This window comes from Rhodococcus sp. S3, from assembly GCF_058211795.1.
The window spans coordinates 3,449,025-3,563,031 of record NZ_CM177074.1; the positions used below are offsets into that span (position 1 = coordinate 3,449,025).

The 114,007-nt window shown below is 69.4% G+C and carries 110 protein-coding genes and 1 pseudogene (2 of these 111 only partly in view); 46 read left to right on the forward strand and 65 right to left on the reverse strand.

Annotated features, from left to right (window positions below; genetic code table 11):
• Nucleotides 1-781 (forward strand): annotated as a pseudogene (locus tag AC0LPE_RS16130) (NAD-dependent epimerase/dehydratase family protein); it begins 285 nt to the left of the window's first position.
• 7 nt (nt 782-788) lie between these two features.
• On the opposite strand, the gene AC0LPE_RS16135 reads toward AC0LPE_RS16130, so the two are convergent.
• Entirely contained in the window at nt 789-4,145 is a 3,357-nt protein-coding gene (locus AC0LPE_RS16135; protein WP_160874233.1) for an ATP-dependent helicase, read from the reverse strand.
• A complete protein-coding gene (locus AC0LPE_RS16140; RefSeq protein ID WP_490606361.1) occupies nt 4,142-7,468 on the reverse strand; it encodes an ATP-dependent helicase in 3,327 nt (1,108 codons plus the stop codon). Before AC0LPE_RS16140 ends, AC0LPE_RS16135 begins: the two co-directional genes overlap by 4 nt.
• 122 nt (nt 7,469-7,590) lie before the next feature.
• Between AC0LPE_RS16140 and AC0LPE_RS16145 the strand changes: the two genes are divergently transcribed.
• Together AC0LPE_RS16145 and AC0LPE_RS16150 are read left to right on the forward strand one after the other, a co-directional pair.
• Nucleotides 7,591-8,412, forward strand: coding sequence for an alpha/beta fold hydrolase (locus AC0LPE_RS16145; protein ID WP_490604823.1), 822 nt, complete (start codon nt 7,591-7,593; stop codon nt 8,410-8,412).
• Between the two features lie 3 nt (nt 8,413-8,415).
• Complete coding sequence (locus AC0LPE_RS16150) at nt 8,416-8,757, forward strand: MGMT family protein (RefSeq protein WP_490604824.1); 342 nt, start codon at nt 8,416-8,418, stop codon at nt 8,755-8,757.
• On the opposite strand, the gene AC0LPE_RS16155 is transcribed toward AC0LPE_RS16150, so the two are convergent.
• Genes AC0LPE_RS16155 through AC0LPE_RS16165 form a run of 3 tightly spaced genes read right to left on the reverse strand, consistent with a single transcriptional unit; the run spans nt 8,716 to nt 11,070 of the window.
• Complete coding sequence (locus tag AC0LPE_RS16155; protein ID WP_490604825.1) at nt 8,716-10,080, reverse strand: DUF6297 family protein; 1,365 nt, start codon at nt 10,078-10,080, stop codon at nt 8,716-8,718. The two genes, AC0LPE_RS16150 and AC0LPE_RS16155, sit on opposite strands and share 42 nt — an antisense overlap.
• A complete protein-coding gene (locus AC0LPE_RS16160; protein WP_490604826.1) occupies nt 10,071-10,691 on the reverse strand; it encodes an ABC transporter ATP-binding protein in 621 nt (206 codons plus the stop codon). Before AC0LPE_RS16160 ends, AC0LPE_RS16155 begins: the two co-directional genes overlap by 10 nt.
• On the reverse strand, nt 10,657-11,070 hold the full coding sequence (locus AC0LPE_RS16165; protein ID WP_255161347.1) for a DUF6412 domain-containing protein: 414 nt from the start codon (nt 11,068-11,070) through the stop codon (nt 10,657-10,659). The genes AC0LPE_RS16160 and AC0LPE_RS16165 overlap by 35 nt, the downstream gene beginning before the upstream one ends.
• A 72-nt stretch (nt 11,071-11,142) precedes the next feature.
• Between AC0LPE_RS16165 and AC0LPE_RS16170 the strand changes: the two genes are divergently transcribed.
• Entirely contained in the window at nt 11,143-12,879 is a 1,737-nt protein-coding gene (locus AC0LPE_RS16170; RefSeq protein ID WP_490604827.1) for an NTP transferase domain-containing protein, read from the forward strand.
• Between the two features lies 1 nt (nt 12,880).
• On the opposite strand, the gene AC0LPE_RS16175 is transcribed toward AC0LPE_RS16170, so the two are convergent.
• The 8 genes from AC0LPE_RS16175 to AC0LPE_RS16210 all read right to left on the reverse strand — a co-directional run bounded on the left by AC0LPE_RS16175 (nt 12,881) and on the right by AC0LPE_RS16210 (nt 22,681).
• The gene (locus AC0LPE_RS16175; RefSeq protein ID WP_088899757.1) at nt 12,881-13,609 is read right to left on the reverse strand and encodes a sirohydrochlorin chelatase; all 729 of its coding nucleotides are present in this window, start codon (nt 13,607-13,609) and stop codon (nt 12,881-12,883) included.
• On the reverse strand, nt 13,606-14,745 hold the full coding sequence (locus AC0LPE_RS16180; protein ID WP_229565177.1) for a uroporphyrinogen-III synthase: 1,140 nt from the start codon (nt 14,743-14,745) through the stop codon (nt 13,606-13,608). Before AC0LPE_RS16180 ends, AC0LPE_RS16175 begins: the two co-directional genes overlap by 4 nt.
• Nucleotides 14,742-15,176: a nitrite reductase small subunit NirD gene (gene nirD, locus AC0LPE_RS16185; RefSeq protein ID WP_026061390.1), complete on the reverse strand. Its 435-nt coding sequence runs from the start codon at nt 15,174-15,176 to the stop codon at nt 14,742-14,744. Before nirD ends, AC0LPE_RS16180 begins: the two co-directional genes overlap by 4 nt.
• A gap of 89 nt (nt 15,177-15,265) precedes the next feature.
• Nucleotides 15,266-17,782 carry a nitrite reductase large subunit NirB gene (gene nirB, locus AC0LPE_RS16190; protein ID WP_160874241.1) on the reverse strand — a complete coding sequence of 839 codons (2,517 nt, stop codon included), beginning with the start codon at nt 17,780-17,782 and terminating at the stop codon, nt 15,266-15,268.
• A 29-nt stretch (nt 17,783-17,811) separates the two neighbouring features.
• Nucleotides 17,812-19,266 carry a nitrate/nitrite transporter gene (locus AC0LPE_RS16195; RefSeq protein ID WP_160874243.1) on the reverse strand — a complete coding sequence of 485 codons (1,455 nt, stop codon included), beginning with the start codon at nt 19,264-19,266 and terminating at the stop codon, nt 17,812-17,814.
• 122 nt (nt 19,267-19,388) lie between these two features.
• Complete coding sequence (locus AC0LPE_RS16200; protein ID WP_490604828.1) at nt 19,389-20,243, reverse strand: TIGR02569 family protein; 855 nt, start codon at nt 20,241-20,243, stop codon at nt 19,389-19,391.
• Between the two features lie 75 nt (nt 20,244-20,318).
• Complete coding sequence (moeZ, locus tag AC0LPE_RS16205; RefSeq protein ID WP_490604829.1) at nt 20,319-21,551, reverse strand: adenylyltransferase/sulfurtransferase MoeZ; 1,233 nt, start codon at nt 21,549-21,551, stop codon at nt 20,319-20,321.
• Between the two features lie 89 nt (nt 21,552-21,640).
• Nucleotides 21,641-22,681 carry a DUF3152 domain-containing protein gene (locus AC0LPE_RS16210; protein WP_490604830.1) on the reverse strand — a complete coding sequence of 347 codons (1,041 nt, stop codon included), beginning with the start codon at nt 22,679-22,681 and terminating at the stop codon, nt 21,641-21,643.
• A 212-nt stretch (nt 22,682-22,893) separates the two neighbouring features.
• Between AC0LPE_RS16210 and fasR the strand changes: the two genes are divergently transcribed.
• The gene (gene fasR, locus AC0LPE_RS16215) at nt 22,894-23,550 is read left to right on the forward strand and encodes an HTH-type transcriptional activator FasR (RefSeq protein ID WP_006550245.1); all 657 of its coding nucleotides are present in this window, start codon (nt 22,894-22,896) and stop codon (nt 23,548-23,550) included.
• Between the two features lie 115 nt (nt 23,551-23,665).
• Here the strand turns inward: fasR and AC0LPE_RS16220 are convergent, their stop codons facing one another.
• Nucleotides 23,666-23,896 (reverse strand): DUF3107 domain-containing protein, encoded by a 231-nt coding sequence (locus AC0LPE_RS16220; protein ID WP_006550244.1) that lies wholly within the window; start codon nt 23,894-23,896, stop codon nt 23,666-23,668.
• Between the two features lie 57 nt (nt 23,897-23,953).
• Nucleotides 23,954-24,658, reverse strand: a complete 705-nt coding sequence (locus AC0LPE_RS16225; RefSeq protein WP_016693373.1) for a ferritin-like fold-containing protein — start codon at nt 24,656-24,658, stop codon at nt 23,954-23,956.
• A 206-nt stretch (nt 24,659-24,864) separates the two neighbouring features.
• Here AC0LPE_RS16225 and AC0LPE_RS16230 point away from each other — a divergent pair, with 206 nt between their 5' ends.
• Both AC0LPE_RS16230 and AC0LPE_RS16235 read left to right on the forward strand, forming a co-directional pair.
• Nucleotides 24,865-26,529 (forward strand): DEAD/DEAH box helicase, encoded by a 1,665-nt coding sequence (locus AC0LPE_RS16230; RefSeq protein WP_490604831.1) that lies wholly within the window; start codon nt 24,865-24,867, stop codon nt 26,527-26,529.
• 4 nt (nt 26,530-26,533) lie between these two features.
• Entirely contained in the window at nt 26,534-27,739 is a 1,206-nt protein-coding gene (locus AC0LPE_RS16235; RefSeq protein WP_160874249.1) for an Rv3212 family protein, read from the forward strand.
• A gap of 40 nt (nt 27,740-27,779) precedes the next feature.
• Here the strand turns inward: AC0LPE_RS16235 and AC0LPE_RS16240 are convergent, their stop codons facing one another.
• A complete protein-coding gene (locus AC0LPE_RS16240; RefSeq protein WP_159417894.1) occupies nt 27,780-28,580 on the reverse strand; it encodes a ParA family protein in 801 nt (266 codons plus the stop codon).
• Between the two features lie 74 nt (nt 28,581-28,654).
• Here AC0LPE_RS16240 and AC0LPE_RS16245 point away from each other — a divergent pair, with 74 nt between their 5' ends.
• Complete coding sequence (locus AC0LPE_RS16245) at nt 28,655-29,140, forward strand: GNAT family N-acetyltransferase (RefSeq protein ID WP_016693377.1); 486 nt, start codon at nt 28,655-28,657, stop codon at nt 29,138-29,140.
• 6 nt (nt 29,141-29,146) lie between these two features.
• On the opposite strand, the gene AC0LPE_RS16250 is transcribed toward AC0LPE_RS16245, so the two are convergent.
• Complete coding sequence (locus tag AC0LPE_RS16250; RefSeq protein ID WP_026061396.1) at nt 29,147-29,569, reverse strand: hypothetical protein; 423 nt, start codon at nt 29,567-29,569, stop codon at nt 29,147-29,149.
• Nucleotides 29,570-29,616: 47 nt separating this feature from the next.
• Between AC0LPE_RS16250 and AC0LPE_RS16255 the strand changes: the two genes are divergently transcribed.
• Both AC0LPE_RS16255 and AC0LPE_RS16260 read left to right on the forward strand, forming a co-directional pair.
• Nucleotides 29,617-30,555 (forward strand): diacylglycerol/lipid kinase family protein, encoded by a 939-nt coding sequence (locus AC0LPE_RS16255; protein WP_016693379.1) that lies wholly within the window; start codon nt 29,617-29,619, stop codon nt 30,553-30,555.
• A gap of 272 nt (nt 30,556-30,827) precedes the next feature.
• The gene (locus AC0LPE_RS16260; protein WP_006550236.1) at nt 30,828-31,082 is read left to right on the forward strand and encodes a WhiB family transcriptional regulator; all 255 of its coding nucleotides are present in this window, start codon (nt 30,828-30,830) and stop codon (nt 31,080-31,082) included.
• A 77-nt stretch (nt 31,083-31,159) separates the two neighbouring features.
• Here the strand turns inward: AC0LPE_RS16260 and AC0LPE_RS16265 are convergent, their stop codons facing one another.
• Nucleotides 31,160-32,635 (reverse strand): sensor histidine kinase, encoded by a 1,476-nt coding sequence (locus AC0LPE_RS16265; RefSeq protein ID WP_229565179.1) that lies wholly within the window; start codon nt 32,633-32,635, stop codon nt 31,160-31,162.
• A gap of 32 nt (nt 32,636-32,667) precedes the next feature.
• Entirely contained in the window at nt 32,668-32,883 is a 216-nt protein-coding gene (locus tag AC0LPE_RS16270) for a biotin/lipoyl-binding carrier protein (protein ID WP_006550234.1), read from the reverse strand.
• 95 nt (nt 32,884-32,978) lie between these two features.
• Here AC0LPE_RS16270 and AC0LPE_RS16275 point away from each other — a divergent pair, with 95 nt between their 5' ends.
• Complete coding sequence (locus AC0LPE_RS16275; RefSeq protein WP_022597109.1) at nt 32,979-33,053, forward strand: 50S ribosomal protein bL37; 75 nt, start codon at nt 32,979-32,981, stop codon at nt 33,051-33,053.
• Nucleotides 33,054-33,141: 88 nt separating this feature from the next.
• Here AC0LPE_RS16275 and rsrA read toward each other — a convergent pair whose 3' ends face one another.
• Together rsrA and AC0LPE_RS16285 are read right to left on the reverse strand one after the other, a co-directional pair.
• A complete protein-coding gene (rsrA, locus tag AC0LPE_RS16280) occupies nt 33,142-33,423 on the reverse strand; it encodes a mycothiol system anti-sigma-R factor (RefSeq protein ID WP_145693157.1) in 282 nt (93 codons plus the stop codon).
• Complete coding sequence (locus AC0LPE_RS16285; protein ID WP_390889799.1) at nt 33,420-34,064, reverse strand: sigma-70 family RNA polymerase sigma factor; 645 nt, start codon at nt 34,062-34,064, stop codon at nt 33,420-33,422. The genes rsrA and AC0LPE_RS16285 overlap by 4 nt, the downstream gene beginning before the upstream one ends.
• 206 nt (nt 34,065-34,270) lie before the next feature.
• On the opposite strand from AC0LPE_RS16285, the gene ybaK reads away from it, so the two are divergent.
• Complete coding sequence (gene ybaK, locus AC0LPE_RS16290) at nt 34,271-34,768, forward strand: Cys-tRNA(Pro) deacylase (RefSeq protein WP_490604832.1); 498 nt, start codon at nt 34,271-34,273, stop codon at nt 34,766-34,768.
• Nucleotides 34,769-34,806: 38 nt separating this feature from the next.
• On the opposite strand, the gene AC0LPE_RS16295 is transcribed toward ybaK, so the two are convergent.
• Nucleotides 34,807-35,562: an SOS response-associated peptidase gene (locus AC0LPE_RS16295; RefSeq protein ID WP_490604833.1), complete on the reverse strand. Its 756-nt coding sequence runs from the start codon at nt 35,560-35,562 to the stop codon at nt 34,807-34,809.
• An 80-nt stretch (nt 35,563-35,642) separates the two neighbouring features.
• Here AC0LPE_RS16295 and aroA point away from each other — a divergent pair, with 80 nt between their 5' ends.
• Both aroA and rsgA read left to right on the forward strand, forming a co-directional pair.
• Nucleotides 35,643-36,929 carry a 3-phosphoshikimate 1-carboxyvinyltransferase gene (aroA, locus tag AC0LPE_RS16300; RefSeq protein ID WP_202399517.1) on the forward strand — a complete coding sequence of 429 codons (1,287 nt, stop codon included), beginning with the start codon at nt 35,643-35,645 and terminating at the stop codon, nt 36,927-36,929.
• Nucleotides 36,896-37,915 (forward strand): ribosome small subunit-dependent GTPase A, encoded by a 1,020-nt coding sequence (gene rsgA / locus AC0LPE_RS16305; protein WP_160874263.1) that lies wholly within the window; start codon nt 36,896-36,898, stop codon nt 37,913-37,915. The genes aroA and rsgA overlap by 34 nt, the downstream gene beginning before the upstream one ends.
• A gap of 75 nt (nt 37,916-37,990) precedes the next feature.
• On the opposite strand, the gene AC0LPE_RS16310 is transcribed toward rsgA, so the two are convergent.
• From AC0LPE_RS16310 to AC0LPE_RS16335, 6 genes are all read right to left on the reverse strand, one after another.
• The gene (locus AC0LPE_RS16310; protein WP_059382247.1) at nt 37,991-39,226 is read right to left on the reverse strand and encodes a fatty acid desaturase family protein; all 1,236 of its coding nucleotides are present in this window, start codon (nt 39,224-39,226) and stop codon (nt 37,991-37,993) included.
• 63 nt (nt 39,227-39,289) lie between these two features.
• Nucleotides 39,290-40,567 (reverse strand): fatty acid desaturase family protein, encoded by a 1,278-nt coding sequence (locus AC0LPE_RS16315; RefSeq protein ID WP_490604834.1) that lies wholly within the window; start codon nt 40,565-40,567, stop codon nt 39,290-39,292.
• Nucleotides 40,568-40,597: 30 nt separating this feature from the next.
• Nucleotides 40,598-41,728: a ferredoxin reductase gene (locus tag AC0LPE_RS16320; protein WP_160874267.1), complete on the reverse strand. Its 1,131-nt coding sequence runs from the start codon at nt 41,726-41,728 to the stop codon at nt 40,598-40,600.
• A gap of 110 nt (nt 41,729-41,838) precedes the next feature.
• Nucleotides 41,839-42,348 (reverse strand): DUF6912 family protein, encoded by a 510-nt coding sequence (locus AC0LPE_RS16325; protein WP_016693392.1) that lies wholly within the window; start codon nt 42,346-42,348, stop codon nt 41,839-41,841.
• A gap of 3 nt (nt 42,349-42,351) precedes the next feature.
• Entirely contained in the window at nt 42,352-43,761 is a 1,410-nt protein-coding gene (locus AC0LPE_RS16330; RefSeq protein WP_490604835.1) for a WS/DGAT/MGAT family O-acyltransferase, read from the reverse strand.
• On the reverse strand, nt 43,758-44,246 hold the full coding sequence (locus AC0LPE_RS16335) for an HAD-IA family hydrolase (protein WP_037190660.1): 489 nt from the start codon (nt 44,244-44,246) through the stop codon (nt 43,758-43,760). The genes AC0LPE_RS16330 and AC0LPE_RS16335 overlap by 4 nt, the downstream gene beginning before the upstream one ends.
• A gap of 176 nt (nt 44,247-44,422) precedes the next feature.
• Between AC0LPE_RS16335 and AC0LPE_RS16340 the strand changes: the two genes are divergently transcribed.
• Nucleotides 44,423-44,974, forward strand: a complete 552-nt coding sequence (locus AC0LPE_RS16340) for an Rv3235 family protein (RefSeq protein WP_160874271.1) — start codon at nt 44,423-44,425, stop codon at nt 44,972-44,974.
• Between the two features lie 42 nt (nt 44,975-45,016).
• On the opposite strand, the gene secA is transcribed toward AC0LPE_RS16340, so the two are convergent.
• The 16 genes from secA to AC0LPE_RS16420 form a co-directional block, all read right to left on the reverse strand.
• Nucleotides 45,017-47,818, reverse strand: coding sequence for a preprotein translocase subunit SecA (gene secA, locus AC0LPE_RS16345; protein WP_490606362.1), 2,802 nt, complete (start codon nt 47,816-47,818; stop codon nt 45,017-45,019).
• Between the two features lie 184 nt (nt 47,819-48,002).
• Nucleotides 48,003-48,671 (reverse strand): ribosome hibernation-promoting factor, HPF/YfiA family, encoded by a 669-nt coding sequence (hpf, locus tag AC0LPE_RS16350; RefSeq protein WP_060651341.1) that lies wholly within the window; start codon nt 48,669-48,671, stop codon nt 48,003-48,005.
• A 235-nt stretch (nt 48,672-48,906) separates the two neighbouring features.
• Complete coding sequence (locus AC0LPE_RS16355; protein WP_160874275.1) at nt 48,907-49,551, reverse strand: ComF family protein; 645 nt, start codon at nt 49,549-49,551, stop codon at nt 48,907-48,909.
• A gap of 51 nt (nt 49,552-49,602) precedes the next feature.
• Nucleotides 49,603-51,387 (reverse strand): MtrAB system accessory lipoprotein LpqB, encoded by a 1,785-nt coding sequence (gene lpqB / locus AC0LPE_RS16360; RefSeq protein ID WP_490604836.1) that lies wholly within the window; start codon nt 51,385-51,387, stop codon nt 49,603-49,605.
• Nucleotides 51,384-53,033, reverse strand: a complete 1,650-nt coding sequence (gene mtrB, locus AC0LPE_RS16365) for an MtrAB system histidine kinase MtrB (protein ID WP_490604837.1) — start codon at nt 53,031-53,033, stop codon at nt 51,384-51,386. The genes lpqB and mtrB overlap by 4 nt, the downstream gene beginning before the upstream one ends.
• A gap of 68 nt (nt 53,034-53,101) precedes the next feature.
• The gene (gene mtrA, locus AC0LPE_RS16370; protein ID WP_006550216.1) at nt 53,102-53,779 is read right to left on the reverse strand and encodes an MtrAB system response regulator MtrA; all 678 of its coding nucleotides are present in this window, start codon (nt 53,777-53,779) and stop codon (nt 53,102-53,104) included.
• Between the two features lie 5 nt (nt 53,780-53,784).
• Entirely contained in the window at nt 53,785-54,450 is a 666-nt protein-coding gene (locus AC0LPE_RS16375) for a dTMP kinase (protein ID WP_016694875.1), read from the reverse strand.
• Between the two features lie 57 nt (nt 54,451-54,507).
• Nucleotides 54,508-55,977 (reverse strand): adenosylhomocysteinase, encoded by a 1,470-nt coding sequence (gene ahcY / locus AC0LPE_RS16380; RefSeq protein WP_016694876.1) that lies wholly within the window; start codon nt 55,975-55,977, stop codon nt 54,508-54,510.
• 147 nt (nt 55,978-56,124) lie between these two features.
• On the reverse strand, nt 56,125-56,730 hold the full coding sequence (locus tag AC0LPE_RS16385) for a TetR/AcrR family transcriptional regulator (RefSeq protein ID WP_145693167.1): 606 nt from the start codon (nt 56,728-56,730) through the stop codon (nt 56,125-56,127).
• Between the two features lie 69 nt (nt 56,731-56,799).
• The gene (locus tag AC0LPE_RS16390; RefSeq protein WP_016694878.1) at nt 56,800-56,985 is read right to left on the reverse strand and encodes a rubredoxin; all 186 of its coding nucleotides are present in this window, start codon (nt 56,983-56,985) and stop codon (nt 56,800-56,802) included.
• Nucleotides 56,982-57,149, reverse strand: a complete 168-nt coding sequence (locus tag AC0LPE_RS16395) for a rubredoxin (RefSeq protein ID WP_172414906.1) — start codon at nt 57,147-57,149, stop codon at nt 56,982-56,984. The genes AC0LPE_RS16390 and AC0LPE_RS16395 overlap by 4 nt, the downstream gene beginning before the upstream one ends.
• Nucleotides 57,150-57,151: 2 nt before the next feature.
• Nucleotides 57,152-58,396 (reverse strand): alkane 1-monooxygenase, encoded by a 1,245-nt coding sequence (locus tag AC0LPE_RS16400; protein WP_160874281.1) that lies wholly within the window; start codon nt 58,394-58,396, stop codon nt 57,152-57,154.
• Nucleotides 58,397-58,605: 209 nt separating this feature from the next.
• Nucleotides 58,606-59,883 (reverse strand): mannose-6-phosphate isomerase, class I, encoded by a 1,278-nt coding sequence (gene manA, locus AC0LPE_RS16405; protein WP_145693169.1) that lies wholly within the window; start codon nt 59,881-59,883, stop codon nt 58,606-58,608.
• Nucleotides 59,883-60,968 carry a tobH protein gene (locus tag AC0LPE_RS16410; RefSeq protein ID WP_088897703.1) on the reverse strand — a complete coding sequence of 362 codons (1,086 nt, stop codon included), beginning with the start codon at nt 60,966-60,968 and terminating at the stop codon, nt 59,883-59,885. Before AC0LPE_RS16410 ends, manA begins: the two co-directional genes overlap by 1 nt.
• Before the next feature lie 102 nt (nt 60,969-61,070).
• Nucleotides 61,071-62,441 (reverse strand): phosphomannomutase/phosphoglucomutase, encoded by a 1,371-nt coding sequence (locus tag AC0LPE_RS16415; protein WP_088897702.1) that lies wholly within the window; start codon nt 62,439-62,441, stop codon nt 61,071-61,073.
• Between the two features lie 76 nt (nt 62,442-62,517).
• On the reverse strand, nt 62,518-62,913 hold the full coding sequence (locus tag AC0LPE_RS16420; protein WP_172414905.1) for a DUF3499 domain-containing protein: 396 nt from the start codon (nt 62,911-62,913) through the stop codon (nt 62,518-62,520).
• Nucleotides 62,914-63,000: 87 nt separating this feature from the next.
• Between AC0LPE_RS16420 and AC0LPE_RS16425 the strand changes: the two genes are divergently transcribed.
• Nucleotides 63,001-63,495: a metallopeptidase family protein gene (locus AC0LPE_RS16425; protein ID WP_059382262.1), complete on the forward strand. Its 495-nt coding sequence runs from the start codon at nt 63,001-63,003 to the stop codon at nt 63,493-63,495.
• 120 nt (nt 63,496-63,615) lie between these two features.
• On the opposite strand, the gene AC0LPE_RS16430 is transcribed toward AC0LPE_RS16425, so the two are convergent.
• The gene (locus AC0LPE_RS16430) at nt 63,616-63,882 is read right to left on the reverse strand and encodes a WhiB family transcriptional regulator (protein WP_167414258.1); all 267 of its coding nucleotides are present in this window, start codon (nt 63,880-63,882) and stop codon (nt 63,616-63,618) included.
• A gap of 334 nt (nt 63,883-64,216) precedes the next feature.
• On the opposite strand from AC0LPE_RS16430, the gene cofD reads away from it, so the two are divergent.
• The 3 genes from cofD to AC0LPE_RS16445 are packed head-to-tail and all read left to right on the forward strand — an operon-like array spanning nt 64,217 to nt 67,130.
• Nucleotides 64,217-65,206: a 2-phospho-L-lactate transferase gene (cofD, locus tag AC0LPE_RS16435; protein ID WP_088897701.1), complete on the forward strand. Its 990-nt coding sequence runs from the start codon at nt 64,217-64,219 to the stop codon at nt 65,204-65,206.
• A complete protein-coding gene (locus AC0LPE_RS16440) occupies nt 65,206-66,573 on the forward strand; it encodes a coenzyme F420-0:L-glutamate ligase (RefSeq protein ID WP_016694886.1) in 1,368 nt (455 codons plus the stop codon). Before cofD ends, AC0LPE_RS16440 begins: the two co-directional genes overlap by 1 nt.
• A 2-nt stretch (nt 66,574-66,575) precedes the next feature.
• Nucleotides 66,576-67,130, forward strand: a complete 555-nt coding sequence (locus AC0LPE_RS16445) for an NUDIX hydrolase (RefSeq protein WP_060651331.1) — start codon at nt 66,576-66,578, stop codon at nt 67,128-67,130.
• Nucleotides 67,131-67,217: 87 nt separating this feature from the next.
• Here AC0LPE_RS16445 and AC0LPE_RS16450 read toward each other — a convergent pair whose 3' ends face one another.
• From AC0LPE_RS16450 to rfbD, 4 genes are read right to left on the reverse strand one after another with little or no spacing between them, the layout of a single operon-like run.
• Complete coding sequence (locus AC0LPE_RS16450) at nt 67,218-67,982, reverse strand: SGNH/GDSL hydrolase family protein (protein WP_088897699.1); 765 nt, start codon at nt 67,980-67,982, stop codon at nt 67,218-67,220.
• Nucleotides 67,983-67,996: 14 nt separating this feature from the next.
• The gene (gene manB / locus AC0LPE_RS16455) at nt 67,997-69,082 is read right to left on the reverse strand and encodes a mannose-1-phosphate guanylyltransferase (RefSeq protein ID WP_016694889.1); all 1,086 of its coding nucleotides are present in this window, start codon (nt 69,080-69,082) and stop codon (nt 67,997-67,999) included.
• Nucleotides 69,072-69,998 carry a glycosyltransferase family 2 protein gene (locus AC0LPE_RS16460; protein ID WP_088897732.1) on the reverse strand — a complete coding sequence of 309 codons (927 nt, stop codon included), beginning with the start codon at nt 69,996-69,998 and terminating at the stop codon, nt 69,072-69,074. The genes manB and AC0LPE_RS16460 overlap by 11 nt, the downstream gene beginning before the upstream one ends.
• A gap of 59 nt (nt 69,999-70,057) precedes the next feature.
• Nucleotides 70,058-70,927, reverse strand: coding sequence for a dTDP-4-dehydrorhamnose reductase (gene rfbD, locus AC0LPE_RS16465; RefSeq protein WP_160874285.1), 870 nt, complete (start codon nt 70,925-70,927; stop codon nt 70,058-70,060).
• 296 nt (nt 70,928-71,223) lie between these two features.
• Here rfbD and AC0LPE_RS16470 point away from each other — a divergent pair, with 296 nt between their 5' ends.
• Both AC0LPE_RS16470 and AC0LPE_RS16475 read left to right on the forward strand, forming a co-directional pair.
• On the forward strand, nt 71,224-72,717 hold the full coding sequence (locus tag AC0LPE_RS16470) for an LCP family protein (protein WP_490606363.1): 1,494 nt from the start codon (nt 71,224-71,226) through the stop codon (nt 72,715-72,717).
• A 20-nt stretch (nt 72,718-72,737) separates the two neighbouring features.
• Nucleotides 72,738-73,448, forward strand: a complete 711-nt coding sequence (locus tag AC0LPE_RS16475; RefSeq protein WP_088897696.1) for a TIGR03089 family protein — start codon at nt 72,738-72,740, stop codon at nt 73,446-73,448.
• On the opposite strand, the gene AC0LPE_RS16480 is transcribed toward AC0LPE_RS16475, so the two are convergent.
• Both AC0LPE_RS16480 and AC0LPE_RS16485 read right to left on the reverse strand, forming a co-directional pair.
• Entirely contained in the window at nt 73,426-73,839 is a 414-nt protein-coding gene (locus AC0LPE_RS16480) for a hypothetical protein (RefSeq protein ID WP_253250023.1), read from the reverse strand. The two genes, AC0LPE_RS16475 and AC0LPE_RS16480, sit on opposite strands and share 23 nt — an antisense overlap.
• Before the next feature lie 49 nt (nt 73,840-73,888).
• On the reverse strand, nt 73,889-75,331 hold the full coding sequence (locus AC0LPE_RS16485; protein WP_016694896.1) for an MFS transporter: 1,443 nt from the start codon (nt 75,329-75,331) through the stop codon (nt 73,889-73,891).
• 144 nt (nt 75,332-75,475) lie between these two features.
• On the opposite strand from AC0LPE_RS16485, the gene AC0LPE_RS16490 reads away from it, so the two are divergent.
• Nucleotides 75,476-75,955 (forward strand): MarR family winged helix-turn-helix transcriptional regulator, encoded by a 480-nt coding sequence (locus tag AC0LPE_RS16490; protein ID WP_490604838.1) that lies wholly within the window; start codon nt 75,476-75,478, stop codon nt 75,953-75,955.
• Between the two features lie 13 nt (nt 75,956-75,968).
• On the opposite strand, the gene purE is transcribed toward AC0LPE_RS16490, so the two are convergent.
• Both purE and AC0LPE_RS16500 read right to left on the reverse strand, forming a co-directional pair.
• Nucleotides 75,969-76,481 carry a 5-(carboxyamino)imidazole ribonucleotide mutase gene (gene purE, locus AC0LPE_RS16495; protein WP_016694898.1) on the reverse strand — a complete coding sequence of 171 codons (513 nt, stop codon included), beginning with the start codon at nt 76,479-76,481 and terminating at the stop codon, nt 75,969-75,971.
• A complete protein-coding gene (locus AC0LPE_RS16500) occupies nt 76,474-77,748 on the reverse strand; it encodes a 5-(carboxyamino)imidazole ribonucleotide synthase (protein ID WP_145693317.1) in 1,275 nt (424 codons plus the stop codon). The genes purE and AC0LPE_RS16500 overlap by 8 nt, the downstream gene beginning before the upstream one ends.
• 190 nt (nt 77,749-77,938) lie before the next feature.
• On the opposite strand from AC0LPE_RS16500, the gene AC0LPE_RS16505 reads away from it, so the two are divergent.
• Nucleotides 77,939-78,472 (forward strand): GtrA family protein, encoded by a 534-nt coding sequence (locus AC0LPE_RS16505; RefSeq protein ID WP_088897693.1) that lies wholly within the window; start codon nt 77,939-77,941, stop codon nt 78,470-78,472.
• 36 nt (nt 78,473-78,508) lie between these two features.
• Here AC0LPE_RS16505 and AC0LPE_RS16510 read toward each other — a convergent pair whose 3' ends face one another.
• From AC0LPE_RS16510 to AC0LPE_RS16525, 4 genes are all read right to left on the reverse strand, one after another.
• Nucleotides 78,509-79,816: a sensor histidine kinase gene (locus AC0LPE_RS16510; protein ID WP_016694901.1), complete on the reverse strand. Its 1,308-nt coding sequence runs from the start codon at nt 79,814-79,816 to the stop codon at nt 78,509-78,511.
• Between the two features lie 10 nt (nt 79,817-79,826).
• A complete protein-coding gene (locus AC0LPE_RS16515) occupies nt 79,827-80,510 on the reverse strand; it encodes a response regulator transcription factor (protein WP_026061725.1) in 684 nt (227 codons plus the stop codon).
• 75 nt (nt 80,511-80,585) lie between these two features.
• Nucleotides 80,586-81,149 carry a PH domain-containing protein gene (locus AC0LPE_RS16520; RefSeq protein ID WP_145693318.1) on the reverse strand — a complete coding sequence of 188 codons (564 nt, stop codon included), beginning with the start codon at nt 81,147-81,149 and terminating at the stop codon, nt 80,586-80,588.
• 55 nt (nt 81,150-81,204) lie between these two features.
• Entirely contained in the window at nt 81,205-82,050 is an 846-nt protein-coding gene (locus tag AC0LPE_RS16525; RefSeq protein ID WP_016694904.1) for a biotin--[acetyl-CoA-carboxylase] ligase, read from the reverse strand.
• A 116-nt stretch (nt 82,051-82,166) separates the two neighbouring features.
• On the opposite strand from AC0LPE_RS16525, the gene AC0LPE_RS16530 reads away from it, so the two are divergent.
• From AC0LPE_RS16530 to AC0LPE_RS16540, 3 genes are all read left to right on the forward strand, one after another.
• Complete coding sequence (locus AC0LPE_RS16530) at nt 82,167-83,807, forward strand: acyl-CoA carboxylase subunit beta (RefSeq protein ID WP_016694905.1); 1,641 nt, start codon at nt 82,167-82,169, stop codon at nt 83,805-83,807.
• Nucleotides 83,808-83,963: 156 nt separating this feature from the next.
• Nucleotides 83,964-84,290 (forward strand): acyl-CoA carboxylase subunit epsilon, encoded by a 327-nt coding sequence (locus AC0LPE_RS16535; protein ID WP_059382283.1) that lies wholly within the window; start codon nt 83,964-83,966, stop codon nt 84,288-84,290.
• Nucleotide 84,291: 1 nt separating this feature from the next.
• Entirely contained in the window at nt 84,292-84,954 is a 663-nt protein-coding gene (locus AC0LPE_RS16540) for a Maf family protein (protein ID WP_059382284.1), read from the forward strand.
• A 30-nt stretch (nt 84,955-84,984) separates the two neighbouring features.
• On the opposite strand, the gene AC0LPE_RS16545 is transcribed toward AC0LPE_RS16540, so the two are convergent.
• Entirely contained in the window at nt 84,985-85,401 is a 417-nt protein-coding gene (locus AC0LPE_RS16545; RefSeq protein ID WP_059382285.1) for a group III truncated hemoglobin, read from the reverse strand.
• Between the two features lie 62 nt (nt 85,402-85,463).
• On the opposite strand from AC0LPE_RS16545, the gene AC0LPE_RS16550 reads away from it, so the two are divergent.
• The 11 genes from AC0LPE_RS16550 to AC0LPE_RS16600 all read left to right on the forward strand — a co-directional run bounded on the left by AC0LPE_RS16550 (nt 85,464) and on the right by AC0LPE_RS16600 (nt 94,337).
• Nucleotides 85,464-86,357 carry a sulfurtransferase gene (locus AC0LPE_RS16550; RefSeq protein ID WP_490604839.1) on the forward strand — a complete coding sequence of 298 codons (894 nt, stop codon included), beginning with the start codon at nt 85,464-85,466 and terminating at the stop codon, nt 86,355-86,357.
• Nucleotides 86,354-86,767, forward strand: coding sequence for a SufE family protein (locus AC0LPE_RS16555; RefSeq protein ID WP_059382287.1), 414 nt, complete (start codon nt 86,354-86,356; stop codon nt 86,765-86,767). The genes AC0LPE_RS16550 and AC0LPE_RS16555 overlap by 4 nt, the downstream gene beginning before the upstream one ends.
• A 7-nt stretch (nt 86,768-86,774) precedes the next feature.
• Nucleotides 86,775-88,235, forward strand: coding sequence for a condensation domain-containing protein (locus AC0LPE_RS16560; RefSeq protein ID WP_490604840.1), 1,461 nt, complete (start codon nt 86,775-86,777; stop codon nt 88,233-88,235).
• 120 nt (nt 88,236-88,355) lie between these two features.
• On the forward strand, nt 88,356-90,146 hold the full coding sequence (locus AC0LPE_RS16565; protein WP_085468532.1) for an acetyl/propionyl/methylcrotonyl-CoA carboxylase subunit alpha: 1,791 nt from the start codon (nt 88,356-88,358) through the stop codon (nt 90,144-90,146).
• 136 nt (nt 90,147-90,282) lie between these two features.
• A complete protein-coding gene (locus tag AC0LPE_RS16570; RefSeq protein WP_059382290.1) occupies nt 90,283-90,660 on the forward strand; it encodes a DUF1707 SHOCT-like domain-containing protein in 378 nt (125 codons plus the stop codon).
• A gap of 119 nt (nt 90,661-90,779) precedes the next feature.
• Nucleotides 90,780-91,214 (forward strand): DUF1707 SHOCT-like domain-containing protein, encoded by a 435-nt coding sequence (locus tag AC0LPE_RS16575; protein WP_088897731.1) that lies wholly within the window; start codon nt 90,780-90,782, stop codon nt 91,212-91,214.
• Nucleotides 91,215-91,217: 3 nt separating this feature from the next.
• Nucleotides 91,218-91,580 carry a VanZ family protein gene (locus AC0LPE_RS16580; protein ID WP_490604841.1) on the forward strand — a complete coding sequence of 121 codons (363 nt, stop codon included), beginning with the start codon at nt 91,218-91,220 and terminating at the stop codon, nt 91,578-91,580.
• Nucleotides 91,581-91,677: 97 nt separating this feature from the next.
• The gene (locus tag AC0LPE_RS16585; protein WP_059382292.1) at nt 91,678-91,995 is read left to right on the forward strand and encodes an SAV_915 family protein; all 318 of its coding nucleotides are present in this window, start codon (nt 91,678-91,680) and stop codon (nt 91,993-91,995) included.
• Nucleotides 91,992-92,273, forward strand: coding sequence for a hypothetical protein (locus AC0LPE_RS16590; RefSeq protein ID WP_059382293.1), 282 nt, complete (start codon nt 91,992-91,994; stop codon nt 92,271-92,273). The genes AC0LPE_RS16585 and AC0LPE_RS16590 overlap by 4 nt, the downstream gene beginning before the upstream one ends.
• A 2-nt stretch (nt 92,274-92,275) precedes the next feature.
• Complete coding sequence (locus AC0LPE_RS16595) at nt 92,276-93,412, forward strand: hypothetical protein (protein WP_490604842.1); 1,137 nt, start codon at nt 92,276-92,278, stop codon at nt 93,410-93,412.
• Nucleotides 93,399-94,337, forward strand: coding sequence for a hypothetical protein (locus AC0LPE_RS16600; RefSeq protein WP_490604843.1), 939 nt, complete (start codon nt 93,399-93,401; stop codon nt 94,335-94,337). Before AC0LPE_RS16595 ends, AC0LPE_RS16600 begins: the two co-directional genes overlap by 14 nt.
• A gap of 3 nt (nt 94,338-94,340) precedes the next feature.
• On the opposite strand, the gene AC0LPE_RS16605 is transcribed toward AC0LPE_RS16600, so the two are convergent.
• The 3 genes from AC0LPE_RS16605 to AC0LPE_RS16615 form a co-directional block, all read right to left on the reverse strand.
• Nucleotides 94,341-95,171 carry a tyrosine-protein phosphatase gene (locus AC0LPE_RS16605; RefSeq protein WP_059382296.1) on the reverse strand — a complete coding sequence of 277 codons (831 nt, stop codon included), beginning with the start codon at nt 95,169-95,171 and terminating at the stop codon, nt 94,341-94,343.
• Nucleotides 95,172-95,219: 48 nt separating this feature from the next.
• Complete coding sequence (gene lat / locus AC0LPE_RS16610) at nt 95,220-96,554, reverse strand: L-lysine 6-transaminase (RefSeq protein ID WP_059382297.1); 1,335 nt, start codon at nt 96,552-96,554, stop codon at nt 95,220-95,222.
• A gap of 67 nt (nt 96,555-96,621) precedes the next feature.
• Nucleotides 96,622-97,086, reverse strand: a complete 465-nt coding sequence (locus tag AC0LPE_RS16615; protein ID WP_016692799.1) for an Lrp/AsnC family transcriptional regulator — start codon at nt 97,084-97,086, stop codon at nt 96,622-96,624.
• Between the two features lie 36 nt (nt 97,087-97,122).
• Here AC0LPE_RS16615 and amaB point away from each other — a divergent pair, with 36 nt between their 5' ends.
• Nucleotides 97,123-98,628, forward strand: coding sequence for an L-piperidine-6-carboxylate dehydrogenase (amaB, locus tag AC0LPE_RS16620; RefSeq protein ID WP_490604844.1), 1,506 nt, complete (start codon nt 97,123-97,125; stop codon nt 98,626-98,628).
• Nucleotides 98,629-98,650: 22 nt separating this feature from the next.
• Here amaB and AC0LPE_RS16625 read toward each other — a convergent pair whose 3' ends face one another.
• On the reverse strand, nt 98,651-98,908 hold the full coding sequence (locus AC0LPE_RS16625; protein ID WP_016692801.1) for a DUF7218 family protein: 258 nt from the start codon (nt 98,906-98,908) through the stop codon (nt 98,651-98,653).
• A 100-nt stretch (nt 98,909-99,008) separates the two neighbouring features.
• Between AC0LPE_RS16625 and AC0LPE_RS16630 the strand changes: the two genes are divergently transcribed.
• From AC0LPE_RS16630 to AC0LPE_RS16650, 5 genes are read left to right on the forward strand one after another with little or no spacing between them, the layout of a single operon-like run.
• Nucleotides 99,009-100,556, forward strand: coding sequence for an AMP-binding protein (locus AC0LPE_RS16630; protein WP_490604845.1), 1,548 nt, complete (start codon nt 99,009-99,011; stop codon nt 100,554-100,556).
• Nucleotides 100,553-101,938 carry an FAD-binding oxidoreductase gene (locus AC0LPE_RS16635; protein WP_490604846.1) on the forward strand — a complete coding sequence of 462 codons (1,386 nt, stop codon included), beginning with the start codon at nt 100,553-100,555 and terminating at the stop codon, nt 101,936-101,938. The genes AC0LPE_RS16630 and AC0LPE_RS16635 overlap by 4 nt, the downstream gene beginning before the upstream one ends.
• Nucleotides 101,939-101,975: 37 nt before the next feature.
• Nucleotides 101,976-102,536, forward strand: a complete 561-nt coding sequence (locus AC0LPE_RS16640) for a hypothetical protein (protein WP_490604847.1) — start codon at nt 101,976-101,978, stop codon at nt 102,534-102,536.
• Nucleotides 102,537-102,587: 51 nt separating this feature from the next.
• A complete protein-coding gene (locus AC0LPE_RS16645) occupies nt 102,588-107,150 on the forward strand; it encodes an ATP-dependent helicase (RefSeq protein ID WP_490604848.1) in 4,563 nt (1,520 codons plus the stop codon).
• 1 nt (nt 107,151) lies between these two features.
• Complete coding sequence (locus AC0LPE_RS16650) at nt 107,152-107,952, forward strand: DNA-formamidopyrimidine glycosylase family protein (RefSeq protein WP_490604849.1); 801 nt, start codon at nt 107,152-107,154, stop codon at nt 107,950-107,952.
• On the opposite strand, the gene AC0LPE_RS16655 is transcribed toward AC0LPE_RS16650, so the two are convergent.
• Nucleotides 107,922-108,590: a TetR/AcrR family transcriptional regulator gene (locus AC0LPE_RS16655; RefSeq protein WP_490604850.1), complete on the reverse strand. Its 669-nt coding sequence runs from the start codon at nt 108,588-108,590 to the stop codon at nt 107,922-107,924. The two genes, AC0LPE_RS16650 and AC0LPE_RS16655, sit on opposite strands and share 31 nt — an antisense overlap.
• 25 nt (nt 108,591-108,615) lie before the next feature.
• On the opposite strand from AC0LPE_RS16655, the gene AC0LPE_RS16660 reads away from it, so the two are divergent.
• Together AC0LPE_RS16660 and AC0LPE_RS16665 are read left to right on the forward strand one after the other, a co-directional pair.
• Nucleotides 108,616-109,641 carry an oxygenase MpaB family protein gene (locus AC0LPE_RS16660; RefSeq protein ID WP_490604851.1) on the forward strand — a complete coding sequence of 342 codons (1,026 nt, stop codon included), beginning with the start codon at nt 108,616-108,618 and terminating at the stop codon, nt 109,639-109,641.
• 53 nt (nt 109,642-109,694) lie between these two features.
• A complete protein-coding gene (locus AC0LPE_RS16665) occupies nt 109,695-110,216 on the forward strand; it encodes a hypothetical protein (RefSeq protein WP_490604852.1) in 522 nt (173 codons plus the stop codon).
• Between the two features lie 52 nt (nt 110,217-110,268).
• Here AC0LPE_RS16665 and glpD read toward each other — a convergent pair whose 3' ends face one another.
• Entirely contained in the window at nt 110,269-111,999 is a 1,731-nt protein-coding gene (glpD, locus tag AC0LPE_RS16670) for a glycerol-3-phosphate dehydrogenase (RefSeq protein ID WP_490604853.1), read from the reverse strand.
• A 116-nt stretch (nt 112,000-112,115) separates the two neighbouring features.
• Between glpD and glpK the strand changes: the two genes are divergently transcribed.
• Complete coding sequence (glpK, locus tag AC0LPE_RS16675) at nt 112,116-113,630, forward strand: glycerol kinase GlpK (RefSeq protein ID WP_088897669.1); 1,515 nt, start codon at nt 112,116-112,118, stop codon at nt 113,628-113,630.
• 39 nt (nt 113,631-113,669) lie between these two features.
• Here glpK and AC0LPE_RS16680 read toward each other — a convergent pair whose 3' ends face one another.
• Nucleotides 113,670-114,007, reverse strand: the 3' portion of a protein-coding gene (locus tag AC0LPE_RS16680; RefSeq protein ID WP_160874330.1) for an NAD(P)H-quinone dehydrogenase. It continues 1,060 nt past the right edge of the window; 338 of the gene's 1,398 nt are visible here — the last part of the coding sequence; its start codon lies off the right edge, out of view — the gene reads right to left on this strand; its stop codon occupies nt 113,670-113,672.

Here is a 114,007-nt window from a genome sequence, read left to right on the forward strand (position 1 = left end):
GCGATCTCGGTCTTCGAGGCGGCGGCCGCGGAGAAGGTTCCCGCGCTGATCTACTCGTCGTCGGTCGCGGCTTATTCGCCCGGAAGCTCGACGGATCGCGTCACCGAGGACTGGCCCACACACGGGTGGCCGGGTGCCGCCTATCCCCGCGAGAAGTCTTATCTGGAACGTTTTCTCGACACCCTCGAACTGCGGGCACCGGAGACGCGCGTCGTGCGGATGCGTCCCTACTTCATCTTCAAGCGCGAATCGGCGACCTCGCAGCGACGCCTGTTCGTCGGCCCCCCTGCTCCCGGGGAACCTGCTGCGCAGCGGACTGCTCCCCGTGATGCCGTTGGTCGAGGATCTGCGTGCCCAGGTGCTGCACACGAGCGACGTGGCCGACGCCTTCGTCCGTGCGACCGTCCGGCCCGTCCGCGGCGCGTTCAACCTCGCCACGGAACCACCCGTGGACGGCGCGTTCCTGGCAGAGATGTTCTCTGCCAGGAAGATTCCGGTGCCGCGCGCGGCACTCCGCGAGGCCGTGCGGGCGGCGTGGCACGCGCATCTCGTTCCGGCCTCGCCCGGCCTGCTCGACACCGTGCTGCAACTTCCGCTGCTCGACAGCACGCGCGCCCGCACCGAACTGGGCTGGGAACCGCAGTATTCGCCGCCGGAGATCCTCGAGGAATTCCTGTCGGGCCTCCGCGAGGGAGCCGGGATGCCCACCGCTCCCCTGGCACCTGACACCGCCGGCCGCCGGGCACACGAGGTGGCCACCGGTGTGGGGCAGCGCCCCTGAGTCCGCGTCACTCGCCGTCGGCACGCCCTCGCAGATTTCCCGCCTCGAGCACGAGGCGTTCGAGCATCGCCGCATTCGGCAGTTCCTCGGGTGCGACGGTGCGTCCGGTGCGGACGTAGTGGAAGGCCGCTCGGACCTTGTGCAGCGGCAGTTCGGCCGGCCGGCCGGTGAACCGCTCGGTCCGCGCCGCCATCAACTGGGCCCAGGCGAGCCGGTAGGCGGCGAGCTGCACACCCACCGCGGCGAGCTTCTCGCCTTCCGGTTCGGCGCCGGTCTTCCAGTCGATGACCGTCCAACCGCCGTCCGGATCCTCGAAGACGGCGTCGATGCGTCCGCGGATCACGGTGCCGCCCAGGGCCGTTTCGAACGGCACCTCGACCTCGACGGGGTTGCGTGATGCCCACTTCGACCGCAGGAACGCCTCCTGGAGCCGGTCGAAGTGCGAATCGTCGCCGTCCTCGTCGTCGGCGCCGGGAAGCTCGTCGAGGTCGAGCAGGCGTGTCGCGCCGAATCTGCGCTCGAGCCACGCGTGGAAGGCGGTGCCGCGACGTGCGAGCGGATTGGGCCGGAACGGCAACGGACGACGCAGACGAGCAGCGAGAGCGTCGGGATCGGTGGCGAGATCGACGAGCTGACTGACGGACAGCTGTGCGGGCAGCACCACTTCGGCGCTCTGCTCGGCACGCTGTTCGCGTTCGGCCAGAAGCGCATCGACGTCGGTGGCCCACTCGTCGGGATCGTCGTCGTACTCGGTCGGGAGGTCGGTCCGGTCGAACTCGGCGAGGACCAGTGCCGCGCCGCGTTCGACCTCGGTGCGCCGCGCACCGAGCGGGTCGCGCGGCCACAGTGCGCTGCGGGGTGAGGCCGTGAGCGGGTTCTCCTCCTCCGGTTCGGGTTCCGGAGCCCAGTGGTCGACCACACCGAGTTCGGGCCGGGCCGTGACGATCTCGTGCAGTTCCTCGAGGAACGGCGAGGGCCCCTTCGGTTCGGATCCGGTATCGGCCCAGTGGTGGGCGGAGACGAACAGTGCTCGTTCGGTGCGGGTGAGAGCGACGTAGAACAACCGGCGGTCCTCGTCGAGCTTGCGGCGTTTGAGCGCGTCCTTGTTGGCGTCGATGGCCCGCTCGAGCATCTTGCGGTCGGAGACGTCGTCGAGGTCGAGCACGGGCACACCGTCGGTGCTGCCCGGATCGTCGTCGGGCAGCACCCGGTCGCCGCGCAGATGCGGGGGCAGTTCGGTCGTCGAGCCGAGCCAGGTCGCGGCGGCCGTGGACGACGGGAAGACTCCGGCGGCGACGTGCGGGACGGCGACGACCTCCCATTCGAGACCCTTCGCCGAGTGGACGGTGAGGACCTGCACCCGGTCGGGGTCGACCTCCACCTCACCGGGCGCGAGCCCCTGTTCGATCTCCTCCGCAGCCGCAAGGTAGGACAGCAGACCGGGCAGGGTCGCGTTGGTCCGCCCTGCGTAGGACGCGACGACGGAGGCGAAGGCGTCGAGATGCTCGCGGCCGGCGACACCACGCCGGCTGCCCACGCGGGCCTCGGTCTCGATGCCGATCCCGAGCACACGCTCGACCTCGGCGACGAGTTCGGTGAGCGGCTGGCCGAGCCGCTCGCGCAGGGAGGTCAGCTCGCGCCCCAGCGCGACGATGCGCGCGTAGCCGAACTCCGAATAGCGGCTGCTGTCGCCGGGATCGGAGATCGCGTCGGCGAGACCGGCCTGGTCGGCGTACTCACCGGGCAGCGCCGAATCGAGGGCGTCCTCGAGCGCGTCGGGATCGGTCACCGCACCGGCGACACCCCAACGTCCCGCGATGGCCAGTTCCTGGGCGCGCTCCCACAGCGCCTTCAGGTCGGCGGCACCGAGTTGCCAGCGGGCGCCGGTGAGCACCCGCACGGCCGCGCTCCCGGCCAGCGGATCGGCCGCGAGACGCAGCATCGCGAGCACGTCTGCGACCTCCGGCGTGTGCAGCAGCCCGCCGATGCCGACGACCTCGACCGGAAGGTCGCGGGCGCGCAGCGCCTCGGCGATCGGCGCGGCGTCGGCGTTGCGGCGGACGAGGACCGCCGCGGTCGGGGGTTTGCGTCCGGCCTCGCGGGCGGCGGCGTACTCGGCGGCGATCCGGTCGGCGACCCAGTCGCGTTCGACCGCGACGTCGGAGTGCAGCGCGAGGCGGACGTCGCCGGCGGTCGCGTCGGGGCGGGGACGCAACCGGCTGACCGACACTCCGCGATCGCGCAGGGGTTCGGACGAGACGTTCGCCAGTTCGAGGGCCTGCGGCGGATTGCGCCAGCTGGTGAGCAGTTCGCGGGTGGGTGCCGGTTCGCCGTCGGCCGCTGGGAAGTCGGTCGCGAACCGCGGCAGGTTGGCGGCCGACGCGCCGCGCCAGCCGTAGATGGACTGCATGGGATCGCCGACCGCGGTGACCGCGAGGCCGGGATCGGCACCACCGCCGAACAGGGCGGCGAGCAACACGCGCTGGGCGTGCCCGGTGTCCTGGTACTCGTCGAGCAGCACGGCCCGGAATCGTTCCCGCTCACCGGCTCCCACCTCGCGGTGAGCGCGGGCGACCCGCGCGGCGAGCGACATCTGGCTCCCGAAGTCGAGGGCACCTTCGCGGCGCAGCGTCTCGGACAGCCGTTCGACGAGCGGAAGCAACTGCAACCGCGCGTGCTGGGTCTCGAGGTAGCCGAGCAGCGTCTTCGACGGTGCTCCGCGCTGCCCCGGGCCGGGCGGGAGGGTGTGCACGAGCTGTTCGAGTTCGAGGTGGGCGTCGCGCAGCAGATCCGGCTCGACGAGGTGCTCGGCGAGCTGGCCGGACAGGGCGAGAACGGCCTCGGTCACCGATGCGGGATTGCGGTCGGTGTCGAGTTCGCCGTCCCACGAGCTGACCACGCGGTGCGCGACCTGCCACAGCTCGGTCTCGGACAGCAGGGTCGCCGACGGTTCGATGGGCAGCAGCAGACCGTGCTCGGTGAGCAGGCGGCCGGCGTACGCGTGGTACGTGCTCACCTCGGGTTCGCTGCCGAGGATCCGCGCGCGCAGCCCACCGCTCGGGTCGAGGTCGCGCAGGAGCGCCGATCCGGCGAGCTTGGCCAGGCGCGCCCGGATGCGGGCCGTGAGCTGCTGCGCGGCCTTGCGGGTGAAGGTCAGGCCCAGCACCTGCTCGGGTTCGACGAGACCGTTGGCGACGAGCCACACCACCCGCGCGGCCATGGTCTCGGTCTTGCCGGCCCCGGCCCCGGCGACGACCAGCATCGGGCCGGGCGGGGCCTCGATGACGGCGGCCTGTTCGGCCGTCGGCGGCAACTGTCCCAGTGCCTCCGCCAGGCGCTTCGCGGTCACCCGTGGTGCACTCATTCCCCTGTCACCTGCCTGCCTTCGTCGTGCGCCGGACAGCTCGACAGCACCGGGCAGTGCCGGCACCCGTCGTTGACCCTCGCGACGAAGCGCGGGCCGCGGGTTGCGGCCGCGGCGTCGTGGATGATCTCCCGCCACTGCGCGAGACCGTCCTCGTCGAGGGGCGGCTGCACGCGCTGCGTCGCACCTTCCTTGTTGTGGGGCTTCGCCACGAAGACCAGGCGCGCGCCACCGGGCTCCGATGCCGGTTCACCCTCGATCGCGCCGGCCGCCGCGGCCACTTGGTAGGCGGCGAGCTGGGCATGATCGCGCGCGGCGTCCTTCGACACCGGGTTCTTCGCGGTCTTGACGTCGATGACGACCGGGCGGCCCTCGGCGTCGCGTTCGAGCCGGTCGATACGACCGCGGAGCCGCACGCGGGGCTTGTCGTCGGAATCGGGTTCGAGGATGCCGTCGACCTTGATCTCGACGCCGATCTCGGTGAGCTCCCCACGCGTGCCCTGCAGCCACGTCGAGAAGGTGTCGAGCATGCGGCGGGTGCGTTCGAGCTCGCGGCGGGCATACCATTCGGCGCCCAGATCGACCGAGTCCCAGGCCTTCTCGAGGGCCTGGTCGATGCGGTCGGGCGGGATCCGCCCGGCGAGCGCCTGGACGAGGGTGTGCACGAGGGTGCCGGTGACGGCGTGGCTGTTCTCGCCGTCGGAACCGCCGTGGCGCTCGAACATCCACCGCAGCGGGCAGGTCGTGAGCTGCTCGACCGTGGACGGCGACAACCGCACCGCGTCGTCGTCGGGATCCCACAGCGGGTCGGCGGTGCTGGGATCGGCCGTGCCGTACCAGTCGTCGGGGTGGGCGCCGCGGACCCCGGCGCGCGCGAGCCGCGCGAGTTGCTGGGCGGCGCGCTGCTGCCGTTCGGGCTCGGTCTCGGCGATCTCCGGATCGCAGACCACGCTGCGCAGTTCGGCGACGAGGGCGGGCAGGGCCAGCACGCGGGTGCGGACCTCGTCGGGCACCGGTTCGGCGAGAAGGTCGTCGGCCGCATCGAGGTCGTCGGTACCGACACCGCGCAGTTCGTCGACGAAACGGGAACGGACCAGTTCGCTGTCGCCGCTCACCGAATCGACGGCGGTCACCAGGAGGTGGGTGCGGGCGCGACTGCACGCCACGAGGAACAGGCGTCGCTCCTCGGCGAGCAGCGGTGCGGTGCGCGAGAGTCGTGCACCGGCCTCGTCGCCGCCGTCGGCGCCGGAGACGGCGTCGATCAGGGCTTCGATGCCGAGCAGGGTGCCGCGGGCGCGCAGGCTCGGCCACAGACCCTCCTGGACACCGGCGACCACCACGACGTCCCATTCGCGGCCTGCGGCGGAGTGCGCGCTGACGACCGTGACCGCTTCGGATTCGGCGGCGACGCGGGTGCGGGACGTGGCGGGGATCTCCTGCTCGGTGAGGTAGTCGACGAACCCGGCGATGTGTGCGCGGGGCAGACGGTCGACGTAGTCGGCGGCAGCATCGAACAGGGCCACCACTCCGTCGAGATCGCGGTCGGCCTGCGCCCCGATCGGCCCACCCCAGGCCGACGCGGCGGCCCATCGCCGTTCGAGTCCGGTGGCCTGCCACGCCTCCCACAGCACGTCCTCGAGACCGCCCCCGCGCAGCGCCGCCGAGCGGGCCTTGCGCAGCACACCGAGCACCTTCTTCAGCGGTGCCGCCTCGACGTCGGTCAGCCCGCGGATCAGGTGCGCGTTCTCGGCGGTGTCGTCGCTCTCGGTGAGCAGGATGCGCAGCAGTTCGGCGGAGTCGCGGTCGTTGCCCGCCGCGAGCTCGACCCGTCGCAGGCCACGCCGCAGTCTCCGCAGCGCGACGGGTTCGGCACCGCCGATGGGCCCGGACAACAGGGCGAGCGCTTCGTCGCCTTCGAAGCCGCTGTCGGACACCGCGCGCAGCACGAGGAGCAGGCCTGCGACGCTGTGTTGGCGGGCCAGCGGGAGTTCGGACGCGGCGGTCGTCATCGGGACGCCCGCCGCGAGCAGCGCGCGACGCAGCGGCGCGAGTACCCGCGGCACGGACCGCACGACGATCGCCATGCGCGACCACGGCACACCGTCGACGAGATGGGACCGGCGCAGGGTGTCGGCGACCAGTGCCGCCTCCTTGGCCTGCGACGAGCACACCGCCACGCGGACCTGCCCTGGATCGCTCTCCTCGACGCGGTGCCCGGCCGTACCCCGGTGCGGTGGCAGGCCCGGCAGTCTGCGGGCGATCCCGTCGGCGAGGGACGCCACCTCGGGAGCGGCACGATGGTTGACCCCCAACACGATCCGGCGCGATCCGTCGGCCTCGCCGAGGCTCTCGAGGAAGGAGGTGTCGGCGCCGCGGAAGCCGAAGACGGCCTGATCGGGGTCGCCGGCGATCGTGCTCGTGCGGGTGCCGGTACCGATCACGCGGACCAGGTCGGCGGCCTGCGGATCGAGGTGCTGGGCGTCGTCGACGAGCAGATGGCGGATCCGGCCGCGCTCGGCGGCCAGCAGATCGGGATCGGTCGCGAACGCCGCGAGCGCCGCACCGACCAGCTCGGCCGCGTCGAGTGCCGGAGCGGTGGCCTCCGGAGCTTCGAGACCGACGGCGCCGCGCAGCAGCATCACCTGTTCGTAGCGCTCCGCGAAACGCCCGGCCGCGACCCACTCCGGTCGATTGCGGCGCTCCCCGAGCGCGACCAGATCCTCGGGGCCGAGACCGCGCTCGTTGGCGCGCAGCATCAGGTCGCGCAGTTCGACGGCGAAGCCCGTCATGCCCAGTGCCGGACGCAACCGCTCGGGCCACATTCCGGCGCCGTCGTCGATGTCGCCGCGTAGCAGTTCGCGCAGCACGGCGTCCTGTTCGGCGCCGGTGATCAGGCGCGGTGGTGGATTGCCGTGCGCCGAGGCCTGCAACCGCAGCACCGCGAAGGCGTAGGAGTGGACGGTACGGACGAGCGGCTCGCGTGTCGCGCGGGGTACAGCGCCGTCGCCGAGGGCGATCAGACCGGCCGTGATCGCCTCGCGCACGGCGGTGGCGGCCCGCCGCGAATGCGTGAGGATCAGCACCGACTCGGGATCGGCGCCGCTTGCGATGCGGTGGACCGCGAGATCGACGAGCAGGGACGTCTTGCCCGTGCCGGGACCGCCGAGGACCTGCCACGGACGCCAGCGGAGGGCGGGAGGGGCGTCGTCGAACAGCACGCGCACGTCGTCGGGCCATTCGCGGGCCACCGGCGCCTCGGCGGACCTGCGCACCAGGCGCGCGGCCGGGCGACGGACGCGATCGGGGATCTGCGGTTCGGACATGCGCGAGACGGTGGCAGGCAGGTCGGTGACCTGCGCCCGGGTCGGGTGCAGGTCGGGGATGCCGGTGTCGACGTCGAGCATGACCCCATCCCACCAGATCGGTACGACAGGTCCGGTGCGCGATGCGTGGCGCCACGACGACTGCGATAGTGGTCGGCGTGAGTGCCACCGAGCTTCTGCACACCCATCTGTTCGGGCCCGACGACGGACCGGAGGTCCTCGCGCTGCACGGCCTCACCGGTCACGGCCGGCGCTGGCGGAACCTCGCGGAGCGGCACCTGCCCCACCTGCGGTTCGTCGCCCCCGACCTGCGCGGACACGGACGCTCCCCGTGGACTCCCCCGTGGTCGTTCGAAGCCCACGTCGCCGACCTGACGGCGGTGCTGGACGCGCACACCACCGGTCCCGTCACCGTGGTGGGGCATTCGTTCGGCGGCGCCCTCGCGCTGCACCTGGCCGCCGCGGTGCCCGACCGGGTGCGGGCGCTGGTGCTCCTCGACCCGGCGATCGGTCTCCCGGCCGGCCGGATGCTCGAGATCGCCGAGCTCACCCACCGTCATCCCGACTACACGGACGAGGCCGAAGCCCGTGCGGAGAAGGTCCACGGCGACTGGAGTGAGGTGGCACCCGCGCTGCTCGACGAGGAGATCGCCGAACATCTCGTGAAGCTGGACTCGGGGCGCGTCGGCTGGCGGGTGTGCGTACCGGCCCTGGTCGCCTCGTGGGGCGAGCTCGCCCGCGAACCCGTCCTGCCGCCGTCCGGCATCCCGACGATCCTCGTGCAGGCCGGGAAGGTCCGGCCCCCGTACACCACGGCGGACTTCCGTCGCGACCTCGCGGAGCGGCTCGACGACGACCTGACCGTGCTCGAATTCGACTGCGACCACATGATCGACCAGACGCGTCCCGCCGAGACCGCCGAACTCGTGGCCCGGATGGTGTAGCCGGTGGCCACCACGGACGAGCAGATCGAACGGGTCCGCGAACTCGTGGCCTCGGTGCCGGCGGGGCAGATCGTGACCTACGGCGACATCGCCGCCGCGGCGGGCCTGTCGAGTGCGCGGACGGTGGGCTGGATCATGCGGACCGATTCCGCCGACCTGCCGTGGCATCGCGTGGTCCCGGCCTCCGGACGGCCGGCCGCGCACATCGCCCGACGGCAGCTCGCACGCCTCGAACTCGAAGGCGTCCCGATCTCCGGCGACATGGTCGACCTGTCCCGGGCACGCCACCGGTTCCCGCACGGCTCACGCGAGCACGGCGACGAGCCACGCGCAGACGACGAGTAGATCCGGTCCCCTGGCCCACTGCCGGAGCAGATCGACCGGAATCTGCCCGACCGCCGTCTCGAGGATCAGGCCGTCGTACCCGATCGGCGGTCGCGTGCGCATACGGTAGGCGGCCGCGCACCCACCGACGAGCCCGACCGCGGCGCTCACCACCGACGCACTCCCGGCGAGGGCCGTGACGACGGCGGCGATCACGGCGGCCGCGCCCGGGACGACCGAAAGAGGAAGACGCAGTTGTGTGTCGCTCGCGCCCAGCAGAACGGCGACATCGGGGTCGCGGCACACGTCGCGCAGACCCGCACCGGAGGCCACAGCCACCACGAAGACGGTGACGAGGTGCACGACCGCGGCGGCAGGCGGCGATACGACCGACGCGAGGACCACGACGCCGAGCAGAGCGGCACACGTGAGGAGCACGGGTGCCGGCCGGCGGGCATGGCGGAGCAGATCGGCACGGACGAGCGCCGCGATCCGGCCGCGCGGCAGCATCCGGGAGCGACGGGCTCCGATGCGCAGCCACGCCCTGTGCTCGACCACGTCGACCAGCAGTGACGGATCCAGCGCGGTGAGCGAGGCCGACACCCCCACCGCGGTGCCCGCTCCGGCCCTCCACTCGGGTGCGGCGATCCTGCCGCACGCGAACAGTGCCGAGATCGCCAGTGCCGCGACGACGGCCCAGACGGCGGCGACGAGCACCGGCCCCGGTGGCGGTATCGGCACGCCGGTGGCGGCGACGATCACCACGCCCGGTAGGGCCGAGAAACACAGCCGGATCACGGTGCTCACGACGGCGGGCGGGAGCATCCGGCACTGCGCGAGCATCGGAAGGGCGACAGCGCCGACGCCGAGAGCGATGGTGAGCAGCGTGAACGCGAGCCGATCCGGCGGGGCGGCCACGAAGGTCGCGAGCCGTCCTGCCAGGGCACCCGCGACCGCACCGCCCATCAGGATCGCCGCCGCTCCGGGCCGCAGTGCCGCGCCGCGATCCATCGGTGTGGACAGCAGCCAGAACTCCGTCTCGCCACCGCACGTCACCGGACCGACAGCCCGGGCGGACGCCGTCCCCACCGCGGCCGCGGCCGCGACGACCGCCCATCCCCATGCCGAGGTGCACCCCACGTCACGCCCGATCGGAGCCGTGCAGGCGACCGGCGCCGACGGCAGGGAGAACAGCCACCACGCCGATCCCCCACCCACATACAGGCCGAGGAGGATCAGCACGACCGCAGCGGGACGATCCGCGAACGTGGCGTGTCGACGCTCGAAGCTGCGACGGAGCGCGCGGAGATCCCGCGCGCCGGGGACGACCGCGGTCAGTTCCATCGGTCCGCCTCCACCACCACATCGGCGACCGCGTCCACCAGCCCGGCATCGTGCGAGACCATCAGCACGGTGCCGCCGGCACGCTTCTCGGCCGCGAGCGTGGACGCCAGCCACCGGCGCCCGTCGTCGTCGAGATGTTGTTCGGGTTCGTCGAGGACGAGCAGCCGCCGCGGTCGGACCAGCGCGGAGGCCAGGGCGAGCCGGCGGCGCTGGCCACCCGAGAAGGTCACCGGCAGTCGATCCGCCGACGAGGCGAGACCGACCTCCTCGAGAACCCGGGTGGCGGCGGCGAACGGGTCGGTCACGCCGTGACCGGTCGCGACGAGTTGCAGGTGTTCGTGTGCGGTGAGATGCGCGAACGTCGCGACGTCGCCGAGGACTGCGGCGACCCGCCGGCGCAACGTCGGGGAGCTCTCGTCGACGGGGACGCCGTCGATCTCGACGAAACCCTCGTCGAGCCGGTCGGCGCCGACGATGCATCTGAGCAGAGTGGATTTGCCGCTGCCGTTCGCCCCGATCACGGCGCAACATCGGCCCGGCGCGAGGTCGATGTTCACCCCGGTGAAGACGGTCAGGTCACCGAACGAACGGTGGGCATTCCGGACGGACACGGCGGGTGTGCCGCATCGGATGGGATCGGACATGGAAGGTCTCCCGGTGTTCCTCGTCGGACGAAGTGTCGAACGCGAGGACGGAACCGGGTGAGCGTGGACGTGGCCGTCCGGGGGTGTCGGGGTGGGAGTGGCGACGGAACCCGCCGCGCAGGCGTCGTTCCTCGGAGGTCGGCCCTCGGACACTGCGGCCGAAGGCGAACAACGGGTCGTCGGCGGCCGCGACGAACGCGAGCGTCGCAAGGAGCACCATCAGAAGTCCGGCGAGCAGTCCGGCGGTGTCGCCGGCGGACACGGCGGTGACCGGCACGACGGTGGCGACGAGCCAGGACAGGAGAACGACGCATACCGCGGCACCGTTCCGCCATCCGAAGAACATGACCGGCAGTCTATGCCGCGCGGTGCGTACGCAGGGACGGTCCTGTGAGGGCGGATGAGGCAGCATGAAGGCATGAGCACGCTCACGCACGTCGAAGCCGTGATCGTCGCGGGCGGTCGCGCGACCCGCATGGGAGGCGTCGACAAGCCCGCTCTGACGGTCGGTGGCCGGAGGATGCTGGACACCGCTCTCACCGCGGTCGAGGGGTGCGCGCGGGTGACCGTGGTGGGTCCGCACCGCGACGATCTCGACCCGCATGTGCTGCAGATCCAGGAGACACCGCCCGGTGCGGGTCCGGTCGCGGCGCTGGCAGCGGCGGATCCGGTCGCCGATCTCGTGGTCACTCTCGCCGCCGACCTTCCGTTCGTCACCCCGAAGACCGTCGCGGCCCTGCTCGAAGCCCTGAACGAGGATGCGGCGGCCGAGGCCGCCTTCGCGGTGGACGACACCGGACGGGTGCAGTTCCTGCTCGCCGCGTGGCGGACACCGGCGATGGCCGCACGTCTGGACTCCCTCGGTGGGGACGTCGCGAACCGGCCCATGAAGGCGTTGCTGCCCGAGCGGTACGTCACCGTCGCGGTGTCCGAGTCGACCGACTGCGACACCCCGGCCGATCTGGAGGCAGCGCGCGCCGGGTCCACGACCACCCGTGTGGCCACCGATCCCGACCATGCACGCAGGATTCTGCGGGAAGCGTTGTCACCCTTGCCTTCCCGCACCGTACCGGTCGAGGAGGCGCGGGACGCCACGTTGGCGGCGCCACTCGTCGCGGCGGAGGCGTTGCCTCGCGTACGCACCTCGGCCATGGACGGTTACGCGGTGGCCGGCGACGGACCGTGGGTGCTGCGCAACGAGATTCGCTATGCGGGCGACGGAGGTTCGCTCACGCTCGGCGACGGGGAAGCCGCCCGGATCGCGACGGGCGCCCACCTGCCGGCCGGCGCGACCGCCGTCGTGCGCGACGAGTTCGTCCGCGTGGAGGGCGGTCTCGTCACCCGACTGCCCGATGCCCCCGTGCGCGACGACGCGCGTCGCCGCGGGGAGGACTGGGAGTCGGGGACGGTCCTCGCCGAGGCGGGCACCGCCGTGAGCCCGGCGGTCGTCTCCGCGGCCGCCAGCGGTGAGGTCACCGAACTTCGGGTGCGCGGTCCCCTGCGGGTGCACATCGTGCTCACCGGCGACGAGATCCGCCGCACCGGCCCTCTGCGCGAGGGGCAGACCCGCGACTCGCTGGGTCCGGTACTCCCCGACCTCGTCCGCTGGTGCGGCGCCACGGTGGTCGGTGAAGGACATCTCCGGGACACCGCGGACGGATTCGACGCGTTGTTCACGGGCACCGATGCCGATGCGATCGTCATCGTGGGTGCGACGGGTGGTGGCGCCGCCGACCAGTTGCGCGGTGCGCTGGCGCGGGCCGGCGCGCAGGTGGTCGTCGAACGGGTCCGGTGCAAGCCCGGCGGATCGCAGGTCGCGGCGACGCTGCCGGACGGGCGTGCCGTGCTGGGACTGCCCGGGAATCCGGTGGCAGCGGTGGCGACCCTGCTGGTGATGCTGCCTGCGATCGCCGACGGCCGCACCCTCCGCACGCCGGCGACTCCTGTGACCGCTCCGCTGGCGAACGCCTCGGAGGTCGTCGGCGACATCACGCGGTTGTTGCCCGCCCGCCAGGACGCGCAGGGACGATGGTTGTGCGACAACACGATTCGCACGGCACATCTCGCCGGCCTCATCGGGCGCACCGCGATCGCCGTGGTGCCGCCGGGAGCGGCGGACGGCGATCGCGTCGAATTGTTGCCGCTCCCCCGCTGATTCAGGCGCGGTGGCGAGCCGCTGCCACAGGCGCGAGACGCAACGCGTCGACGGCGGAGCGGTAGCGCCGGACCACGAGGTCGACGACGGGTTCGGCGACACCGATCGGCGCAGCGACGCCGTCGGCACCGACCTCCGACAGGCGACGGTGGAACAGACCGTCGGCGAGAAGATACGACGCGACGAACACCCGGCGTGCGCCACCGGCGCGGACCTCGTCGACGACGGTCGCGACCCGCGGTTCGCCGGTGGCGATCCATCCGACCCGCACCGGGGTCTGCACGAGCGACGAGACCATGCGGGCCGTCACCTGGACGTCGCGCCGGGCGCGAGGGTCGGACGAGCCGGCGGCTGCGAGAACGACGTCGTCGCCCTCGACCCAGCCGGCCTGCCGCAGCCGCTCGACGAGGACGCGGGCGAGAGCAGGGTCGGGGCCGAGCGCGGGGGTGATCGTCACCGCGTCGTTCCCGCCGGCCGCGACCTCGCGCGGAACGTCGGTGTGCACGTGGTAGCCGGAGGCGAGGAAGGCGGGGACGAGCACGGTCGGCCGGTCGGTGTCGCGCAGGACTTCCGAGGGCGACGGTCCGAGGACGTCGACGAAGGCGACGCGGGTGGGGCCGACGCGGGAGGAGACGGCCTCGGCGAGCGCCGCGATCATGTCGACGCCGCGCGGATTGCGGGTGCCGTGCGCGACGAGCAGCAGCGCCGGGTCGGTGTGTGTACCGGTCATGGATGCATTCCTTCCGGGTCGACGGCGAGGCGGTAGCCACGCTTGACGACGGTCTGCACGATCGCCGGTGCGCCGAGAGCCGAGCGCACCCGGGCGACCGCGGTTTCGACGGCGTGGGTGTCGCCGCCACCACCGGGCAGTGCGGCGAGGAGTTCCTCGCGGGAGACGACGAGACCGGCGCGCGCGACGAGCGTGCGCATCAGGGCCATCCCGGCAGGGGGAAGGCACCGCACGGTGCCGTCGACGATCACGCAGCGCCCTCGCGGGCTGAGCACGTGACCGCCGGCCTCGATGCGCACGGCCCGCCGGGGCAGTTCCTCGGCGATGTGCCGGGCGAGCGAACCCAGCCGGGATCGGTTGGGCATGCTGACGGGCACGTCGAGTTCGGTGAGCGGCGCCGCCGTGACGGGACCGACGCAGACCGCGGTGACGCCGGTACGCAACGACCGCAGCATCGGTTCGAGCCAGCCGGTCTCCTTGGCCCGCATGAGCATCGACGCGACGGCCGGTGCACTGGTGAAGCTCACGGCGTCGAGTCCGCGTTCGACGATCTGCTCGATCATCCGGTCGAGCGCGGTGAGGTCCTCGGGGGCGGTCCAGCGGTAGACCGGGACGGGCACGACGTCGGCACCCGCAGCGCGCAGTGCCTCGCACACGTCGGTGCCGGGTTCCCACTCGGTGCGCTCACCGTGCAGCTGCACCGCGATGCGGCGGCCGGCGACGCCCTCCTTCAGCAGGAGCTCGAGCACCTCGGCGGACGATTCCGAGGAGGGAGACCACTCCTCGCGGAGTTCGGCGGCCCGGATCGCGCCCGTGACCTTCGGGCCACGGGCAAGGATCCGGCTCGAGCCGAGTGCCTGCGCGAGGTCGTCGGCGAGTCCCCAGCCTTCCGCTGCACCCATCCACCCGCGGAACCCGATCGCCGTGGTGGCGATCGTGATGTCCGGGGGCTGCGCGACGATGCAGCGCGTGACGCGCTCGAGTTCGTCGTCGTCGGACAGCGGGATGATGCGGATGGCGGGGGCGTGCACGACCTCGGCCCCACGCCTGGTGAGGAGCGTGGCGAACTCGTCGGCGCGCCGAGCCGCCGTCACGCCGATGGTGAATCCCCGCAACGGCGCGGTGTCGTCGCTCACGAACCCTCTCCGGTCGCACCCTCGCGCCGCTGGTCGCGCGGGACGAGGCTGTGGATCTGGACGACTCCCGCCCACACGCGCACCTCGTAGACGGGCAGACGCACCGACGGATCGTCGAGGCATCGGCCGTCGTCGAGGGAGAAGACCTGCTTGAGCAGCGGCGACGCCACGGTGGGCTCTCCGGCCCGGTCGCCCACGATGCCGCGGGACATCACCGCGGCGCGGCCGAACGGATCGAAGTTGCCCACTGCGCGCAGCGTTCCGTCGTCGAGCAGGAACAACGCCACCTGCTCGCCGCCGCGCAACAACACGGCCACGCCGCGGCCCGGAATGAGATGGCTGAGCGGACAGGCCGAGGTCCATTCCAGTCGCCCGTCGAACACGCTGTCGCGCGTCGATCCCCCTACGGTATGCGTCTCGATGACGGTCATCGCTGTCCTCCTTGAAACTGCTGTCCTGAAGTTTGGGTGTCCGGTGTTTCGAGCGCGTTACCCGCTCGTTCCCTCGGGGTAAGCGGTCGTCACGCCCCGGTTCCGGGTCCGATGCCCGGCATACCCACGAGGACGGGGACCTTGCGGGGGCCGCTGTCGTCGAAGCGGACCGTGGGGTCGGGCTGCTCGGGCGCATTGACGAACGAGACGAACCGCGCCAGCTTCTCCGGATCCTCGAGGACGCCCGCCCACTCGTCCTTGTAGCCCTCGACGTGCTTGGCCATCGCGGCCTCGAGATCGTCGGCAATGCCGAGCGCATCGTCGCACACGACCTCCTTGAGGTGCTCGAGGCCGCCCTCGAGTGCGTCGAGCCACGGAGCCGTGCGCTGGAGGCGGTCGGCGGTGCGGATGTAGAACATCAGGAACCGGTCGATGTAGCGGACGAGGGTCTCGTCGTCGAGACCGCCGGCGAGGAGCTGTGCGTGCTTGGGCGACTGGCCGCCGTTGCCGCACACGTACAGGTTCCAGCCGTTCTCCGTCGCGATGACACCGACGTCTTTGCCGCGTGCCTCGGCGCATTCACGGGCGCAACCCGACACACCCATCTTGAGCTTGTGGGGCGATCGCAGTCCGCGGTAACGCAGTTCGAGGGCGACGGCCATGCCGACCGAGTCCTGCACACCGTAGCGGCACCAGGTGGAGCCGACGCAGCTCTTGACGGTGCGCAGCGACTTTCCGTAGGCCTGGCCGGATTCCATGCCGGCGTCGACGAGACGCTTCCAGATCTGCGGGAGCTGTTCGACGCGGGCACCGAACAGGTCGACGCGCTGACCGCCGGTCATCTTCACGTAGAGACCGAAATCGCGTGCCACCTCACCGATCACGATGAGCTGCTCGGGGGTGCACTCGCCACCGGGCATGCGCGGCACGACCGAGTAGGTGCCGTTCTTCTGGATGTTGGCGAGGAAGTGGTCGTTCGTGTCCTGCAGACCGGCCTGCTTCGGGTGCAGGATGTGGTCGGAGTCGGTGGACGCGAGGATCGAGGCGACCACCGGCTTGCAGATGTCGCAGCCGTGTCCGGTGCCGTACTGGGCGATGAGCGCGGAGAAGGTGCGGATGCCGGTGGCCTGGACAATCTCGAACAGCTCGGCGCGCGACTGCTCGAAGTGCTCGCACAGGGCCTTCGACATCTGCACACCCGACTGGGCGAGCAGCTGCTTGATGCTCGGGAGGCAGCCGCCGCAGGTGGTGCCGGCGCTCGTGCACGACTTGATCTGCGCGATGTCCCAGGCACCCTCGGAAATCGCGCCGCAGATCGCGCCCTTGGTGACACCGTTGCACGAGCACACCTCGGCGTCGTCGGGCAGCGCACCGGCGCCCGGCTTCTCCCCCACCGGGGAGATCAGAGTGGCCGGATCACCCGGCAGTTCGCGGCCCACCAGCGGCCGCAGCGTGCCGTAGGCGGAGGCGTCGCCGACCAGGATGCCGCCGAGCAGGGTCTTCGCATCGTCGGAGACGACGAGCTTGGCGTAGGTGCCCTTCGCGGAGTCGGACAGCACGACCTCGAGGGCGCCGGGCGTCGTCGCGTGGGCATCACCGAAGCTCGCGACGTCCACGCCGAGCAGCTTGAGCTTGGTGGACATGTCGGCGCCGGGGAACTCGGCGGTGCCGCCGACGAGCCGGTCGGCGACGACCTCGGCGGTGCTGTAGCCGGGGGCGACGAGTCCGTAGCAGGTGCCCTCGACGGCGGCGCATTCGCCGATGGCGTAGACGGCCTCGTCCGAGGTGCTCCGGCAGGTGCGGTCGGTGAGCACACCGCCGCGGCCGCCGAGTTCGAGTCCGGCCTCGCGGGCGAGTTCGTCCTGGGGACGGATGCCGGCGGAGAAGATCACGAGCCCGGCCTCGAGGACGGACCCGTCGGACAGGGACACCTGCAGGGCGTCCGGTCCGGACTCGATCTTCTCGGTGCCCACTCCGGTGTGGGTGACGAGGCCGAGGTCGGTGACGAGACGGTCGAGGACACGGCCGCCGCCCTCGTCGACCTGGGCGGGCATGAGCCGGTTGTTGTACTCGACGACGTGTGGGGTCACGCCCAGCAGGCGCAGCGCGTTGGCGGCTTCGAGTCCGAGCAGGCCGCCACCGATGACGATGCCGGCGAGGCCGGCGGCCTTGGCGCGTTCGGCGGCGGCGCGGATGCCGTCGAGATCGTCGAGCGTGCGGTAGACGAAGCAGCCGGGCAGGTCGTGGCCGGGCACCGGCGGCACGAAGGGGTACGAGCCGGTCGCGAGGACGAGGCTGTCGTAGGGTAGAACGTCGCCGCCGGCGGTGGTGACGGTGCGGGCCGCGCGGTCGATTCCCACGGCGCGGGTGCCGACACGCAGGTCGACGAGATCGTCTGCTGCGTAGTCGTTTCCGGCGAGGGCGAGTTCCTTGCGGTCCCAGGCTCCGACGTAGGACGACAGTCCCACGCGGTCGTAGGCGGCGTCGGCCTCCTCGCCGAGCACGGTCACCGACCAGCTGTTCTGCTCGTCGCGGACGCGCAGGGCTTCGACGAAGCGGTGGGCGACCATTCCGTGTCCGACGACGACGACGTTCTTGCGGCTCATGATGTTCTCTTTCTTCGTGCCGGGATCGGTCAGACTGCGACGCGGGCCGGGGCGGGAGCCTCGGTGGACGGCTCGCTCGTGGGGGTGGTGTGGGGGCGGCGGAGGAAGACGAACCAGGTCACCGCGATGCACACGAGGTAGAAGATCGCGAAGACCCAGAAGGCCATCGTCGCGGACTGCGCCTCGCCGCCGTAGGAGGCGCGGAAGACCAGGTTGATGCCGACGCCGCCGAGTCCGCCGATGGCACCGGCGAAGCCGATGAGGGCACCGGACATGCTGCGCGACCAGGCGGCCTTCTCGTCGCGATCCAGTTCGTCGAGATCCTGCGCCCGGGCCTCGAAGATGGACGGGATCATCTTGTAGACCGAGCCGTTGCCGAGCCCGGAGAGCAGGAACAGGGCGATGAAGCCGAGCACCATGGCGGTCAGCACACCGCCGGTCGCGGCGCCGGTGGTGCGGTCGTCGAGGGTGCCGGCGACGATGAGCACCGCGGCGGCCAGGGCCATCGCGACGAAGGTGTAGAGGGTGATCTTCCCGCCGCCGATGCGGTCGGCGAGCTTTCCGCCGAGCGGGCGCGAGATCGATCCGAGGAGCGGGCCGATGAAGGCGATCTGTGCGGCGTGCAGTGCGGCCTGGGCGGGGGTGTCGCCACCGGCGAGGAAGTTGATCTGCAGGACCTGACCGAAGGCGAAGCTGAAGCCGATGAACGAACCGAAGGTGCCGATGTAGAGGAAGGAGATGATCCACGAGTCGCGGAACTTCAGTGCGGCGCCCATGGCCCGCAGATCGGCCTTCTGGTCACGGAGATTGTCCATGAACAGGGCGGCGCCGAGCGCGGCGACGGCGCACAGGACCAGGTAGACCGCACACACGATCCAGGGCTCGGTGTTGCCGACGGTGGCGATGACGAGCAGGCCGATCAACTGGACGGCCGGGACACCGATGTTTCCGCCGCCGGCGTTGAGTCCGAGGGCCCAGCCCTTCAGGCGCTGCGGGTAGAAGGCGTTGATGTTGGTCATCGACGACGCGAAGTTGCCGCCGCCGACACCGGCGAGCGCCGCGACCAGCATGAACGTGGCGTAGGAGTGGCCCGGGTTCAGCATCAGGTACAGCGCCCCGATGGTGGGGATCAACAGCACGAGGGCGCTGAAGATGGTCCAGTTGCGGCCACCGAAGCGGGCGGTGGCGACGGTGTAGGGGATGCGGAGGATCGCGCCGACGAGTGTGGGGACCGCGACCAGGAAGAACTTGCCGGCGGCGTCGATGCCGTACACCTCGGTGGGCATGAACAGCACCATGACCGACCAGATCGACCAGACGGAGAAGCCGACGTGTTCGGCGATCACCGACCAGACCAGGTTGCGCTTGGCGACCTGCTTGCCGCCGGCCTCCCACGCCTCCACATCCTCGGCGTCCCAACGCTCGATGTTGTGGTTGCGTGCGAATTTGTCTCTGAGACTTTCATTTTCGATGAAGGTCGTCATCGCCGTTCCTCCTCGGGTCCGTGTTGATCCCAAAGGTAGGAAACGGGTGTTGCTACGGTGCTGCCCGCGGTGACCGTCGCGTCAAGAGTTGCTCACCCCGGCCCCGGCCGCCCTGTGAGGTGTTACAGGAGGAACCGCACGAGGTCGGCGGTGTGCGCCAGACCCGGGAAGGCGTCCTCGGTCGAACGCGGGTGCAGCACGTGCACGGCCAGCCGGAAGATCACCGCGCGCAGCAGCATCTGCGGCCACTCGGGAAGGTCCTCCCAGCGGCCGATGAGCCCTTCGTCGGCACCGCCCCACGACAGTGCGTCGACGACGGCGACGGCGGCCGCCCACGAGGCCGGACGCCAGTAGGGGGTGATGTCGGTCAGCCCGGGCGCCGCGCGCCCGGCGAACAGGACGGTGCCGAACAGGTCGCCGTGGACGAGCTGGTCGGGCAGGTGCACAGGCTTGCGGAAGGTCGCGAGCTGGTTGATCAGGTCGAGGCTCTTACGGCCGTCGGGGGTCACCGTCTCGGGCGCACCCGCGGCGCGGGCGCTGCGCAGGGGCACGGTCTCCCAGGCCGCACGGTCGGCGGCGACGAAGACGTCGACGTCCTCCCAGGGTGCGACGGGTGGCTGCATGAGGAAACGGGGACGTTCGAGCTGTGCGGTGGCGGTGTGCAGCCGCAGCGACAGCGAGACCACTTCGTCGTGCCGGGGCTCGGACGTGCCGACGATGTAGGTGTCGGCACGCCATCCGGAGACCACGTAGCGACCGTCGGTGGACCGCACCGGGCGGGCAAGCCGCACGCCGTCGACGGTCAGGGTCTCCCGCACTTTGGCGGACCAGGCCGCGCGGGCATGATCGGCGACTCGGGACAGCACGACGTCCCCACACCGGAAACCTCCGTCCCAGTCGGGCCCGAGCGGGACCGGTTCGACATCGCGGAGACCGAATGTGGAGCACACGTGCTGAGGCGGTTCGGGTGAGCTCACGACGCTCAACCTACCTCCGCAAACCGCCCGGATCGGGAAGGCACTCCGCTGTTTCAGGTCACAACGAGGTCACCGTCAGTAGACCGGCAACGAGGTGTCGACCTGCTGCGCCCACGCGATCACGCCGCCGTGCAGATGTGTCGCATCCGAGAATCCGGCGCGCGCAAGCACTTCGAGCGCCTCCGCCGAACGGATACCCGTCTTGCAGTACAGCACGATCGGGGTGTTCTGCGGCAGGTCGGCGAGGGCCTCACCGGAGAGGATGCGGTCCTTCGGCACGAGCCGGGCACCGTCGATACGGACGATCTCCCACTCGACCGGCTCGCGCACGTCGATCAGCGCGAGGTCGCGGCCCTCGTCGAGCATGCGGCGCAGTTCGGTGGGGGTGACGGCCGATCGCACCGACGCGGCGGCGTCGGGAACGATGCCGCAGAAGGCCTCGTAGTCGACGAGTTCGGTGACCGGCACCCGTCCCGGATCGCGGCGCAGGGTCACCGTGCGGAACGACATCGCGAGCGCGTCGTAGATCATGAGGCGGCCGAGCAACGGCTCACCGATCCCCGTGATGAGCTTGATCGCCTCGGTGGCCATGACGGTGCCGATGGTGCCGGGCAGGACACCGAGCACACCGCCCTCGGCGCACGAGGGAACCATCCCCGGCGGCGGCGCCTCGGGGTAGAGATCGCGGTAGTTCAGGCCGCGACCGTCGGGGGCGTCCTCCCAGAACACCGACACCTGGCCCTCGAACCGGAAGATCGAACCCCACACGTACGGCCTGCCGGCGAGGACGGCGGCGTCGTTGACGAGATAGCGGGTCGCGAAGTTGTCGGTGCCGTCGAGGATGAGGTCGTACTGCTCGAACAGCTGCACGGCATTGCTCGACTCCAGGCGCGTCTCGTGCAGGCGCACAGTCACACCGTCGTTGATCGCCAGGATGCTGTCGCGGGCACTGTCCGCCTTGGGCCGTCCGACGTCGGAGCGGCCGTGGATCACTTGGCGCTGCAGGTTGGACGTCTCCACGTCGTCGAACTCGACGATGCCGATCGTGCCGACCCCCGCCGCCGCGAGATACAGCAGGGCGGGCGAACCCAGGCCGCCGGCGCCGATACACAGCACCCGCGCGTTCTTCAGGCGACGCTGGCCGGTGACCCCAACATTCGGGATGATCAGGTGACGGCTGTACCGCGCGACCTCCTCGCGACCGAGCTCCGGGCCGGGTTCCACCAACGGCGGAAGGGATCGGCGCGTCGACGGTGTCGTTGCGGTCACGGGTTCTCCTGTCGCGATGCGTCCTGCGTCACCGTCCATGGTGCCATTCCCTGCTGCGACCCCCATTCCGCCCGTCGACCCCCACCTCGCCCGTCGACTCCGCCCGGCCCGTCGACCCCGACCGGCGCCTACGCCCGCGGGTACGGCCACGGGTTGAACCGGCACCGCGTCCCGTCGGCGGGGACCGTGCCGCCCGGGTCCAGGCGCGCGATGTCGTCGTTGGCGGTTCCGAAGGTCTGCTGCATCATGATCGGCGCCAGACCACCGTCGATGGTGCAGGCGTCGTGCTGCGCCAGGCCGATGGCGTGACCGACCTCGTGATTGACGAGGTATTGGCGGTACGACCCGATATCGCCCTGGAAGGCGACGGCTCCGCGCACCCACCGCGCTTCGTTGAGGAACACCCGCTCCATCGAGGGGTTGAAGCACGATCCCTCGAGCGGGATGTCGTAGCCGCATCCTTCGCGGATGGTCATCTGCGAGGTGAGGGAGACCCGGAAGTCCGGCTCGCCGGTGTCGATGCGGCGGAAGGCGACCGCCTGGTCGCCGATCCAGCTCCGCGGATCGGCGAGGGTGCGGTCCACCATGGTCGCGAAGGCCGCGTCGCCGCCGTAACCGGTGGTGTCGATGCCCTCCTCGAGTTCCACCGTGTAGGTGAACACGCGGGTCTGCCCCGCACCGACCTGCCCGGTGGTGCCGGGCACGACCCGCCACTGCCGCGCACCGACTTCCGTGAACGGCCCGCCGTCCGGCAGGGCACCGGACTCGAGCGACTCGGGGAAGGCCCCATCGGGCTGCGGGGCCTCGACGATGATCTCGGTGACCTCGCTCGCGTCGGTCTGGTCGGCGGGCTCCTCCGCTCCGGCGCCACGCGCGGCGTCCCACAGCACGATCAGGGTCACGACGGCGAGGATCGGAACGGCGTAGGCGCGCCAGCCGTAGGTGGCGACGAACCTGCCCACGCGGGTCTGCTTGCGGACGTCCCGTTCGGGTCGCGGTCGGCGCGGCGGCCGGTCCGGCCGTCCCACCGGGTCCCACACGGCACGCAGGGGCTGGTGCGACCGGCGACCCGCCTCGGGTCGTTCCGTTCCTCGCGACCGGGACGAACCGGGCAGCGTCGGGGAAGGATCTGTCGGCGAGGAGCCCTGCGGGCCCCTGCTCTCGCGCACTCCTCCACGCTCGATCACGGATGTCAGGATGTCATATCGAGACCATTTCGATATCCGAAGCGCCGAACCTGCGCCCCCATTCGTGCACCGGGAACAGATACTGGGCGGTAGGCCGATCCGTTCGACACGCGACTTCACCTGTAACGTGCAGAGACGAGGAGCGCCGAGGTGGTACAGGCCACGTTCGGAAGTAGTGCAGATTGGGAGTAAGCATGACCGACGTCACCGAACGAGCATCCGGCCGGGGTTCCAACGGCAAACGGGGCGCCCGGATGCCGCGTGACGAGCGTCGTGCCCAGTTGCTCGAGGCTGCCAGCGAGGTATTCGTCACACGCGGTTACCACTCGGCCGGCATGGACGAGATCGCCGAGTGTGCCGGAGTGAGCAAGCCCGTCCTGTACCAGCACTTCCCCGGCAAGCTCGAACTGTATTGCGCCGTGCTCCAGAACTACGTGGACACCCTCATCAACGGCGTACGTCAGGCCCTGCGGTCCACCACCGACAACCGTCAGCGCGTGCGCGCCGCAGTGCAGGCCTTCTTCGATTTCGTCGACAACGACAGCCAGGGATTCCGGCTCGTCTTCGAATCCGATCTGATGGGCGAACCGCAGGTGTCGCGGCGAGTGGAGCAGGCCACCGAGGCGTGCGTCGACGCCGTCTTCGACCTCGTCAGCCACGACTCCGGTCTCGATCCGTACCGGGCCCGCATCCTCGCGGTCGGCCTGGTGGGAACGAGCCAGTTCACGGCTCGTTACTGGCTCGACGCCGCGCGCCCCATCCCCAAGGAGGACGCCGTGGACACCACGGTCGCGCTGGCCTGGGGCGGTCTGAAGCACGTGCCGCTGCAGCCGGAGCTCCGTCGTCGCTGACGACACAGGGGCGCCGTCGCTGACGACAGTGCGGCACCGTCGTCGCTGACGACACATACCGAGAACGACGAACGGGCCGGGGCGACATGCCCCGGCCCGTTCTCGTCGGTCGCTCTCAGTTGGCGGCGAAGCCGACCTTGCCCAGCGTGGCAGGACCGATGTCCACGTAGCTGATCTTGGCGGCCTGCACGAGAACCTTGCGGCCCTTCTCGTCGACAAGGGCGAGCACCCCGTCGTCGGCGCCGTTCAACGCGGCCCGGACGAGCTTCTCCACCTCGTCGGGCGTCTGGTCGCTGACGACGACAACTTCGCGCGGGCTGTCCGCGACGCCGATCTTGACCTCCACGGTGGACCTCCGATTCTCATGCGTTGAAACCGAGCTGGTACTGCTGTCAGCCCCAGGCTAATGCAGTCCGAGCACCGACATCCGCTCGGCGTGCTCGACCTGCATGCGATCGAACAGCGCGGCGATGTTCGTCAGGTCGCCGGACGCGAGAATCACCAGCTCGGCGAGTTCCTCGTTCTGCGCGAGGACGTACTGCGCCTGGGTGATGGCCTCACCGAGCAGCCGGCGTCCCCACAACATCAGGCGGTCCTTCTGCAGCGGGCTGCGCTCGACGACCTCGCGGACCTCCTGCACCACGAACTCCGAGTGGCCGGTCTCGGCGAGGACCTCCCGGACCACCGTGGACACCTCGGGAGCGAGCATGTCGGCGATCTCACAGTAGAAATCTGCGGCGATCCCGTCGCCCACGTACGCCTTCACGAGCACCTCGAGCCACGTCGACGGAGTGGTCGAGGCGTGGTAGGCGTCGAGCGCCTTGCGGTAGGGCTCCATCGCCGCGTAGACCTCGACGCCGCGATCGGTGAGCGCCGTGTGGAGTGTCTCGAAATGGCTCATCTCCGCAGCTGCCATGCTTGCGAGCGCGACCCGGCCGCGCAGGGACGGGGAGAATCGGGCGTCCTCGGCGAGGCGGTAGAACGCCGAGATCTCGCCGTACGCGAGCACTGCGAAGAGCTCTGCGACACCGGGGTGATCGGCGGGGACTGCGGGTCCGTCCGGCGTCGCGCCGGACTCGGAGGTGGACTGCGGCGTATCGGCTCCCATGACGACGAAGCGTAGTACTACCTCGTGGAATGCGCCGGAACCGGTACAATGGTTCGGGAAGCCCGCGCTTCGAGCCGCCGACCGTGGCCCGCGAGCTTCCCAGATAATGTGCGCGCACCCGAACTGCGGATCGCTGCCGCGCTTCGCCGAGCCTGGTGGAAACCGCTCGCGCTGAGGTGCAGGCCGGTCGCCTTTCCCCCTCGTGCGTGCGTGCCGAGACCAGGAAGGCCGGACCCCTGAGCAAGATCACCATCGACCACGAAGACGACGCGAGCGAAACCACCGTCTCCGCACAACTCGACTCCACCCACGTACCCCCCACCTTCGGCGAACTCGGTGTCCGCGACGAGATCGTCCGCGCCCTCGCCGAGGTCGGCATCGAACGCACCTTCGCGATCCAGGAACTCACCCTGCCGCTCGCCCTCGCCGGCGACGACCTCATCGGTCAGGCCCGTACGGGCATGGGCAAGACCTTCGGCTTCGGCGTTCCCCTCCTGCACCGCATCGCCACCGAGGGTTCCGGCACGACCACGCTCGACGGCACTCCCCGTGCCCTCGTGATCGTCCCGACCCGCGAACTGTGCATCCAGGTCACCAACGACCTCGTAAATGCCTCCAAGTACCTGCCGGGCAGCCGTAAGTCGGGCCTCGAAGTCCTGTCGATCTACGGTGGCCGCCCCTACGAGCAGCAGATCGACGAACTGAAGAAGGGTGTCGACGTCGTCGTCGGTACTCCCGGTCGTCTGCTCGACCTCGCCAACCAGGGTCACCTGATCCTCGGCAAGATCGGCGTGCTCGTCATGGACGAGGCCGACGAGATGCTCGACCTCGGCTTCCTGCCCGACATCGAGCGCATCCTCACGATGGTCCCCGACCGTCGTCAGACGATGTTGTTCTCGGCCACGATGCCCGGCCCGATCATCACCCTCGCCCGCACGTTCCTGAACCGCCCGACGCACATCCGTGCCGAGGAGGCCGAATCGTCGGCCGTGCACGAGCGCACCCAGCAGTTCATCTACCGGGCGCACGCGCTCGACAAGGCCGAACTGGTCGCCCGCGTGCTGCAGGCCGAGGGCCGCGGCGCCACCATGATCTTCACCCGCACCAAGCGCACGGCGCAGAAGGTGGCCGACGACCTCGTCGAGCGCGGTTTCGCGTGCGGCGCGGTGCACGGCGACCTCGGTCAGATCGCGCGCGAGAAGGCCCTCGACAAGTTCCGCAGCGGCAAGATCGACGTCCTCGTCGCCACCGACGTCGCCGCCCGCGGCATCGACATCGACGACGTCACCCACGTCATCAACTACCAGTGCCCCGAGGACGAGAAGACCTACGTCCACCGCATCGGCCGTACCGGTCGCGCCGGACGCACCGGTATCGCCATCACCCTCGTCGACTGGGACGACGTGCCGCGCTGGCAGCTCATCGACAAGGCTCTCGATCTCGGTATCCCGGATCCGATCGAGACCTACTCGAGCTCCCCGCACCTGTTCGAGGAGCTGAACATCCCGTCCGACGCCACCGGACGCGTCCGCAAGGCCACTCCCGCCGCCTCCGAGAACGGTGAGAAGCGCGAGCGCGTCGAGCGCGAAGGCGGATCCCGACCGAAGCGCAACCGGGTCCGTCGCCGCACCGTCCGCGGAAAGTCGGCCGACGGCTCCGCGACGGATGCCACCGCAACCGGTTCGGACGACTCGGCGAAGGCCGAGAACGGGTCTGCCGCAGCGGAGACGGGTGAGGACACCGGGGCTTCCGCTCCGGCACGTCGTCGCCGTCGTCGCCGTCGCACCCGCTCGGGCGAGGGCCCGGCCGGTCGCGCAGAGCAGCAGGACACGTCGAACGTGGAAGCGGTCTCGACGTCGTCTGCCCGATAACCACGTGCTCGCGCCCGAGCGCCGCACCCGCACCGACCTTCTCGTCGCAGCCGCACTCGTCGTCACCGCTCTGGTGGCGGCGAGTGTCGTCTGGTTGAGCTCGGATGCGCGGGGCACCACGTCGACCACCTGGGACGGCCCCGTCCCCACTCCCGCTGCCGCACAGGCGCTTCCGCGCACTCTCGCCGAACTGTGGCGTGCGCCGAGTACGGCGACGACTGCGCCGGTGGTGTCCGGGGGAACGATCGCCACGGCCGACGGTGGTGCGGTGGTCGGCCGCGACCCGCAGTCGGGCGAGGAACGCTGGCGGTACGACCGCGACCGGGCGTTGTGCGCGGTCACCGAAGCCTGGGGCGACGTGGTCTCGGCCTACCGCGGCCCGCGGGGATGCGGGCAGGTCACCGCGCTCGACGCCGGTAGTGGCGCTCGCGGCGCGCAACGGTCGAGCGACGCCGACGATCCGATCCGGCTCGTCGACGCCGGTTCGCACCTGATCGCCTTCGGCGAGTCGCGTCTCGAGATGTGGCGCTCCGATCTGGTGCGCACGGTCGAGTACGGGCGCGTCGACGCACCGGTGAACCCGAACGCCCAGCCACGATCGGGTTGCGAACTGCTCTCGGCGGATTCGGGCGCCGAAGTGCTGGCCGTCCTCGAACAGTGCGCGAACGAGCCGACCAATCGGCTCACCCTTCTCGATCCCACCCCCGACGACAGCACCAAGCCCGAGGAGTTCGCCTCGTCGGTGCTGCCGGAAGCGGGCGGGGATTCCCGCATCGTCGCGGTGGTCGGCGATCGCACAGCGGTCTATCTGGCCCCGGACGACAACGACGGGCCGCGCATCGAGGTCTTCGACAGCGAGGGCGTCCTCGTCGACACGCACGCCCTGCCGCGTCCTGCCGGCGAATCGGACGACCCCGCCCTCGAGCGCGGCGGCATGCTCGTGTGGTGGACCGGCCGCGACACCGTCGCACTGTCCACCACCGATTTCGCTCCGCAGTGGACCGTCGAGGACACCCTCGGCAACGGCGACATCATGGCCGGTTCGCTGCTTCTTCCCGTCGAGGACGCCCTCGTGGGTGTCGACTCACGGACAGGTGAACCCGGTCCGCGCATCGACGTCGAGCGCGGGGCGGTCTCCACAGTGAACGTCGCTGTCGCCGGGGACGTCGTGGTCGAGCAGCGCGGCGACGAACTCGTGGCGTTGCGCTGACGGCGAGCCGTCCCCGGTAGGTACTGACTGTGGGGCCGGTTCAGTCCGCGACGGCGGTCTCGAAGGTCTCGAGTTCCGCCTCCCCCGACCAGTAGCGCAGCAGGTTCTCGGAGAGCGCCCGGTAGGCCTCGGCGCCCTTGTTCTTGCGTCCCGCCAGCACCGTCGCGCCCGAGGCGGAGGCCTCCGCGAAGCGGACCGTGCGGGGTACGGGCGGGGCCAGCACCGGCAGGTCGTATCGATCGGAGACATCGGCGAGCACGTCGCGGCTGTGCGTGGTCCGCGAGTCGTACAGGGTCGGCAGCGCGCCGAGCAGCTCGAGATCCGGGTTGGTGATCTGTCTGACCTCGTCGACGGTGCGGAGCAGCTGCCCCACTCCGCGGTGGGCGAGTGTCTCGCACTGCAGCGGAACGAGCACGGACCGCGCCGCGGTGAGGCCGTTGAGCGTGAGGACACCGAGGGAGGGCGGGCAGTCGATCACGACGACGTCGTAGTCGTCCTCGACCGACGCCAGGGCCCGCTCGAGGGTGTATTCGCGTCCCGGCTTCATGAGCAGCATCGCTTCCGCACCCGCGAGGTCGATGGTCGCCGGCAGCAACGACATCCCCTCCGCGGTGTCGAGCAGGACGTCCTTCGTCTCGACGCCGCCCACAAGCACGTCGTGCACGGACTGTTCGAGCTTGTCGGGGTTGTGTCCGAGGGAGAAGGTCAGGCACCCCTGGGGGTCGAGATCGACGACGAGCACCCGCCGGCCCAGCGCCGACAATGCGGCCCCCAACGACGCGACGGTGGTCGTCTTGGCGACGCCACCCTTCTGATTTGCCACTGCAAGTACCGTTGCCACGACCCCGATCCTCGCGCACTCGGCGGCGCAGCGCGAGGTGAATCCGCCCACGAGACCGCAGGAGGCAGCCCGTCGTGATCCGCAGAGCCACACCCGAGGACGTCCCCGCGATCACCGGGCTGATCTACGACCTCGCCGAATACGAGAAGGCCCGGCACGAGTGCACCGTGGTGCCCGAGCAGATCCACGAGGCCCTGTTCGGGCCGCAACCCTCGGTGTACGCGCACGTCGCCGAGGAATCCGGTGAGGACGGCACCGAGGGGCAGGTCGTCGGGGTGGCGCTGTGGTTTCGGAACTTCTCCACCTGGGACGGCGTGCACGGCATCTACCTCGAGGACCTGTTCGTCCGTCCCGAACACCGCGGCAGGGGACACGGACGCGCTCTGCTCGCGGCGCTCGCCCACGAGTGCGTGGAGCGCGGTTACACCCGCCTGAGTTGGTCGGTGCTGGACTGGAACGAGCCGTCCATCGGTTTCTACCGCTCGCTCGGTGCCGTCGCTCAGGACGAGTGGACGACGTTCAGGCTCAGCGGCGCCGCACTGCAGGCACTCGGCAGCTGAGCCGGATCACTCGTCGACGTCGGGCGCGTACTCGTGCGCGAGCCACCGCGTCGTGGGCGGGCTGAACAGCAGCACGAGCGTCGGGACCACGACGAGCGCCAGCACGGTGCCGATGATCGGCTGGTGCGAGTCGGTCAACAGCGACCACACCACCGGCAGCAACAACAACTGCGCGAGTACCGCCACGGCACGTCCCCAGCGCACGCCGCGCACGAGCGCGATCCCGCCGGCCAGCACCCCGCCGAACAGGACGAACAGCCACAGCGCGAAGCCGTAACCGTTGGTGACCGACTGATCGTGTTCGCCCGAGGCGGCGCGGATGATCGAGTACACCGCGAACCCCATCGCGACGACGCCCTCGAGGACGACGAGCCAGCCGGCGGCACGCACGGTCGACGGGACGCTGCTGCGAGGTGTTTCGAGAGGCACCCGTCCAGCGTAGTGGACCCGCCGGGCACCACTTAGGCTGATGTTCCGTGCGCGCCCTGCTGATCGTGAACCCGAATGCGACGACGACCACCCCGGCCGGTCGCGACCGCCTCGCTCATGCCCTGAGGGGCCGGCTCGCACTGACCGTCGCGCACACCACCCACCGCGGTCACGCCGCCGAACTGGCGCGCTCGGCGCACGCCGACGGGATGGACGTCGTCGTCGCGCACGGGGGCGACGGCACCGTCAACGAGATCGTCAACGGTCTGCTCGGCCCCTCCCCCGATCGGAGCGCCGATCCGAGCCTCCCGCGACTCGCGGTGGTGCCCGGCGGCTCGGCGAACGTGTTCGCGCGGTCCCTGGGGTTGTCCGCCGATCCGCTCGAGGCCACCGAGCAGGTGCTCGAGTCGTTGCAGGAGGGCAGGACCAGCCGGATCGGCCTCGGCCACTGCGACGGCCGGTGGTTCACCTTCAACGCGGGCCTCGGTCTCGACGCCCAGGTGTGCGAGGCCATCGATCTGAGCCGCGCCGAGGGCAAGAAGGTCACGACGGCGCGCTACGTGCGGCATGCCGTAGCCCGATTCTTCGCGTCGAAGCGGGACGAGCCGGCGCTCACGCTCGAGATGCCCGGATCCGAACCCGTACCGGGGGTGCACTACGCGTTCGTGTCGAACTCGAGTCCGTGGACCTATCTCGAGTCCCGTCCGGTGCACACGAATCCCGGCACGTCGTTCGACACCGGATTGGGTGTGTTTGCCATGACGACGACCCGGGTATTTCCGAGCCTGCGGGTGGTGAGGCAGCTCCTGGCCGCCCGTGGCGAGCCGGCGTCACCGCATCTGGTGCGTGCGGACGATGTCGAGCGCGTGCGCGCCCGGGCCTCGCGCCCGATCGGACTTCAGGTCGACGGCGACTATCTCGGACTCCGCACCGAGGTCGAGTTCGTGGCCGTGCCGTCGATCCTCGATGTCGTCGCGCCCCGCTGACCATCCCCTCTAGCGGGACAGCGACAGAAAGAGAAGCACGAATTCTGTGATTACCACTACCTTCTCGGCTCGAGTGGAGTAGAAATAGGGATTGGCGAACTCGTAGCTCACAACAGCGTGAGCTTCCCCACGATCGTGGCCGATTCTATTGACTCCACGCTCGTTCGTGAAAGCATTCACAAGTAACCGCGCGGAAACACTCCGTGCCACAGGCGTGAACACGCATTGACCGATCAGCCGGTGCACACGCACCATCGAAGGAGAGTAGAAGCATGGACTGGCGCCACAAGGCCATCTGCCGCGACGAGGATCCGGAACTGTTCTTCCCCGTGGGAAACAGCGGCCCGGCTCTCGCGCAGATCGCGGATGCCAAGCTCGTGTGCAACCGTTGCCCCGTCACCGCCGAATGCCTTTCCTGGGCGCTCGAGTCCGGCCAGGATGCCGGCGTCTGGGGCGGTATGAGCGAGGACGAGCGCCGCGCTCTCAAGCGTCGCAACGCACGCACCCGCGCTCGCACGGCGGTCTGAGCAGCTCCGACAGACGTTCGAAGGCCCGGCTCCCCCACGGGGAGGCCGGGCCTTCTTACGTGCCCGGACGGAAACGATCAGGCGACCGGCACCTTGCCCAGCGGTAACTGCAGGCGCGCGTCGGTCCCGCCGGCCTCGTTGGACGTCAGCTCCAGCGATCCGCCGAGTTCGGCGGCCACGAGGGTCCGGACGATCTGCAGACCGAGCCGGTTCGACGCCTCGAGGCTGAATCCGTCGGGAAGACCCTTCCCCTCGTCGCGGACCACGACGTCGAGCATGCGGGCCGAACGCTGGGCATTGACGGTGACCGTGCCGTTGACGCCCGGATCGAAGGCGTGCTCGACGGCGTTCTGGACGAGTTCGGTCAGCACCATGACCAGGGGCGTCGCGCGATCGGCGGGGAACACACCGAGATTCCCCTCCCGCAGCACGCGGATCTGGCTGCCCACCGTCGACACGTCGACGACGATGGGGATCAGCTGGTCGAAGACACCGTCGAGATCGACCTCCTCGTCCACGGACATCGACAGCGCCTCGTGCACCAGGGCGATGGACGTCACCCGGCGGACCGCCTCGCCGAGCGCCTGCTGGGCCTCGGCGTTCCCGGTCCGGCGCGCCTGCAGGCGCAGCAGTGCGGCGACCGTCTGCAGATTGTTCTTGACGCGATGGTGGATCTCGCGGATGGTCGCGTCCTTGCTCAGCAGTGCCCGGTCGCGTCGCTTGACCTCGGTGACGTCGCGGACGATCACCGCGGCGCCCCGGATCCTGCCTCCCGGATTCAGGACCAACGCACGGATCAGAACCGTGGCACCGCGTGCCTCGATCTCCATGCGCTGCCCCAGACGGCCCTCCACGGCCCCGCGGAGGTAGTCGGTGACGTCGCGGCTCTCGAAGGGGTCGGTGACCAGTGCGCGGGTCGTCTCCACGAGGTCCTGACCGATCAGGTCGGAGTTCAGACCCATCCGGTGGTAGGCCGACAGCGCGTTGGGGCTGGCGTAGACGACCTTGCCCTCCCGGTCGAGCCGGATGAACCCGTCGCCCGCGCGCGGACTCGACTTGGTGTCCGAGCGCGCCTCCGGTGTGGGGAAGGTGCCCTCGCTGATCATCCGGTAGAGGTCGTCGGCGCATTCGAGATAGGCCGTCTCGAGCGCGCTGGCCGACCGCCGCGACACGCGGGCGGCGTCGCGGCTGAGCACCGCGACGACCCGGCCGTCCCAACGCACCGGCACGGCCTGACGGATGTTGATCCCCGCACCCGGGGCCGACTTGACGTCGACGATCTCCCCGGTTTCGAAAGCCTCACGGACGTAAGGATGTTCGTTGTCGGAGACGAGCGTGCCGACAGCGTCTTCAGGGATGACGGTCGAGGCGGTGGTGGGCCGGCACTGTGCGACGCACACGATTCCGGACGGCGCCGCGTCGACCCACAGGAGGACGTCGGCGAACGACAGGTCGGCGAGCAACTGCCACTCGCCCACGACACGTTGGAGGTGATCGACGGCCGCGCCCGGAAGATCCGTGTACCTCGCGAGCAACGAACTGAGTGTGGACACGGGAACCGCTTTCGTACTCAGACTGTCCGCCGTCAGGAGATCACGGCGATGAGGTCACCCTGCTGGATGACATCCCCGACCGAGACACCGACGGAGGTCACGGTGCCCGCCGACTCTGCGAGCACGGGGATCTCCATCTTCATCGACTCGAGGATCACCAGTGTGTCGCCTTCGGCCACCACGTCACCCTCTCGCACGACGACCTCGAACACGGTCGATACCATCTCCGCGCGTACGTCTTCCGCCATCGAACACCTCGTTTCACGCTCCGGCGGCGGACCTGCCGACAGGACCACTCGACCGCACGTGAAACACTGTAATGAACGAGAAAGGAGATCCCACCATGGGTAAGCGAGGTCGCAAGAAGCGCAGCCGCAAGGGTAACGCCGCCAACCACGGCAAGCGTCCCAACGCCTGAGACGCGGACAGGGGCCGGAAAGCAGCAGCTTTTCGGCCCCTGTCACGTTCGGGGGTCTCGCCCAGCACTCGGTGCGAGTCGAACTCGCCTACGACTCGGTGATGTCCGTCTCGGTGATCACGACGGTGCGGCGGATCTGCAGCATGAGCCGCTCCCGCAGGCCCTCGGGTGCGTGTTCCCCGCCGCACTTGCGGCTGAGCAGCGATTTGATCTTCTCCTCGATCCCGTAGGCCTCGAGGCAGGTGCCGCACTCGTCGAGGTGCCGCTGCAGCTTCTCGCGGGAACCGGCGTCGCACTCGGAGTCGAGAAGCAGGTAGACGTCCGCGATGACCGCCGAGCAGTCGAGTCGATCGAAGTCGGGTTCGCTCACTGCGGTGCTCCCTTTCCGCTCTCGGTCTGATCCGAAGTTCCGGTTGTCGCGTCCACGGCCTTCTCCCGCATGAAACCGCGATCGCGCGCCACGTCGGCCAACAGGCCCCGCAACTGCTTGCGACCCCGGTGCAGTCTCGACATCACGGTGCCGATCGGCGTCCCCATGATCTCGGCGATCTCCTTGTAGGGGAACCCTTCGACGTCGGCGTAGTAGACGGCCATGCGGAACTCCTCGGGAAGCTCCTGCAGCGCCGCCTTGATGTCGTCATCGGGAAGCGCGTCGAGCGCCTCGACCTCCGCGGATCGCAGACCGGTCGACGAATGCTCGGCCGTGGCTGCGAGCTGCCAGTCGGTGATCTCGTCGGTCGGGTACTGCGCGGGCTGCCGCTGACGCTTCCGGTACGAGTTGATGTAGGTGTTGGTGAGGATCCGGTACAGCCAGGCCTTGAGGTTGGTGCCCTCGCGGAACGACCGGAAGGCGGAGAACGCCTTGATGTAGGTCTCCTGCACGAGGTCCTCGGCGTCGGAGGGATTGCGGGTCATCCGCAGCGCAGCGCCGTAGAGCTGATCGAGCAGGGGAAGTGCATCCCGCTCGAACCGCTCGGTCAGTTCTTCCACAGACTCCTCGATCACACCGATCCCTTCATCGACGCCTGTCGAGAAGGCTACCGGTCCGACGGCGTCCGGATCGGCGGGACGTCCGGCGGCGTCCGGTCGAGGCGGGCACAGCACTGCCACGAATTCTCCGATCGTCGGGTGTCGGGTGGCCGGTGGATCCACCCGTCGGTGTGCAACGCCGTACCCACCGCACTTGTTCCCCACCTCCGGTTTCCTAGAGTGATCGGATGGCCTCGACATCCACTCCCGCGACGGTGTTGCTGAAGCGCGAGAAGGTCGCGCACCGGGTCCACGAGTACGCACACGACCCGAGATCGTCGTCCTTCGGCGCCGAAGCCGTCGAGGAACTCGGCGCACGCCTGGGGGTCTCCCCCGAACAGATCTTCAAGACGCTGGTGGTGTCTCTGTCGGACGGCAAGCTCGCCGTCGCGGTGATCCCGGTCCCGGCGACGCTGTCGCTCAAGGCCGCAGCGGGGGCGCTGGGCGGCGGCAAGGCCGTGATGGCCGAGCACACCGCCGCCGAACGCGCGACCGGATACGTCGTCGGTGGCATCTCCCCGCTCGGGCAGCGCAAGCGTCTGCGCACCGTGATCGACGCCTCCGCCGAGCAGTGGGACCGGATGCTGTGCAGCGCGGGCCGCCGCGGGCTCGAGATCGAACTGGATCCGCGCGATCTGATCCGGCTGACCGGCGCGGTCGTGGCACCGATCACGGCCGGGTCGTAGGGCCCCGATCACGGCCGGGCCGTAGAGTCCGGTGGCGTCTACAGCAGCACCATCTGGTCGCCGGCACCGTCGTCGGGTTGCAGCAGTTCGGGGCCGTTGTTGCGGATGCTGTTGACCTTCGCGGACACGCGGCGGATCTCGATCGCCGAGATCGCTTCGACGCTCGGCACGATCAGATCCGGATGGCCGAGACTGTCGGGGTCGAGCCACGCATCCCACTGCTCCGGCGGGAGGATCAGCGGCATCCGCTCGTGCACGTTGCCGAGTTGCTCGACCGACTGTGCGGTGAGGATCGCCGTACTCGACAGCGGCGGCGCCTTCGGGTTCCGCGGGTCGCGCCACTCCGCCCACACCCCGGCCATGCAGATCCGCGATCCGTCGGCCGGCGCCATGAAATACGGCACCTTGCGGGGTCTGCCGTCCGGCGCGGGTTCGACCTGCCATTCGTACCAGCCGTCCATCGGGATCAGGCACCGCTTGTGACGCAGCGACCGCGCGAAGCTCGGCTTGGTGGCGACCGACTCGGATCGTGCGTTGATCAGCGGTGCGCTTCCGCCGACCTCCTCGGCGAACGGCGGCACGAGTCCCCAGCGCATGCGGCGGATACGGCGGCGGACGGGACCGTCGGGATCCTCCCCGTCGTGCCGGGCGACGACGGTGAGCACCTCGGTCGTCGGCGCGACGTTGTAGTCGGGCCCGCGCTCGTCCCGGCCGCCGTCGCCGGTCTCGTCGAGTGCGTCGAGTTCGACGGCGAGCGTCGCCGGGTCGGCCGTGGAGACATACCTTCCGCACATGCCGTCGAGTGTGGCATCGCCGGGTGACGGAACCGACACCGGCGCGCACCGGGTGGGCGAGGGTGCCCGCACCGGTGCGGATGGGCGAAGATGGTCGGGTGAGTCTGTGGAGAGCACCCCGCGCCGTGTCCCCGGTTCGAGCGTCGGTGACGCTGCCGGGATCGAAGTCGATCACCAACCGTGCCCTGATCCTGGCCGCACTCGCCGACGGGCCGTCCACCCTGACCGGCGCACTGCGCAGCCGCGACACCGACCTGATGATCGGGGCCCTGCGCACTCTCGGCGCGACCGTCACCGAACGCGACGGCGGCACCACCCTCGACGTGACCCCCGGACCCCTGCGCGGAGGCGACGTCGCCTGCGGGCTGGCCGGCACCGTCATGCGGTTCGTACCGCCGCTGGCAGCACTGGCCGACGGCGACGTGCGCTTCGACGGCGACGAACAGGCCCGGGTCCGCCCGATGAGCACCGTGCTCGACGCCCTGCGCGCCCTCGGCACCGACATCGACGGCGACCGGCTGCCCTTCACCGTGCACGGCCGGGGCTCGGTGCGCGGCGGTTCCGTCACCATCGACGCGTCCGCGTCCTCGCAGTTCGTCTCGGGTCTGCTGCTGTCCGGTGCCGCCTTCGACGAGGGTGTGGTGGTCCACCACGCCGGCGAACCGGTGCCGTCGATGCCGCACATCGAGATGACGGTCGAGATGCTCCGCACGGCCGGAGTCCCCGTCGACACCTCCGAGGCCGACACCTGGCGGGTGCCCCCGACGACGATCAAGGCCGTCGACGTCACCGTCGAGCCCGATCTGTCGAACGCGACTCCCTTCCTCGCGGCGGCGGCGGTCACCGGTGGTGTCGTCTCGGTGCCCCTGTGGCCCGAGTCGACCACCCAGGCCGGCGACGCGATCCGCGGCATCCTCGAGCAGATGGGCGCCGAGGTGACCTGGGCCGACGGGACGCTGACCGTGCGCGGCCCGGACGAACTGCGGGGCCTCGACGTGGACCTGCACGACGTCGGTGAACTGGCGCCGACCGTCGCGGCCCTCGCCGCGGTCGCCGCCTCGCCCTCCGACCTGCGCGGCATCGCGCACCTGCGCGGTCACGAGACCGACCGGCTCGCGGCCCTCGCCACCGAGATCGGCCGTCTCGGCGGTTCGATCACCGAGACCGAGGACGGACTGCACATCGAGCCGGCTCCGCTGCACGCCGGCATCTGGCACTCCTACGCCGACCACCGGATGGCCACGGCCGGGGCGATCCTCGGGCTCGTCGTCGACGGGATCGAGGTCGAGGACATCGGCACCACCGCCAAGACCCTCCCCGACTTCGAGGGTCTGTGGGAGTCGCTGCTGACGGGGAGCGACTCCTGAGGCGGCGGGAGTACGACGAGTCCGACGTCCGGGTCCGTCCCGGGCGCGGCTCGCGGCCGCGCACGAAGGACCGCCCGGCCCACCGCAATGCCGAGGAGGGCATGGTCGTCTCCGTCGACCGGGGGCGATGGGGTGTCGCGCTCGGCGGTGATCCCGATCGGATCGTGACGACGATGCGGGCACGTGAGCTCGGCCGGACCCCGATCGTGGTGGGCGATCAGGTGGGTGTCGTCGGCGATCTCTCCGGTCGCCCCGACACGCTCGCGCGCATCGTGCGGGTCGAGGACCGCAGCACCGTCCTGCGGCGCACGGCCGACGACACCGATCCGTTCGAGCGCATCGTCGTCGCCAATGCCGAACAGTTGCTCATCGTGGTCGCGCTCGCCGATCCCCCACCGCGGACCGGACTCGTCGAACGCGCGCTCGTCGCTGCCTATGCCGGCGGTCTCGCTCCCCTGCTGGGACTGACCAAGAGCGACCTCGCCGATCCCGACGAGTTCGCCGCGCACTTCGCGGATCTCGACATCCCGGTGCTGCTCGTCGGTCAGGACGACGATCTCACCGCCCTGCACGAGCGGATCGACGGTCGCGTGACCGCCCTGATCGGGCACTCGGGGGTCGGCAAGTCGACACTGGTGAACCGGCTCGTTCCCGACGCCGACCGCGCCACCGGTGAGGTCTCCGGGGTGGGCAAGGGACGGCACACCTCCACCCAGTCGGTGGCCCTGCACCTACCCGAGAGCGGGTGGGTCGTCGACACCCCGGGCATCCGATCGTTCGGGCTTGCGCACATCGGGCCCGACGACGTCGTCGCGGCGTTCGGGGACCTGGCCGAAGCGGTCGAGGACTGCCCGCGCGGATGCACGCATCTCGGCCCGCCCGCCGATCCCGAATGCGCCTTCGACTCGTTGGAGGGCAAGTCGCACAACCGGGCGATGGCCGTGCGCGAGTTGCTCACGGCGCTCGCGTCCAACGACCCCTGGTGAACCGCCGAACCCCGGCCGAACGCACCGAACCCCGGCACCGTGTGGTGCCGGGGTTCGTGCTCGTTCTCGTGACCGTCAGCGCATGCCGAGCGCGCGGCGGATGAATCCACGCTTGCGGGTCTTCTCGATGGTGGTGGCCAGACCCACGCGGCGACCGGTGGCCGGATCGATCTCCGGCGCTCCGCCGAAGCCCCGCTCGGAAGCGGTCTCCGGAGCGGCGTCGCGGTCGTCCTTGAGGTACTTGTCGGGCAGCGACAGCTTGGCGATGGTGCGCCACGACTTCCAGTACTGCACCGCGAGCGGACCCGTGGTGTACGGCAGGTCGTACTTCTCGCACAGCTCACGCACGCGCACCGCGATCTCCGCGTACCGGTTGGACGGCAGGTCGGGGTAGATGTGGTGCTCGATCTGGTAGCTCAGGTTGCCGGTCATGAAGTCCATGACCTTGCCGCCGGAGATGTTCGCGGAGCCGAGCATCTGACGCAGGTACCACTGGGCACGCGTCTCGGTCTCGATGTCCTGCTTCGTGAACTTCTCCGCACCGTCCGGGAAGTGACCGCAGAAGATCACCGCGTTGGTCCAGATGTTGCGCACGAAGTTGGCCGTGGCGTTGGCCTTCATCGTGGACTTCCACGACTTGCCGGTGAGCGCCGGGTAGATCACGTAGTCCTTGAGGTGCTGCTTGCCGAGCTTGGCGAGCACCTCCTTGCCGCGTGCCTTGGTGAGCTCGCGGTCGTCGCGTCCCTGGATGACCTTGCCGAGCTCGAGCAGCTGGATGGCGATGCCGTACTGGAACAGCGCTGCGAGGATGGCGTTGTACGCGACGTTGCCGAGGTAGAACGGCTTCCATCGCTGGTCGCGGGTGACGCGCAGCAGGCCGTATCCCACATCGTCGTCCATGCCGAGGATGTTGGTGTACTTGTGGTGCAGGTAGTTGTGGGTGATCTTCCAGTGCGCCGACGGGTCGACGTTGTCCCACTCCCAGTTGGCCGAGTGCACCTCGGGGTCGTTCATCCAGTCCCACTGCCCGTGCATCACGTTGTGCCCGAGCTCCATGTTCTCGATGATCTTCGACAGGGAGAGCATGCCCGTGCCCAGCAGCCACAGCGGACGCTTGTTCGAGCCGAGCAGCACGAGGCGCCCGCCGATCTCGAGGCCGCGCTGCAGCCGGATCGTGTTGCGGACGTATCGAGCGTCGCGCTCACCGCGGGACTCCTCGATATCGCGCCGGATGGCGTCGAGTTCGCGGCCGATGGCCTCGACGTCCGCCTCCGTCAGGTGCGCGTACTCCTTGACATCCGATATCGCCATGCGGGCTACTCTACCGTAGGTTACGGGCCCGTAGGTTAGCCGAATTCGGAGCTGTGTCGCGAATCACACAGTGGCGGAAGGTCGCGATTCACCACTGCGACGACGACGCTCTGCTACCGCATGCTCGGCGTGGACCCGCAGCGCCGTGAGCAGACCCCGGCGACGTCCGGTGGACGCCTCGGTGACCACCGCGGGCACGTCCGGGCGCCACCTGTCGAACTTGCGCTCGGAGGAGGTCTCGGGGGCGTCATCGGCCGTCGCCTTGAGGAACCGGTCGGGCAAGGCGAGCTTGTGGATCGTGCGCAGGGCGAGCCAGTACTGCCGGGCGAGCGAGCCGGTCGTGTACGGCAGGTCGTACTTGCCGCACAGCGCCCGCACACGGGCGGCGATCTCCGGGTAGCGGTTGCTCGGCAGGTCCGGGAACAGGTGATGCTCGATCTGGTAACTGAGATTCCCGGTGAGGAAATCCATCGCACGCCCACCGGAAATGTTTGCGCTGCCGAGCAACTGGCGCAGATACCACTCCCCGCGCGTCTCGTTCTCGTAGTGCTCGGTCGTGAACTTCTCTGCGCCGTCGGGGAAGTGGCCGCAGAAGATCACGAGATACGCCCAGATGTTGCGGATCACATTAGCGGTGAGGTTCGCCGACAACGTGCTGCGCCAGGCCGGGCCGGTGAGCGCCGGGAAGAACACCAGGTCCTTGACGATCTGCCGGCCGGCCTTCGCCGCGAATTCCTTGTTGGGCCCCGACTTCCACTGCGCGGGCGGGACGCCCTCGAGTTCCTTCTTCGCCGAGAGGTCGTGCAGCGCGATCCCCCACTCGAAGGTCAGCGCGAGGACGATGTTCGCGATCGGCTGCGCGAGATTGCGCGGACGCCACTTCTCGTCGCGCGTCATCCGCAGGATACCGAATCCCACGTCTTCGTCCATGCCCACGATGTTCGTGTAGGTGTGGTGCGCGTAGTTGTGGGCGCGCTTCCAGTGCTCGGACGGACCGGTCTGATCCCATTCCCACGAGGTCGAGTGGATCTCGGGGTCGTTCATCCAGTCCCACTGCCCGTGCATCACGTTGTGCCCGAGTTCCATGTTCTCGATGATCTTCGCGAGCGACAGCGCAGCGGTACCGATGATCCAGCGCGACCGTCGACGCGAACCGAACAGCGCGCAGCGTCCGACCACCTCCAGCACACGCTGCGCACGGATGACGGAATGGATGTAGCGGGCGTCCCGCGGGCCGCGCGAATTCTCCACATCCCGTCGAATCGCGTCGAATTCGTTTGCGAGAGCAACGATATCGTCTTCGGTCAGATGCGAGAACGCGCGGATGTCGGTGATGGCCAAGCGGGATCCTTCGGAGATTGCTGTCGGTGTCTACACGTCCAGTGTGCAGTCGCCGGCAGCGGCGGAGATGCAGGTCTGGACGCGCTCGCCCTCTGCGTGCTCCTTGCCGGATCGCAGATCGACGACGTGCCCCTTCTCGAGCGGCACAACACAAGTCTGACAGATTCCCATGCGACAGCCGAAGGGCATCAGCGCACCGACGCTCTCACCGGCCTCGAGAATCGTCGTGGCGCCGTCCACGGTGACGGTCTTGCCGGACTTCGCGAACGTGATCGTTCCACCCGATCCCGAGGTGTCGGCGCGGCTGACGGCGAAACGCTCGAGGTGGACCTGATCCTCGATACCCTCCGCGGTCCAGTGCGCGGTGATGTCGTCGAGCATCTGCTGGGGACCGCACGCCCAGGTCTGGCGCTCGCGCCAGTCGGGGCACACCTCGTCGAGCTCGGAGAGCGCGAACTTGCCCTTCTCACGGGTGTGACGCACGTGCACCCGGAAGCGATCGTGGGTGGCGTCGAAATGCTCCAGTTCGGACCGGAACATCACGTTCTCGGCTGTCGGCGCCGAGTGGATGTGCACGACGTCGGGCAGGTCGAGTTCGCGTTCGACCGCGCGCCGGTCGAGCGTCCGCAGCATCGACATGATCGGCGTGATGCCACTGCCGGCCGTGAGGAAGAGGATCTTCGCCGGCGGCGGGTCGGGCAGGACGAAATCGCCCTTCGGGGCCGCGAGGCGCACGACGGTGCCCTCGGGGACACCACCGACGAGGTGGCTCGACAGGAAGCCCTCGGGCATCGCCTTCACGGCGATGGAGATGACCTTGTCGTCCCAGGTGGGCGAGGAGGTCAGCGAGTACGAGCGCCAGTGCCAGCGACCGTCGATGTGCAGACCGATGCCGATGTACTGGCCGGGCGCGTATCCGAAGTCGAAGCCCCAGCCCGGACGGATGACGATCGTCGCGGAATCGGGGGTCTCCTGACGCACCGAGACGACGCGACCGCGCAGTTCACGGGCGGACCACAGCGGGTTGACCAGATGCAGGTAGTCGTCGGGAAGCAGAGGGGTGGTCAGCCGGGCCACCGCGCCACGCAGGACGTTGGAGAGCGACTTCTCCCCTGGCGCGACGTGTGCCGCAGGCTTCTCGATCCATTCCTTCAGGCCCATCCGACCGTTTCTCCTCACTCCGGTTACGCCTCCGTAGGTTATCAGAGGTTACGGAAGCGTAGGTTGAGCAGGAGACGGCCGTCACACCGATGACGTGGCGATATGCGAGGTCAGAGCAGTTCGAGCAGGAAGGGCAACTCCTGCGCCGCGTACCACGCCAGTTCGTGGTCCTCCGCGTCGCCGAGGACGAACTCGGCCTCCTCGTCGCCCAGTTCGGCCGCATCGACGATCTCGCGTGCCCGCGCGACGTCGGCCTCCGCCTCCTGCAGGTCGATGTGCACCGACGCGACCGCACGCATCGTGATCGGACCGGTGAGCTTGACGACCGCGTCGTCGAGATCCGGGCGCGGCTTCACCTCGTCGACGTCGGCGGCGATCACCACCCGACGGGACGCGAAGGACGGATGATCGTTCGGCTCCTCCGAGCCGAGCAACCGCAGCGACGCGCGTGCCGCCTCGGCCATCGCGACCTCGGCGAGTTCCTCGTCGTCGCCCGCCGTATACGCCTCGCGCAGAGCGGGGGTCACCGCGAAGGCCGTTCGGCCCACCGCGTCGACCTCACCGTCGGCGACGAGGCCCTGCAACATCGCGAGCGTTGCCGGTACATAGACACGCGTCACTTCTCACCTGCCGGCATCCGTCAACTCCTCGAGAGATTCCTGGATCAGCGTCGCTGCCACGTCCACATCGGGCATCGCATCACGATCCGCATTCAAACCGTAGTAGATCTTGCCGTCGTAGGACGTCAACGCGATGCTCAAGGACTGATTCTTCAGCAGCGGCGAGACCGGGAAGATCTCGAGCAACCGGGCCCCGGTGAGGTAGAGCGGGTGCTGCGGACCCGGCGCATTGGTGATCATGAGGTTGAACATCCGCTGCGAGAAACCCATCGCGACCCTCGCTCCCACCGCGTGCATCGTCGCCGGAGCGAAGCCCGACAAGCGGACCATCGTCTGCGCCGCCACGCGCCGCCGTTGCCGCGAGTAGGCCTCGCCGGCGTGCGCGATGTGCGACAACCGGACCACCGCGTTCGGCTCCCCCACCGGCAGATCCAGCAGGAAGGACGACACCTCACCCTGCGGGTGCACCTGGATCGTGTCGTTGTCGCCGCAGTCGTCCGGATCCTGGGTGTAGACCGACATCGGGACCATCGCCCGCACCACGGTCGCCTCGGTCACCGGTTCCCCGCGGGAGAGCAGCCAGTAGCGCAGCGCCCCCGCGAGGACCGCGAGCACCACGTCGTTGATCGTGCAGCCGTAGCGGGAGTGGATCTTGCGGTAGGGCTCCAGATCGGAGCGCACCACGGAGAACCGGCGGCTCCGCGAGATCTGCGTGTTCAGCGGAGTCTCGGGCGCCGATTGCGCAGCCGTGCGGGCGATCCTGCCCACCGCGTCGACGGTCTCGGTGAGCGTCGCCGTGAGATCGCCCACGGCCGATCGCACGGCGGCGATCCCCTCCCCCGGGCGCGCGACGAGTTCGGCGAGCGCTCCGACGAGCAGAGCGGACTCCGACGGTTCGCGTTCGGGCATCCACAATTCCTCGGGGACCTCACGCGGCACCGGCTCCTTGTCGAAGAGTACCTGGACGATGTCGAGGGCCTCCTCGCCGTCGACGAGCGCCGAATGCGACTTCGTGAACAACGCCACCCGATCGTTCGCGAGTCCCTCGACGAGGTACATCTCCCACAGCGGTCGCGTGCGGTCGAGCGGCCTCGAGACCAGACGCGCGACGAGGTCGTGCAGCTGTTCGTCGGAGCCCGGCTTCGGCAGCGCGGAGCGTCGCACGTGGTAGGTGATGTCGAAGTCGCGGTCGTCGACCCACACGGGTCGCGAAAGCCCGAATGCGACCTCCCGCACCTTCTTCCGGTAGCGGGGCACCTCGGGCAGTCGCTGCTCGACCAACCGGAGCACGCTCTCGTAGTCGAGACCGCCCTGGGGGGGTTCGAGGATCGCGAGCGACCCGACGTGCATCGGCGTGTTGCTCGTCTCCAGGTAGTAGTACGACGCGTCCTGCGCTGTCATCCGGCTCGTCATCGACCCCGTTCCCCCTCCTGACCCGAACCTCCCGAGCGCCGCCACCACGACCCGGCGCCCTCCGTGGCTCCGCTCCCGATCTCCTCGGGATCGAGATCGAAGAGTACGGCCAGTTCGCCCGGCGCGTCGTGTGAACCATCATGGTGTACGCCGACCATCCCCGCAGCGGCGGCGCCTCGCACGTTGCCGACCGAATCGTCGACGAAGACGCACTCGCCGGGTTCGAGGTCCAGCAGCCGGGCGACCAGCAGGTAGCTTTCGGGATCCGGTTTGGCGACACGCGCGTCCCCCGAGAGCACCACTCGATCGACGAACGGGCCCTCGAGATCGCGCAGCCACTGCGCGCCGGGCCCACCGGGGTCGTTGCTCAACAGAGCGGTCCGCACACCGCGTGCACGCAGGACCGTCACCGCCGCGCCGAACGTGCCGGGGTCGCTTCCCGGCCCGACCAGGACGCCACCGACATCGAGTACGAGTCCTCGCATCACGACACCACCGTAGGTCCCGGACGTCCCGCTCGCGCAGCGCAACCCGTGCGCGTCGAACCGGGACCGTCTTCCGGAAATGTGGCATCATGTGCGCGGTTCGTCCTCTCCCGAACCGCTTCACCGGCACGGTGTCGACCGTGCCGATCCCATTCTCATGCCCTTCGGGAGAGCCCATGTCGCATCACACCGGGCGCTACGTGCGCCGCCTCACCCGCCTCGAACCCCCGGTCGAGGCACCCTGCCAACACCCCCGCAGCCACGTCACCCGTCGGCCCACGCCGCACGACGGACGCTCGGGGCGCGCCCCGGTCCACCGCGACGGAATCGAACGTCCGGCGGTTGCCCGAGGCACCGAAGGTCCGGTCGCGACACCGGGTGACCGGCCCGCGATCGTGCTCGATCCGGGTGTCGTGCGGGTCGCGGAGACGGCGGTGCGCCTGGTCCTCGAAGTGGTCGACGGCCGCCGCCCCGCCGTGCAGTCCACCGCGGTCCTCGATCCACGTCTGGTCGCGACGATCACCGCGGGCCGGCCTCCGCGTGCAGGACGCAGCACCGCGGTGCTGCTGCGGACACGAGTTCGTCCCGTCGACGCCGACACCGTGGAATTGTTCGGCAGCTACGGCCGCGGGGACCGGGTGTTCGCCTTCGCCGGCCGCATGGTGCGCAAGCGTCCCCGTCCTCGTGCTCCGCACCGCTGGACGATCACGACCCTGTGGCTCGGGTGAGCCACAGGGTCGTGGGGTGATCGCTCCATGTGAGTCTTCGACTCAGCGCCGCCGGTTGGTCTTCGCGTCGCGGCGGGCCGCGGCACGACGCTCCTTGCGGGTGCCGGCCTGCCGGGGCGCGGAGCCCGCGTCGGCACCGGCGGTCGTACGCGCGACGTGAGCGCGGCCGTCCTCGTCGGGGCCGGTGTAGGTCAGGCGCCGCTCGGTCTCGTCGAGCCCCTTGGCCCGCAGCGCGGCCGGAGCGGGTTCCGCCTGCGCCGGTTGTGCCGTCCGAGCGGGCTGCTGTGCCGGTCGGGCGGGAGCCGCCTTGGCGAGGCTCGGGGCCGCCTGCGCGGCGGCCGCCGCGGAGGCCGGCGTGACCGCCACACCCGCGGACTGCTGCTGCTGCTGCGCGGCCTCGACCTGGAGGTTGAACAGGAATCCGACCGATTCCTCCTTCAGACCCTCGAGCATCGCGGTGAACATGTCGAAGCCTTCGCGCTGGTACTCGACGAGCGGATCGCGTTGGGCCATCGCGCGCAGGCCGATGCCCTCCTTGAGGTAGTCCATCTCGTAGAGGTGCTCACGCCACTTGCGGTCGAGGACCGACAGCAGCACACGACGCTCGAGTTCGCGCATCGCGTTCTCCCCGGCGATGGCCTCGAGTTCGGCCTCGCGACGCGTGTAGGCGGCGCGGGCGTCCTCGAGAAGAACCTCGAGCAGGCCGTTGCGGTCGAGATCCTCGTTCTCGGCGACGAGCGTCTTGTGGTCGACACCTACCGGGTAGAGGGTCTTGAGGGCCGCCCAGAGCTGCTCGAGATCCCAGTCCTCGACATAGCCCTCGGCGGTGGCACCGTCGACGTAGGCGGTGATCACGTCGGTGAGCATGTGCTGCACCTGACCCTCGAGGTCCTCGCCGCGCAGGATCCGGCGGCGCTCCTCGTAGATGACGGTGCGCTGCTGGTTCATCACCTCGTCGTACTTGAGGACGTTCTTGCGGATCTCGAAGTTCTGCTGCTCGACCTGCGTCTGCGCGCTCTTGATGGCCTTGGAGACCATCTTCGCCTCGATCGGCACGTCGTCGGGCAGGTTCAGACGCGTCATGATCGACTCGAGCGCGGCGCCGTTGAACCGGCGCATCAACTCGTCGCCGAGCGAGAGGTAGAACCGCGACTCGCCCGGGTCGCCCTGGCGACCGGAACGACCACGCAGCTGGTTGTCGATACGACGCGACTCGTGCCGCTCGGTGCCGAGCACGTACAGACCACCGGCCGCGCGCACCTTCTCGGCGTCGGCCTTCGACTCGAGCTTGATCCGCTCGAGGGTCTCGTCCCAGGCCGCCTCGTACTCCTCCGGCGTGTTGACCGGATCGAGGCCGCGCTTGCGCAGCTCGATGTCGGCGAGGATGTCGGGGTTGCCGCCGAGCACGACGTCGGTACCGCGACCGGCCATGTTCGTCGCGACCGTCACCGCCCCGGACCGACCCGCCTGCGCGATGATCTGTGCTTCCTGCTCGTGGAACTTCGCGTTGAGCACGCTGTGGGGAACACCGCGCTTGGTGAACTGCCGCGACAGGTACTCCGACCGCTCGACGCTCGTCGTACCGATGAGGACCGGCTGGCCCTTCTCGTGACGCTCGACGACGTCGTCGACGACGGCCGCGAACTTCGCTTCCTCGGTCTTGTAGATCAGGTCGCCCTGGTCGACACGCACCATCGGACGGTTCGTCGGGATCGGGATGACGCCCAGGCTGTAGATCTGGTGGAGCTCGGCGGCCTCGGTCTCGGCCGTACCGGTCATGCCCGACAGCTTGTCGTACAGGCGGAAGTAGTTCTGCAGCGTGATCGTGGCGAGCGTCTGATTCTCGGCCTTGATCTCGACGCCTTCCTTGGCCTCGATCGCCTGGTGCATGCCCTCGTTGTAGCGGCGACCCGACAGGACGCGGCCGGTGAACTCGTCGACGATGACGACCTCGCCGTTGCGGACGATGTAGTCCTTGTCCTTGGCGTAGAGCTCCTTGGCCTTGATGGCGTTGTTGAGGTAGCTCACGAGCGGCGAGTTGGCCGCCTCGTACAGGTTGTCGATGCCGAGCTGGTCCTCGACGAACTCGACGCCGGCCTCGTGCACACCGACGGTCCGCTTGCGGATGTCGATCTCGTAGTGCACCTCGGGCTCGAGCAACTTGGCGATGCGCGCGAACTCGGAGTACCACTTGCTCGACGCGTCGGCGGGACCCGAGATGATCAGCGGCGTCCGGGCCTCGTCGATGAGGATCGAGTCGACCTCGTCGACGATCGCGAAGTTGTGGCCGCGCTGCACGAGGTCGTCGAGCGAGTGCGTCATGTTGTCGCGCAGGTAGTCGAAGCCGAACTCGTTGTTGGTGCCGTAGGTGATGTCGGCGGAGTAGGCCGCGCGGCGCTGGGCCGGGGTCATTCCGGACAGGATCACGTCGGTCTCGAGGCCGAGGAAACGGTGCACGCGGCCCATCCACTCAGCGTCGCGCTTGGCGAGGTAGTCGTTGACGGTGACGACGTGGACGCCGTCGCCGGAGATCGCGTTGAGGTAGGCCGGCAGCACACAGGTGAGGGTCTTGCCCTCACCTGTCTTCATCTCGGAGATGTTGCCGAAGTGCAGCGCCGCGCCACCCATGATCTGGACAAGATAGTGCTTCTGGCCGAGCACACGGAAGGACGCCTCGCGGGCGGTCGCGAAGGCTTCCGGAAGCAGATCGTCGAGCGTCTCGCCGTCCCGGTAGCGACTCCGGAACTCGTCCGTCCTGGCCCGGAGCTCGGCGTCGGTCAGGGCCTCGAAGTCCGGGGAGAGGGAATCGACATGCTCGGCGATGTGCTTGAGCCGCTTGACCATGCGACCTTCACCGATCCGGAGCAGCTTCGTCAGCGACAGCACTGGTGTGTTCGTCCTCAATCTCGGGTACCTGCACGGACAAGAAATCCGGCCGAGGCCTTGTCGGACCCCGGCCGGATTCCATGGTAGGCGCTGCGCGGGAGTGACCGCGATGGCGAGGTGCCTTCGGTCACTCCCGGCAGTGTCACACGAGCCTGATCAGACCGTAGTCGAAGGCGTGTCGCCGGTAGACCACGGACGGCTTGTCCGTCTCCTTGTCGTGGAACAGGTAGAAGTCGTGACCGACGAGTTCCATCTCGTAGAGGGCGTCGTCGACGGTCATCGGCTGAGCGTTGTGTTCCTTCGTCCGGACGATGCGACCGGGACCGTCCTGGGGTTCCTTCTCGCTGTCGCCGAGCGACAGGTCGGGCGAGATCGCGAGCTCGTCGTCCTGGGCGAGGGCCGCGGTGGCTTCCGCCACGGACACGGGTGTCTTCTCACCGTAGGAGACCTTGCGGCGCTCCTTCGTCCGTCGCAGCCGCGATTCGAGCTTGCTGATCACGGACTCGAAGGCAGCGTAGAAGCTGTCGGCACTGGCCTCGGCGCGTACGACAGGTCCCTTTCCGCGGGCAGTGATCTCGACCCGCTGACAACTCTTCCTCTGACGCCGGTTGCGTTCGTGTTGCAACTCGACATCGAAGATGAAGATCGTCGGATCGAAACGTTCGAGCCGAGCGAGTTTCTCGGAGACGTAGATCCGGAAATGATCGGGAACCTCGACGTTGCGTCCTTTCACGACAACGTCGGCACGGGGGCCTTCCGTGGCGGCATCGGCCTCTGCAACGGAACCTCTGGACTTCGAAGGGGTCGTCACGCGTACCTCCCGAGTTACGGCCGGCGCAGCCCGCGCGCCGGCATGATGTATGAGCGCGAGAGCGCGCTCGCCCGGAATCGGAAGAACAGGCGTTTCCACCCGTCTACCTTGTTGTTTCCGGGTCTGATGGCGACGGTAGTACGTAACGCGGAGGTGTGCCACCGTTCCCGCGCGATTTCACGTCGCGTCGTCTTCCGGTCACCCGGCGGGGCACTTTCCGGGCCCGCCCACAGGCTCACGCGTGGGCGATCACGAGCACTGCGCGAGGGTCGAATCCGGCGCGCCGGAGTGCCCGCACCGACTCGCGCGCGGTGGTTCCGGTGGTGAGCACATCGTCGACGACGAGGACCGGGATCGTGCGCGGCAGCCCGTCGGCGCGCACCCCGACACGACCGGCGAGGTTGCGCTGCCGGTCGGCTGCCGAGAGCCCCACCGAGTCGCGTACCCCGGCCGCCACATTCAGGATCGGGTGGACGTGGAGGCGACGGTCGTGGGTGGCGGCGGCCCGGGCGGCACGCGTGACGGGATCGCCTCCGCGGGCCCGCGCCGCACGCGCCCGGGTGGGGGCGGGCGCCACGATCATCGGGCCCTCGGGCAGTTCGCTCCATCGGCGCAGCCGCGCGATCGCGACGGCCCACGCGAGCCCGAGCGGCTCGGCGAGATCGCGGCGGGCACGCTCCTTCGCGACGATCACCGCGCGGCGCCTGGGGCCGGTGTACGGGCCCAGACTCCACACCGGGACCCCGGGTTCGACGCGCGGCGCGACGACCACGGGATGGTCGGACAACTCGCGTGCGCACGCCCGGCACCAGCTCGTCCCGGGAGCGGCGCAGCCACCGCACCGGGCGGGCAGGACGAGGTCGAGAAGGGCCGTGAGCACACCGGGAGTGTGCCCGAAGTCACCGACGACCGGAGGTCACAGTCGGCAGGCTCAGCCCGGAAGGACGGGGATGGCCGCCATCCCGGCCAGTCCGGGGACCTCGCGCCAGTACCGGTCGCCCGCGGGATCGCGGTTGTTGAGCTGGAAGACCGTCCGGGAATCGGCGACGAACTCGCTGGCCGTGGACGCCTCGACCGCGACCACCGGAGGGGTGAGGTTGCGGCTCGGGAGTGCGTCGATGCGCGAGCCGTCCACCGCGACCTGCACGACGGGCACGTCGGCCGACGCGCGGGAGACGACGATCGTGTCGGCCGTGCTCCAGTCCAGGGCGAGCGCGGGACCGCCGAGGCCGAAGCCGATCTCGCGCGGGTTGGTGAGCGAGTACTCGCCGGTCGTGGTCGGTACGACCGTCGCGACGAAGACCCGCCCGTCGATGATCAGGGCGGCGCGGACACCGTCGCGCGACAGGCGCAGCTCGGTGATGCGGCCCCCGAGGGCGCGGATCGCACCCGCTTCGACGCCGACCACGGTGACCCGCCCGGTGCCGGGTTCGCGTACAGCGCGCACCACCGCGGTGCCGTTGACGACCGCCCACACCGAGTTGTTGTTGGGCGACCAGGACGGACGGGTGATCGACTCGCCGTCGACCGCGGGTTCGGCGGCGCCTTCGCTGTAGGCACCGACCATCAGCTGCACGGCCGGCTCCGGTGTGGGTTTCCGGGTGTTCTCGACCGCGGCGACGAGTTCCCCGTCCAGCGACAGAGCGACGGACTGCAGGTCGTCGGCCGTGCCGAAGAAGCTGCGGACGGGCGTCACACCGGTCTCGGCGACACTCACGAGCGCCCCGTCCAGCAGGGCGTGCAGACCCACCGTCACGCTCGACGCGGCGAGGGGGTTCATCGACGCCACGTCGGCGGTGGTCCACCCGTTCGGGAACCGTTCGTCGAGGGGCTGGCCGTCGGCGAGGAGGTGGTACGGGCCGCTGATGTCTGCGTTGGCGAGGGTCCAGATCACCTGCGCGGCGAGCAGTTCGCGATCCTGCCGGCCCATCGAGCCGACGCCCTGGAAGTCGATGCGGATGCCGCCGAGTCCGACACCGACGTCGGTCGTGCGGCCGTCCGCCTTCGTCACCGAGCCGATGACGGTGACGTCCTCGAGGAGGTTCTTGACCGCGGGCGCGAGGACCTCTTTCGGCCCTTCGACGAGCAAGCCGATCAGCTGCGACGCCGTCTGTTCGGGGGTGCCCGTGATCCAGCGCGGGTCGGGGACGACGGCGTTGCCGGTCGGGTCGAGGAAGTACAGCGAGCGGCGCTGATAGGTGTTGAGGAAGCGTGGGCGGTCCATGATGACGCCGGCCGGCAACCGGTCGATGCGCCACTCCCCGTCCGTGCGGACCAGGGAGAACCGTGCCTCGAATTCCCCGTCGGCGGGACGGTAGATGCCGCCCTCCTCGAGATAGCCGACGGTGCTCGCCCGCACCACGTAGGTGGCCCTGTCGCCGTCGCGTTCCTCGACGAGGACGTCGACCTTGTCGACGATCGTCGCGCTCGCCGCGTCGTCCCAGGACTCGGACATCGCGGGTGTGAGGAACTGCCGGGCCGCGCGGTGGCGGTTGGTCGGATCCGTGCTCGCCTGCAGGAAGTCGCGTAGGAGCAGGTCGGGTTCGCGACCGGGCACGGGTGCGGCGACCTCGGTGGTCGTGGGGCCGCGTTCGAGGGTTCCGATGGCCTGCGGTGACGAGGAATCGGGCAGCGTGGCGCATCCCGACAGCACGAGCCCGGCCACGGTCAGGAGTACGACGAGCACGCCCGCTGCACGCGGAGTCGAGCGGCTCATGTACTGGCTCCTTCGGACGGTGTGCTCGCAGGGCCGGTCGGGATCTCTCCCGTCGACGGCTGCGCCGGGGTGTCGTCACCCGGTGGGGGCTTGCCCTGCACGGCCTTCGCGGCGCTGGGCACGAGTGGCAGGGGGCTGCGACCCACCTTACGTCCGCGTTCGCGCGGGAGGGTCAGCCGGAAGCTGGCGCCTCGTCCCGGTTCGCCCCACGCTTCGAGCTTGCCGTTGTGCAGGTTGGCGTCCTCGACGCTGATGGCGAGACCGAGGCCGGTGCCGCCGGAGCGGCGGACCCGCGACGGGTCGGAGCGCCAGAACCGGTTGAAGACGAGCTTCTCCTCCCCCGGTCGCAGACCCACGCCCTGGTCGCGCACGACGAAGGCCGCGGCGGCGTCGTCGGCGCGCAGTCGCAGCAGGATGGGTTTGCCCTCGCCGTGATCGATCGCGTTGGCGAGCAGATTGCGCAGGATGCGTTCGACGCGGCGGGGATCGACGTCGGCCTCGACGGGCTCGTCCGGCAGGTCGATGATGAGCTCGGTGGCGGTCTCGCGGGCGAGGTGCCGCACGGTCGAGACGGCGGCACGCGCGCACATCCGCACATCGAGTCGCTCGGAGGCGAGTTCGGCGACACCCGCGTCGTGCCGGCTGATCTCGAGCAGGTCGTTGAGGAGGCTCTCGAAGCGGTCGAGTTCGGCGACGAGCAGTTCGGAGGACCGCTTGAGGACGGGGTCGAGGTCGTCGCTGCCGTCGTGGATGAGATCGGCGGCCATACGGACGGTCGTGAGTGGGGTGCGCAGTTCGTGGCTCACATCGGAGGTGAACCGTCTCTGCAGGTTGCCGTACTCCTCGAGCTGGGTGATCTGCCGCGACAGGCTCTCGGCCATCTCGTTGAACGACATCGCCAACCGCGCCATGTCGTCCTCACCACGGACCGGCATGCGTTCCTTGAGCCGCCCGTCGGCGAAGCGCACGGCGATCCGGGAGGCCGACCGGATGGGCAGCACGACCTGCCGCGCGACGATCATCGAGATCGCAGCCAGCAGCACGAGCAGGACCACCGCGCCGACGAGCAGGGTGCCGCGCACGAGGGCGAGGGTGCGTTCCTCACCGCCGAGCGGGAAGACGAGATACAGCTCGAGCGTCGAGATGTCGGAGTCGGTGGGACTGCCCATGATCAGGGCCGGCCCGGTGTAGCCGTCGGGATCGGCGACCGTCGCGAACTGGTACGCGATCTGCCCGTTCTGGACGAAGGCGCGCAGGTTCTGCGGGATCTGGTCGGCGGGCCCGCTCGAGGTGGGGGCCCGCGGTCCGTCGCCGGGGACGATCAGGACGGGATCGAAGGTTCCGGCGACGCCGGTGTCCTGTCCCCCGTCGCTGCCGCGGCTGGTGAGGATCGCCGCGGCACCGTCGAGGCGGACGGCGAGCGACCCGGAGTCGTCGGCGCCCGCGAGTTGCCCCTCGACGAGTGCACGCGAGCGATCCATCTCCTCGGTCGCCGCGTCGATCTTCACTTCGAGCAGTCGGTCGGTGATCTGGCTCGTGAGTACCACTCCGAGCACGAACATGACGATCAGCGACAGCGTGAGGGTCGAGGTCACGACCCGCAGCTGCAGCGATCGTCGCCAGGTGTGCGCGAGTCGGCTGCTCATCGACCGCGACCACCTCACCAGCGGCAGCGTCCTACGCGTGATACGCCGCCGAAGCCGGTAGGTTCGGATCACGGCGGTCCGGCCTTGTAGCCGACCCCCCGCACCGTGAGCACCGCCTCGGGATTCTCGGGATCCTTCTCGACCTTCGCGCGCAGACGCTGGACGTGGACGTTCACGAGCCGGGTGTCGGCGGCGTGCCGGTAGCCCCAGACCTGCTCGAGCAGGACCTCACGGGTGAACACCTGGCGCGGCTTGCGCGCGAGCGCCACGAGCAGGTCGAACTCGAGGGGCGTGAGCGAGATCGCCTCGTCCCCACGGGTGACCTTGTGGGCGGGGACGTCGATGGTGATGTCCCCGATCGTCAGGACCTCCGCCGGTTCCTGCTCGGTGCGACGCAGCCGGGCCCGCACACGTGCGACGAGCTCCTTCGGCTTGAACGGCTTGACGATGTAGTCGTCGGCGCCCGATTCGAGGCCGAGCACGACGTCGACGGTGTCGGACTTGGCGGTGAGCATCACGATCGGCACACCGGAGTCCGCACGGAGCACACGGCAGACGTCGATGCCGTTCATGCCGGGGAGCATGAGATCGAGCAGGACGAGGTCGGGCCGGATCTCCCGCACGGCGCCCAGCGCTTGGGTGCCGTCCCCCACCACGAACGGTTCGAATCCCTCGCCGCGCAGCACGATCGTGAGCATCTCGGCAAGCGCGGTGTCGTCGTCGACTACCAGAATCCTCGGCTTCATAGCCTCTATCGTGTCACCCCTCGACCGTCGTGAAGCAGATTTGAGATGTCAACGGCGAGTTGTCGCGGAGAGGTCTGCGGGCCTGCGACCTCCCACGGAGACATCCACTGCTGCTGTGCGAGCTCGTCGTAGACCTCGCCGGTGCGGTGCTGCAGACCGGTATCGCGCTCGTAGGCGTCGCGATCGCGGTCGGCCTCGGTCGCGGCGCGGTTACGGGCACGCTCCGCGGCCAGGGCCACCGGAACGCGGAGCAGCACCTGCAGATCGGGCACCGGGAGCCCGAACCGTTCGAACTCGAGATGGCGGATCCACTCCACCGCCGGGCCGGTCGCGCCCTGGTTCCGGCGCGCCGCGGTGTACGCGGCGTTGGACGCGACATACCGGTCGAGCAGCACGATGTCGTTGTCGGCGAGCAGCTTCCGCAACTCGTCGGCAGCATCGCGACGGTCGAGCGCCCACAGCAACGCCATCGCCTCGATGCTCGAGGCGGTGTCGCCGTGCTGCCCGCGCAACGCCTCCGCGCCCAGATCGGCGTGGATCGACTGCCCGTATCGCGGGAAGGCCAGCGTCGCGACCTTCCGTCCGGCCTCGCGCCAGGTCTCGACGAGTCCGGCGGACAACGTCCGTTTGCCGGCCCCGTCGAGACCCTCGACGACGATCAGATCGCCCATGTGCCCTGTGATCCCGGATCACTCATGCGCTTCGTGTTTCCCGTCGAGTTGCCGGGATCAGTAGCGGTAGTGCTCGGGCTTGTACGGGCCCTCGACGTCGACGCCGATGTACTCGGCCTGCTCCTTGGTCAGCTTCGTGATCTGTCCGCCGAGCGCCTCGACGTGGATCTTCGCGACCTTCTCGTCGAGGTGCTTGGGCAGGCGGTAGACCTCGTTGTCGTACTCGTCGGGCTTGGTCCACAGCTCGATCTGGGCGATCACCTGGTTGGCGAACGAGTTGCTCATCACGAAGGAGGGGTGGCCCGTGGCGTTGCCGAGGTTGAGCAGGCGGCCCTCCGACAGGACGATGATCGAATGACCGTCGGCGAAGGTGAACTCGTCGACCTGCGGCTTGATGTTGATCCGCGTGACGTCGGCGGCCCGCTCGAGGCCGGCCATGTCGATCTCGTTGTCGAAGTGGCCGATGTTGCCGAGGATGGCCTGGTGCTTCATCGCCTTCATGTGCTCGAAGGTGATGATGTCCTTGTTGCCGGTCGCGGTGATGACGATGTCGGCCTGGCCGATGAAATCCTCGACCGTCACGACGTCGTAGCCGTCCATCATGGCCTGCAGGGCGTTGATCGGGTCGACCTCGGTGACCGAGACGCGTGCGCCCTGGCCGCGCAGGGCCTCGGCGCAGCCCTTGCCCACGTCGCCGTAGCCGCACACGAGCGCGGCCTTGCCGCCGATGAGGACGTCGGTGCCGCGGTTGATGCCGTCGAGCAGCGAGTGCCGGGTGCCGTACTTGTTGTCGAACTTGCTCTTGGTGACCGAGTCGTTGACGTTGATCGCGGGGAACGCGAGTTCGCCGGCCGCGGAGAGCTGGTACAGGCGCAGGACGCCCGTGGTGGTCTCCTCCGTGACGCCCTTGACGGACTCGGCGACGGTGGTCCACTTCTTCGAATCGGCCGCGAGCGAGCGGCGCAGCAGCTCGAGGAAGACCTTGTACTCGGCGGAGTCCTGCTCGTCGTCGATCGGCGGGACGACGCCGGCCTTCTCGAACTGGGCGCCCTTGAGCACGAGCATCGTGGCGTCGCCGCCGTCGTCGAGGATCATGTTGGCGGGTTCGCCGGGCCAGGTGAGCATCTGCTCGGCCGCCCACCAGTACTCCTCGAGGGTCTCGCCCTTCCAGGCGAAGACCGGGACGCCCTTGGGCTCCTCGGGGGTGCCGTGCGGGCCGACGACGACGGCCGCGGCGGCGTGGTCCTGGGTGGAGAAGATGTTGCACGACGCCCAGCGCACCTGCGCGCCGAGGGAGACGAGCGTTTCGATGAGCACAGCGGTCTGGACCGTCATGTGCAGCGAGCCGGAGATCCGTGCGCCCTTCAGCGGCTGCACCTCCGCGTACTCGCGACGCAGCGCCATCAGGCCCGGCATCTCGTGTTCGGCGAGCCGGATCTCCTTGCGCCCGAACTCGGCGAGGGAAAGATCGGCGACCTTGAAATCGAGACCGTTGACCCGGTCGGCTACGAGCGTGGTGTCAGACACGTGCAGATGCCTCTTCCTGTCGGCAGACGATGTTGGTTCCAGGCTATACAACCTGCGCAAGAAGAGGCCCGGCAGATCGTCTCCCGACGGAATCCACCGCCTTCGCGGTGCATCCGCAGCCGCCGGCCGCGGACAGCGGGCCGTTCGTCAGCCGCGGACAGCGGCCCGTTCGACGAACGGCACGAGCAGATCGGCGAGGTCGGCGGCGACATCGCGCCCCGAGGCCGGGGGCATCGAGACGAAACTCAGCGCGACCCGCACGACGGCGCGCGCGAGGATCCCGGCGTCGGACTCGGACGCCGCGATCCAGCTGTGGTGGAAGGTCTCCGTGAGACGACCCGCGCCCCGCTCGAGGATGGGGGCGGCGTCGGTGGTGATCAACCGCAGCAGGTCGGGCTTGGCCTCCCCGCTCAGCAGCGACTGCACCAGGGGGTCGGCGGCGGACGCCTCGAAGAAGAAGGTGAATCCGTCCACGAGCGCGGCCCGCGCGTCGCCGACGTGGGCGTACACCGAATCGGCCACGGCATCGACGAACTCGTCGACCAGACGCAACGCATATCCCTGGGCGAGCCCCTGCCGGGAGGAGAACTCCTTGTACAGGGTCTGCCGGCTGATACCGGCGGCGCGGGCGACGTCGCTCATGGTGACCGCCGACCAGTCGCGTTCGAGCAGCAGCTCGCGCATCGCGTCGAGGATCGTCGAGCGCAGCAGCACCCGACTGGCCTCGTGGAAGGGAACCCGCGCGTTCGACATGGTGGGAACGCTCTCACGCACGGATGTGCGCGTCAAAGCAACACGGGCAGTGATCCACCGGGTAGCGGTTCACCGGCGGACGATCTCGACCATCTCGAAGTCGGCCTTGGCGGCGCCGCAGTCCGGGCAGGACCAGTCGTCGGGGATGTCCTCCCATCGGGTGCCGGGTTCGATGCCCTCGTCGGGCCATCCTTCGGCCTCGTCGTACTCGAATCCGCACACGAGACAACGGAACAAGCGGTAGTCGGTGCTCACGGGGTGTACTCCTCGAAATCGATCTTCTCCCGGACTCCGCAGTCGGGACACGGCCAGTCGTCGGGCACGTCGGACCACGGGGTGCCGGCCGGAAAGCCCTCCCGCGGAACACCGGTGGTCTCGTCGTACACGAACTCGCAGACGGGACAGCGGTAGGACGCCACGATCACTTCCCTTCCGCGGCCGCGGGATTCGATGCTCCGTAGCGGGCCAGGATCTTCTCGCGTCGACGCGGCTCGATGTTGACGCGGGTGAGGTCGCCGTCGTAGTGGTCGAGCACGCGGTGGTCCATGACCTTGCGCCACAGCGGAGGGATGTAGGCGAGGGTGATCATCGTCGCGTAGCCCGCGGGCAGCTGCGGTGAGATCTCCATGCTGCGCAGGGTCTGGTAGCGCCGCGTGGGGTTGGCGTGATGGTCGCTGTGCCGCTGCAGGTGGTACAGGAAGATGTTCGTCACCAGGTGGTCGCTGTTCCAGCTGTGTGCGGGCGAGCAGCGCTCGTAGCGCCCCTTCGCGGTCTTCTGCCGCAGCAGACCGTAGTGCTCGAGATAGTTCACGACCTCGAGCAACGAGAACCCGAAGACCGCCTGGATCACGAGATACGGCGCGATCGACAGGCCGAAGACGCCGAGGAGCACCGCGTACAGCGCAACGGAGATCGCCCACGCGTTGAGGACGTCGTTGTGCACGCTCCACACCGGCTTGTCGAGCCGTTCGAGGCGTGCTCGTTCGAGGCGCCATGCCGACCGCAGGCTGCCGACGACGCTGCGGGGCAGAAATCGCCAGAAGCTCTCCCCGAACCGGGCCGAGGCCGGGTCCTCGGGGGTGGCGACCCGCACGTGGTGACCGCGATTGTGCTCGATGTAGAAGTGCCCGTAGAACGACGGGGCGAGCGCCCACTTCGACAGTCGCCGTTCGAATTCGACCTTCTTGTGGCCGAGTTCGTGCGCCGTGTTGATACCGATGCCCGCGACCACGCCGACCGAGATCGCGAGACCGATCTTCGACATCACGCCGAGCCCGCCGTCGATGCCGAGCCAGGACAGATTCTCGGCCGACCAGAGGTAGCAGGCGAAGACCAGCGACGCGAACTGGAACGGCAGGTAGAGGTAGGTGCAGTAGCGGTAGAAGCGGTCGTTCTCGAGTTGCTCGAACAACTCGTCGGGTGGGTTCTCGCCGTCGGGCCCGACGAACAGGTCGAGCAGCGGGACGAGGACGTAGATCAGCAGGGGGCCGATCCACCACAGGACCGGGGTGACGCTCTGCAGACCGAGTCCGTTACCAGCCCACACCAGCGCGGTGGCGACGAACAGTGCTGTCGGGGGTACCAACCCCAGAAGCCACAGATGGCGTTTCCGGTCGCGCCACTGGAGATCGGGTCGATCCACCGAATCCGCGGATGCCGTACTCATGTCGGGTCTCCTCATCACCGTCGATGGCGCCGGGTACGCCACCACTCGGTGACGCACACCACTCATATCTTGACTCTAGGCCGTCATTCGTCCGAGGTCTAGACATTTGGAGGAATTTGTAAATCTCACGAAGGTGCATCCGGAAACGACGAAGGCGAGCCCGTGCGGGCTCGCCTTCGATTCGATTCCGTCCCTACAAGGACCCTGTTTCAGGACTCGTCGGTCACCGCTCCCGGTATCTCGCCGAGACGGGCCCGGAAGACCTGCGTGTCTGCGGCAGAACCGTGGACGGTCGGATTCCGGTCGCACGCCGACAACCACGCCGAATCGCCGGGTCTCAGCGTCACCGACTCGCCGTCGCACTCGACGCGGGCATCGCCTGCGGTGCACAACAGGATCTGCGGACCGTCGGCGCCGACCCCGAGGGTGTCGCCCGCGCCGAGATCGATGCGCGACAACGCGAACTCCGGCGCCGGCGTGCGGTAACGGCGTTCGATCGGGCCCTGCCCCGGCCCGGACTCCGCCGACGCCTCCGGTACGGCTTCGAGAATCGGTACCGAGGCCGCACCGAAGTCGAGCACCCGCAGCAGTTCGGGCACGTCCACGTGCTTCGGGGTGAGACCACCGCGCAGCACGTTGTCGGAGTTCGCCATGATCTCGACGCCCATGCCGTGCAGATAGGCGTGCAGATTCCCCGCGTCGAGGTACAGGCCCTCGCCCGGTTGCAGCGTGATGCGGTTGAGCAGCAGCGAGGCCAGCACTCCGGCGTCGCCGGGATAGAAATCCGCCAGCTGCAGGGCCGTGCGCACCTCCGGAACGAAACCGCGCTCGCCGTCCCGTCCGGCCGCGAGATAGGTCACGCAACCGTCGAGCACACGCGGCAGCAGCGCCGCGAGAGCGGGCGGGGGCAACGTGATCCAGGTGGTGAACAGCGCCCGCAGACCACTCGAATCGGGCTGGCCCGCGAGCAGTCCCACATAGGGGTCGAGTTCCGGCACGGCGAGGGCCTCGAACAGCTCCACGGTCCGTTTCGGATCGCGGAAGCCGGCCAGGGCCTCGAACCGGGTCAGCGCCACCACGAGTTCGGGCTTGTGGCTGGCGTCCTTGTAGTTGCGGACGGGTGAGTCGACCGGGATGCCGAGTGCTTCCTCACGAGCGAAGCCCTCGGCCGCCTGGCCGGCGCTGGGATGCGCCTGCAGTGAGAGCGGTTCCTCCGCCGCCAACAGCTTGAGGAGGAAGGGCAGCCGGGGACCGAACGCCCCCACCGTGCGATCACCGAGGTGTCGCTGCGGATCGGCCGACAGCACGTCGAGCAGCGAGTGCTCGTCGCCGTCCGGATCCACCAGCCTGGCGGGATCGGCCGGGTGCGCACCGAGCCACAACTCGGCCTCGGGATGATGGGACGGCACATTGCGGCCACGCAGGGCGGCGATCGCGGTCCGCGACCCCCAGGCGTACGAGCGCACCGCACCTTCGAGTCGGTGCACTATCTCCCCCCTGCCAGTCCGAGATATGCGGCCGCCATCTCTGTGCGGACGGTCAACACTGCCACCTGTTCCAGCACGGTCGGAACCGTGCTCGATTCGAATTCTCCGATCACGGACATCAATTCCACATCCGGAAGTGCCGCCGTCCTGCGCTGCGCCGCCGAGCGGTCGGGGTCGGTGCTGAGTACGAACACCCGCGCCGGCGCGATCGGTGCCGGTCCGTCCAGCTCCTCGTCGTGGAAGAACGGGTCGTAGTTCTCGCCGCTCGCGGTGACGACGTTCGTGAGCCGGTCGCGCGCGACCAGCACGTCGCTCAGTGCCGCAGCGCCGGCGACCACACCCGCCTCCTGGAGCAGGGACTCCGACGCGTGCCGGGCGAGCACCGTCGTCGCGGCGGAATCTCCCGCGAACACCACGCGACGCGACTGCATGCGCACCGCGAGGGACTTTGCGGGATTGTGGAAGACCTCGTTTGCGGGGTGATTGCGCGCCGCTTCCTCGTCGGCCGTGTCGGCGACCTCGGCGAGCGGCGGGACACCGGTGATCCGGACAGCGCGCTGCAACACGCCGAGCACCGCACAGAACACCGCGACGTGTCGGGCGAGCACGTACCGGGTCTGGACCCGGACGCGCGGCGGCAACGACATCGCGCGACCGGCCGAGACCGCCCGCACCGGACCTTCGTCCGGAGCGTCGACGACGACCTCCGCACTGCGCCGCAGCCCGGCGTCGATGCTGCGCGCCAGCTCGGGATCGCCCGCGTCGTTCCCCGAGACCACCACGACGTCGAGCGCGCCGACCCAGGGCGGGGTGGCAGGGGCGGAGACCAGCGGTACACCGGCCTGTCCACCGAACATCGCGACGACCAGTTCCGCGGCCGACCGGGCGCGGGCGTCGGTGCCGACGAAGACCACACTGCGGGGGTGCATGTCGGTGAGCCGGCCGAGCAGACCTTCGTCGACCGCCGCGGCGACCGCGCGCATCTGAGCGCCGCCGAGGGCCGCGCTCCTGAGGATGCCGTCGACATCGGCAGCGAGCAGGCCGCCCGCATCGTCGAAGTCGAACAGCGGTGAGGGTGCCGTCACGACCGCATCACCTTCCTTCCGCCGCCGCGACCTCGGCGAGCCACCTGACCGAGCCCGGCACGCCATGCACCGGCACTTCGATTATTCCCGTTGTCCCTCCGTCTACGCACGAACGACGGAAAGGATCTCCTTCACCAATGCCTCGACCTCACCGTCCGTTCGGGCCTCCACGTTGAGCCGCAGCAACGGCTCGGTGTTGGACGCGCGCAGGTTGAACCATGCGTTGTCGGGCAGGTCGACGGTGACACCGTCGAGCCGGTCCACCGACACCGCGCGATCCTCGAACGCCGCGACGACGGCCTCGGTGCGCTCGGCCGCGTCGGCGACCGTCGAGTTGATCTCGCCCGACGCCGCGTACCGGTTGTAGGAGCTCATCAGCTCGGAGAGCGGACCGTCCTGCGAGGCGAGTGCGGCAAGGACGTGCAGGGCCGCGAGCATGCCGGAGTCGGCACCCCAGAAGTCGCGGAAGTAGTAGTGCGCCGAGTGTTCCCCGCCGAAGACGGCACCGGTCTCGGCCATCTGCTGCTTGATGAACGAGTGCCCGACCCGGGTGCGCACCGGCTTGCCGCCCTGCTCGGCGACGAGTTCGGGCACCACACGCGAGGTGATGAGGTTGTGGATGATCGTCGAACCGGGTTCCTTGGCGAGCTCGCGGGCGGCGACGAGCGCCGTGACCGCGGACGGGGTGACCGGCTCGCCGCGCTCGTCGACGACGAAGCAGCGGTCGGCGTCGCCGTCGAAGGCCAGGCCCACGTCGGCGCCGGACTCGACGACCAGACGCTGGAGGTCGACGAGGTTGGCGGGGTCGAGGGGGTTGGCCTCGTGGTTCGGGAAGGTGCCGTCGAGTTCGAAGTACAGCGGCACGAGATCGACGGGCAGAGCGCCGAAGACGGCGGGGACGGTGTGACCGCCCATGCCGTTGCCGGCGTCGACCGCCACCTTCAGCGGCCGCATCTCCGCGAGATCGACCAGGCCACGGACGAACGAGGCGTAGTCCCCGAGGACGTCCTGCTCGGTGATGCTGCCGCGCTCGCCGTCGTAGGCGGGCACACCCTCGACGAGATCGGCGGAGATCTGCGCCAGACCGGTGTCCTGACCGACGGGCTTGGCACCGGCACGGCAGAGCTTGATGCCGTTGTACTTCGCGGGATTGTGGCTGGCGGTGAACATCGCGCCGGGTGCGTCGAGCAGACCCGACGCGAAGTAGAGCTGGTCGGTGGACGCGAGGCCGATCAGCACCACGTCGAGTCCCTGGGCGGTGACCCCGTCGGCGAAGGCCTGCGACAGCGAGGGGGACGAGGCACGCATGTCGTGCCCGATCACCACACGGTCCGCGCTGCCCTCACTGCGCAACAGGCGTGCGAACGACGCTCCGACCTCGCGAACGAACTCTTCGTCGATCTGCTCTCCGACGACTCCCCGTACGTCGTAGGCCTTGATGACTGCTGACACCGACTCGGCAGCTCTCGCCACTGTATTAGCTCCTGAACTCGACTCGCGCGATGCCGTCCTCCGCGACATCGCACTCGCTCAGCCTAGTGCGAACGGCTCAGGACGTGGGATCGGGAAGAACACGCAGGTGGCCGCGTCGACCGGTGCGTGCGGTGGGAGGCACGACGGCCCGTTGGGGTTCCTCGGCGTCGTCGTCGCTCGAGTCGGAACGGGAACGCTCCCCCAGGCCGGCCTCGCGTACGGCCTCTGCGAGGGCGGTCAGATCGTCCTCGTCGGGGGTGGCCGACGAGAACGCTCCCTCGTATCGGACGAGTTCCCAGCCCTTGGGTGCCGTGATGCGCGAACCGTGCATCTCGCAGAGATCCCACGAGTGCGGTTCCGCGACGGTCGCCAGGGGACCGACAACGGCAGTGGAGTCCGAGTACACGTAGGTCAGCGTCGCAACAGCAGGGTTCTTGCACCCAGGCCGGCAGCATCGACGCAGTGTTCTCACGACTGGGAGCGTAGCGCGCCGGACGCGCCAGGACTATTCGGACACACCGAAAGGGTGGAGCGATTTTCGTGTCGTAGTGTCCATGGCATGGTCCGCGCACGACGTTCCCGCCCTGTGTCGTCCCGTTCCGTGGCACGCCGCGGCAGGGGAATCCGCGGTCCCCTGTTCCCGCAGAGCCTGCCGGCGTGGAAGACCCGCGCCGAGAAATTCGACCTGCTCGTGTTGGGGGCGTTCGCGCCGATCGATGCGCGCTGGCACGACCGCCTCACCAAGCTCGACATCGCCGTCGACGAGGTCCCGAAGATCCGGGCACGCGACCCCGACTCGGTCAACTGGCCGGACGAGGTGGTCGCCGACGGGCCGGTGCCGCTGTCCCGGCTCGTGCCGGCAGGGATCGATCGACGAGGCGCTGCCACCCGGGCGCGGATCGTGTTGTTCCGCCGGCCGCTCGAGGTGCGCGCGAAGGATCCGGACGATCTGACGGATCTGGTGCACGACGTCCTCGTGCACCAGGTGGCCACCTATCTCGGCGTCGAGCCGGAAGTGGTGGATCCGACACTCGGTGAGGACGACGAGGACTGAACGACATCCGGATAGGACGAAGGCCGGGTTGCTCGTCCCCCACGGCCGCAACCCGACCTTCGTCGTCCGACTCGGCGTTTCACTCGGTCCCGTACTCCCCGTACCGGGCCGAACCCCTCGTCAGACTATTCCGCGCTTGAGGCGACGGCGTTCCCTCTCGGAAAGCCCGCCCCAGATACCGAACCGCTCGTCGTGGGCGAGTGCGTATTCGAGACATTCGTCCCGGACCTCACACCCCATGCAGATGCGCTTGGCCTCTCTGGTGGAGCCACCCTTCTCTGGGAAGAATGCCTCCGGATCGGTCTGCGCACAGAGCGCACGCTCCTGCCACTGCTCCTCGCCATCCGCTGGGTCGCCGAATCCCGAGATCAAACTCAGGACGGGCACCCCGACGTCCGGGTAGTCACAGACAGCCTCGACTGCAGTATCGCTTCGAGTGAGCTCGAAGCTGTCGCGCTCGCCGGCCATTGTCCCTCCTCACCTGCAGCGCCGAATCATGACCGGGGATCAACCCGCTGCCATCCTTCGAATACTCGTTCGAATGCGGGTTCACCGCAAGGGATCTCGAATTCGATTATCGAATGACATGTATGTGATTAGACACTTCGGGTGTGTCGCGGTCAAGCGGAGCGGCGTTGTTCACATATCATCGGCCGCTTTGCCGAAACGCGTTTCGGACGGTGCGCGACCGGGTAGACGACGCACCGCTTAGGCTTGGGCCGTGAATGTGACTGTATTGGTCGGAGGTGTCGGTGGGGCGCGTTTTCTCTCAGGTTTGCGCCGACTTCTCGATATTTCCCCGGGCGTGGAGCCGAATCCGGACGCGGCACACCGCATCACCGCGATCGTCAACGTCGGCGACGACGTGTGGATGCACGGTCTGAGGATCTGTCCGGACCTCGACACCTGCATGTACACCCTCGGCGGTGGGATCGACACCGAACGCGGTTGGGGCCGCGCCGGCGAGACCTGGAACGCCAAGGAGGAACTCGCCGCCTACGGGGCGATCCCCGACTGGTTCGGTCTCGGCGACCGCGACATCGCCACCCACCTCATCCGGACACAGATGCTGCGGACCGGCTACCCGCTCTCCGCGATCACCGAAGCACTGTGCGCGCGGTGGAAGCCCGGTGTGACCCTGCTGCCGGTCTCCGACGACCGCAGCGAGACCCACGTCGTCATCACCGATCCCGAGGACGGTGAACAGCGGGCCGTGCACTTCGAGGAATGGTGGGTCCGCCACCGCGCCCAGGTGCCCACCCACAGCTTCGCGCACATCGGCGCAGAAGAAGCGAAACCGGCTCCCGGTGTGCTCGAGGCGATCGAGAACGCCGACGCCGTCGTCCTGGCCCCGTCGAACCCCGTCGTGAGCGTCGGGGCGATCCTCGCGATCCCCGGTATCCGCGGCGCGCTGCGCACCACGTCGGCGAAGGTCGTCGGCCTGTCCCCCGTCATCGACGGCAAGCCCCTGCGCGGCATGGCCGATGCGTGCCTGGACGTCATCGGAGTGGAGACCACCGCCGAGGCCGTCGGCCGGTACTACGGCGCCCGCTCGGGCACAGGCATTCTCGACGGCTGGCTCGTGCACTCGACCGACAGTGCCGAGGTGCCGGGCGTCGAGGTCCGATCCGTTCCCCTGCTCATGACCGACACCGACGCCACGGCCGACATGGCCCACGCCGCCCTCGACCTCGCCGGAGTGACCCTGTGATGCCGGACGCCGTCGCCGACCCCGCAGTGCGCGACCACGCGCCGGGCGGCCCGATCGAGATCCTGCCCGTCGCCGGGCTTCCCGAATTCCGGCCCGGCGACGACCTGGCCGAGGCCCTCGCGCAGGCCGCACCGTGGCTGGCCGACGGGGACGTCCTCGTCGTCACCAGCAAGGTGGTCTCGAAGGTCGAGGGACGGATCGTCGCCGCGCCCACCGATCCCGACGCCCGCGACGCGCTCCGACGCCGCCTCGTGAACGAGGAAGCCGTGCGCGTGCTGGCACGCAAGGGCCGCACCCTCATCACCGAGAACAAGCTCGGCATCGTGCAGGCGGCCTCCGGCATCGACGGATCGAACGTCGACAGCGCCGAACTCGCGTTGCTGCCCGAGAATCCCGACGCGAGCGCAGCGGCCCTCCGCGAGCGGCTCGGTGCGCTGCTCGGCGTCCGGGTCGCCGTGGTGGTCACCGACACCATGGGCCGCGCCTGGCGCAACGGCCAGACCGACGCCGCGATCGGCTCGTCGGGGCTTCCCGTCCTGCACGGCTACGCCGGCTCGCACGACTCGCAGGGCAACGAACTGCAGGTGACCTCCGTGGCGGTCGCCGACGAGATCGCCGCCGCAGGCGATCTGGTCAAGGGCAAGCTCGGCGGTGTGCCCGTCGCCGTGGTGCGCGGACTCGACCTGCCCGACGACGGATCCACCGCCCGCGCCCTGATCCGCAGCGGCGAGGACGACCTGTTCTGGCTCGGCACCGAGGAAGCCCTCGAACGCGGTCGGCGCGAGGCACTGCTGCTGCGCCGGTCGGTGCGGCAGTTCGCCGCCGAGCCCGTCGATCCCGAGGATCTGCGCGAAGCGGTCGCCGAGGCCCTCACCGCACCCGCACCCCATCACACCCGCCCGGTGCGGTTCGTGTGGGTGCGCACCGAGCAGGTGCGCCGCCGGCTCCTCGACCGCATGCGCGACAGGTGGGCCGAGGATCTCCACGGCGACGGACTCGACCCGGTGGCCGTCGAACGCCGGATCTCCCGCGGCGCGATCCTCTACGACGCGCCCGAGGTGATCGTCCCCTTCTGGGTGCCCGACGGCGCACACCACTATCCGGATGCCCGTCGTACCGCGGCCGAGGCCACGATGTTCACCGTCGCCGCCGGCGCCGCGGTGCAGGGTCTGCTCGTGTCCCTCGCCACCCGCGGGCTCGGCAGCTGCTGGATCGGCTCGACGATCTTCGCGCCCGAGGTGGTTCGCGAGGAACTCGGGCTTCCTGCCGAGTGGTCGCCGCTCGGGGCGGTCGCCGTCGGCTACCCGCTCACCGAACCGGAGCCGCGCGAACCCGCGGACCCGGGCGACGCCCTCGTGGAGCTGTAGTCGTGTCGGCGCGTTCCCTGCACGCCTCGGCGATCGACCGGCTCACCGCCTGGCGCACCGACTCCGAGGACGCCGAATCGCTGCGGCACACGATGCTGGCGTTCCTCGACTCGGCGCCCGACGGGTGCCTGCGCGAACACGTGCCCGGGCACATCACGGCGTCGTCGATCGTGCTCGACGCCGACCACCGCAACGTGTTGCTCACCCTGCATCCGCGGGTGGGGCGGTGGATCCAGCTCGGCGGGCACTGCGAGCCGTCGGACGAGACCGTCGTCGACGCGGCCCTGCGCGAGGCCACCGAGGAATCGGGCATCGCCGATCTGGTGATCGATCCGGAACTGCTCTCGGCGCATACGCATCCGATCACGTGCTCCCTCGGGGTGCCCACCCGTCACCTCGACCTGCGGTTCCTGGTGACCGCACCCGTGGGTGCCCGGCCGGTGCGCAGCGACGAATCCACCGATCTGCAGTGGTGGCCCGTCGACGCGCTCCCGCCGGAGGCCGAGCACGAGACGATCACTCATATGGTCCGGCTCGCCGCGGCCCGACGGGCCTGAGCCGAGGCGGCCCGACGGGCCTGGAACGACCACGCTCGTCCCGGCGGGTCGCCGGGACGAGCGTGAGGTCGGAACCGGGCCGTGAGGTCAGACCCGGACCGGTCCGAGTTCGGGGTACTTCGGGGTGATGCCGTCGCCGGAGGACACCCCGCGTAGCCGCCGGCCCACCCAGGGGACGAGGAACTCGCGCATCCATGCGCGGTCCGCGGCGCGTTCCTGGGCCCGCGTGAGGACCGGTGCCTCGTCGAACTCCACCGGTCCGAGACCGTGTTCGACGCCGAGCAGATCGAGCACGCGGATCGCCATGTTGTGGTGGCCGGCCGCGGACATGTGCAGCCGGTCGAAGTCCCACATCCGCAGATCGCGATACTCGTCGAACCGCCAGAAATCGACGATGGTCGCCCCGTGCCGGTCGGCGATCTCCCGGACGAGCTCGTTGTACACGGCCCAGCGGCCGCGCAGCATCCCGAAGACCGGTGCCCAGCTGCCGTCGTAGGCCGTCCACATCAGGATGCGGGCGCCGGTCGCGGCGAGCTTGCCGATCGCCTCGTCGTACTCGGCCGCGAGCGCGTCGAGGTCGAGCTTCGGACGCATGAGGTTGTTGCCGCCGGCGTAGATCGTCACAAGATCGGGACGCATCGCCACAGCAGTCTCGAGCTGCTCGTCGATGATCGGTCGCAGCAACCGGCCCCGGATGGCGAGGTTCGCGTACGCAAAGTTCTCCGAGTGCCGCGCCAGCTCACCGGCGACGAGATCGGCCCAGCCGCGCAACCCGTTGGGACGCGACGGATCCGGGTCCCCGACTCCCTCCGTGAACGAATCGCCGAGGGCCACATACCGTTCGAAGCTCACTTCGTCCTCTCGACTCAGACGTCGGTGCTGAAACGGATGCCGCCGTCGGGGATCTTCACCCCGGGCCACACCCGCGCACCGCGCAACAGTTCGCATCGGGCGCCGATGTCGGCGCCGTCGCCGATCACGCCGTCGCGGATCAGGGCGCGCGGACCGACCCGCACCCCGAAACCGATGATGGTCCGCTCGATCACCGCACCGGCCTCGACCCGCGCACCGTCGAAGATCACCGCGCCGTCCAGGCGGGCGCCGGCACCGATCTCCGCGCCGCGGCCGACGACCGTGCCGCCGATCAGCAGTGCGCCGGGAGCCACGGAGGCACCCGGATGCACGAGCGACTCGCCGCGCTGCGGCGGAAGCGCCGGCGACGGGGCGATACCACGGACCAGATCGGCCGAACCGCGGACGAAGTCCTCCGGGGTGCCCATGTCGCGCCAGTAGGCGGCATCGACGTGTCCGTAGACCTTCTTGCCCTCGGTCAGCAGCGCCGGGAACACCTCGCGCTCCACCGAGACCGGGCGCCCCTCGGGGATCTGCTCGATGATCTCGCGGCGGAAGACGTAGCAACCGGCGTTGATCTGATCGGTCGGCGGATCCTGGGTCTTCTCGAGGAAGGCGGTCACCCGGCCGTCCTCGTCGGTCGGCACACAGCCGAAGGCACGCGGATCGCTCACCCGCACCAGGTGCAGGGTCACGTCCGCCTCGGTGCGCACGTGGGTGTCGAGCACGGCGCCGAGATCGGTGCCACCGAGCACGTCGCCGTTGAAGACCATGACGTTGTCGGCACGCAGCTTCGGCAGCACGTTGCGGATACCACCGCCGGTGCCGAGCGGCTCGGTCTCGGTGACGTACTCGATCTCGAGGCCGAAGTCGGACCCGTCGGCGAAGTGCTGCTCGAAGACCTCGGCCTTGAACGAGGTGCCGAGCACGACGTGCTTGATGCCCGCCTCACGGATCCGCGCGAGCAGGTGGGTGAGGAAGGGCACCCCCGCGGTGGGCAGCATCGGCTTGGGTGCCGACAGCGTCAGCGGCCGTAGCCGCGTGCCCTGTCCGCCGACCAGAATCACCGCATCGGTGTGCGGTGCCGAATCACTCGTCATCGTCTCCCCTGTTCACTGTCGTGCCGACCGGAATGTTCTGGTCGGTCCTCCCGTTCCGACGCTCCCGCACGGCCGCCGCGACCGCCACTCGCGATCGCACCGCGAGCCCGGCCCGCAACGCCCATCGCAGCGGCGCCTGCCACCCGTGGGGGTGACGGTCCGCCTGGAAGCGGTAGGCACTCTCGTGATGTGCCGGGAGCATCAGTTCGGGGTGCCGTCCGGCCGCGTGGCCCTTGGCGTGTGTGACCACCGCGGACGGCACGTACACGTTGAGCCAGCCTGCTCGCCCGAGCCGGTCGCCGAGGTCCACGTCCTCCATGTACATGAAGTATCGCGAATCGAAGCCGTCGATCGAGTCGAAGGCCGCTCGCCGCAGCAGCAGGCACGATCCGGACAGCCAGCCGACGGGGCGTTCGCTGATCTCCTCGTTCTCCTGGCGGTAGCGGCGTGTCCACGGATTGGCCGGCCAGACGGTGCCGAGCAGCGCGTGACCGGCACCGGAGGCGAGGGTGGGGACGGTGCGCGCCGAGGGGTAGACGCTTCCGTCGGGTTCGTGGATCAGCGGGCCGAGCGAGCCGGCGCGCGGCCAGCGACGCGCCGCGTCGAGCATCTCGTCGAGCGAACCGGGGTGCCACCGGACGTCCGGGTTCGCGACGACGACGAACTCCGCGGACGGGTCGACCTCGGCGACCGCGCGGTTGATCGCACCGCCGTAACCGATGTTCCCGCCGGTCCGGAGAAGTCGCACGTTCTCGTGTGCCGTCTCGGCGGCCTCGGGAGCACCGTCGGTCGAACCGTTGTCGGCCAGGATCACCTGCGTCGGCAGAACGGTCGCGGAGGTGAGCGAGGTGAGAAAGTTCTCGAGGTGCTCTCCGGGCGAGTAGGTCACCGTCACCACGGCCAGCGTCGATTCCACGCCGGTCACCTTAGCGACCTCGACGGTGTGCGACACCTCACGGGCCGCTTCGTCGGACGTCATCGTGCAGGCGGCACGGTTCCGTCACCGGCGATCGCTGCGTGCAGGGCCTCCCGCCACGGACGGAAGGGTGTCAGGCCGGCACCGATCCACGCGCTGTCGTCGAGCACCGAGTAGGCGGGCCGGGGGGCGGGCCGGACGAACTCGTCGCTGCTGCACGGGTGCACCCGCTCCGGATCGGCACCGATCTCCTCGAAGACCGCCCGGGCGAGATCGAACCACGTCGCTTCCCCGGCGTTGGTCGCGTGCAGGATCCCGCCGGGGATGCCGTCGGCGCGGGAGGCGAGTTCGAGCAGGCCGTCCGCCAGGTCGCGGGCGTAGGTGGGGCAACCGCGCTGGTCGTCGACGACACGCAGGGTGTCGCGTTCGCCCTCGAGTCGCCGCATGGTCGCGACGAAGTCGTTGCCGTCGCCGGTGTACACCCAGGCGGTGCGCACGACGTGCGCGGTGGGCAGCGCCTCGAGCACTGCTCTTTCACCTGCGAGTTTGGTGCGGCCGTAGGCCGTGCGCGGGCCGGTCGGCGCGTCCACCCGGTAGGGCTCGGTCGCGTCGCCGGCGAAGACGTAATCGGTGGAGACATGGACGAGACGGGCACCCTTGTCGGCGCAGACGGCGGCCAACACGCCCGGGCCCGTGCCGTTCACCACAGCGGCCCGGTCCTCGTCGGTCTCGGCCGCGTCGACGGCGGTGTACGCGGCGGCGTTGATCACCACGGATCCCGGTGCGACGGCGGCGGCCACGGCCTGCGGATCGGTGATGTCGACCTCGGACGATCCGACACCGCGGATCGGTATCCCCGCCGCGGTGCCGCGGTTCACGAGATGACGGCCGAGCTGGCCACGGGCTCCGGTGACGAGAACGCTACGCACTCGGAGAAGTCTGGCACGCCGGAGTGGTGCGCGCCGGGCGAGCGTTCCCACCAGTAGCCTTCAACCGAGAGCTACCGACGCAGACCCCGTACCAGCCACAGGAGGAGTACCAGGTGCCGCCAGAGCCGCGTCGCCGCACCGGCCGGCGTCCCGACCCGACGGGACGTCGCCCCCGCGCGGGCGATCCGACAGCTGCCGACGGCAGGTACGGGTCGGATCCCGGCCCTCGACAGTCGCGGCGTACCGCCCGGCGCGAGCCGCCCTCGCGCAGCCCCGGAACACCGGCGGAGGCGCGGGTGTACAGCGGCAGGCCGTGGCAGATCGCCGTCGCGATCGCGGCGTGCCTGGTGCTGGTCGTCACCGGTGTTGCCTGGCGCAGTGTCGACGCGCTGCAGTCGTCGTTGGCCTCGGTCCGCGGCCTGGCCCTCGGCGGCGGGGAGGACGGCGCCGTCGACATCCTGCTGGTGGGCACGGACAGCCGCACCGATGCGCACGGCAATCCCCTCTCCCAGCGCGAGCTCGACGCGTTGCGCGCGGGTGAGGAAGTGGCGAACAACACCGACACGATCATCCTGCTCCGAGTGCCGAACGACGGCCGGTCGGCCACGGCGATGTCGATCCCCCGCGACACCTACGTCGAGGTGCCCGAGATCGGGATGTCGAAGATCAACGCGGCCTACGGCGCCACGAAGGCGAATCGGCGCGCCGAGCTCGTCGAAGCGGACGCCGACGCGACGGAGGCGGAACTCGAGAAGGAATCGACCCAGGCGGGCCGGGAGGCGCTCATCGAGTCGGTCGCCGACCTGACGGGGGTGACGGTCGACCATTACGCCGAGGTCGGGCTCCTCGGCTTCGTGCTGCTCACCGATGCCGTCGGCGGTGTCGACGTGTGCCTGAACGCCCCGGTCGACGAGCCGCTGTCGGGTGCCCGTTTCGATGCCGGTGTGCAGACACTGCAGGGTTCGGACGCACTGAGCTTCGTCCGCCAGCGTCACGATCTGCCGCGCGGCGATCTCGACCGGATCGTGCGGCAGCAGGTGTTCATGGCGTCGCTGGCACAGAAGGTGCTCAGCGCGAAGACACTGTCCAACCCGTCGAAGGTGAGTCAGCTGACCGCGGCGGTGCAGCGTTCCGTGGTACTCGACTCCGATTGGGACATCATGGCGCTCGCCACCCAGTTGCAGGGTCTCGCCGGTGGCGACGTGACGTTCTCGACGATCCCGGTGCAGGACATCAACGCGATGACCGACTACGGCGAGTCGGTCGTGCAGGTCGACCCGGACGAGGTGCGCTCCTACGTGGCCGAGCTGATCGGCCGCGAGCCGGACGGCAGCGAGACCACCTCGACCCCGGTGCCCGCTCCCGACATCGACGCGTCGACGGTGACGGTCGACGTCGCGAACGCCGGATCCGTCTCCGGTCTGGCCTCCCAGGTCTCCGCAGCGCTGTCCGAGGAGGGTTACGTCGAGGGCGAGGTGGGCAACTACACCGGTTCCGGTGTGGGCACCTCGACGGTCTTCGGTTCCGACGAGGACTCCGACGAGACCCGCGCAGTGGCTGCGGCGCTCGGTGGTCTCGCCACCGACTCCGACCCCTCGCTCCCCGCCGGCACCGTGCGGGTCGTGCTCGCAGGTGACTACACCGGTCCGGGCTCGTCGTCGTACTCGGGTTCGTCCACCGCCGCATCCGCCTCCGGCATCGGGGTGAGCCCGGCCGGTGACACAGCCACCCCTGCTCCCGCCGCACCGCCCATCGATGCGGGCTCCGACGGCCCGCGCTGCGTGAACTGACAGCCGAGAAGAAGGACATCGTGACCACCCTGACCGACGCACTGTTCGACCCGATCCTCGCCGAAGATCCGGCGGGTCCGCGGATCACCTGGTACGACGACGCGACCGGCGCGCGTATCGAACTGTCGGCGCTCACCCTCGCCAACTGGGCCGCCAAGACGGCCAACATGATCCGCGACCAGTTCGGAGTTCTTCCCGGCGGCCGCGTCGCGGTGCTGCTGCCCGCCCACTGGCAGAGCGCAGCAGTGCTGCTCGGTGCGTGGTGGGCCGGCGCCGAGGTCGTGCTCGAGGCCGACCCCGACGCCGAGCTCGCTCTCGTCACCCCCGACCGACTGGACGAGGTCGACACGGTCGCAGAGGTCGCGGCGTTGTCGCTCGACGCCTTCGGTGCCCCCGTCCGCGACCTGGCGCCCGGGATCACGGACTACGCCACGGACGTGCGGATGCACGGCGACCGGTTCCGGTCCTCCGGTGCGGGCGACGCGGTGCTCGCCGGACGTTCACAGGCGGACGTGCTCACCGCCGCCACCGAGTCGGCGTCGGCGGCGGGTATCGGCAGCGGCGACCGTGTGTTGTCGTCCCGGTCCTGGTCGCAGCCCGACGACCTCGTCGCCGGGTTGCTCGCGGTGCTCGCGGCCCGGGCGTCGCTGGTGCAGGTGAGCAATCCCGACCCGGAGGCCACCGAACGCCGCGTCGCGAGCGAGAAGATCACCGTTCGTCTGGACGGGTGATCCCGCGCTCCTCGCGGTAGCCGCCGTCGGCGAGTCCCGCCTCGATCTCGAACCTGTTGCGGGACCCCGGGTTGCGGAGTTCCTCCCACAGATAGCGCGCCGCGAAGCCGATGCCGTAGCGGGCCCACTGGTCCGCGTGGACGGCTTCGTGGCGCAGCAGCGCGCGCGTGGGCCGTATGCGAGTGAGGAAGACGCCACCGACGGTGGTGCCGCCGCGCGCGAATCCACCGCGCATACCGCTGCAGACGAACAGGCCGAACTCGTCGTCGAAGGACACCGAGCCACCCCAGGCCCTGCCCCACACCGTCGCGAGCGCGGTGACGAACCGCGCCGACGGGACGCCGCGCGATGCACGTATCGCCCTGGCACGCTTCCGATCCCGTCCCGACACGGCTCGAGCCTACGCCGCCCCTGTTCGTTCCGAGTCTCCGCCGGCCCGCTCAGACCTTCGCGGGTACGTTTCCGTCGACGGCGTGGAGATCCTTGCGGCGGACGACCGGGATCGTCAGCGTGATCGCGGCGGCCACCAGCGCGACGCCGCATCCGATGAGCAGACCGGTACGGAATCCGGCCTCGGTCGGGATGCTGTAGCCGGCGGCCTGCACGCTCATCTGCGACAGCACCACACCCACCACGGCAGCCGAGATCGACGTGCCCATCGAGCGCATGAGCGAGTTGACGCTGTTGGCGGAGGCCGTCTCGGACTGCGGCACGGCCGACATGATCAATGCGGGCATCGCGCCGTAGGCGAAGCCGACACCGGTGCTGCAGATCGCGGTGACGACGAGCAGACCCCACGTCGATCCCATGAGGACGACCGACGAGCCGTAGCCGAGCGCGATGATCAGGCAGCCCACGAAGAGCGTGACCTTCGGTCCGCGCTTCGACGAGAGCTTCCCGCCGATCGGCGAGACGAGCATCATCATGAGCCCGCCAGGAGCCATCCACAGACCCATCGCCAGCATCGACTGACCCAGGCCGTAGCCGGTCTCGGCCGGCAACTGGAGCAGCTGCGGGACGATCAGCGACTGCGCATACATGCCGAAGCCCACGACGACCGAGGCGCAGTTGGTCAACAGGACCGGGAGCCGCGCCGCGACCCGCAGATCGACGAGCGGCTCGGAGCGACGCAGTTCCCACCAACCCCAGACCAGCAGGACGACGACGGCCGCGGCGAACAGATCGAGGGTCGTCGAGCTCGTCCACCCCCAGTCGCCGCCCTTCGAGATCGCGAGCAGCAGGCAGGTCAGGGCCGTTCCGAGGCCGAGCGCGCCCACCACGTCGAAGCGGGCGGTGCTGCCGGAGCCGCGCCCTTCGGGAACCACGCGCCACAGCAGGACGAAGACGACCGCGCTCAGCACTGCCGTGGCCCAGAAGAGGGCGCGCCAGCTGGCGTTCTGGGCGACCGCGGCGGCGATCGGGAGGCCGAGCGCGCCACCGATGCCCATCGACGCGCTCATCAGCGCGATCGAGGAGTGCAGACGCTCGGGCGGCAGCGCGTCGCGCAGGAGGCTGATACCCAGCGGGATCAGACCGACGCCGAGTCCCTGCAGGCCGCGGCCGAGCAGCATCGGCACGAGCGTCGACGCCATGGCGCACAGGGCAGCGCCGACGATGAGCGGAACCGTGCAGATGAGCAGCATCCGCCGCTTGCCGTACATGTCGCCGAGGCGCCCGACGACGGGCGTGGCGACGGCTCCGGTGAGCAGGGTGACGGTGATGACCCAGGACGCGTTGGACGAGGACGTGTTCAGGATCGCGGGCAACTGGGCGATGAGCGGCACGACCAGGGTCTGGGTGAGGGCGCCGACGATGCCGGTGAAGGCGAGGACCCCCACCAGCAGGGAGGAGCGCATCTGCTGCGCCCCGGGTGATTCCGACATGAACTACTCCGTGATCGATGAGAAGCGCCGATTGCGCCGGCAAGGATATGTATGGCGCACATGGTATGCATGATGCATATCCGTCGGTCAACGCGGGACCGCCCATACTGGACAGGACCCATCTAGGAGTGATGAAGCGCACGCATGGACAAGCCGACGCACCTGATCGAATTCGAAATCATGCTCCTGGGGCGGCATCTCACCTTCTTCGGTCCACGCCGCCGCGATGCCGGACACCTCGATCGCAGCACCTACACGATGCTGAGCCGGCTGTGGGCCCAGGGACCGATGACCATCGGGCAACTCAGCGACGCGTTCGGTCTCGACGCCTCCACCGTGAACCGGCAGACCGCGGTCCTGTTGAAGTCGGGACTCGCCGAGCGCATCCCCGACCCGGACGGCGGTATCGCCCGCAAGTTCCGGATCACGGACGAGGGTGAGCGCCGACTCGACGACGAACGCGCCCGAGCCGTCGAAGGACTCGAGCGCGTTCTGGTCGACTGGGACGCCGAGGACGTGACACTGTTCGCCCGCTATCTCGAACGGTTCAACACCGACATCGAGCGGAGGTCCGGGGCGCCGTGGACCCGACCGGCCCACATCCGCCCGCCCGGCGAGAGTTAGGCAGCCCTCTCCGTCAGCCGAGCAGCTTCTGCCGCAGCGCCTCGTCCTTCTCGAGCACCATCTGCTCGAGACCCGCCTGGAACTTCTCCATCTGCTCACGCAGCGCCGGATCGGAGGCACCGAGGATGCGCGCGGCGAGCAGACCCGCGTTGCGGGCGCCGCCGATCGAGACGGTGGCGACCGGGACACCGGCGGGCATCTGCACGATCGACAGCAGCGAATCCATGCCGTCGAGGTACTTCAGCGGTACCGGGACACCGATCACCGGCAACGGGGTCGCCGACGCGACCATGCCGGGCAGGTGGGCGGCGCCGCCGGCGCCCGCGATGATGACCTTGATCCCGCGACCTGCGGCGTCCCTGGCGTAATCGAGCATCCGCTGCGGCGTGCGGTGCGCCGAGACGACACCCACCTCGAAGCGGATCCCGAACTCGACCAGCGCCTCGGCAGCGGCCTGCATGGTCGGCCAGTCCGAGTCGCTGCCCATGATCAGGCCGACCTGTGCACCCTGTGCCACGTCACTCACCGCTTTCTCCCGTGTGTTCGTTCCAACCGTCGGTCCACACCGCGTGCGAGAGCCAGTGCGCCGCGCGTTCCGCGCGTTCGCGCACGGCGGCGACGTACTCGGGATCGTCGATCGACCCGGACGGCGCGCCGAGCACGTTGACGTGGCCGATCTTGCGGTCCTTGCGCTCGCCCTTGCCGTAGAGGTGCACGTGCACGTCGGGCATCCGGGCGAACAGGTGGTGCAGCCGCTCGTCCATGCTCATCGCCGGCGCCTCGGGCGCGCCGAGCACGTTCGCCATCACCGTCACCGGCGCGATCGGGCTCGTGTCGCCGAGCGGGTAGTCGAGCACGGCGCGCAGGTGCTGTTCGAACTGGCCGGTGCGGGCACCGTCCATGCCCCAGTGACCGGAGTTGTGCGGACGCATCGCGAGTTCGTTGACGATCAGCTCACCCGAGCGTGTCTCGAACAACTCGACCGCCATGACACCGACGACGCCGAGCTCTCCGGCGATGCGCAGCGCGAGCTGCTCGGCGGCGGTGGCGACGTCCTCGGGCAGGTTCGGGGCGGGTGCGATGACGACGGCGCACTGGCCGTCGCGCTGGACGGTCTCGACGACCGGCCACGACGCGCCCTGACCGAACGGGGACCGCGCGACCATCGCCGACAGCTCACGCGTCCACTCGACCTTCTCCTCGGCGAGGAGCGGGACACCGGCGGCGAGCTGGTCGGCAACGACCTGCTCGAGTTCGGCGTGGTCGTCGAGGATCCACACGCCGCGGCCGTCGTAGCCGCCGCGTGCGGCCTTGAGCACGTACGGATCGCCGAGTGTGTCGAGCGCGGCGCGGGCGTCCTCGACGGAGGTGATCTCCGCGAACTTCGGCATCGGTGCGCCGAGCTCACCGAGCCGCTTGCGCATCGCGATCTTGTCCTGGGCGTAGATCAGGGCCTGCGGCGGCGGCAGCACAGCGACGCCTTCGCGCTGCAGGACCTCGAGGTGTTCGGTCGGCACACCCTCGTGGTCGAAGGTGAGCGCGTGCGCGCCGGTCGCGGCGCGGCGGAGGGCGTCGAGGTCGTCGTGGCTGCCGAGCACCACGTTCGGGCTGACCTGCGCGGCGGGCTCGTCGGCGCTCCCGGCGAGGACGCGCAGCGTCTGGCCGAGCGCGATCGCCGCCTGATGGGTCATCCGCGCGAGCTGTCCACCACCGATCATCGTGACGACCGGCATACCCGTCGTCAGGGTGCGGGGCGTGTCGGATCTGGGGGACGATTCAGGTCTGCCTGTCACGGCTGTCCATGGTGTCACAGCATGTCGTGGCGTCGTTCCGCTGCTCCCCCGCCGAGCGTCGAGGGACCTCCCACCGACCCGCCACGAGCGTGTACCGACGCCGCGGAACGACCCGCGCGGTGGTGTGGGAATGCCGACATGTGCGGTCGGGTTTCGGAAATTCACATCTTCGTTTCGTACACTTCTCCAAGTGACAATCGTCGATGAAGCGTTGAGCAGAGTTCCCCAGCCTTTCCGGGGGCTGTTGCTCCGGCATCGCGAATTGATCAAATTCGCCATCGTCGGTGGCACCACCTTCGTGATCGACTCGGCGATCTTCTACACGCTCAAGCTCACAGTTCTGTCCGAGAAGCCGGTGACCGCCAAGATCATCGCCGGTGTCGTCGCGGTGATCTGCTCGTACATCCTCAACCGCGAATGGTCCTTCCGTAATCGCGGCGGCCGCGAGCGCGCCCACGAGGCGTTCCTGTTCTTCTTCGTCAGCGGTATCGGGGTAGTGCTCTCGTTCATCCCGTTGTGGATCTCGAGTTACGTCTTCAACCTGCGCGTACCCGAGGTGAGCCTCGCGACGGAGAACATCGCCGACTTCGTCAGCGCGTACATCATCGGCAACCTGCTCCAGATGATCTTCCGCTTCTACTGCTTCAAGAAGTTCGTCTTCCCGGAGGAGATGGTCCCGGACGCTCCCCTCGACGAACCCACCGAACAGCTCGACCGGTCCTGAGCAGAGCATCTCGACCGGGCCCGACCGGGAGAAGGTCTAGCGCGGTTCGCGCGTGCCGTTCGGCGTAGGGACGTCCCGATCGCGGGGCGCGCCGAGGAACAGCGCGAACAGTGCGGGCCGGCGTCGCTGCAGTTCGAGACGACCGCCGTCGGCCTCCGCGAGGGCGCGGGCGAGCGCCAGTCCCACCCCGGTCGATCCGCCCCCGGAGAAGCCGCGGTCGAAGACGTACGGCGCGACCTCGTCGCTGACGCCCTCCCCCTCGTCGGCCACCTCGACACACACCGTGACGTCGCCGCGGGTCGCGACCTGCCGCACCGAGACCGTACACGTGCCACCGCCGTGCACGAGCGCGTTGTCGACGAGCACCGCCACCGCCTCACGCAACCGCGAACCGGTCACCGCCGCCCGCAGCGACGGGTCGCCGCGCAGCACCAGTTCCCGTCCCGCCTCCTCGTAGGGGCCGCGCCAGTCGGCGACGACACCGGTGAGTTCGCCGACCACCGACACGTCGGTGCGCTGGTCGGCGCTGCTGTCGCGGGACTGGCGCACGAGGCCGTCGATCGCGGTGGTCAGCCGGTCCACCTGTGCCATGGCCGCCTCGGCCTCCTCCACCACGGCGGGATCGTCGTGGGTGGACAGCTCGTCGAGCCGCAGCCGGATCGCGGTCATCCGGGAGCGGAGCTGATGCGAGACGTCGCCGACGAGCGCGTGCTCGCGCTGCAGGCGGTGTGAGATCTCGACGGCGGCCGAATCCAGCACGTCGGAGACGCGGTCGAGTTCGGGGATGCCGTGCCGCCGGGCCACCGGGCGGAAGTCGCCCTCGGCGAGGCGGGCCGCCCGGTTCGCCACGTCGCGAAGCGGGTCGGCGAGTCGTCGGGCGGTCGCCACCGCGACCAGCGCTCCGGCCGCGACGGAGAGCAGCACCAGCAGGCTCACCGCGGCGAGCACCTGCTGCTGCAGGGTGCGCATGCTCTCCGAGGGCACCTCGATGAGCAGCGAGCCGGACGTCCCCATCGACAACGACTCGACGATCGACGCCCCGAGCACCGGCGTGCCGATGTCCAGGCGCGCCGCGACGTTCTCGGGCGTCGGGTAGACCACCACGGCCCGCCCGTCGGTGGGAACGAGCAGGCGCAGGGAGCTCGTGTCGAGGCCACCGACGACGAATCCGTCGGTGCCCTCCTGGGCAATGATTTCGTCGGCCATGCGTTCGAGCCGGTTCTGCAGGTCGCGGCGGGCGGTGTCCTCGACGAACAGGAACGCCGTGTAGGCGAGCGGGATGCCGAGCAACAGCGCGACGAGCAGCACGGTCGCCAGGACGGCGTTGAGGATGCGGCTGCGCACGCCGGAGACGCTAGTCGGTGTTCAGCCGGAAACCGACACCGCGCACCGTGGCGATGCGACGTTCCCCGGCCGGTCCCTCGTCGCCGATCTTGCGGCGCAACCACGACATGTGCATGTCGAGCGTCTTCGAACCGCGCAGGTCGGCGTCGCCCCACACCTCCTCGAGGATCGCATCGCGGGAGACGACCTGCCCCGCGTGCTCGAGCAGCACGCGCAGGAGCTCGTACTCCTTGTTGGCGAGAGTCACCTCGGAGCCGTCCACGAGGACGCGGCGCGCGGCGCGTTCGAGCCGGATCCCGGCGACGTCCACGACGTCGTCGTTCTCCGGGCCGCCGCGCCGGCGCAGCAGCGCGCGCACGCGCGCCATGAGTTCGGCGAGACGGAACGGTTTGCCGACGTAGTCGTCGGCGCCGGCGTCGAGACCGACGACGAAATCGACCTCGTCGGTGCGGGCGGTGAGCATGAGCACGGCCAGATCGGAGCGGCTCGCCCGGATCTGGCGACACACCTCGAGTCCGTCCATCCCGGGAAGGCCGAGGTCGAGGATGAGCAGTTCGAACCTGCCCGACAGTGCCTGTTCGAGCGCGGCCGGACCGTTGTCCTCGACGGTCACCTCGTACCCTTCGCGTCCCAGCGCACGGGACAGCGGTGCAGCGATTGCGTCGTCGTCTTCGGCGAGTAGAACGGCAGTCACCACGCCAGCCTACGGATCGGGGTTCGCTTTGTCGGGATTACCGGCGGGTCGTGTCGGCACACCTGCGACTCGCGGTCACCAGGCCTTGCGGTGCTCGTGTTCGTCGCGCCGATAGCGGGTGGTATGGCGGTCGTCGGGGCGCTGGTCCTGCGCGTCGAAGGCCTGCCGGTAGAGCAGGGCATGCACCTGCTGGACGTCGGGGATGTCGTCGAACTCGATGGGATCGTCCGCCGCGGAGACCACGACGAGCGTGCCGGTCCTGAGCATCCGGTCGACGAGACCGTGCCGGAACTGGACGTTGCTGATCCGGCCCATCGGGATGTCGATACCCGTGTGGGTGAGCACACCGGTGCGGACGAGCACGCGCCGGTCGGTGACGATGAAGTGCGTGGTGAGCCACCCGACGAAGGGAGGGACGCACCGCCAGCCGACCAGGCCGATCCACGCCGCGGCCACGGCGAAACCGCACCAGGTCGCGGCGGCGCCGTCGAGCCGGGCCTGGACGAGTCCCAGCAGGAAACCGGCGACCATCGTCGACACGAGAAAGGTCGCCGTCGGCAGCACGAGAGACTTCCAGTGCGGATGCCGATGCAGCAGCAACTCTTCCTCGGGTGCGAGGGCGTCCTCCGGATATCCCATACCGCCCACGATGGCATATGTCGGTCTTGTACCGATGCGAGCGGTCGCAGGGTGCTCAGACCGGTCGCAGATGTGTGATGTCGCCCGCAGCGACCGCCACGGCCTCTCCCCCGCCGTCGGGACGGATCACGATCCGTCCCTGGTCGTCGACGTCGGTCGCGACGCCGTGCAGTTCGGTGTCGCCGGGCAGGATCGCGCGGACACGCTGCCCGACCGTGCTGCACCGTTCGCGGTAGGCCGCGGCGAGTTCGGCGGTGTCCCATCCCGCGCGGGCCCACGCCCGGATCCGGTCGCCGAAGCCGGCGAGCAGTGCCTGCGCGAGCGGGGTGCGATCGAGTTCGGTGGCGTCCTCGAGCAGCAGCGAAGTGGCGGTGGGGACGGGCAGTTCGTCGCGCCCGAGGGTGGCGTTGATGCCGATCCCCGCGACGACCGTGGGCACCGGCGAGGTGGCCGCGACCTCGACGAGGATCCCGGCGAGCTTGCGCCCGTCGACGAGGACGTCGTTGGGCCACTTCAGTTGCGCCGCAACACCGGTCACGGATCGCACGGCGTCGACGGCGGCGATGCCGCACAGCAGTGGGAGCCAGCCGATGTTCTGCAGCGGGCACTCGGGCAGCCGCAGCAGGACCGACACGATGACCTGCGCGCCGGGAACACCGTTCCAGGTGCGCGAGTGGCGGCCGCGGCCACCGTGCTGGAACTCGGCGAGCAGCACGCGACGGTCGTCGCCGGTCGCGGCGACGGCGAGCAGATCCGCGTTCGTCGACGCCGTGTCGGCGACGACGTCGAGACGTGTGTAGAAGCCTTCGCGCTCGGCGCCGACGAGGGCATCGCGCAGCGCCGCCTCGTCGAGCGGTGTACGGAGGGCGAGAAGATCGGTCGTGGGCCGGTCGGATGCCATGTACACAGCCTAAAGTGGACCTTCGCTACCTACCCGCCGGTAGGTCCGGAGCGGTGGTCCGGCCTTCGGGACCTCGATGCAGCGGCCTTGTATGACGATCGCTAAGCTGACTGGCCATGACCACTGTCCAGGAGCCGTCCGCGCCCGAGGCGGCGAGTACGCCCGATATCCACACCACCGCCGGCAAGCTGGCCGACCTGCGCAACCGTCAAGCACAGGCCCGCGTCCCGGTCGGTGAGGCCGCAGTCGAGAAGGTTCACGCCAAGGGCAAGCTGACCGCTCGCGAGCGCATCCAGGCGCTCCTCGACGAAGGATCGTTCGTCGAGCTCGACGCCCTCGCTCGCCACCGCAGCACCAACTTCGGCCTGGCCGACAACCGTCCGCTCGGCGACGGCGTCGTCACCGGCTACGGCACGATCGACGGCCGCGACGTCTGTGTCTTCTCCCAGGACGCCACCGTCTTCGGCGGCAGCCTCGGCGAGGTCTACGGCGAGAAGATCGTCAAGGTCATGGACCTGGCCCTCAAGACCGGCCGTCCGCTGATCGGCATCAACGAGGGCGCCGGCGCGCGCATCCAGGAGGGTGTCGTCTCCCTCGGCCTCTACGGTGAGATCTTCCACCGCAACGTGCAGGCCTCCGGTGTCATCCCGCAGATCTCGCTGATCATGGGCCCCGCGGCCGGTGGTCACGTCTACTCCCCCGCACTCACCGACTTCGTCGTGATGGTCGACCAGACCAGCCAGATGTTCGTCACCGGCCCCGACGTCATCAAGACCGTCACCGGCGAAGACGTCACGATGGAGGACCTCGGCGGCGCCCACACCCACATGGTCAAGTCGGGTGTCGCGCACTACGTCGCCGACGGCGAGCAGGATGCCCTGGACTACGTCAAGGACCTGCTGTCCTACCTCCCCAGCAACAACCAGGCCGCTGCGCCGCGTCTCGCCCCGAGCGACCCGATCGAGGGTGCGATCGAGGACTCCCTCACCGCTGAGGACATCGAGCTCGACACGCTGATCCCGGATTCGCCGAACCAGCCGTACGACATGCACGAGGTCATCCGTCGCCTGCTCGACGACGACGAGTTCCTCGAGGTCCAGGCCGAGCGCGCCAAGAACATCATCGTCGGCTTCGGTCGCGTCGACGGCCGCAGCGTCGGCATCGTCGCCAACCAGCCCACGCAGTTCGCCGGCTGCCTCGACATCGACGCATCCGAGAAGGCCGCGCGCTTCGTCCGCACCTGCGACGCGTTCAACGTGCCGATCATCACGCTCGTCGACGTTCCCGGCTTCCTGCCCGGCACGGAGCAGGAGTACAACGGCATCATCCGCCGCGGCGCCAAGCTGCTCTACGCCTACGGCGAGGCGACCGTCGGCAAGATCACGGTCATCACCCGTAAGGCCTACGGCGGCGCGTACGACGTCATGGGTTCCAAGCACATGGGTGCCGACGTCAACCTCGCATGGCCCACCGCGCAGATCGCCGTCATGGGTGCCTCCGGCGCCGTCGGCTTCGTCTACCGCAAGCGCCTGCTCGAGGCCGCCAAGAACGGCGAGGACGTCGACGCGCTGCGCCTCGAGCTGCAGAACGAGTACGAGGACACCCTGGTGAACCCGTACGTCGCGGCCGAGCGCGGTTACGTCGACGCGGTGATCCCGCCGTCGCACACGCGCGGTCAGATCGTTTCCGCGCTGCGCCTGCTCGAGCGGAAGATGGTTTCGCTCCCGCCGAAGAAGCATGGAAACATTCCGCTGTGACGCTCCGCGGCAGGACCGGGCGCATCCCGGTCCTGCCGCGACCGTACGGCGTAGCACGTCGCCGACGACGTGCGATGAACCCGAGAGAGGGATCGACATGACAGCGACCCGGTGGGCATCCGATGCCCGTGTGGACGCGTATCCGGGGGGTGCCCTGTGACAGCGACGGCAGAGGACAAGATCATCACCGAGTTCGAGGTCGAAGAGCAGTCGCCCGCGGTCGAGGCCACGGCCGCCGACGGTGCGGCCGAAGCGCCCCAGGAGAACACCGCGGTTGCCGAGACCGCGGCCGCCATCCGCATCGTCAAGGGCAACCCGTCCGACGAGGAGATCGCGGCTCTCGTCGCCGTGCTCGCCGCTGCCGCTGCGTCGGCGAGCGACGAGGTCGTCGACACCCGGCCGCCCGAGACCTGGGGTGATCCGACGCGGATGCACCGTCGGTGGGCGCCGTTCTCGCCGTATTCGTACCCGAACCGCGGCTGACATGCCCCGGCTCGTTCTGGCCTCGGCTTCACCCGCCCGCCTCGCGGTTCTCCACGCGGCGGGCGTGAAGCCGTTGGTGCAGGTGTCGGAGGTCGACGAGGACGCACTGATCGCGTCCCTCGGGCCCGGCACGCCACCGGCGCAGGTCGTCACCGAGCTCGCCCGAGCCAAGGCCACCGACATCCTGCCCGTCCTGCGCGAGCAGAGGCTGCGCGACGCCGTCGTCATCGGATGCGATTCGATGCTGCTGATCGACGGTGCTCTGCAGGGCAAGCCCGGCACCGTCGAGGCGGCCCGGAAGCGCTGGCGGACGATGGCCGGTCGCAGCGGTGAGCTGCTCACGGGCCACGCCGTGCTCCGCATCCGGGACGACGAGGTCGTCGCGGAGGCCGCCGACCACAGCGGCACCGTCGTGCACTTCGGCACCCCCACCGACGAGGAACTCGAGGCATATCTCGACAGCGGTGAGCCGCTCGAGGTGGCCGGTGCCTTCACGCTCGACGGTCACGGGGGCTGGTTCGTCGAGCGCATCGAGGGCGATCCGTCGTCGGTGATCGGCATCGGGTTGCCGCTGGTGCGGCGCCTCCTCGCCGAGGTCGGCATCTCCGTCGCACGCTTGTGGGCCGAGAACGCCGCGATCCCCCTCGAGTCGCTCGAGAACTGAGCCGGACCGGCGAATCCGGTCGCGCGGGCTCTATCGAGCCGTGCCGCCGTACAGGGTCTTCTGCAACGAGCCCACCATCGCCGCGGCCTTGCTCTTCGCGCGCTCCGCGTCCACGCCGTGGAACATCTCGTCCACGGTCCCGCACCACAACTGCAGCCACCGCTCGAATCGGGCGGGGGTCAGTCCGTGGTGTCCGTGCAGCGCCCGGTGCACCGGCACGAATGCTCCGCGATAGCGGGTCGTGCGGAAGAGGATCTGCTCCCAGAAGTCGCCGACGACCACCAGATGGTCGTCGAGTCCGACCACAGCGAGCACGTCGAAGGCCGGCGCGAGCACGGGATCGTCGAGGGCCCGTTCGTAGAACCGCCGGACCAGCAGGTCGATGTGCTCCCGCGATGCGAGCTCGACCGGGACCGCCCGGTCGCCGTTGGTGTCACTGCGGGTCACGTCCCGTCACGGTACCGCCTAGAATCGACGGCGCACCTGCCACCACAGCCTCAGGAGCCCATGTGCCCGTCGCACCCGATAGCAACCCTTCGTTCGCCGTCTACGCGGATCCCAACCGTCTCGTGTCGACGGAATGGTTGTCCGCTCATCTCGGCCATCCCGAAGTGAAGGTCGTAGAGTCCGACGAGGACGTCCTGCTCTACGACGTGGGGCACATCCCCGGTGCGGTGAAGATCGACTGGCATCTCGATCTCAACGACCCCGTCACCCGCGACTACATCGACGGCGAGCAGTTCGCCGCGCTGATGGACCGCAAGGGCATCCGCCGCACCGACACCGTGATCATCTACGGCGACAAGTCCAACTGGTGGGCCGCCTACGCGCTGTGGGTCTTCACCCTCTTCGGTCACGAGGACGTCCGTCTGCTCGACGGTGGCCGCGACGCGTGGATCTCCGAGAACCGCGACACCACCCTCGACATCCCCGTCGCCACGACGAGCGGCTACCCGGTCGTCGAGCGCAACGACGCGCTGATCCGCGCGTTCAAGGACGACGTCCTCGCGCACCTGGGCAAGGGCCCGCTGGTCGACGTGCGGTCGCCGCAGGAGTACACCGGCGAGCGCACCCACATGCCCGACTACCCGGAGGAGGGCGCCCTGCGCGGCGGCCACATCCCCACCGCGGTGTCGATCCCGTGGGCGAAGGCGGCGGCGCCGGACGGCCGGTTCCGTTCGCGGCCCGAACTCGAGGAGATCTACGGCGACATCGACAAGGATGCCGACGTGATCGCCTACTGCCGGATCGGCGAGCGTTCGAGCCACACCTGGTTCGTGCTCACCTACCTGCTCGGATACTCGAACGTGCGCAACTACGACGGTTCGTGGACCGAGTGGGGCAACGCGGTCCGCGTGCCCATCGTCAAGGGCAAGGAGCCCGGAGAAGCGCCGGCAGCATGAGCATCCCCGCCCCGCTCGCCGAGATCGTCGACGACTTCGCCGCCGTCGAGGGTCAGGACAAGCTGCAGTTGCTACTGGAGTTCAGCCGCGAGCTCCCGCCCCTTCCCGCGGAGCTGGAGGAGGCGGCGATGGAGCCGGTGCCCGAGTGCCAGTCGCCGCTGTTCCTGTCCGTCGACGCATCCGACCGTTCGCGGGTGAAGCTCCACTTCAGCGCCCCCGCGGAAGCGCCGACCACGCGCGGCTTCGCGTCGATCCTGCATCAGGGACTCGATGGTCTGAGCGCGCAGGAGATCCTCGACGTACCCGACGATTTCTACGCGTCGCTCGGGCTCGCCGAGGCGGTCAGCCCGCTGCGGCTGCGAGGAATGAGCGCGATGCTCACGCGTATCAAGCGGCACCTCCGAGCCTGACGCGGTCATGGAGTTCACCGAGCTCGCCGACTACCGGATCCCCCCGGGTGTTCTCACCGAATGGCTGCCGTGCGCGGCCGAGGACGACTGGCGCGAGGACCCCCGCCCCGCCTCGTACATCCACGAGGCGCATCTGAGGCGTACCTCGGGGGTCCGGTACGGCGGGGGCCGCGACTCGTGGCTCGGCACGGCCTTCGAGGTCGCCGGTCCGCTCGACACCGAGCGGTTCCGGCGGGCCCTGCAGCGGTGGATCGACCGGCACGAACCGTTGCGCAGCCACGCGCACCTCGCCGAGGAGCAGAGCGGCGGCGGTCTGGTGCGGCGCACCGCTCCCCCGGGCCGGGTGTCGGTGCGGCCCATCCGGCACGATCCCGCCGATCCCGGCACCATCCACGACCACCTCCTCGGCCTGTTCGACGACTACACGACGCCGCACCTGTGGCCGTCCTACGTCTTCGCGACGCTCGAGCGGACACCGGACGGGAATGCCGACGACGCGGGGAGCGCGAAGGACACCGACGAGCGGTTCACGGTCTTCTTCGGCGCCGACCACTCCATCATCGACGGGTACTCGGTGGTGCTCGTGGCGCACGAGATCTCGGCGCTCTACGAGGAGGAGCGCACCGGTCGCGCCGCCGACCTGTTCCCGGTGGGCAGTTACATCGATTTCGGCGCCGCCGAACGCGACGAGTCCGCGCAGCTCGACGACCACGACGAGGCCGTGCAGATCTGGCGGCGGACCCTCACCGAATGCGGCGGCGAACCGCCCGCCTTCCCCCTTCCGATCGGTCCGCGACCCGCGCACTCCACACCCCAGCAGCGACTCTCGGAACGCTGGTTCGACGACGACGAGGCGAGTGCCTTCGCGGCGTGCTGCCGGCGCGCCGGGACGGGTTTCTTCGCCGGTGTGCTGGCGTGTTTCGGCCGGGCGACGGCCGAGTTCACCGGCGCGGAGCGGTTCCGGACGGTCGCGCCCGCACACACCCGCGCCGGGCCGATCTGGGCGGGTTCGCTCGGTTGGTTCGTCGGCCTGCGCCCGATCGATCTGAAGCTCACGGACACAACGGATTTCGACACTCTGGCGATGCGGGCCGGCGACGAACTGCACCGCACCCGCGCGAGCGCCCGGGTGCCGTTCGTGCGGGTGGGTGAACTCCTCGGCGTGCCCATTCGTCCCCGTTTCGTCGTCTCGTACATGGACGTGCGGTTCGTGCCGATGGCGGCCCAGTGGCCCGAATGGAACGCCCAGGCGCTGCGCAGCCGCAGCTTCACGCACGACGTCTACGTGTGGATCAATCGCACGCCCGAGGGTGTGAACATGTCGGCGCGATTCCCCGACAACACCATCGCGGGCGAGAACGTTCCGAGCCTTCTCACGCGCACTCGCGAACTGATGCACGAGGTCGCGGTGGGTGGGCCGTGGATCGCGCAGCCGGAAACGGCAGCAGTCCCACCTACCGGTGAGTAGCATTGTGCGCTCGAACGGCCGCCGTAATGTATATGGGCATCCGGTTACATCGTCGATCCGATCGCCGCTTAGACTGCCCGTCGACGGAAATAACCTAACGATCGATCAACAGGAGGCTCCGTGCCCAGTCATGCCAGCGCGCAGATCACGAAGGTGCTCGTCGCGAACCGCGGCGAGATCGCTGTGCGGGTCATCCGAGCCGCCAAGGACGCGGGCTACGGCAGTGTCGCCGTCTACGCCGAACCGGACGCAGACGCACAGTTCGTGAAGCTCGCCGACGAGGCGTTCGCGCTGGGCGGCAACACCTCGGCCGAGTCCTACCTGGTGTTCGACAAGATCCTCGACGCCGCCGCCAAGTCCGGCGCCGACGCCATCCACCCCGGCTACGGCTTCCTCTCCGAGAACGCCGACTTCGCCCAGGCCGTGATCGACGCCGGCCTCATCTGGATCGGCCCCTCGCCGCAGTCCATCCGCGACCTCGGCGACAAGGTCACCGCCCGCCACATCGCCGAGCGCGCCAAGGCTCCGATGGCGGCCGGCACCAAGGACCCGGTCAAGAACGCCGACGAGGTCGTCGAGTTCGCGAAGAAGTACGGCGTGCCGGTCGCGATCAAGGCAGCCTTCGGCGGCGGTGGACGCGGCATGAAGGTCGCGCAGACCATCGAGGAGATCCCCGAACTGTTCGAGTCGGCCACCCGTGAGGCCGTCGCCGCCTTCGGTCGCGGCGAGTGCTTCGTCGAGCAGTACCTCGACAAGGCCCGCCACGTCGAGGCCCAGGTCATCGCCGACCAGCACGGCAACGTCATCGTCGCCGGCACCCGCGACTGCTCGCTGCAGCGCCGCTTCCAGAAGCTCGTCGAGGAGGCCCCCGCGCCGTTCCTGACCGACGAGCAGCGCAAGCGCATCCACGACTCCGCCAAGGCCATCTGCCGCGAGGCCGGTTACTACGGCGCCGGCACGGTCGAGTACCTCGTGCAGGGCGACACCGTCTCCTTCCTCGAGGTCAACACCCGCCTGCAGGTCGAGCACCCGGTCACCGAGGAGACCGCCGGCATCGACCTCGTGCGTCAGCAGTTCCGCATCGCCAACGGCGAGAAGCTCGAGCTCACCGAGGACCCGACCCCGCGCGGCCACTCCTTCGAGTTCCGCATCAACGGTGAGGACGCCGGTCGCGGCTTCCTCCCCGCCCCCGGCCCGATCACCGTCTACAAGGAGCCCACGGGCCCCGGCGTGCGCGTCGACTCGGGTGTCGTCCAGGGCGACGTCATCGGCGGTCAGTTCGACTCGATGCTCGCCAAGCTGATCGTCACCGGTGAGACCCGCGAGCAGGCGCTGCAGCGCGCTGCCCGTGCGCTGGCCGAGTTCGAGGTCGAGGGCCTGGCCACGGTGATCCCGTTCCACCGCCACATCGTCCGGAACCCGGCGTTCGTGGGCGACGGCGAGAAGTTCGATGTCTACACCAAGTGGATCGAGAACGAGTGGGAGAACACCATCGAGCCGTACACCGGTGGTGCCCCGATCGAGGACGAGGACGAGGCCCTGCCGCGTCAGAACGTCGTCGTCGAGGTCGGCGGACGCCGCGTCGAGGTGTCGCTGCCCGGCCAGTTCTCGCTCGGCGGTAACGGCGGCGGTGCCGGCGCGATCCGCAAGAAGCCGAAGCCCCGCAAGCGCGGTGGCGGCGGCGCCGGCAAGGCGTCGGGCGACGCGGTGACCGCACCCATGCAGGGCACGGTCGTCAAGGTCGCGGTCACCGAGGGCCAGGAGGTCGCCGAGGGCGAACTCATCGCCGTGCTCGAGGCCATGAAGATGGAGAACCCGGTCAACGCTCACAAGGCGGGCGTCGTCACCGGCCTGGCGGTCGAGCCGGGTGCCGCGGTCACCCAGGGCACCGTGCTCACCGAGATCAAGTAGGACGCCGCTCGAGCAACGCTCGGGCAACACGGCAGCTCCCGACGAGTCCCCCGCATCGCTCACGATGCGGGGGACTCGTCGTATCGGCCGTGTCGCGGCCCGGCTCCTGCGCGCGAAAAACCACTAGCCTGGAGTCATGGCCGACCGCCCCGACATCCGCATAGGCACCGCCGAGCGTGAAGAAGCCGTCGCGCTGCTCGGCGAGCACTTCGCCGCGGGCCGTCTCAGCCTGGCGGAGTTCGACGAGCGGGTCGCGCTCGCCACGCAGGCCACGGTGCGCGGCGACCTGATCCCCCTCTTCGCCGACCTGCCCTCCGCGCCGGCGGCGATGGCTACGACCGGGCCGCGTGATCTGGTGGAACAGCTGCTCACGCTGGTTCCGTTCATCCTGGTCGCGTTGCTCGTGATCGTCGTCTTCCGGCATCCGATCGCGCTGCTCATCGCCTTCGGCGTGCTGTTCGTCGTCGGTCGCCGGGCCTACCGGCTCCTCGGCGAGGGCCGCGGGCCGTCCTGACCTCGCGGTGCCCGGCCGCGTCCTCCTGCCGTCGCGGAGATCCTGTAGTGGGGATCACAGCCCTTCGCGGGGTGCCCGTGCCTGTCGCCGGTCCGACCGCACAGGTTAGTGTGGCCGGCATGCCCGAACACCCCGACATCCGGATCGGCAACGCAGAACGCAGTGAGGCGCTCGACCTGCTCGGCGAACACTTCGCGCTCGGCCGGCTGACGCTGTCGGAGTTCGACGAACGCAGCGCGAAGGCGTCGGCCGCGACGACGCGGGGCGATCTCCAGGTGCTGTTCACCGACCTGCCCGCCCACGTCACGGAGCTGCCCACGACGACCCGCGACGACCTGCCGGTGATCACCCCGAGGAAGGATCCCGAGCGTCGGCGCGAGATCGTGATGGGGCTGACCCCGCTCGTCGCGCTCGTGTTGTTCTTCACGTTCGACACGTGGTTGTTCTTCCTGTTGATCCCCGCCGTGGGCATCGTCCTGTTCGCCGGTCGCGACCGGCACGGGCACAGCACCGACGACGCCGACACCCACCGTGGTGAGAACAAGAACGCCTGAACCGTGCCGTTCACGCTCCTCCGGCACCGCGCTCTGCCCCTGGTCCTCGCGGTCGTCGTCATCACCGCGATGCTGCTCTCCCCCGGCGGCACCGTGCCGAGCGGTCCGCCGCACGCCGACAAGGTCACGCACGCACTGATGTTCGTGGCCCTCGCGCTCTGCTCCCGCTACGCACGGATCTCCCCCGTCGTCACGGTGGTGTGGCTGGGCCTCTACGGCGTGCTGACGGAGATCCTCCAGGCCACCGTCGCGGTCCGGCGTTCCGGATCGTTCTGGGACTGGTGCGCCGATCTCGTCGGCGTTGCGATCGGCCTCGCCGTCGCGGCCGTCGTCGGCTCACGTTCTCGCACGCGGTCGAAACCGTAAGCATCAACCCGTGATTCGTCACAAACCCTGACGCTGGTAGCCTCCTCCGCGCCGACAGTCCGACGGGGGATCGGACGGGCTGCTCACGGGGGAACGAATGTCGCAGGAACAGGTCGCGGACGCACTACCGACGGTGCTCCCGCCGTATCTCTACCTACCGTGCGCGGAAGCGGTCTCGGATCCGGCCGATGCCACCGTCGACTATCGATATCTCAGCGACGGCCGCATCGCGCTGCTCGCCTACACGGCACTCGACCGTCTCCACTCCTGTTGCGGCGCCGGGCAACCGTGGCTGGTGCTGCCCACGCACGTGCTCCCGCGACTGCGTGAGGCACAGCCGTGGGATTCGCTGCTGCTCGACGTCCCGATACCCGAAGCGGAACGTCGACACCCGGCCTCCGGAGACGCGAGATGAGCCTGTACGTCGATCCCGACGAACTCGATCGGGCCGCAGGCATCTACACGGGTGCGGCCACGGACACCGCAGATCTCGTCGACACCTGCCCCACAAGCGTGGACGCGGGTCTCGCGACCGGCCCGCTCACCGGCATGCTTGCGCAGATCGTCACCGACCTCGCCGGCATGGTCGAGCTCCTCGGCGGAACGGGTGGCCTGCTGACGACCACAGCGCAGACGTACCGGGACGCCGACGACGAGGCCGCCGCCGCGCTCGTCCGGACCTGGTCGGAGTGACCGTGCCGATCGACACCTTCATCGCCGGCAACCCCACCGACATCCGACGGGTCGAGGACTGGATTCGCACGACGCTGGGCACCACGATCGGGAACGTCGCCGACGCCGCGGCCCGGGCGCGTCGCATCGCCGACGACGCCTGGGACGGCGACGCTTCCGAGACCTACCTCGACAGGTCGAGCGAACACGTCCACGCCATCGACGATTTCCACGAGCGGACATCGAGGACCGCCGATGTCTTCGCGGGCCTGGCGGGCGAACTGTCGCGCGCCCTGTCCGACATGGCCGACATCCGCGCTCGTGCCTTGGCCGCGGGACTGCCGGTGGTGTGCAACACGATCAGCGATCCTCCCCCGGGTGACGACGAAGCCGCTTTCCGGAGGACCTCGGCATATCAAGAAGCGAGTGACGCCGCCGAGGCGGTGCACGCTCGCTGGTCCGTCGCAGTCGCAACCGCCACGAACACCTGGACCGGACACCCGTGGTCCGCGTCCTTCCTCGTGAGCACCGCGCTCGACTACGTCGACAAGAACCTGCAAGGCAGGATCGCGGACCTCCTCACCATGCAGCAGCACCTCCAGACCGAGGCGATCCGTGAGATGGAGCGATTTCTCTCGCTTTCGCCGGACACACCCTACGACGAGTTACGACGTCTGTTCGGTTCTGCGCGGGAACCACTCGACGATCTGGTGGCGACCACCGGACGCCTCGACGACATGGCATCGATGTCCCGGACCGCCGGCCGGGCCGCGGGGACCATAGGTCTCGTCGCCGGTGTCGGGCTCGACTATTTCGCGGGTGGTGAGTCCCTCGAACAGGCCGTGGTATCCAACGGCCTCGGTCTCGGAGCATCGATAGCCGCCGGTTCCGCGGCAGGTGCGATGGTCGGGTCGATCGTTCCGGGCGCCGGCACGGCGTTCGGAGCGGTGGTCGGCGCAGCAGCAGGGACGGTCACCGGAATCTTCACCTCCGGCGCGGTCGACAATCTCTACGAGTCGAGCACGAAATCGATCGGTGGATCCTTCAGCGCTGGCCTGGCCGAAGTCGGAAGTGCTGCAAGCGCAACCAAAGAACTCGCCGGTGCCTCCATCGGAGGATTGGCCAGGCTGGGACGAGGAGCATTCGATGCCATCTTCTGACGACCACGGTCTCCGCACCTACGGCGACTCGCGTGCCCCTTTCGTCGTTCTCGGGACCGGAATCGTCGGTCTCGTCTTCCTGCTGCTCGTCCCGGCAGTGTTGATCGAGCAGGCAGCACAGGGGGCTCCCCTCGAACTGCCCAGGGGCTGGCCGGTAATCCTGGCGCTGAGCGCCACGATCCTCATGTATCCGGTGCTCGGCTTCCTCATGTACAGCCCTCGCACGAAGGCGGACCACATCACGGCGGACACCGGATCCACGGCACCGGCGCTGGTTCTGCGGCAGTCGTCCTGGGTGTTCCGGATCGCTTTCGTCCAGATCGGAGCGTTCACGCTCATGCTCCTCGGGCTCATCTGGCTGACGGGCGAGCCCGACGAACAGCGGCTGGACATCAACGTCGTCCTGGCCGTCCTCGCCTGCGCGTGGCAGGTCGGCTACTGCTTCCTCATCGTCCGACACAAACTACGCCCCGGTTACATCACACTCTCCGCCGAGGGAATCCGCTTCAGCGATCACGCCACGGACACCTGGATCCCCTGGGAGGCAACGGCGTCCGGAGTACTGGCCGATCCCCTCTATGTCGTCGTGCCGGCCCTACCGGCGCGTGGCGCCACCACGAGTTCGCGGGTTCCGTTGCCGTGGCGGATCATCGACGACCGCAAGGACGGCGACCTACGTCCCTCATCCCGACGCCGCCCCGGTCATACTGCCCGCATCGACCGGCGCCGGTTCGAGATCGCACCCGAACTCCTCGACGCCGTGCTCGACCACTATCTCCGCGACCCCGACGCCCGCGCCGAACTCACCGATCCCGACGCTGTCGCACGCCGAGTCGACGAGCTGCGCTCCTACGCACCCGGACCGCGGTGGCGACGCTACGGTCCGGTCCCCGTGCCGACCCTGAGCACGCCGGCGCCGAGGTGACGGTCAGGCGGTCACGTTCGAATCGACGAGCCGGGTCCGCAGGGCCTGCAGGGTGTCGTCGTCGAGACCGAGTCCGGCGGCGAAGTACTGCTCGATGGTTCCGTAGCGCGACAACGCCTCGTCGATCGCCACCTCGAGGTACTCGCGGCGCACACCGAGCAGGGGCGTGATCAGGTCCGGATCGCCGCCGAGCGATGCGAACCGGGCGAAGAAGTCGTCGAAATGCGGGAGCAGTTCGTCGTTGGTGCGGAGATAGTCGGTGAACACGGCCTCCTGGTCGGCGCCGGCGAACAGGAGCAGCGACGCCGCCGCCCACCCGGTGCGGTCCTTGCCGGCACTGCAGTGCACGAGCCCCGGAACGTCGCCGTGCGCGACGGTGTCGGCCAGGGTCCGGTACGACGCCACTGCGCTCGGAAGAGTGACGAAATCGCGGTAGCTCTGACGTAGGTAGTCGGTGGCGCGACCGTCGCCGAGTATCTGCGACACCAACTCCGGATTCGACACGAGTTGCGGCAGCGCCGCCGCGATCGATCCGCCTTCACGATCGGCGAGGACGTCGAGGCCGAGGTGCCGGGCGCCGTCGGGGACGCGATCGGGACGGGCCTGCTGCTCCTCGAGCGTGCGCAGGTCGAAGACCGTCGCGATACTCAGGGCATCGAGGGTCTCGATGTCGGTGTCGGTCAGGCGGCTGAGGTCGGTGGAGCGGAAGACCACCCCGGTGCGGACCACGCCGCCGAACGAACTACGGCAACCGCCGATGTCCCTCAGGTTGGCGAGCGACGGAATCGCGAAGGATTCGCCGCCGGTCACGGTCTCGTCCAGTGCATCGGCCATATCCGACAAGCTACCGCCGTGCGGCCCCGAACAGGGGGACCCGCCCCGTCATTCGTACTGCGAGGTCACCCTGTCGAGCGCGTCGAGGGCCTCGTCGAGCTCGTGGGTGGTGACGATCAGCGGCGGCCGGAAGCGGATGCCGCGCGTGCCCGTCCCGATCACGAGGACGTGCTCGTCGCGGTACAGCCGTCGCAGCACCTCGTCGCGGATCTCCGGAGTCGGGAGATCGACCGCGCACATCAGTCCGCGTCCCCGCGGTTCGGTGACGACCGGTCGTCGCGCGGCGATCTGCTGCAACCCCGACAGCAGGTGCGCTCCGCTCAACCGGGCGCGGTCGATCAGCCTGTCGTGTTCGACGACCTCGAGGATGCGGCGGGCCCGCACCATGTCGGTGAGATTGCCGCCCCACGTCGAGTTGATCCGCGAGCTCACGGCGAACACGTTGTCGGGTACCTCGTCGATGCGTTCACCGGCCATGATCCCGCACACCTGCGTCTTCTTGCCGAAGGCGACGATGTCGGGGGTGACGCCGAGCTGCTGGTAGGCCCACGCGGTGCCGGTCGTGCCGGCACCCGTCTGCACCTCGTCGAAGATCATCAGGGCGTCGTTCTCCCGGCACAACTGTGCGATCGCCCGGAAGAACTCGGGACGGAAGTGATGGTCGCCGCCTTCCCCCTGGATCGGTTCGGCGATGAAGCACGCGATGTCGTGGGGACGTTCGGCGAAGGCGCGGCGTGCCTGTTCGAGGGCCTTCTCCTCGGCCGCGGCGACATCGCGTCCCTCGGCGAGATAGGGCGCGTCGATCCGCGGCCAGTCGAACTTGGGGAACCGGTCGGTCTTGACCGGATCGGTGTTGGTCAGAGACAGGGTGTACCCGGTGCGGCCGTGGAAGGCCTCGGTCAGGTGCAGCACCGATCCGCCCAGGTGGGCGGGCAGACCACGGGACTCGTTGAGGCGGCTCTTCCAGTCGAACGCGACCTTGAGCGCGTTCTCCACTGCGAGCCCACCACCGTCGACGAAGAACAGGTGCGGCAGCGCCGGATCGCCGAGGACGCGCACGAAGGTCTCGACGAAGCGTGCCATGGGCACGGTGTAGATGTCGGAGTTGCTGGGCTTGTTCGCCGCGACGGCGGCGAGTTCGTGCGCTGCCTCCGGATCGGTCAGCGCCGGATGGTTCATCCCGAGCGTGGACGACGCGAAGAACCCGAACATGTCGAGCCACGTGGTTCCGTCCCGGGCGTCGACGAGGCGTACTCCGCGGGAACGGTCGAGATCGAGGACGAGGTCGAAACCGTCGGCGAGCATGTGCCGGCCGAGGATGCTGTGTACCCGGTCGGGGGCGAGGTTCTCGGCACCGTCCGGGTTTCGGAATGCAGTGCTCATGACCCCACCGTACGCGATAATCAACGGGGCAAACCCGGTATCACAGCAACACTTACGGCGTAGATGCCTATCGTTCGTAAAATGTTTGCAGGACGACGGTGCTGCGGGTCGCGACGTTGGCGGTCGCACGGATCTCCTGCAGCAGCCGTTCGAGAGCGCGAGGAGACTCGACACGTACGAGGAGGATGTAGCTTTCGTCGCCCGCCACCGAGTGACACGATTCGATCGCGGAGATGTGCCGGAGACGGGCCGGTGCGTCGTCGGGTTGCGACGGGTCGAGAGGGGTGATCGCCACGAACGCCGACAACATCAGCCCGAGCGCTTCGGGATCGACGCGCGCACTGTATCCGCGGATCACGTTGCGCGCCTCGAGTCGGCGCACCCGCGACTGCACAGCCGAGACGGACAGTCCTGCCTTCTCGGCGAGCGCCGCGAGCGTCGCGCGACCGTCGGCGACCAGTTCGCGCAGCAGCATCCGATCGATGTCGTCCAGCGACTCCTTCGACGAGTCGTTTCTCGAGGATTCGGGCACCAGCGCAGGGTATCCGAGCAGTAAAGGAGCTCACCGATGAATGCGACCACCGATCTCGCCGATCGCGCGGCGACCGCTCTGAGGCAGTGCGGCGTCGACGCCCTGCCCGACGACGCGGCGCTCGCGGTGACCAGCCCGATCGACGGCAGCGTGATCGGGCACCTCCCGGTCCACTCGGCCGCCGAGGTCGACGCGACGATCACAGCGGCGGCACAGGCCTTCGAACAGTGGCGGGACATCCCCGCTCCGGTGCGCGGCCGCGTGGTGCGAAGGCTCGGCGAACTTCTCGTCGAACACAAGTCGGATCTCGCCGAACTCGTCACTCTCGAGGCGGGAAAGATCCCGTCGGAGGCCGCAGGCGAGGTGCAGGAGATGATCGACGTCTGCGAGTTCGCCGTCGGTCTGTCGCGACAGCTCTACGGGCGGACGATGCCGTCCGAGCGACCCGGGCACCGCCTCATGGAGATCTGGCATCCGCTCGGCGTGGTGGGCGTGATCTCCGCGTTCAACTTCCCCGTGGCGGTGTGGTCGTGGAACACCGCGATCGCGCTGGTGTGCGGCGACCCGGTGGTGTGGAAGCCGTCGGAGACCACCCCGCTCACCGCGCTCGCCTGCGACGCGCTGCTGCGCCACGCCGCCACCGATGTCGGCGCCCCCGAAGGGCTCCACCATCTTCTCCTCGGCGACCACACGGTGGGTGAAGCGCTCGTCGACGACCCTCGAATCGCGCTGGTGAGTGCGACCGGCTCCAGCCGGATGGGGCGGATCGTCGGGCCGCGCGTCGCGGCCCGGTTCGGCCGGAGCCTGCTCGAACTCGGCGGCAACAACGCGGCGATCGTCGCTCCGTCCGCCGATCAGGATCTCGCCGTCCGGGGCGTCGTGTTCGCGGCCGCCGGAACGGCGGGCCAGCGCTGCACCACCTTACGTCGGCTGATCGTGCACCGGTCGATCGCCGACGAGTTCGTCGATCGCATCGCGAAGGCGTACTCGGGTCTGCGGGTGGGGAATCCGCTGGACGAGGGTGTCCTCGTGGGTCCGCTCATCTCGGAACGGTCCTACGAGGCGATGACCGCGGCGCTCGACCGCGCGCAGGCCGACGGGGGCACGCTCGTCGTCGGCGGCGACCGAGTGGAGGTCGCCGGTGGTGGCGTGTACGTCTCGCCCGCGCTGGTCCGGATGCCCGCGCAGACCGAGGTGGTGCGCGAGGAGACCTTCGCCCCCATCCTGTACGTCCTCGACTACGACGATCTCGACGAGGCGATCGCCCTGCACAACGGTGTGCCGCAAGGACTCTCGTCGTCGATCTTCACACTCGACCAGCGGGAGGCCGAACTGTTCCTCGCTCGATCCGACTGCGGTATCGCCAACGTCAACATCGGCACCTCGGGGGCCGAGATCGGGGGTGCCTTCGGCGGGGAGAAGCACACCGGCGGTGGGCGCGAATCCGGATCGGATGCGTGGAAGGCGTACATGCGGCGGGCGACGAACACCGTCAACTACTCGACGGAGCTGCCGCTCGCCCAAGGTGTCGAGTTCGGCTGATCCGAACTCGGGGTCCGGGTGGCTAATGGTTGCGCAGTGCGTCGATCAGCTCGTCCTTCTTCATGTCGGAGTAACCGGTCATGCCCAGTTCCTTCGCGCGCTTCTTCAGGTCGTCGACCGTCCAGTCGTCGTAGGAGCCGGACTTGCCGCCCTTCTTCCCGACCTCCGACTTGCCCTCGTTCGCAGCGGCATTGGAGATCCGGGCTGCCTTCTCCTTCGAGGCGCCGTCCTCGCGCAGCTCCTCGTACATCTTCTCGTTCTTGATCGACGGGTTCGGCATCGTCTTCTCCTTCCATGGTCCTTCCGCACGGGTACCCGACGACACTGCGCCCAATCAGAGGATATGTGGCCTGTGACACATCCTGTGGTAGACCTTGGGCATGTATCCAGGGAACTTCGTCGCCACCACGCCCGACAAACCCGCGATCATCCGCCCCGCCACCGGGGAGTCGCTGACCTATCGCGAACTCGACGAACGCTCGATCCGGCTGGCGAAGTACCTGAGGTCCCTCGGCCTCGAACGCGGCGATCACATCGCCCTGATCTCGAACAACGACCTGCGGGTCATGGAGGTCTACTGGGCGGCCCTGCGCTCGGGCCTCTACATCACCGTCGTCAACTGGCACCTGACCCCGGCCGAAGCCGCCTACATCGTCGACGACTGCGGCGCGAAGGCCCTCGTCGTGTCGGCGCAGGCCGTCGGTGCGGTCGACCTGTCCCCCGGCGCGTATCCCGGCGTCACCCACCGGTTGGCGTTCGGTGGGTCGCCGGCCGGTTTCGAGGAGTACGACGCCGCGCTCGCCGGTTTCGACGCGACACCGCTCGACGACCAGCCCCGGGGCCAGGACATGCTGTACTCGTCGGGCACCACGGGCCGGCCCAAGGGCATCAAGCCGAAGCTCCCTGACGGGCAGGTCCAGGACATCCCCGACCCCTACACGGCGGTCTTCGCCCCGATGTACGGATTCGACGACAGCACCGTCTACCTGTGCCCTGCACCGCTGTACCACGCTGCGCCACTGCGCTTCTGCGGCACGATCCAGTCGGTCGGCGGCACCGTGATCCTCATGGACCACTTCGATCCCGAGGAAGCGCTCGCGCTCATCGACCGCTACTCGGTCACGGCGAGCCAGTGGGTGCCGACGATGTTCGTCCGGATGCTCAAGCTCCCCGAGGAGATCCGCGCGAAGTACGACGTGTCGAGCATGAAGGTCGCGATCCACGCCGCGGCGCCGTGCCCTCCCGAGATCAAGCGGGCGATGATCGAGTGGTGGGGGCCGGTGATCAACGAGTACTACGCCTCCACCGAGGGCGCCGGCGCGACGTTCATCGACTCCGCCCAGGCCCTCGCCCATCCCGGCTCGGTGGGCCGTGACGGTGCCCTGGGCACCGTCCACATCTGCGACGACCAGGGGCAGGAACTGCCCACCGGCTCGATCGGCACGGTGTGGTGGGAACGCGACGAGCGTTCGTTCGAGTACCACAACGACCCGGTGAAGACCGAGGAGGCGACGCATCCCGAGCATCCGACGTGGACGACCAGCGGCGACATCGGTTATCTGGACGAGGAACGCTATCTCTACCTCACCGACCGGGCCGCGTTCACGATCATCTCGGGCGGCGTCAACATCTACCCGCAGGAATCCGAGAACGTCCTCACGCTGCATCCGAAGGTGTTCGACGTCGCGGTGATCGGCGTGCCGAACGAGGAGATGGGTGAGGAGGTCAAGGCCGTCGTGCAGCTCGTCGACGGAATCGAGCCGAGCCCCGAACTCGAGCAGGAACTGCTCGCCTACGTCCGCGGCCGTGTGTCGCACTTCAAGGCGCCGCGCAGCATCGATTTCTCCGACGACCTCCCGCGCACCCCGACGGGCAAGCTCGTCAAACACAAGCTGCGTGCGCGCTACGTGGAGCCGGTGCGCGGATGAGCCGCCCGGCCACCGATACGACCCCGGCCCTCGACGAACTCGCCGGGCAACTACCCGCCGGCGTGCTGGTCACCGATCCCGACATCCTCGCCGGCTACCGGCAGGATCGTGCGCAGGACCCGGACGCCGCAGTTCCGCTCGCGCTCGTGCGCGCGACGTCCACTGCGGACGTGCAGGCGACACTGCGGTGGGCGAACGCCCACAGGGTGCCGGTGGTACCCCGCGGTGCCGGGACGAGCCTGTCCGGTGGGTCCGGCGGGCTCGCCGACGGGATCGTGCTCAGCACCGAGAAGATGCGGGCGATCACCGTCGACACCGCGACCCGCACCGCCGTCGTCCAACCCGGTCTGCTCAACGTCGAGGTGAAGCAGGCCGCGGCCGAACACGGCCTCTGGTATCCGCCCGATCCGTCGTCCTTCGAGATCTGCACGATCGGTGGCAACGCGGCCACCAACGCCGGTGGGCTGTGCTGCGTGAAGTACGGGGTGACGACCGACTACGTGCTCGGACTCGAGGTGGTCCTCGCCGACGGCACCGCGGTGCGGCTCGGCGGTCCGCGGGTCAAGGACGTCGCGGGCCTGTCGCTGACGAAGCTGTTCGTCGGCAGCGAGGGCACTCTGGGGGTCATCACCGAGGTGACCCTGCGACTCGTCCCACCGCCGCCACCGGCCTCCACGATGGTCGCGACCTTCGCCACCGTGCAGGCCGCCGCCGACGCGGTCGTCGCGATCACCGCGGTCCTGCGACCGGCGATGCTCGAGTTCATGGACAGGGCGTCGATCGGGGCGGTCGAGGACATGCTCCGCATGGGACTCGACCGCACCGCCGAGGCCATGCTCATCGCACGCTCCGACGCACCCGGCAACGCGGCCGCGGAGGAGATCGAGATCATGGTGCGGGCCTGCCGCGAGGCCGGCGCCGACGACGTCTTCGCGACCGACGACCCCGAGGAGGGTGAGGCGTTCACCGTCGCCCGCCGCATGGCGATCCCGGCCGTCGAGCGCACCGGCAGCCTGTTGCTCGAGGACGTCGGGGTGCCGATCCCCGCACTGCCGGAACTGGTGAGCAGAATCGCCGATCTCGCAACCCGACACGACGTCACCGTCGCCGTGATCGCCCACGCCGGGGACGGCAACACCCACCCGCTGATCGTCTACGACCCCGCCGACGAGGATATGACGGCGCGGGCACAGACGGTCTTCGGGAAGATCATGGATCTCGCGATCGAACTCGGCGGCACCATCACCGGTGAACACGGTGTCGGCCGGCTCAAGAAGGCCTGGCTACCCGATCAGGTGGGACCGGACGTGATGGCGTTGACCGAGCGGATCAAAGCCGCGCTCGACCCGAACGCGATCCTGAATCCCGGCGTGGTGATCTGATGACCCACACCACATCGGCTGCGGTCATAATCGTCGCGTGAACACCCGTGTGCCCCCGTCAACGACCGCCCTGCCGCTGCGCGAGACCAAGTACCGCGAGCTCGAACAGTATCCCGAGTTCGGCTCCGTCACGGCCTGGCTCCGCGACGTCGTGTCGTCGATCGTGCCCAACGCCCGCATGAGCGAATGCGAGTACTGGTCCGTCGTGTGTCTTCCCGCCGGGGATCCGGACGACCCGCGGAAGCCGCTGGTGTCGGTGCATGCCGGCAACATGGCGGTCGCCGGGGTGTTCGTCGATCTCTCGGCCGGGCAGCGGCGCCTCGCCGGCTACGTCCGCGTGTCGGGGGCCGAACTGGAGAAGGCGTCGGGCTCGACCCGAGAACAGCTCGCCGCGGACTCCCCCGCCCTCTCCTTCGTCGACGAGGGCTCCGTGGTGTCCGTGGTGTGGAGCGACGAACCCCCCGCGCGGGAGCAGTTCGAGGCGTTGCCGTGGCGAGCCCCGGCGCGAGCGCTCGTGACGGAACTGATGCGCGGCGGACGCAACTCCTGGGCCGACGACCACTGCCGGCAGATCGCCCGGTTCGCGTACGACGACTGAGCGGGTTCACCTGCGACGACTGAGTGTGTCGGTCGGCGGGTAGACGATGGGATGGTGACCGACATCCTCGATCGTTTCTCCGCGCCGACCCGGGCGTGGTTCGCCGGGGCGTTCGAGTCCCCGACCCCGGCCCAGCTCGGCGCGTGGGATTCGATCTCCTCGGGAGCCCACACGCTCGTCGTCGCCCCCACCGGCTCGGGCAAGACCCTGTCGGCGTTCCTGTGGTCGCTCGACAGGCTCTCGTCCACCCCGGCCGACGAGCACGCCGCGCGTGAGCACCGCACCCGCGTGCTGTACGTCTCGCCGCTCAAGGCCCTCGCCGTCGACGTCGAGCGCAATCTGCGGTCTCCGCTCGTCGGCATCACGCAGACCGCGAAACGGCTCGGTCTGACGCCACCCGACATCACCGTCGGTGTGCGTTCCGGCGACACCTCCCAGGCCGATCGTCGCGCCATGGCGCGCACGCCACCGGACATCCTCATCACGACGCCCGAGTCGCTCTTCCTCATGCTCACCTCGTCCGCGCGGGAGAACCTCGTCGGTGTCGAGACGGTGATCGTCGACGAGGTCCACGCGGTGGCGGGGACGAAACGCGGGGCGCATCTCGCGCTGTCGCTCGAGCGTCTCGACCAGCTCCTGCGCGCGCCGGCCCAACGCATCGGGTTGTCGGCCACCGTGCGACCGCACGAGGAGGTCGGCCGGTTCCTCGCCGGTTCCGCCCCCATCCGGATCGTCGCGCCGCCCTCGGCGAAGACGTGGGATCTCGCGGTGCGCGTACCGGTCGAGGACATGACCGAACTCGGGGTTTCCGAGCCCGACGAGGAATCGTTCTCACCCACACCGCAGGCCGGGTCGATCTGGCCGCACGTCGAGGAGCAGATCGTCGATCTCATCACCGAGCACCGGTCGACGATCGTGTTCGCCAATTCCCGGCGACTGTCCGAACGTCTCACCGCCCGGCTCAACGAGATCCACGCCGAACGCCTCGGCGAGGAGGTGGACCGCGAGGGCGCACCACCTTCACAACTCGGGTCGCCCACCGAGACCACCGCCGGTGCTGCCCCCGTGCTCGCCCGCGCCCACCACGGGTCGGTGAGCAAGGACCAGCGCGCCCTGATCGAGGACGACCTCAAGTCGGGCCGGTTGCGGTGCGTGGTGGCGACGTCGAGTCTCGAACTCGGCATCGACATGGGTGCGGTCGATCTCGTGATCCAGGTCGAGGCTCCGCCCTCGGTCGCCAGCGGTCTGCAACGCGTCGGCCGCGCCGGTCACCAGGTGGGCGAGACCTCGCGCGGCGTGCTGTTCCCCAAGCACCGCACCGATCTCGTGCACTGCGCGGTGACCGTCGAGCGGATGGTCGAGGGGCACATCGAGGCGCTGCAGATCCCGGCGAATCCGCTGGATGTGCTCGCCCAGCAGACGGTCGCGGCCACGGCCCTCGAACCCGTCGAGGTCGACGACTGGTTCGACACGGTGCGGCGCAGCGGGTCGTTCGCGACGCTCTCCCGCGGTGTCTACGAATCCGTCCTCGACCTGCTTGCCGGTCGCTATCCGTCCGACGAGTTCGCCGAACTCCGCCCGCGGGTGGTGTGGGACCGCACGGCCGGCACCCTCACCGGCAGGCCCGGCGCCCAGCGACTCGCGGTCACCTCCGGCGGCACGATCCCCGATCGTGGTCTGTTCACCGTGTACATGGTCGGCGAGAAGAACACGCGGGTGGGCGAACTCGACGAGGAGATGGTCTACGAGTCGCGGGTGGGCGATGTCTTCGCGCTCGGTGCCACCAGCTGGCGGATCGAGGAGATCACCTTCGACCGGGTGCTGGTCTCCCCCGCCTACGGCCGGCCCGGCCGATTGCCCTTCTGGCACGGCGACAGTCAGGGTCGCCCCGCCGAACTCGGTGCCGCGCTCGGTGCCTTCCTCCGCGAGATGGGGCACGCCTCACCGGAGGACGCCGAGACCCGCTGCCGCAAGGGCGGTCTCGACGACTACGCCACCGGCAACCTCATCCGTCTGCTCGACGAGCAACGCACCGCCACCGGGCACCTGCCCACCGACCGCACGCTCGTCGTCGAACGGTTCCGCGACGAACTCGGCGACTGGCGGCTGGTGCTGCACTCGCCGTTCGGGTTGCGGGTGCACGCACCGTGGGCGCTCGCGGTGGGCGCGCGACTGCTCGAACGCTACGGCGTCGAATCCCATCCCACCCCCTCGGACGACGGCATCATCGTCCGGTTGCCCGACACCGACGACGCCCCACCCGGCTCGGAGATCTTCATCTTCGACACAGAGGAGATCGACGACATCGTCACCGAACAGGTCGGCGGATCCGCATTGTTCGCGTCCCGTTTCCGGGAGTGCGCGGCGCGGGCCCTGCTCCTGCCCCGCCGCAACCCCGGCAAGCGGGCCCCGCTGTGGCAGCAGCGCCAACGATCGGCGCAGCTGCTCGACGTCGCTCGCCGCTATCCCGACTTCCCCATCCTGCTCGAGACGGTGCGCGAGTGCCTGCAGGACGTCTACGACCTGCCCGCCCTGCGCGACCTGCTCGGCAGTATCGCCCAGCGCAGGATCCGGCTGGTGGAGGTCGAGACCCCCACGGCCTCACCGTTCGCAACGTCGCTGCTGTTCTCCTATGTGGGCGAGTTTCTGTACGAGGGCGACAGCCCGCTCGCCGAGCGGCGGGCCGCGGCGCTGTCGCTCGACTCGACGTTGCTCGCCGAACTCCTCGGCCGGGTCGAGCTGCGCGAACTGCTCGACGCCGACGTCATCACCGAGGCCGAGCACGAACTGCAACGACTGACCCCGCAGCGACGGGCGCGAGACGCCGAGGGCGTCGCCGATCTGCTGCGCCTGCTCGGTCCGCTCACGGACGCCGAACTGTGCGAGCGCACCACCGACGATCCGGCGGAGTGGATCGCCGACCTCGAGACCCAGCGTCGCGCGTTGCGGGTCTCGTATGCCGGTGAACATCGGTGGGCGGCGATCGAGGATGCCTCGCGTCTGCGCGACGCGCTGGGCGTGCCCCTGCCGATCGGCGTTCCGACGGTGTTCGTCGAGCCGGTCCCCGACCCGCTCGGCGATCTGATCGCCCGGCACGCCCGTACCCACGGTCCGTTCACCACCGCGCAGGCCGCCGCCCGGTTCGGACTGGGCACAGCCGTCGTCGAATCCGTCCTCGACCGGCTGGCCGCCGAGAAGCGCGTCACGGCAGGCGAATTCCGGCCGGGCGCGAGCGGATCGGAATGGTGCGACACGGAGGTGCTCCGGAGGCTGCGGCGCCGGTCGCTCGCCGCCGCCCGGCAGGACGTCGAACCCGTCAGCACCACGACCCTCGGACGCTTCCTGCCCGACTGGCACCACCTCGGCACCGGCCCCGGCACGAGTGCGCTCTACGGCATCGACGGTGTCCTCACCGTCGTCGAACAGCTCGCCGGGGTACCGGTGCCCGCGAGCGCCCTCGAACCGCTGATCCTCGCTCCCCGCGTGCGCGACTACACGCCGACGATGCTCGACGAGCTCACCACGACCGGCGAGGTCTTGTGGTCGGGTGCCGGGTCCATCTCCGGGAAGGACGGCTGGGTGGCACTGCATCCTGCCGATCTGGCCCCGGTGAGCCTGGCCCCGGTCGACGACATCGAGCTCGGACCGGTGCACCGGGCGATCCTCGAGTCGCTCTCGGGCGGCGGCGCGTACTTCTTCCGGCAACTCGTCGACGCCGTCACCGCCCTCCACACCACGGCGAGCGACACGACGGTCGCCGACGCTCTGTGGGAGCTGGTGTGGAGCGGGCACGTCGCGGGCGACACCCTCGCCCCGCTGCGCGCCCTGATCGGCGACACCTCCCGCGCCAAGCCCGCCCACCGCACCCCGCGCCGGGCGCCGCGGGCCCGGATGTACCGAGCGCGGCCCACCCTGCCGAGCCGCACCGGGCCCCCGACCGTCAGCGGGCGCTGGTCGATGCTGCCCGAACGCGAGACCGACGCGACGGTCCGCGCACACACCACCGCCGAACTGCTGCTCGAGCGGTACGGCGTGGTCACCCGCGGTGTCGTCGTCGGCGAGGGTGTGCCCGGCGGATTCGCGACGATGTACAAGGTGCTCAGCCGGTTCGAGGAGACGGGCCGGTGCCGCCGCGGTTACTTCGTCGATTCGCTGGGCGGAGCGCAGTTCTCGACACCGTCGGTCGTCGACCGTCTCCGGTCGTTCTCGGATTCGATCGAGGGCCGGCACTCGGAGACCGCGGCCGTCACCCTCGCGGCGTGCGATCCGGCCAACCCGTACGGTGCGGCACTGCCGTGGCCGAAGTCGTCGGCCGACGACGACGCGCCGCGGCACCGGCCGGGCCGCAAGGCCGGTGGACTCGTGGTGCTCGTCGACGGGGCGCTCGTGCTGTTCGTCGAACGCGGCGGACGCACGCTGCTCACCTTCGACGACGATCCGGGCCGGTTGCGCAGCGCATGCGCGTCGCTCGCTGCGAGCGTCAAACGCGGTGGTGTCGACAAGATCGTCGTCGAGAAGGTCGACGGTGAGACGATCCATGGGCACGAGTTCGCCGGATATCTTGCCGAAGCGGGATTCTCGGCGACCCCGCGCGGCTACCGGCTGAGGTTCTGACGTGCCCGAGGGAGACACCGTGTTCCGCGCCGCGCACCGCCTCCGAACGGCACTGGAGGGAAAGGTGCTCACAGAGACGGACTTCCGCGTTCCGCGTTTCGCCACGGCCGATTTCACCGGGTGCACGGTCGACGAAGTGGTCTCGCGGGGCAAGCACCTACTCGTCCGCGTCGCCGACGTCTCGATCCATTCGCACCTGAAGATGGAAGGCGAATGGCACGTCTATCCGCGCGGAACACGGTGGCGCAAGCCCGGATACAAGGCGCGCATCGTGCTCGGCACCGAGGACGTGCAGGCGGTGGGTTTCGAACTCGGCATCGTCGAGGTGCTCGCCCGTGACCGGGAGGACGATGCAGTGGGCCATCTCGGGCCGGATCTGCTCGGTCCCGATTGGGATCCCGAGCGTGCGGCGGCGAATCTCGTGCGCGACCCGGACCGTCCGATCGGGGTGGCCCTGCTCGATCAGCGCATCATGGCCGGCGTCGGGAACGTGTACCGCTCCGAATCGTGCTTCCTGCGGGGCGTCGATCCGTGGACCCCGGTCGCGCAGGCCGGGGATCCCGCTGCGTGGGTCGACCTCACGCATCGGTTGCTGGTCGCGAACCGCGACCGGACGACCCGTATCACCACCGGCGACCGTCGTCCGGGCCGCAATCTGTGGGTCTACGGGCGTCGCGGGAAGCCGTGCAGACGCTGCCATACCCCGATCCGGTTCGGCGAGATCGGCACCGCGACCGATCCCGAGCGGGTGGTCTACCGGTGCCCGCGATGTCAGCCGCGCCCGGAAGGATCCCCGGCCTGATCGTCCTGCAGGCACGCCGCCCTGCCGGCGTCCTCGACGAGCGCTACGCAGTGCCGGACGAGGGTCTCCCGCGACACCGCGAGGTCGCCTTCGAGATACCCCATGAACAGGCTGGTGAGGGCGCCGACGACACCCACTGCCACCATGTGGCGCTCCCCCTCGTCGCCGCCCGGCGGCAGTTGGTCGCGGACCAGCGCGACGAAGGTCGGCGCGAGTTCGATACCGCGCCGGCTGATCGCGGGTTCGCGCAACGGAGCGAGGAGGAGCACGCGCCCCTTCGCGGGATCGTCGACCATGAGCTCGACGAACGCCCGCACCGCGGCCTCGGCCCGGCCGAGGGTGGGGGCGGAGAGCACCGCCTCGGTCAGCGCGTCGCGGGCGCGGTCGGCGACGTGCGCGTAGACCTCGCGGACGAACGTGTCGCGGTCGGTGAAGCTCTCGTAGAAGTACCGTTCGGTGAGTTCGGCGGCCCGGCACACGGCCCGGACGTTCGCCGCCGCGCCGTCGGGCGCTCCGAGCAGGTCGACGCCCACCGCGAGGAGACGTTCCCTGCGCAGCCGACGGCGTTCGTCGATGCCGACGCCCGCCCAACTGCGGCGCGTGGTGTCCACCTTGTCGCTTCCCGTCGTTGACTGCATGCCCGCCGAATCCTACTCTGACAACATGCGTAGTCAGGGTTCCGTCGGGCCGGACACCGCCGAGTCGTCGCACCACGCGGCACCGCGCCCTGCGCGGCCGGACCTCCCGGAACCCCTGGGTCCCGATTCCTCGACCTGGCGATACTTCGGCGGGTGGCGCGGCATGCTCTTCGGGCCGTGGGCGGGGTCGATGCAGAACATGCATCCCGGACTCGGCGCCGGGGTCGAGGAGCACTCGAAGTTCTTCGACGAAAGATGGGAACGGCTCTACCGGTCGCTGTACCCGATCTACGGCGTCGTCTTCGACGGCCCCCGCGCCCCGGAGACCGCGGCGAAGGTGCGTGGCTACCACAACACCATCAAGGGGATCGACAAGAAGGGCCGCAGGTACCACGCGCTCGATCCCGACACCTTCTACTGGGCGCACGCGACCTTCTTCTACAGCCTCGTCGTCTCCATCGAATGGTTCGACGGTCCGCTCACCCTCGAACAGAAGCACCGTCTGTTCGACGAGCATGTGCAGTGGTACCGGCTGTACGGCATGCCGATGCACTCGGTCCCTGCATCCTGGGAGGACTTCCTCGAGTACTGGGACCGCATGTGCCGCACCGTGCTCGAGGACAACAAGGCCACCCGCGACGTGCTCGACCTGTCGAACCTCGACCGTCCGCCCTTCCTGCGGTGGTTCCCCGCAGGGGTCTGGAAGCTGATCCGCCCACCGGTGACCGCCGGCTTCCTGTGGCTCACCGTCGGCTTGTACGACCCGCCGGTGCGCGAGCTGCTCGGCTACCGGTGGAGCCGACCGGAGGCGGCACTGCACGCTCTCGTCGGTCGCGCGATCGGACTCGGCACGAAACTCGTGCCGTGGCGGTACCGCTACCACCCGCGGGCGCGTGCCGGCTGGGACCGCGCGTTCGGGCGGATCCCGGCCGATACCGGCCTGCTCGAGACACCGGGGCGCAACCTGCCGCCCCTCGACCGCCGCGCCTCGCCGATGCACTACAGCCCGAAGGTGACGGATCCCCACCGTCCCACTTCTGTTTCACCCTGACGCGTCCTGCCGGTAGAGGCGTCGACGAGGGCGTTCTGTGTCACGCTAGCGAGGTGTCCACGCCCTCGTACCTGTTGTCCCGACGGCGCCGTCCCCTGCCGCCGAGTTCGGCGGCCTCCCGTATCAGCGCCTATGTCTACGGCAACATCCTGGTGCTGGCCGCGCTCGTCCCCATCACGACCTCTCCCGAGTACGTCGGGATCGCCATCGTGGTCGGCACCGCGCTCTCGACGTTCATCGCCCATGTCTTCGCGGAGTCGGTCGCCCAATCCGTTCGTTCGGGTGAACAACTCACGCGCAGTGAACGCATCGAGGAACTCCGCGACTCCGTTCCCATCCTGTCGTCGGCGGTCTTGCCCTGTCTCGTGCTCGCCACGGCCTGGATCGGCTGGCTCGAGCCCCGTACGGCACACATCCTCGCCGAGGTCGCCGTGCTGATCCGTATCGGCTCGACCGTGTTCGTCGTGCGCCGGTTGCAGAACCGCAAGCCGAATCACCGGACCGTGATCGCCGCAGTGGGAGTGGCGTTGATCGCGACGATCGTGGTCGTGGTGAAGGTGGTGCTCACGCACTGACCGCCGAGAAGGCGGTGCTCGCGCACCGAGACCCGTCACGAACCGCCCGCGGCTACGTGATGGGCACCGGTTCGAGGATCTCCGGCCGAGCCTCCGGGGCCGCTGCCCTCAGTGCGTCCGCGGATTCGTCGTCGGGTCGGTTCTGCGACTCGATCTCCGCCTCGACGCGCGCCCGGTAGGTCGCGACCTCCCGGTCGATCGTCGCGTCGTCCCAGCCGAGGACCGGAGCGACCAGCCGGGCCGTCTGCTCCGCGCAGTGCAGGCCCCGGTGCGGGTACTCGATCGAGATGCGGGTCCGGCGCGCCAGCAGGTCCTCGAGATGCAGAGCGCCCTCGGCGGCCGCACCGTAGACCACCTCGACCTGTAGATACTGCGGGGCATCGGTCAGCGGTTCGAGCAGTTCGGGCCGGCCCTTCGCGAGGCTCAGCACGTCCTCGACGAGGGAGCCGTAGCGGTCGAGCAGATGCTTGACGCGGTAGGGATGCAGACCGTACTGCTCGGCGAGATGCATGGTCTGGTTGACCAGCGCGAAGTACCCGTCGGCCCCGACGAGGGGCACCTTCTCGGTGATCGACGACGCGATCCGGGCCGGGATGTCCTCGGCCGCGAGATCGACGGCGTCCTCGGCCATGACACGGTAGGTCGTGTACTTGCCGCCGGCGATGGCCACGAGTCCGGGCGCCACCCGCGCGACGGCGTGCTCGCGCGAGAGCTTGGACGTCTCGTCGCTCTCCCCCGCCAGCAGCGGTCGCAGACCCGCGTAGACACCGTCGATGTCGTCATGGGTGAGCGGGACGACGAGCACGCGATTGACGTGGTCGAGGATGTAATCGATGTCGGCCTTCGTCGCCGCCGGGTGCGCCAGGTCGAGATTCCAGTCGGTGTCGGTGGTGCCGATGATCCAGTGATTGCCCCACGGGATGACGAACAGCACCGACTTCTCGGTACGCAGGATGATCGCCGAATCGCTGACGATCCGGTCGCGGGGTACGACGATGTGCACACCCTTCGAGGCGCGGACCCGGAATCGGCCGCGCTGCCGCGACAACGACTGGATCTCGTCGGTCCACACCCCGGTCGCGTTGATCACCGCGTGCGCCTGCACCTCGGTGACCGAACCGTCCTCGCTGTCGCGCACCCGCACACCCGACACGCGGTCGGCCTCGCGCAGAAAACCGACGACCTGCGTCGACGTACGCACGACCGCACCGTAGTGCGCGGCCGTCCGTGCGACGGTCATGGTGTGCCGGGCGTCGTCGACGACCGTGTCGTAGTAGCGGATTCCGCCGACGAGCGAATTGCGCTTGAGACCGGGAACCATCCGCAGGGCGCCCGACCGGGTCAGGTGCTTCTGCGCCGGAACGGACTTCGCGCCGCCGAGACGGTCGTAGAGGAAGATGCCCGCGGCGACGTAGGGCCGCTCCCACACCCGATGGGTGAGCGGGAAGAGGAACTTCAACGGCCTGACCAGGTGCGGGGCCAGGGTCGTCAACGCGAGTTCGCGTTCGCGCAAGGCTTCCCGCACCAGACCGAATTCGAGCTGTTCGAGATAGCGCAGGCCGCCGTGGAACATCTTCGAGGACCGGCTCGACGTGCCGGACGCGAAGTCGCGGGCCTCGACGAGAGCGACCCGCAGGCCACGGGTCGCGGCGTCGAGCGCTGCTCCCGCCCCGACGACACCACCGCCGATGACGACGACGTCGAATTGTTCGGTGGCGAGACGACGCCAGGCGTCGGCGCGCTGTTGCGGTCCGAGGAGTTGCACACCCGATTGGTTGGTCACCGCACCCGCTCCCGTGAGTCGCCGACGTATCCCGATCAAGGGTAGTAGCTTCGGACCCGCAGCGCGCAGCGGAAGCGTTGCCGAACCGAGCCGTCCCCTTCACCCGAGGACCACCTGTGAACCAGTTCATCGCGGCGATCGACCAGGGCACCACGTCCAGCCGGTGCATCATCTTCGACCACGACGGGCGCATCGTCTCGCTCGCGCAGAAGGAACACCGCCAGTTCCTCCCGCGGTCGGGATGGGTCGAACACGACCCGGAAGAACTGTGGCTCAACACCCGTGAGGTGGGCGCCGCGGCACTCGCCAAGGCGGATCTGCGGCGCAGCGACATCGCGGCGATCGGCCTGACGAACCAGCGCGAGACCACGGTGGTGTGGGACCGTACCACCGGAAAACCGGTGTACAACGCGATCGTCTGGCAGGACACCCGCACCGACAGGCTCGTCGAGGAGCTCGCCGGTGACGCCGGACCCGACCGTTACCGCGAGGTCACCGGATTGCCGCTGTCGACCTATTTCGCGGGGCCGAAGGTGCGGTGGATCCTCGACAACGTCGACGGTGCCCGCGAGCGCGCCGAGGCCGGCGACCTGGCCTTCGGCACCATCGACAGCTGGATCCTGTGGAACCTCACCGGTGGTGTCGGCGAGGAGGGCCAGCCGCCCGGACTGCACATCACCGATGTGACCAACGCCTCCCGCACGCTGTTGATGAATCTCGGGACGCAGCAGTGGGATCCGGAGATCTGCGCGGAACTCGGCATCCCGGAGTCGATGCTGCCGGAGATCCGCAGTTCGTCGGAGGTCTACGGGCACGCCCGCGAACGCGGGCCGCTCGCCGGGGTTCCGATCGCCGGCATCCTCGGCGACCAGCAGGCCGCGACCTTCGGTCAGGGCTGCCTGTCCCCCGGCGAGGCGAAGAACACCTACGGCACCGGCAACTTCCTGTTGCTCAACACCGGCACGACCCCGGTCCGCAGCGAGCACGGCCTGATCACCACCGTCTGCTATCGCATCGGCGACGCCCCCGCGGTCTACGCCCTCGAAGGTTCGGTGGCCGTGACCGGTTCGCTCGTGCAGTGGCTGCGCGACAATCTCGGGCTCATCCGGTCCGCCGACGAGATCGAGGCGCTCGCCGCGAGCGTCCCAGACAACGGCGGGGCGTATTTCGTGCCGGCATTCTCGGGATTGTTCGCGCCGCGCTGGCGACCCGACGCGCGGGGCGTCATCGCCGGTCTGACGCGCTTCGTCGAGAAGGGCCACCTCGCGCGGGCGGCACTCGAGGCGACGGCCTACCAGACGCGGGAGGTCATCGAGGCGATGAACGCCGACTCCGGCGTCGACCTGCGCACCCTCAAGGTCGACGGCGGCATGGTCGCCAACGATCTGCTCATGCAGTTCCAGTCCGACATCCTCGGTGTGCCGGTCGTGCGGCCCACCGTCTCCGAGACCACCGCGCTCGGTGCCGCCTACGCGGCCGGTCTCGCCGTCGGTTTCTGGGAGGACGAGGAGGACATCCGCCGCAACTGGACCGCGGACCGCACGTGGGAACCGGCGATGCCCGTCGACGAACGCGAGCGTCTGTTCGGCGAATGGAACAAGGCGGTCGAACGCACCTACGACTGGGCCTGAGCAGGGCGGGATCGCTGCGGATCCCGCCCCGTCCGACGTCTAGTCCAGATCGTCGTGGCGCATCAGCTGGCGGGCGGCCTCGGTGACCGATCCGCTCAGCGACGGGTAGACCGAGAAGGTCTGCGCCAGGTCGTTGACCGACAGGTTGTTCTGCACCGCCAGCGCGATGGGAAGGATGAGCTCGGACGCGGTCGGGGCGACGACCACACCGCCGATGACCACACCGGTCGCCGGGCGGCAGAAGATCTTCACGAAACCGCGCCGCAGGCCGGACATCTTGGCGCGCGGGTTGGTGTTGAGCGGGAGCATGACGGTGCGGGCGGGCACCTCACCCTTGTCGATCGTCGCCTGACTGACACCGACGGCGGCGATCTCGG

Excerpts from the sequence above, each read along its gene's own strand:
- AC0LPE_RS16135 (WP_160874233.1), bottom strand. The coding sequence starts at position 4,145 with ATGAGTGCACCACGGGTGACCGCGAAGCGCCTGGCGGAGGCACTGGGA.
- AC0LPE_RS16140 (WP_490606361.1), bottom strand. The coding sequence starts at position 7,468 with ATGTCCGAACCGCAGATCCCCGATCGCGTCCGTCGCCCGGCCGCGCGC.
- AC0LPE_RS16145 (WP_490604823.1), top strand. The coding sequence starts at position 7,591 with ATGCGTGGCGCCACGACGACTGCGATAGTGGTCGGCGTGAGTGCCACC.
- AC0LPE_RS16155 (WP_490604825.1), bottom strand. The coding sequence starts at position 10,080 with ATGGAACTGACCGCGGTCGTCCCCGGCGCGCGGGATCTCCGCGCGCTC.
- AC0LPE_RS16165 (WP_255161347.1), bottom strand. The coding sequence starts at position 11,070 with ATGTTCTTCGGATGGCGGAACGGTGCCGCGGTATGCGTCGTTCTCCTG.
- AC0LPE_RS16170 (WP_490604827.1), top strand. The coding sequence starts at position 11,143 with ATGAGCACGCTCACGCACGTCGAAGCCGTGATCGTCGCGGGCGGTCGC.
- AC0LPE_RS16175 (WP_088899757.1), bottom strand. The coding sequence starts at position 13,609 with ATGACCGGTACACACACCGACCCGGCGCTGCTGCTCGTCGCGCACGGC.
- nirD (WP_026061390.1), bottom strand. The coding sequence starts at position 15,176 with ATGACCGTCATCGAGACGCATACCGTAGGGGGATCGACGCGCGACAGC.
- nirB (WP_160874241.1), bottom strand. The coding sequence starts at position 17,782 with ATGAGCCGCAAGAACGTCGTCGTCGTCGGACACGGAATGGTCGCCCAC.
- AC0LPE_RS16195 (WP_160874243.1), bottom strand. The coding sequence starts at position 19,266 with ATGACGACCTTCATCGAAAATGAAAGTCTCAGAGACAAATTCGCACGC.
- moeZ (WP_490604829.1), bottom strand. The coding sequence starts at position 21,551 with ATGGACGGTGACGCAGGACGCATCGCGACAGGAGAACCCGTGACCGCA.
- fasR (WP_006550245.1), top strand. The coding sequence starts at position 22,894 with ATGACCGACGTCACCGAACGAGCATCCGGCCGGGGTTCCAACGGCAAA.
- AC0LPE_RS16225 (WP_016693373.1), bottom strand. The coding sequence starts at position 24,658 with ATGGGAGCCGATACGCCGCAGTCCACCTCCGAGTCCGGCGCGACGCCG.
- AC0LPE_RS16260 (WP_006550236.1), top strand. The coding sequence starts at position 30,828 with ATGGACTGGCGCCACAAGGCCATCTGCCGCGACGAGGATCCGGAACTG.
- AC0LPE_RS16270 (WP_006550234.1), bottom strand. The coding sequence starts at position 32,883 with ATGGCGGAAGACGTACGCGCGGAGATGGTATCGACCGTGTTCGAGGTC.
- ybaK (WP_490604832.1), top strand. The coding sequence starts at position 34,271 with ATGGCCTCGACATCCACTCCCGCGACGGTGTTGCTGAAGCGCGAGAAG.
- AC0LPE_RS16295 (WP_490604833.1), bottom strand. The coding sequence starts at position 35,562 with ATGTGCGGAAGGTATGTCTCCACGGCCGACCCGGCGACGCTCGCCGTC.
- aroA (WP_202399517.1), top strand. The coding sequence starts at position 35,643 with ATGGGCGAAGATGGTCGGGTGAGTCTGTGGAGAGCACCCCGCGCCGTG.
- AC0LPE_RS16310 (WP_059382247.1), bottom strand. The coding sequence starts at position 39,226 with ATGGCGATATCGGATGTCAAGGAGTACGCGCACCTGACGGAGGCGGAC.
- AC0LPE_RS16320 (WP_160874267.1), bottom strand. The coding sequence starts at position 41,728 with ATGGGCCTGAAGGAATGGATCGAGAAGCCTGCGGCACACGTCGCGCCA.
- AC0LPE_RS16330 (WP_490604835.1), bottom strand. The coding sequence starts at position 43,761 with ATGACGAGCCGGATGACAGCGCAGGACGCGTCGTACTACTACCTGGAG.
- AC0LPE_RS16335 (WP_037190660.1), bottom strand. The coding sequence starts at position 44,246 with ATGCGAGGACTCGTACTCGATGTCGGTGGCGTCCTGGTCGGGCCGGGA.
- AC0LPE_RS16340 (WP_160874271.1), top strand. The coding sequence starts at position 44,423 with ATGTCGCATCACACCGGGCGCTACGTGCGCCGCCTCACCCGCCTCGAA.
- secA (WP_490606362.1), bottom strand. The coding sequence starts at position 47,818 with ATGGTCAAGCGGCTCAAGCACATCGCCGAGCATGTCGATTCCCTCTCC.
- lpqB (WP_490604836.1), bottom strand. The coding sequence starts at position 51,387 with ATGAGCCGCTCGACTCCGCGTGCAGCGGGCGTGCTCGTCGTACTCCTG.
- mtrB (WP_490604837.1), bottom strand. The coding sequence starts at position 53,033 with ATGAGCAGCCGACTCGCGCACACCTGGCGACGATCGCTGCAGCTGCGG.
- mtrA (WP_006550216.1), bottom strand. The coding sequence starts at position 53,779 with ATGAAGCCGAGGATTCTGGTAGTCGACGACGACACCGCGCTTGCCGAG.
- AC0LPE_RS16375 (WP_016694875.1), bottom strand. The coding sequence starts at position 54,450 with ATGGGCGATCTGATCGTCGTCGAGGGTCTCGACGGGGCCGGCAAACGG.
- AC0LPE_RS16385 (WP_145693167.1), bottom strand. The coding sequence starts at position 56,730 with ATGTCGAACGCGCGGGTTCCCTTCCACGAGGCCAGTCGGGTGCTGCTG.
- AC0LPE_RS16400 (WP_160874281.1), bottom strand. The coding sequence starts at position 58,396 with ATGAGTACGGCATCCGCGGATTCGGTGGATCGACCCGATCTCCAGTGG.
- AC0LPE_RS16425 (WP_059382262.1), top strand. The coding sequence starts at position 63,001 with ATGGTCCGCGCACGACGTTCCCGCCCTGTGTCGTCCCGTTCCGTGGCA.
- AC0LPE_RS16440 (WP_016694886.1), top strand. The coding sequence starts at position 65,206 with ATGCCGGACGCCGTCGCCGACCCCGCAGTGCGCGACCACGCGCCGGGC.
- manB (WP_016694889.1), bottom strand. The coding sequence starts at position 69,082 with ATGACGAGTGATTCGGCACCGCACACCGATGCGGTGATTCTGGTCGGC.
- AC0LPE_RS16485 (WP_016694896.1), bottom strand. The coding sequence starts at position 75,331 with ATGTCGGAATCACCCGGGGCGCAGCAGATGCGCTCCTCCCTGCTGGTG.
- AC0LPE_RS16490 (WP_490604838.1), top strand. The coding sequence starts at position 75,476 with ATGGACAAGCCGACGCACCTGATCGAATTCGAAATCATGCTCCTGGGG.
- AC0LPE_RS16520 (WP_145693318.1), bottom strand. The coding sequence starts at position 81,149 with ATGGGATATCCGGAGGACGCCCTCGCACCCGAGGAAGAGTTGCTGCTG.
- AC0LPE_RS16525 (WP_016694904.1), bottom strand. The coding sequence starts at position 82,050 with ATGGCATCCGACCGGCCCACGACCGATCTTCTCGCCCTCCGTACACCG.
- AC0LPE_RS16530 (WP_016694905.1), top strand. The coding sequence starts at position 82,167 with ATGACCACTGTCCAGGAGCCGTCCGCGCCCGAGGCGGCGAGTACGCCC.
- AC0LPE_RS16540 (WP_059382284.1), top strand. The coding sequence starts at position 84,292 with ATGCCCCGGCTCGTTCTGGCCTCGGCTTCACCCGCCCGCCTCGCGGTT.
- AC0LPE_RS16555 (WP_059382287.1), top strand. The coding sequence starts at position 86,354 with ATGAGCATCCCCGCCCCGCTCGCCGAGATCGTCGACGACTTCGCCGCC.
- AC0LPE_RS16560 (WP_490604840.1), top strand. The coding sequence starts at position 86,775 with ATGGAGTTCACCGAGCTCGCCGACTACCGGATCCCCCCGGGTGTTCTC.
- AC0LPE_RS16570 (WP_059382290.1), top strand. The coding sequence starts at position 90,283 with ATGGCCGACCGCCCCGACATCCGCATAGGCACCGCCGAGCGTGAAGAA.
- AC0LPE_RS16575 (WP_088897731.1), top strand. The coding sequence starts at position 90,780 with ATGCCCGAACACCCCGACATCCGGATCGGCAACGCAGAACGCAGTGAG.
- AC0LPE_RS16585 (WP_059382292.1), top strand. The coding sequence starts at position 91,678 with ATGTCGCAGGAACAGGTCGCGGACGCACTACCGACGGTGCTCCCGCCG.
- AC0LPE_RS16590 (WP_059382293.1), top strand. The coding sequence starts at position 91,992 with ATGAGCCTGTACGTCGATCCCGACGAACTCGATCGGGCCGCAGGCATC.
- AC0LPE_RS16600 (WP_490604843.1), top strand. The coding sequence starts at position 93,399 with ATGCCATCTTCTGACGACCACGGTCTCCGCACCTACGGCGACTCGCGT.
- AC0LPE_RS16605 (WP_059382296.1), bottom strand. The coding sequence starts at position 95,171 with ATGGCCGATGCACTGGACGAGACCGTGACCGGCGGCGAATCCTTCGCG.
- lat (WP_059382297.1), bottom strand. The coding sequence starts at position 96,554 with ATGAGCACTGCATTCCGAAACCCGGACGGTGCCGAGAACCTCGCCCCC.
- amaB (WP_490604844.1), top strand. The coding sequence starts at position 97,123 with ATGAATGCGACCACCGATCTCGCCGATCGCGCGGCGACCGCTCTGAGG.
- AC0LPE_RS16625 (WP_016692801.1), bottom strand. The coding sequence starts at position 98,908 with ATGCCGAACCCGTCGATCAAGAACGAGAAGATGTACGAGGAGCTGCGC.
- AC0LPE_RS16630 (WP_490604845.1), top strand. The coding sequence starts at position 99,009 with ATGTATCCAGGGAACTTCGTCGCCACCACGCCCGACAAACCCGCGATC.
- AC0LPE_RS16635 (WP_490604846.1), top strand. The coding sequence starts at position 100,553 with ATGAGCCGCCCGGCCACCGATACGACCCCGGCCCTCGACGAACTCGCC.
- AC0LPE_RS16645 (WP_490604848.1), top strand. The coding sequence starts at position 102,588 with ATGGTGACCGACATCCTCGATCGTTTCTCCGCGCCGACCCGGGCGTGG.
- AC0LPE_RS16655 (WP_490604850.1), bottom strand. The coding sequence starts at position 108,590 with ATGCAGTCAACGACGGGAAGCGACAAGGTGGACACCACGCGCCGCAGT.
- AC0LPE_RS16660 (WP_490604851.1), top strand. The coding sequence starts at position 108,616 with ATGCGTAGTCAGGGTTCCGTCGGGCCGGACACCGCCGAGTCGTCGCAC.